Annotated in this window: 119 protein-coding genes and 3 pseudogenes (2 of these 122 running past the window's edge); 69 read left to right on the top strand and 53 right to left on the bottom strand. The window is 62.9% G+C overall.

The features are described 5' to 3' along the window. Both AC5Y5C_RS10760 and AC5Y5C_RS10755 read right to left on the bottom strand, forming a co-directional pair. Positions 1–193, bottom strand: partial view of a hypothetical protein gene (locus AC5Y5C_RS10760; RefSeq protein WP_499971648.1) — the 5' end (the start) only. 692 nt of this gene lie to the left of the window's left edge; the window shows 193 of its 885 coding nt (coding positions 1–193); the start codon lies at positions 191–193; its stop codon lies beyond the left edge, outside the window. 88 nt (positions 194–281) lie between these two features. Beyond that, positions 282–641: an Rv2640c family ArsR-like transcriptional regulator gene (locus AC5Y5C_RS10755; RefSeq protein WP_499971646.1), complete on the bottom strand. Its 360-nt coding sequence runs from the start codon at positions 639–641 to the stop codon at positions 282–284. 101 nt (positions 642–742) lie between these two features. Here AC5Y5C_RS10755 and AC5Y5C_RS10750 point away from each other — a divergent pair, with 101 nt between their 5' ends. The 3 genes and pseudogenes from AC5Y5C_RS10750 to AC5Y5C_RS10740 all read left to right on the top strand — a co-directional run. Next, a complete protein-coding gene (locus AC5Y5C_RS10750) occupies positions 743–1,174 on the top strand; it encodes an ArsI/CadI family heavy metal resistance metalloenzyme (protein ID WP_499971644.1) in 432 nt (143 codons plus the stop codon). Continuing rightward, positions 1,150–2,225: pseudogene (gene arsB, locus AC5Y5C_RS10745) on the top strand (ACR3 family arsenite efflux transporter); the annotation flags it as partial. The gene AC5Y5C_RS10750 and the pseudogene arsB, both read left to right, overlap by 25 nt. Positions 2,226–2,309: 84 nt before the next feature. Continuing rightward, positions 2,310–2,708, top strand: a pseudogene (locus AC5Y5C_RS10740) (arsenate reductase ArsC); the annotation flags it as partial. Here the strand turns inward: AC5Y5C_RS10740 and AC5Y5C_RS10735 are convergent. Then, positions 2,705–3,064 (bottom strand): DUF5994 family protein, encoded by a 360-nt coding sequence (locus AC5Y5C_RS10735; RefSeq protein ID WP_499971899.1) that lies wholly within the window; start codon positions 3,062–3,064, stop codon positions 2,705–2,707. The pseudogene AC5Y5C_RS10740 and the gene AC5Y5C_RS10735 sit on opposite strands and share 4 nt — an antisense overlap. Before the next feature lie 442 nt (positions 3,065–3,506). Between AC5Y5C_RS10735 and AC5Y5C_RS10730 the strand changes: the two genes are divergently transcribed. From AC5Y5C_RS10730 to AC5Y5C_RS10715, 4 genes are all read left to right on the top strand, one after another. Continuing rightward, the gene (locus tag AC5Y5C_RS10730; protein ID WP_499971642.1) at positions 3,507–4,490 is read left to right on the top strand and encodes an acyl-ACP desaturase; all 984 of its coding nucleotides are present in this window, start codon (positions 3,507–3,509) and stop codon (positions 4,488–4,490) included. A 208-nt stretch (positions 4,491–4,698) separates the two neighbouring features. Then, positions 4,699–5,097 carry a PPOX class F420-dependent oxidoreductase gene (locus AC5Y5C_RS10725; RefSeq protein ID WP_499971640.1) on the top strand — a complete coding sequence of 133 codons (399 nt, stop codon included), beginning with the start codon at positions 4,699–4,701 and terminating at the stop codon, positions 5,095–5,097. Between the two features lie 57 nt (positions 5,098–5,154). Continuing rightward, positions 5,155–6,066 (top strand): LysR family transcriptional regulator, encoded by a 912-nt coding sequence (locus AC5Y5C_RS10720; RefSeq protein WP_499971638.1) that lies wholly within the window; start codon positions 5,155–5,157, stop codon positions 6,064–6,066. Between the two features lie 508 nt (positions 6,067–6,574). After that, positions 6,575–7,630, top strand: a complete 1,056-nt coding sequence (locus AC5Y5C_RS10715; protein WP_499971636.1) for an acyltransferase family protein — start codon at positions 6,575–6,577, stop codon at positions 7,628–7,630. A 17-nt stretch (positions 7,631–7,647) separates the two neighbouring features. Here the strand turns inward: AC5Y5C_RS10715 and AC5Y5C_RS10710 are convergent, their stop codons facing one another. Continuing rightward, positions 7,648–7,875: a hypothetical protein gene (locus tag AC5Y5C_RS10710; RefSeq protein ID WP_499971634.1), complete on the bottom strand. Its 228-nt coding sequence runs from the start codon at positions 7,873–7,875 to the stop codon at positions 7,648–7,650. 138 nt (positions 7,876–8,013) lie between these two features. On the opposite strand from AC5Y5C_RS10710, the gene AC5Y5C_RS10705 reads away from it, so the two are divergent. From AC5Y5C_RS10705 to AC5Y5C_RS10685, 5 genes are all read left to right on the top strand, one after another. After that, positions 8,014–8,637: a class I SAM-dependent methyltransferase gene (locus AC5Y5C_RS10705; RefSeq protein WP_499971631.1), complete on the top strand. Its 624-nt coding sequence runs from the start codon at positions 8,014–8,016 to the stop codon at positions 8,635–8,637. 91 nt (positions 8,638–8,728) lie between these two features. After that, positions 8,729–9,889 (top strand): FAD-dependent oxidoreductase, encoded by a 1,161-nt coding sequence (locus tag AC5Y5C_RS10700; RefSeq protein ID WP_499971897.1) that lies wholly within the window; start codon positions 8,729–8,731, stop codon positions 9,887–9,889. A 151-nt stretch (positions 9,890–10,040) separates the two neighbouring features. Then, positions 10,041–11,024, top strand: a complete 984-nt coding sequence (locus AC5Y5C_RS10695) for a nitrilase-related carbon-nitrogen hydrolase (RefSeq protein ID WP_499971629.1) — start codon at positions 10,041–10,043, stop codon at positions 11,022–11,024. Continuing rightward, complete coding sequence (locus AC5Y5C_RS10690) at positions 11,021–12,061, top strand: agmatine deiminase family protein (RefSeq protein WP_499971626.1); 1,041 nt, start codon at positions 11,021–11,023, stop codon at positions 12,059–12,061. Before AC5Y5C_RS10695 ends, AC5Y5C_RS10690 begins: the two co-directional genes overlap by 4 nt. Then, a complete protein-coding gene (locus AC5Y5C_RS10685; protein ID WP_499971624.1) occupies positions 12,058–12,699 on the top strand; it encodes a TetR/AcrR family transcriptional regulator in 642 nt (213 codons plus the stop codon). Before AC5Y5C_RS10690 ends, AC5Y5C_RS10685 begins: the two co-directional genes overlap by 4 nt. Here the strand turns inward: AC5Y5C_RS10685 and AC5Y5C_RS10680 are convergent. Then, on the bottom strand, positions 12,656–13,108 hold the full coding sequence (locus AC5Y5C_RS10680; RefSeq protein ID WP_499971622.1) for a TIGR03618 family F420-dependent PPOX class oxidoreductase: 453 nt from the start codon (positions 13,106–13,108) through the stop codon (positions 12,656–12,658). The two genes, AC5Y5C_RS10685 and AC5Y5C_RS10680, sit on opposite strands and share 44 nt — an antisense overlap. 139 nt (positions 13,109–13,247) lie before the next feature. On the opposite strand from AC5Y5C_RS10680, the gene AC5Y5C_RS10675 reads away from it, so the two are divergent. The 4 genes from AC5Y5C_RS10675 to AC5Y5C_RS10660 are packed head-to-tail and all read left to right on the top strand — an operon-like array spanning position 13,248 to position 17,749. Next, positions 13,248–13,928: a TetR/AcrR family transcriptional regulator gene (locus tag AC5Y5C_RS10675; RefSeq protein ID WP_499971620.1), complete on the top strand. Its 681-nt coding sequence runs from the start codon at positions 13,248–13,250 to the stop codon at positions 13,926–13,928. A 14-nt stretch (positions 13,929–13,942) separates the two neighbouring features. Next, positions 13,943–14,920, top strand: a complete 978-nt coding sequence (locus AC5Y5C_RS10670; RefSeq protein ID WP_499971618.1) for an SDR family NAD(P)-dependent oxidoreductase — start codon at positions 13,943–13,945, stop codon at positions 14,918–14,920. After that, entirely contained in the window at positions 14,910–16,562 is a 1,653-nt protein-coding gene (locus AC5Y5C_RS10665) for an AMP-binding protein (protein WP_499971616.1), read from the top strand. The genes AC5Y5C_RS10670 and AC5Y5C_RS10665 overlap by 11 nt, the downstream gene beginning before the upstream one ends. Before the next feature lie 26 nt (positions 16,563–16,588). Then, complete coding sequence (locus AC5Y5C_RS10660; RefSeq protein WP_499971614.1) at positions 16,589–17,749, top strand: lipase family protein; 1,161 nt, start codon at positions 16,589–16,591, stop codon at positions 17,747–17,749. Here the strand turns inward: AC5Y5C_RS10660 and AC5Y5C_RS10655 are convergent. After that, positions 17,714–19,078 carry an amino acid permease gene (locus tag AC5Y5C_RS10655; RefSeq protein WP_499971895.1) on the bottom strand — a complete coding sequence of 455 codons (1,365 nt, stop codon included), beginning with the start codon at positions 19,076–19,078 and terminating at the stop codon, positions 17,714–17,716. The genes AC5Y5C_RS10660 and AC5Y5C_RS10655 overlap by 36 nt on opposite strands. A 185-nt stretch (positions 19,079–19,263) precedes the next feature. Here AC5Y5C_RS10655 and AC5Y5C_RS10650 point away from each other — a divergent pair, with 185 nt between their 5' ends. After that, on the top strand, positions 19,264–19,959 hold the full coding sequence (locus AC5Y5C_RS10650) for a GAF and ANTAR domain-containing protein (RefSeq protein WP_499971612.1): 696 nt from the start codon (positions 19,264–19,266) through the stop codon (positions 19,957–19,959). A 12-nt stretch (positions 19,960–19,971) separates the two neighbouring features. Here AC5Y5C_RS10650 and AC5Y5C_RS10645 read toward each other — a convergent pair whose 3' ends face one another. Both AC5Y5C_RS10645 and AC5Y5C_RS10640 read right to left on the bottom strand, forming a co-directional pair. Continuing rightward, entirely contained in the window at positions 19,972–20,292 is a 321-nt protein-coding gene (locus tag AC5Y5C_RS10645; RefSeq protein WP_499971610.1) for a hemophore-related protein, read from the bottom strand. A gap of 24 nt (positions 20,293–20,316) precedes the next feature. Next, on the bottom strand, positions 20,317–20,649 hold the full coding sequence (locus AC5Y5C_RS10640; protein WP_499971608.1) for a hypothetical protein: 333 nt from the start codon (positions 20,647–20,649) through the stop codon (positions 20,317–20,319). A gap of 51 nt (positions 20,650–20,700) precedes the next feature. Between AC5Y5C_RS10640 and AC5Y5C_RS10635 the strand changes: the two genes are divergently transcribed. From AC5Y5C_RS10635 to AC5Y5C_RS10620, 4 genes are all read left to right on the top strand, one after another. Next, entirely contained in the window at positions 20,701–21,234 is a 534-nt protein-coding gene (locus AC5Y5C_RS10635) for a DUF6328 family protein (protein WP_499971606.1), read from the top strand. A 105-nt stretch (positions 21,235–21,339) separates the two neighbouring features. Further along, positions 21,340–23,448 (top strand): catalase, encoded by a 2,109-nt coding sequence (locus AC5Y5C_RS10630; RefSeq protein WP_499971603.1) that lies wholly within the window; start codon positions 21,340–21,342, stop codon positions 23,446–23,448. A gap of 34 nt (positions 23,449–23,482) precedes the next feature. Beyond that, positions 23,483–23,749, top strand: a complete 267-nt coding sequence (locus AC5Y5C_RS10625) for a hypothetical protein (RefSeq protein ID WP_499971600.1) — start codon at positions 23,483–23,485, stop codon at positions 23,747–23,749. 29 nt (positions 23,750–23,778) lie between these two features. Beyond that, a complete protein-coding gene (locus tag AC5Y5C_RS10620) occupies positions 23,779–24,195 on the top strand; it encodes a ChaB family protein (RefSeq protein WP_499971598.1) in 417 nt (138 codons plus the stop codon). 81 nt (positions 24,196–24,276) lie between these two features. On the opposite strand, the gene AC5Y5C_RS10615 is transcribed toward AC5Y5C_RS10620, so the two are convergent. Next, complete coding sequence (locus AC5Y5C_RS10615; protein WP_499971596.1) at positions 24,277–24,900, bottom strand: LGFP repeat-containing protein; 624 nt, start codon at positions 24,898–24,900, stop codon at positions 24,277–24,279. 128 nt (positions 24,901–25,028) lie between these two features. On the opposite strand from AC5Y5C_RS10615, the gene AC5Y5C_RS10610 reads away from it, so the two are divergent. The 3 genes from AC5Y5C_RS10610 to AC5Y5C_RS10600 all read left to right on the top strand — a co-directional run bounded on the left by AC5Y5C_RS10610 (position 25,029) and on the right by AC5Y5C_RS10600 (position 27,796). Further along, positions 25,029–25,256, top strand: coding sequence for a hypothetical protein (locus AC5Y5C_RS10610; RefSeq protein WP_070912626.1), 228 nt, complete (start codon positions 25,029–25,031; stop codon positions 25,254–25,256). Between the two features lie 144 nt (positions 25,257–25,400). Next, positions 25,401–26,012 (top strand): phosphate signaling complex PhoU family protein, encoded by a 612-nt coding sequence (locus AC5Y5C_RS10605; protein ID WP_499971893.1) that lies wholly within the window; start codon positions 25,401–25,403, stop codon positions 26,010–26,012. Next, the gene (locus tag AC5Y5C_RS10600; RefSeq protein WP_499971592.1) at positions 26,009–27,796 is read left to right on the top strand and encodes a thiamine pyrophosphate-requiring protein; all 1,788 of its coding nucleotides are present in this window, start codon (positions 26,009–26,011) and stop codon (positions 27,794–27,796) included. The genes AC5Y5C_RS10605 and AC5Y5C_RS10600 overlap by 4 nt, the downstream gene beginning before the upstream one ends. Here AC5Y5C_RS10600 and AC5Y5C_RS10595 read toward each other — a convergent pair. From AC5Y5C_RS10595 to AC5Y5C_RS10550, 10 genes are read right to left on the bottom strand one after another with little or no spacing between them, the layout of a single operon-like run. Beyond that, positions 27,793–29,259, bottom strand: coding sequence for an aminotransferase class I/II-fold pyridoxal phosphate-dependent enzyme (locus AC5Y5C_RS10595; protein WP_499971589.1), 1,467 nt, complete (start codon positions 29,257–29,259; stop codon positions 27,793–27,795). The genes AC5Y5C_RS10600 and AC5Y5C_RS10595 overlap by 4 nt on opposite strands. After that, positions 29,260–30,561, bottom strand: coding sequence for a UDP-glucose dehydrogenase family protein (locus AC5Y5C_RS10590; RefSeq protein WP_499971586.1), 1,302 nt, complete (start codon positions 30,559–30,561; stop codon positions 29,260–29,262). It lies immediately after the preceding gene. Then, the gene (locus tag AC5Y5C_RS10585) at positions 30,558–31,517 is read right to left on the bottom strand and encodes a glycosyltransferase family 9 protein (protein WP_499971583.1); all 960 of its coding nucleotides are present in this window, start codon (positions 31,515–31,517) and stop codon (positions 30,558–30,560) included. Before AC5Y5C_RS10585 ends, AC5Y5C_RS10590 begins: the two co-directional genes overlap by 4 nt. Continuing rightward, complete coding sequence (locus AC5Y5C_RS10580) at positions 31,508–32,206, bottom strand: SDR family oxidoreductase (RefSeq protein ID WP_499971581.1); 699 nt, start codon at positions 32,204–32,206, stop codon at positions 31,508–31,510. The genes AC5Y5C_RS10585 and AC5Y5C_RS10580 overlap by 10 nt, the downstream gene beginning before the upstream one ends. Position 32,207: 1 nt before the next feature. Continuing rightward, positions 32,208–33,608 (bottom strand): PfkB family carbohydrate kinase, encoded by a 1,401-nt coding sequence (locus tag AC5Y5C_RS10575; RefSeq protein WP_499971578.1) that lies wholly within the window; start codon positions 33,606–33,608, stop codon positions 32,208–32,210. After that, complete coding sequence (locus AC5Y5C_RS10570; RefSeq protein WP_499971576.1) at positions 33,605–34,171, bottom strand: D-sedoheptulose-7-phosphate isomerase; 567 nt, start codon at positions 34,169–34,171, stop codon at positions 33,605–33,607. Before AC5Y5C_RS10570 ends, AC5Y5C_RS10575 begins: the two co-directional genes overlap by 4 nt. Further along, positions 34,168–35,187: a glycosyltransferase family 9 protein gene (locus AC5Y5C_RS10565; RefSeq protein ID WP_499971575.1), complete on the bottom strand. Its 1,020-nt coding sequence runs from the start codon at positions 35,185–35,187 to the stop codon at positions 34,168–34,170. The genes AC5Y5C_RS10570 and AC5Y5C_RS10565 overlap by 4 nt, the downstream gene beginning before the upstream one ends. Then, positions 35,184–36,698: an HAD-IIIA family hydrolase gene (locus AC5Y5C_RS10560; RefSeq protein ID WP_499971573.1), complete on the bottom strand. Its 1,515-nt coding sequence runs from the start codon at positions 36,696–36,698 to the stop codon at positions 35,184–35,186. Before AC5Y5C_RS10560 ends, AC5Y5C_RS10565 begins: the two co-directional genes overlap by 4 nt. Then, the gene (locus AC5Y5C_RS10555; RefSeq protein WP_499971571.1) at positions 36,674–38,326 is read right to left on the bottom strand and encodes a carbamoyltransferase family protein; all 1,653 of its coding nucleotides are present in this window, start codon (positions 38,324–38,326) and stop codon (positions 36,674–36,676) included. Before AC5Y5C_RS10555 ends, AC5Y5C_RS10560 begins: the two co-directional genes overlap by 25 nt. Beyond that, positions 38,326–39,321, bottom strand: a complete 996-nt coding sequence (locus AC5Y5C_RS10550; protein ID WP_499971569.1) for an NAD-dependent epimerase/dehydratase family protein — start codon at positions 39,319–39,321, stop codon at positions 38,326–38,328. Before AC5Y5C_RS10550 ends, AC5Y5C_RS10555 begins: the two co-directional genes overlap by 1 nt. A gap of 73 nt (positions 39,322–39,394) precedes the next feature. Here AC5Y5C_RS10550 and AC5Y5C_RS10545 point away from each other — a divergent pair, with 73 nt between their 5' ends. Beyond that, the gene (locus AC5Y5C_RS10545) at positions 39,395–40,309 is read left to right on the top strand and encodes a glycosyltransferase family 2 protein (RefSeq protein ID WP_499971567.1); all 915 of its coding nucleotides are present in this window, start codon (positions 39,395–39,397) and stop codon (positions 40,307–40,309) included. Here AC5Y5C_RS10545 and AC5Y5C_RS10540 read toward each other — a convergent pair. Together AC5Y5C_RS10540 and AC5Y5C_RS10535 are read right to left on the bottom strand one after the other, a co-directional pair. Next, entirely contained in the window at positions 40,288–41,466 is a 1,179-nt protein-coding gene (locus AC5Y5C_RS10540; protein WP_499971891.1) for a glycosyltransferase, read from the bottom strand. The two genes, AC5Y5C_RS10545 and AC5Y5C_RS10540, sit on opposite strands and share 22 nt — an antisense overlap. 17 nt (positions 41,467–41,483) lie before the next feature. Continuing rightward, positions 41,484–42,425 carry a glycosyltransferase gene (locus AC5Y5C_RS10535; RefSeq protein ID WP_499971565.1) on the bottom strand — a complete coding sequence of 314 codons (942 nt, stop codon included), beginning with the start codon at positions 42,423–42,425 and terminating at the stop codon, positions 41,484–41,486. Between the two features lie 227 nt (positions 42,426–42,652). Here AC5Y5C_RS10535 and AC5Y5C_RS10530 point away from each other — a divergent pair, with 227 nt between their 5' ends. From AC5Y5C_RS10530 to AC5Y5C_RS10515, 4 genes are read left to right on the top strand one after another with little or no spacing between them, the layout of a single operon-like run. Then, positions 42,653–42,892, top strand: coding sequence for a metallothionein (locus AC5Y5C_RS10530; protein WP_499971564.1), 240 nt, complete (start codon positions 42,653–42,655; stop codon positions 42,890–42,892). Positions 42,893–42,904: 12 nt separating this feature from the next. After that, positions 42,905–43,273 carry a hypothetical protein gene (locus tag AC5Y5C_RS10525; RefSeq protein WP_499971563.1) on the top strand — a complete coding sequence of 123 codons (369 nt, stop codon included), beginning with the start codon at positions 42,905–42,907 and terminating at the stop codon, positions 43,271–43,273. Positions 43,274–43,319: 46 nt separating this feature from the next. Continuing rightward, positions 43,320–43,940, top strand: coding sequence for a flavodoxin family protein (locus AC5Y5C_RS10520; RefSeq protein WP_499971562.1), 621 nt, complete (start codon positions 43,320–43,322; stop codon positions 43,938–43,940). 12 nt (positions 43,941–43,952) lie between these two features. Further along, positions 43,953–44,258 carry a hypothetical protein gene (locus AC5Y5C_RS10515; protein ID WP_499971561.1) on the top strand — a complete coding sequence of 102 codons (306 nt, stop codon included), beginning with the start codon at positions 43,953–43,955 and terminating at the stop codon, positions 44,256–44,258. A 76-nt stretch (positions 44,259–44,334) separates the two neighbouring features. Here the strand turns inward: AC5Y5C_RS10515 and mbp1 are convergent, their stop codons facing one another. Next, on the bottom strand, positions 44,335–44,571 hold the full coding sequence (gene mbp1, locus AC5Y5C_RS10510; protein WP_499971559.1) for a microaggregate-binding protein 1: 237 nt from the start codon (positions 44,569–44,571) through the stop codon (positions 44,335–44,337). Between the two features lie 184 nt (positions 44,572–44,755). Here mbp1 and AC5Y5C_RS10505 point away from each other — a divergent pair, with 184 nt between their 5' ends. The 5 genes from AC5Y5C_RS10505 (at position 44,756) to AC5Y5C_RS10485 (ending at position 47,982) form a co-directional block, all read left to right on the top strand. Then, positions 44,756–45,190 carry a low affinity iron permease family protein gene (locus AC5Y5C_RS10505; RefSeq protein ID WP_499971557.1) on the top strand — a complete coding sequence of 145 codons (435 nt, stop codon included), beginning with the start codon at positions 44,756–44,758 and terminating at the stop codon, positions 45,188–45,190. Between the two features lie 40 nt (positions 45,191–45,230). Continuing rightward, positions 45,231–45,617 carry a low affinity iron permease family protein gene (locus tag AC5Y5C_RS10500; RefSeq protein ID WP_499971886.1) on the top strand — a complete coding sequence of 129 codons (387 nt, stop codon included), beginning with the start codon at positions 45,231–45,233 and terminating at the stop codon, positions 45,615–45,617. 111 nt (positions 45,618–45,728) lie between these two features. Beyond that, on the top strand, positions 45,729–46,574 hold the full coding sequence (locus tag AC5Y5C_RS10495; protein ID WP_499971884.1) for a nucleotidyltransferase: 846 nt from the start codon (positions 45,729–45,731) through the stop codon (positions 46,572–46,574). Then, complete coding sequence (locus tag AC5Y5C_RS10490) at positions 46,571–47,344, top strand: metallophosphoesterase family protein (protein WP_499971555.1); 774 nt, start codon at positions 46,571–46,573, stop codon at positions 47,342–47,344. The genes AC5Y5C_RS10495 and AC5Y5C_RS10490 overlap by 4 nt, the downstream gene beginning before the upstream one ends. A gap of 182 nt (positions 47,345–47,526) precedes the next feature. After that, positions 47,527–47,982 carry an ATP-binding protein gene (locus AC5Y5C_RS10485; RefSeq protein ID WP_499971551.1) on the top strand — a complete coding sequence of 152 codons (456 nt, stop codon included), beginning with the start codon at positions 47,527–47,529 and terminating at the stop codon, positions 47,980–47,982. A 25-nt stretch (positions 47,983–48,007) separates the two neighbouring features. Here the strand turns inward: AC5Y5C_RS10485 and AC5Y5C_RS10480 are convergent, their stop codons facing one another. Together AC5Y5C_RS10480 and AC5Y5C_RS10475 are read right to left on the bottom strand one after the other, a co-directional pair. Then, positions 48,008–48,430 (bottom strand): STAS domain-containing protein, encoded by a 423-nt coding sequence (locus tag AC5Y5C_RS10480; protein ID WP_499971549.1) that lies wholly within the window; start codon positions 48,428–48,430, stop codon positions 48,008–48,010. A gap of 503 nt (positions 48,431–48,933) precedes the next feature. Next, positions 48,934–49,755, bottom strand: a complete 822-nt coding sequence (locus AC5Y5C_RS10475; protein ID WP_499971545.1) for a SigB/SigF/SigG family RNA polymerase sigma factor — start codon at positions 49,753–49,755, stop codon at positions 48,934–48,936. A 297-nt stretch (positions 49,756–50,052) separates the two neighbouring features. On the opposite strand from AC5Y5C_RS10475, the gene AC5Y5C_RS10470 reads away from it, so the two are divergent. Then, a complete protein-coding gene (locus tag AC5Y5C_RS10470) occupies positions 50,053–50,748 on the top strand; it encodes a HemK2/MTQ2 family protein methyltransferase (RefSeq protein WP_499971543.1) in 696 nt (231 codons plus the stop codon). A gap of 44 nt (positions 50,749–50,792) precedes the next feature. After that, on the top strand, positions 50,793–50,957 hold the full coding sequence (locus AC5Y5C_RS10465) for a CDGSH iron-sulfur domain-containing protein (RefSeq protein ID WP_499971882.1): 165 nt from the start codon (positions 50,793–50,795) through the stop codon (positions 50,955–50,957). Here the strand turns inward: AC5Y5C_RS10465 and AC5Y5C_RS10460 are convergent. Next, complete coding sequence (locus tag AC5Y5C_RS10460; RefSeq protein ID WP_499971541.1) at positions 50,954–51,973, bottom strand: iron-containing redox enzyme family protein; 1,020 nt, start codon at positions 51,971–51,973, stop codon at positions 50,954–50,956. The two genes, AC5Y5C_RS10465 and AC5Y5C_RS10460, sit on opposite strands and share 4 nt — an antisense overlap. Positions 51,974–52,022: 49 nt before the next feature. After that, positions 52,023–52,538 (bottom strand): flavin reductase family protein, encoded by a 516-nt coding sequence (locus tag AC5Y5C_RS10455; RefSeq protein ID WP_499971539.1) that lies wholly within the window; start codon positions 52,536–52,538, stop codon positions 52,023–52,025. Between the two features lie 143 nt (positions 52,539–52,681). Between AC5Y5C_RS10455 and AC5Y5C_RS10450 the strand changes: the two genes are divergently transcribed. From AC5Y5C_RS10450 to AC5Y5C_RS10435, 4 genes are read left to right on the top strand one after another with little or no spacing between them, the layout of a single operon-like run. Continuing rightward, positions 52,682–53,338 carry a Crp/Fnr family transcriptional regulator gene (locus AC5Y5C_RS10450; RefSeq protein ID WP_499971537.1) on the top strand — a complete coding sequence of 219 codons (657 nt, stop codon included), beginning with the start codon at positions 52,682–52,684 and terminating at the stop codon, positions 53,336–53,338. Continuing rightward, positions 53,335–55,758: a phosphoketolase family protein gene (locus tag AC5Y5C_RS10445; protein WP_499971535.1), complete on the top strand. Its 2,424-nt coding sequence runs from the start codon at positions 53,335–53,337 to the stop codon at positions 55,756–55,758. The genes AC5Y5C_RS10450 and AC5Y5C_RS10445 overlap by 4 nt, the downstream gene beginning before the upstream one ends. A 38-nt stretch (positions 55,759–55,796) precedes the next feature. After that, positions 55,797–56,363, top strand: a complete 567-nt coding sequence (locus tag AC5Y5C_RS10440; protein ID WP_499971533.1) for a hemerythrin domain-containing protein — start codon at positions 55,797–55,799, stop codon at positions 56,361–56,363. Between the two features lie 28 nt (positions 56,364–56,391). Continuing rightward, on the top strand, positions 56,392–57,849 hold the full coding sequence (locus AC5Y5C_RS10435) for an FAD-dependent oxidoreductase (RefSeq protein ID WP_499971530.1): 1,458 nt from the start codon (positions 56,392–56,394) through the stop codon (positions 57,847–57,849). Here the strand turns inward: AC5Y5C_RS10435 and AC5Y5C_RS10430 are convergent. The 5 genes from AC5Y5C_RS10430 to AC5Y5C_RS10410 all read right to left on the bottom strand — a co-directional run bounded on the left by AC5Y5C_RS10430 (position 57,846) and on the right by AC5Y5C_RS10410 (position 61,314). Further along, complete coding sequence (locus AC5Y5C_RS10430) at positions 57,846–58,673, bottom strand: SDR family oxidoreductase (RefSeq protein ID WP_499971526.1); 828 nt, start codon at positions 58,671–58,673, stop codon at positions 57,846–57,848. The two genes, AC5Y5C_RS10435 and AC5Y5C_RS10430, sit on opposite strands and share 4 nt — an antisense overlap. Positions 58,674–58,754: 81 nt before the next feature. Next, on the bottom strand, positions 58,755–59,780 hold the full coding sequence (locus tag AC5Y5C_RS10425) for a DNA topoisomerase IB (RefSeq protein ID WP_499971525.1): 1,026 nt from the start codon (positions 59,778–59,780) through the stop codon (positions 58,755–58,757). A 62-nt stretch (positions 59,781–59,842) separates the two neighbouring features. Next, a complete protein-coding gene (locus AC5Y5C_RS10420) occupies positions 59,843–60,070 on the bottom strand; it encodes a YdeI/OmpD-associated family protein (RefSeq protein ID WP_170915083.1) in 228 nt (75 codons plus the stop codon). A 35-nt stretch (positions 60,071–60,105) separates the two neighbouring features. Next, the gene (locus AC5Y5C_RS10415; RefSeq protein ID WP_499971523.1) at positions 60,106–60,648 is read right to left on the bottom strand and encodes a hypothetical protein; all 543 of its coding nucleotides are present in this window, start codon (positions 60,646–60,648) and stop codon (positions 60,106–60,108) included. Between the two features lie 36 nt (positions 60,649–60,684). Further along, on the bottom strand, positions 60,685–61,314 hold the full coding sequence (locus tag AC5Y5C_RS10410) for a TetR/AcrR family transcriptional regulator (protein ID WP_499971521.1): 630 nt from the start codon (positions 61,312–61,314) through the stop codon (positions 60,685–60,687). On the opposite strand from AC5Y5C_RS10410, the pseudogene AC5Y5C_RS10405 reads away from it, so the two are divergent. From AC5Y5C_RS10405 to AC5Y5C_RS10390, 4 genes and pseudogenes are all read left to right on the top strand, one after another. Next, positions 61,313–61,450 (top strand): annotated as a pseudogene (locus AC5Y5C_RS10405) (SDR family NAD(P)-dependent oxidoreductase); the annotation flags it as partial. The gene AC5Y5C_RS10410 and the pseudogene AC5Y5C_RS10405 overlap by 2 nt on opposite strands. 146 nt (positions 61,451–61,596) lie before the next feature. Continuing rightward, positions 61,597–62,598, top strand: a complete 1,002-nt coding sequence (locus tag AC5Y5C_RS10400) for an alpha/beta fold hydrolase (protein WP_499971520.1) — start codon at positions 61,597–61,599, stop codon at positions 62,596–62,598. Positions 62,599–62,655: 57 nt separating this feature from the next. Continuing rightward, a complete protein-coding gene (locus AC5Y5C_RS10395) occupies positions 62,656–64,068 on the top strand; it encodes an Hsp70 family protein (protein ID WP_499971518.1) in 1,413 nt (470 codons plus the stop codon). A 168-nt stretch (positions 64,069–64,236) separates the two neighbouring features. Then, positions 64,237–64,854, top strand: coding sequence for a DUF1345 domain-containing protein (locus tag AC5Y5C_RS10390; RefSeq protein WP_499971517.1), 618 nt, complete (start codon positions 64,237–64,239; stop codon positions 64,852–64,854). A 2-nt stretch (positions 64,855–64,856) separates the two neighbouring features. Here the strand turns inward: AC5Y5C_RS10390 and AC5Y5C_RS10385 are convergent, their stop codons facing one another. Both AC5Y5C_RS10385 and AC5Y5C_RS10380 read right to left on the bottom strand, forming a co-directional pair. Beyond that, complete coding sequence (locus AC5Y5C_RS10385) at positions 64,857–65,999, bottom strand: acyl-CoA dehydrogenase family protein (RefSeq protein WP_499971516.1); 1,143 nt, start codon at positions 65,997–65,999, stop codon at positions 64,857–64,859. 21 nt (positions 66,000–66,020) lie between these two features. Further along, on the bottom strand, positions 66,021–67,250 hold the full coding sequence (locus AC5Y5C_RS10380) for an acyl-CoA dehydrogenase family protein (RefSeq protein WP_499971515.1): 1,230 nt from the start codon (positions 67,248–67,250) through the stop codon (positions 66,021–66,023). A gap of 125 nt (positions 67,251–67,375) precedes the next feature. Between AC5Y5C_RS10380 and AC5Y5C_RS10375 the strand changes: the two genes are divergently transcribed. Then, complete coding sequence (locus tag AC5Y5C_RS10375; protein WP_499971514.1) at positions 67,376–68,002, top strand: TetR/AcrR family transcriptional regulator; 627 nt, start codon at positions 67,376–67,378, stop codon at positions 68,000–68,002. An 89-nt stretch (positions 68,003–68,091) separates the two neighbouring features. Next, on the top strand, positions 68,092–68,898 hold the full coding sequence (locus AC5Y5C_RS10370) for an aminoglycoside 6-adenylyltransferase (RefSeq protein ID WP_499971513.1): 807 nt from the start codon (positions 68,092–68,094) through the stop codon (positions 68,896–68,898). A gap of 7 nt (positions 68,899–68,905) precedes the next feature. On the opposite strand, the gene AC5Y5C_RS10365 is transcribed toward AC5Y5C_RS10370, so the two are convergent. Beyond that, entirely contained in the window at positions 68,906–69,523 is a 618-nt protein-coding gene (locus AC5Y5C_RS10365; protein ID WP_499971511.1) for a hypothetical protein, read from the bottom strand. 90 nt (positions 69,524–69,613) lie between these two features. Between AC5Y5C_RS10365 and AC5Y5C_RS10360 the strand changes: the two genes are divergently transcribed. After that, positions 69,614–69,979, top strand: a complete 366-nt coding sequence (locus AC5Y5C_RS10360) for an RNA-binding S4 domain-containing protein (protein WP_499971510.1) — start codon at positions 69,614–69,616, stop codon at positions 69,977–69,979. Between the two features lie 4 nt (positions 69,980–69,983). Here AC5Y5C_RS10360 and AC5Y5C_RS10355 read toward each other — a convergent pair whose 3' ends face one another. Further along, positions 69,984–71,600: a diflavin oxidoreductase gene (locus tag AC5Y5C_RS10355; RefSeq protein ID WP_499971509.1), complete on the bottom strand. Its 1,617-nt coding sequence runs from the start codon at positions 71,598–71,600 to the stop codon at positions 69,984–69,986. 130 nt (positions 71,601–71,730) lie between these two features. On the opposite strand from AC5Y5C_RS10355, the gene AC5Y5C_RS10350 reads away from it, so the two are divergent. Continuing rightward, complete coding sequence (locus tag AC5Y5C_RS10350; RefSeq protein WP_499971880.1) at positions 71,731–72,510, top strand: hypothetical protein; 780 nt, start codon at positions 71,731–71,733, stop codon at positions 72,508–72,510. Here AC5Y5C_RS10350 and AC5Y5C_RS10345 read toward each other — a convergent pair. Together AC5Y5C_RS10345 and AC5Y5C_RS10340 are read right to left on the bottom strand one after the other, a co-directional pair. Beyond that, positions 72,480–72,986 carry a DUF1802 family protein gene (locus AC5Y5C_RS10345; RefSeq protein ID WP_499971878.1) on the bottom strand — a complete coding sequence of 169 codons (507 nt, stop codon included), beginning with the start codon at positions 72,984–72,986 and terminating at the stop codon, positions 72,480–72,482. The two genes, AC5Y5C_RS10350 and AC5Y5C_RS10345, sit on opposite strands and share 31 nt — an antisense overlap. A gap of 66 nt (positions 72,987–73,052) precedes the next feature. After that, positions 73,053–73,934 carry a universal stress protein gene (locus AC5Y5C_RS10340; protein WP_499971508.1) on the bottom strand — a complete coding sequence of 294 codons (882 nt, stop codon included), beginning with the start codon at positions 73,932–73,934 and terminating at the stop codon, positions 73,053–73,055. A gap of 285 nt (positions 73,935–74,219) precedes the next feature. Here AC5Y5C_RS10340 and AC5Y5C_RS10335 point away from each other — a divergent pair, with 285 nt between their 5' ends. The 5 genes from AC5Y5C_RS10335 (at position 74,220) to AC5Y5C_RS10315 (ending at position 83,297) form a co-directional block, all read left to right on the top strand. After that, the gene (locus AC5Y5C_RS10335) at positions 74,220–74,552 is read left to right on the top strand and encodes a hemophore-related protein (protein ID WP_499971506.1); all 333 of its coding nucleotides are present in this window, start codon (positions 74,220–74,222) and stop codon (positions 74,550–74,552) included. Between the two features lie 285 nt (positions 74,553–74,837). After that, complete coding sequence (locus AC5Y5C_RS10330; RefSeq protein ID WP_499971875.1) at positions 74,838–80,264, top strand: glutamate synthase-related protein; 5,427 nt, start codon at positions 74,838–74,840, stop codon at positions 80,262–80,264. A 7-nt stretch (positions 80,265–80,271) separates the two neighbouring features. Next, on the top strand, positions 80,272–82,014 hold the full coding sequence (locus AC5Y5C_RS10325; RefSeq protein ID WP_499971504.1) for a diflavin oxidoreductase: 1,743 nt from the start codon (positions 80,272–80,274) through the stop codon (positions 82,012–82,014). Next, a complete protein-coding gene (locus tag AC5Y5C_RS10320; protein ID WP_499971503.1) occupies positions 82,004–82,840 on the top strand; it encodes a ChuX/HutX family heme-like substrate-binding protein in 837 nt (278 codons plus the stop codon). The genes AC5Y5C_RS10325 and AC5Y5C_RS10320 overlap by 11 nt, the downstream gene beginning before the upstream one ends. Positions 82,841–83,006: 166 nt before the next feature. Next, positions 83,007–83,297: a hypothetical protein gene (locus tag AC5Y5C_RS10315; RefSeq protein ID WP_499971501.1), complete on the top strand. Its 291-nt coding sequence runs from the start codon at positions 83,007–83,009 to the stop codon at positions 83,295–83,297. Here the strand turns inward: AC5Y5C_RS10315 and AC5Y5C_RS10310 are convergent. The 3 genes from AC5Y5C_RS10310 to AC5Y5C_RS10300 all read right to left on the bottom strand — a co-directional run bounded on the left by AC5Y5C_RS10310 (position 83,286) and on the right by AC5Y5C_RS10300 (position 86,542). Then, positions 83,286–84,656, bottom strand: a complete 1,371-nt coding sequence (locus AC5Y5C_RS10310) for an LLM class flavin-dependent oxidoreductase (RefSeq protein ID WP_499971499.1) — start codon at positions 84,654–84,656, stop codon at positions 83,286–83,288. The two genes, AC5Y5C_RS10315 and AC5Y5C_RS10310, sit on opposite strands and share 12 nt — an antisense overlap. Beyond that, positions 84,653–85,900, bottom strand: coding sequence for an MFS transporter (locus tag AC5Y5C_RS10305; protein ID WP_499971872.1), 1,248 nt, complete (start codon positions 85,898–85,900; stop codon positions 84,653–84,655). The genes AC5Y5C_RS10310 and AC5Y5C_RS10305 overlap by 4 nt, the downstream gene beginning before the upstream one ends. A 159-nt stretch (positions 85,901–86,059) precedes the next feature. Continuing rightward, positions 86,060–86,542 carry a hypothetical protein gene (locus AC5Y5C_RS10300; RefSeq protein WP_499971498.1) on the bottom strand — a complete coding sequence of 161 codons (483 nt, stop codon included), beginning with the start codon at positions 86,540–86,542 and terminating at the stop codon, positions 86,060–86,062. Positions 86,543–86,640: 98 nt separating this feature from the next. On the opposite strand from AC5Y5C_RS10300, the gene AC5Y5C_RS10295 reads away from it, so the two are divergent. Continuing rightward, on the top strand, positions 86,641–87,297 hold the full coding sequence (locus AC5Y5C_RS10295; RefSeq protein WP_499971496.1) for a maleylpyruvate isomerase N-terminal domain-containing protein: 657 nt from the start codon (positions 86,641–86,643) through the stop codon (positions 87,295–87,297). Between the two features lie 215 nt (positions 87,298–87,512). Further along, positions 87,513–88,994, top strand: coding sequence for a flavin-containing monooxygenase (locus AC5Y5C_RS10290; protein ID WP_499971494.1), 1,482 nt, complete (start codon positions 87,513–87,515; stop codon positions 88,992–88,994). 26 nt (positions 88,995–89,020) lie between these two features. Here the strand turns inward: AC5Y5C_RS10290 and AC5Y5C_RS10285 are convergent, their stop codons facing one another. Beyond that, the gene (locus AC5Y5C_RS10285) at positions 89,021–89,695 is read right to left on the bottom strand and encodes a (2Fe-2S)-binding protein (RefSeq protein ID WP_499971492.1); all 675 of its coding nucleotides are present in this window, start codon (positions 89,693–89,695) and stop codon (positions 89,021–89,023) included. Between the two features lie 108 nt (positions 89,696–89,803). On the opposite strand from AC5Y5C_RS10285, the gene AC5Y5C_RS10280 reads away from it, so the two are divergent. Beyond that, the gene (locus tag AC5Y5C_RS10280; protein ID WP_499971490.1) at positions 89,804–90,250 is read left to right on the top strand and encodes an SRPBCC family protein; all 447 of its coding nucleotides are present in this window, start codon (positions 89,804–89,806) and stop codon (positions 90,248–90,250) included. Between the two features lie 34 nt (positions 90,251–90,284). On the opposite strand, the gene ripD is transcribed toward AC5Y5C_RS10280, so the two are convergent. Further along, positions 90,285–90,839, bottom strand: coding sequence for an NlpC/P60 family peptidoglycan-binding protein RipD (gene ripD, locus AC5Y5C_RS10275; RefSeq protein ID WP_499971488.1), 555 nt, complete (start codon positions 90,837–90,839; stop codon positions 90,285–90,287). A gap of 243 nt (positions 90,840–91,082) precedes the next feature. On the opposite strand from ripD, the gene AC5Y5C_RS10270 reads away from it, so the two are divergent. From AC5Y5C_RS10270 to katG, 4 genes are all read left to right on the top strand, one after another. Continuing rightward, on the top strand, positions 91,083–91,748 hold the full coding sequence (locus AC5Y5C_RS10270; protein WP_499971486.1) for a GNAT family N-acetyltransferase: 666 nt from the start codon (positions 91,083–91,085) through the stop codon (positions 91,746–91,748). A gap of 174 nt (positions 91,749–91,922) precedes the next feature. Continuing rightward, positions 91,923–92,330, top strand: a complete 408-nt coding sequence (locus tag AC5Y5C_RS10265; RefSeq protein WP_499971868.1) for a MarR family winged helix-turn-helix transcriptional regulator — start codon at positions 91,923–91,925, stop codon at positions 92,328–92,330. 142 nt (positions 92,331–92,472) lie between these two features. Then, positions 92,473–92,931, top strand: coding sequence for a Fur family transcriptional regulator (locus AC5Y5C_RS10260; protein ID WP_499971484.1), 459 nt, complete (start codon positions 92,473–92,475; stop codon positions 92,929–92,931). Positions 92,932–92,967: 36 nt separating this feature from the next. Continuing rightward, on the top strand, positions 92,968–95,184 hold the full coding sequence (katG, locus tag AC5Y5C_RS10255) for a catalase/peroxidase HPI (protein WP_499971482.1): 2,217 nt from the start codon (positions 92,968–92,970) through the stop codon (positions 95,182–95,184). Positions 95,185–95,249: 65 nt separating this feature from the next. Here the strand turns inward: katG and AC5Y5C_RS10250 are convergent, their stop codons facing one another. Genes AC5Y5C_RS10250 through qcrB form a run of 3 tightly spaced genes read right to left on the bottom strand, consistent with a single transcriptional unit; the run spans position 95,250 to position 97,585 of the window. Next, a complete protein-coding gene (locus tag AC5Y5C_RS10250) occupies positions 95,250–95,555 on the bottom strand; it encodes a barstar family protein (protein WP_499971480.1) in 306 nt (101 codons plus the stop codon). Continuing rightward, positions 95,552–95,953: a guanyl-specific ribonuclease gene (locus AC5Y5C_RS10245; RefSeq protein ID WP_499971478.1), complete on the bottom strand. Its 402-nt coding sequence runs from the start codon at positions 95,951–95,953 to the stop codon at positions 95,552–95,554. The genes AC5Y5C_RS10250 and AC5Y5C_RS10245 overlap by 4 nt, the downstream gene beginning before the upstream one ends. 45 nt (positions 95,954–95,998) lie before the next feature. Then, positions 95,999–97,585: a cytochrome bc1 complex cytochrome b subunit gene (gene qcrB, locus AC5Y5C_RS10240; protein WP_499971476.1), complete on the bottom strand. Its 1,587-nt coding sequence runs from the start codon at positions 97,583–97,585 to the stop codon at positions 95,999–96,001. Between the two features lie 135 nt (positions 97,586–97,720). Here qcrB and AC5Y5C_RS10235 point away from each other — a divergent pair, with 135 nt between their 5' ends. After that, entirely contained in the window at positions 97,721–98,380 is a 660-nt protein-coding gene (locus AC5Y5C_RS10235) for a TetR family transcriptional regulator (protein WP_499971474.1), read from the top strand. Then, on the top strand, positions 98,377–99,030 hold the full coding sequence (locus AC5Y5C_RS10230; protein ID WP_499971473.1) for an enoyl-CoA hydratase-related protein: 654 nt from the start codon (positions 98,377–98,379) through the stop codon (positions 99,028–99,030). The genes AC5Y5C_RS10235 and AC5Y5C_RS10230 overlap by 4 nt, the downstream gene beginning before the upstream one ends. A 7-nt stretch (positions 99,031–99,037) precedes the next feature. Here the strand turns inward: AC5Y5C_RS10230 and AC5Y5C_RS10225 are convergent, their stop codons facing one another. Genes AC5Y5C_RS10225 through AC5Y5C_RS10200 form a run of 6 tightly spaced genes read right to left on the bottom strand, consistent with a single transcriptional unit; the run spans position 99,038 to position 103,597 of the window. Continuing rightward, positions 99,038–99,289: a hypothetical protein gene (locus AC5Y5C_RS10225; RefSeq protein ID WP_499971471.1), complete on the bottom strand. Its 252-nt coding sequence runs from the start codon at positions 99,287–99,289 to the stop codon at positions 99,038–99,040. A gap of 40 nt (positions 99,290–99,329) precedes the next feature. Continuing rightward, positions 99,330–100,154 carry an ABC transporter permease gene (locus AC5Y5C_RS10220; RefSeq protein ID WP_499971469.1) on the bottom strand — a complete coding sequence of 275 codons (825 nt, stop codon included), beginning with the start codon at positions 100,152–100,154 and terminating at the stop codon, positions 99,330–99,332. Beyond that, the gene (locus AC5Y5C_RS10215; protein WP_499971866.1) at positions 100,151–101,293 is read right to left on the bottom strand and encodes an ABC transporter substrate-binding protein; all 1,143 of its coding nucleotides are present in this window, start codon (positions 101,291–101,293) and stop codon (positions 100,151–100,153) included. Before AC5Y5C_RS10215 ends, AC5Y5C_RS10220 begins: the two co-directional genes overlap by 4 nt. 23 nt (positions 101,294–101,316) lie before the next feature. Beyond that, positions 101,317–102,045 carry an ABC transporter ATP-binding protein gene (locus tag AC5Y5C_RS10210; RefSeq protein ID WP_499971467.1) on the bottom strand — a complete coding sequence of 243 codons (729 nt, stop codon included), beginning with the start codon at positions 102,043–102,045 and terminating at the stop codon, positions 101,317–101,319. Further along, entirely contained in the window at positions 102,021–103,070 is a 1,050-nt protein-coding gene (locus tag AC5Y5C_RS10205; protein ID WP_499971465.1) for an acyl-CoA dehydrogenase family protein, read from the bottom strand. Before AC5Y5C_RS10205 ends, AC5Y5C_RS10210 begins: the two co-directional genes overlap by 25 nt. Next, entirely contained in the window at positions 103,067–103,597 is a 531-nt protein-coding gene (locus AC5Y5C_RS10200; protein WP_499971463.1) for a DUF4242 domain-containing protein, read from the bottom strand. The genes AC5Y5C_RS10205 and AC5Y5C_RS10200 overlap by 4 nt, the downstream gene beginning before the upstream one ends. Before the next feature lie 96 nt (positions 103,598–103,693). Here AC5Y5C_RS10200 and AC5Y5C_RS10195 point away from each other — a divergent pair, with 96 nt between their 5' ends. The 3 genes from AC5Y5C_RS10195 to AC5Y5C_RS10185 all read left to right on the top strand — a co-directional run bounded on the left by AC5Y5C_RS10195 (position 103,694) and on the right by AC5Y5C_RS10185 (position 105,490). Next, positions 103,694–104,281, top strand: a complete 588-nt coding sequence (locus AC5Y5C_RS10195) for a TetR/AcrR family transcriptional regulator (RefSeq protein ID WP_499971461.1) — start codon at positions 103,694–103,696, stop codon at positions 104,279–104,281. A 28-nt stretch (positions 104,282–104,309) separates the two neighbouring features. Next, positions 104,310–104,762: an SRPBCC family protein gene (locus AC5Y5C_RS10190; protein ID WP_499971459.1), complete on the top strand. Its 453-nt coding sequence runs from the start codon at positions 104,310–104,312 to the stop codon at positions 104,760–104,762. 68 nt (positions 104,763–104,830) lie between these two features. After that, positions 104,831–105,490, top strand: a complete 660-nt coding sequence (locus tag AC5Y5C_RS10185) for an MBL fold metallo-hydrolase (protein ID WP_499971457.1) — start codon at positions 104,831–104,833, stop codon at positions 105,488–105,490. Here AC5Y5C_RS10185 and AC5Y5C_RS10180 read toward each other — a convergent pair. Continuing rightward, positions 105,487–106,998: an FAD-binding oxidoreductase gene (locus AC5Y5C_RS10180; protein ID WP_499971455.1), complete on the bottom strand. Its 1,512-nt coding sequence runs from the start codon at positions 106,996–106,998 to the stop codon at positions 105,487–105,489. The two genes, AC5Y5C_RS10185 and AC5Y5C_RS10180, sit on opposite strands and share 4 nt — an antisense overlap. Positions 106,999–107,086: 88 nt before the next feature. Here AC5Y5C_RS10180 and AC5Y5C_RS10175 point away from each other — a divergent pair, with 88 nt between their 5' ends. Genes AC5Y5C_RS10175 through AC5Y5C_RS10165 form a run of 3 tightly spaced genes read left to right on the top strand, consistent with a single transcriptional unit; the run spans position 107,087 to position 109,256 of the window. After that, positions 107,087–107,860 carry an HAD family hydrolase gene (locus AC5Y5C_RS10175; protein WP_499971453.1) on the top strand — a complete coding sequence of 258 codons (774 nt, stop codon included), beginning with the start codon at positions 107,087–107,089 and terminating at the stop codon, positions 107,858–107,860. A 9-nt stretch (positions 107,861–107,869) separates the two neighbouring features. Further along, entirely contained in the window at positions 107,870–108,649 is a 780-nt protein-coding gene (locus tag AC5Y5C_RS10170; protein WP_499971451.1) for an SGNH/GDSL hydrolase family protein, read from the top strand. Between the two features lie 43 nt (positions 108,650–108,692). Next, positions 108,693–109,256 carry a hypothetical protein gene (locus AC5Y5C_RS10165; protein ID WP_499971449.1) on the top strand — a complete coding sequence of 188 codons (564 nt, stop codon included), beginning with the start codon at positions 108,693–108,695 and terminating at the stop codon, positions 109,254–109,256. A gap of 4 nt (positions 109,257–109,260) precedes the next feature. On the opposite strand, the gene AC5Y5C_RS10160 is transcribed toward AC5Y5C_RS10165, so the two are convergent. Beyond that, a complete protein-coding gene (locus AC5Y5C_RS10160) occupies positions 109,261–109,806 on the bottom strand; it encodes a hypothetical protein (protein WP_499971448.1) in 546 nt (181 codons plus the stop codon). A 39-nt stretch (positions 109,807–109,845) separates the two neighbouring features. On the opposite strand from AC5Y5C_RS10160, the gene AC5Y5C_RS10155 reads away from it, so the two are divergent. Next, positions 109,846–110,683 carry the 5' portion of an alpha/beta hydrolase gene (locus AC5Y5C_RS10155; RefSeq protein ID WP_499971446.1) on the top strand. Its footprint extends 587 nt past the window's final position, so the window shows 838 of its 1,425 coding nt (coding positions 1–838); its start codon is at positions 109,846–109,848; the stop codon falls past the right edge of the window.

Genomic DNA, 110,683 nt, shown 5'->3' with positions numbered 1-110,683 from the left:
CGAGATCAAGAACCATTCCGGCGATGAATGCGGGAGTCAGCATCGCGGCGATTGTCGATCTCAGTGTCGGGGCGCCGTGGGTCCGCGGGCTTTGAACTTTCGCCGCGGATTCACGGGCACCGTAACCCTGCAGGACCGACGCGGTGCCGTACCCAACGCACGCGAGTACCGCCGCCGCGATGCCGATCAGCATGGAATAGCAACGTCATTGCGCGTGGTCGTCGACATCGGTCGATTCTATTCGCCAGGTTTGCGCGGACGGATGCCGCGCGGAACTTGCTTTACCGGCAGCAGGTGGGATCCAGAACCGTGCACAGCGCGGTGAGCGCATCGGGAACCGGCCGGTGATAGACATTCATTCCGCGGCGGCCGGATTCCACCAGCCCGGCCTTGCGTAGTTGGTTCATGTGATGACTGACCGTGGATTCGGTGAGTCCGAGGATGCCTGCCAGGTCACCGCTGATGATCTCCCCCTCGGGGGCGCCGAACAGCTGAGACATGATCTTGACCCGCACGGGATCGGCGAGTGCCTTGAGCCGCAATGCGACCTCCAGGGCCTGCTCGTCACTCATCGGGCCGGCCGCCACGGGCGCGCAGCACACGGGGGCGGTGGTGTCCACCACGGGAAGAGCCTTGGGCATGATTTCAGCATCCCGAATGCTTTGACATATGTCAAAGTAGTGGCACACTTGGCGTATCCGACAAGTTCGATGAATATCTTATTAGTTCCGGAGGTTGACCGGTGTCCCGTATGCAGCTGGCTCTCAATGTCGACGACCTCGATGCGTCAATCGACTTCTACTCCAGGCTCTTTGGTGTACAGCCCGCCAAGCGCAAACCGGGGTACGCGAACTTTGCGATCGATTCCCCGCCGCTGAAGCTGGTGCTGTTGGAGAACCCGGGTCGCGGTGGCACGATCAACCATCTGGGAGTGCAGGTGGAATCCAGCGAGCAGGTACACGCCGAGATTGGCCGGTTGACCGATGCCGGCATGTTTACCGAGGAAGAGATCGGCACCACGTGCTGCTTCGCGACACAAGACAAGGTGTGGGTTACCGCGCCCGATCGTGAGAAGTGGGAAATCTACACAGTTTTGGCCGATTCGGAAACCTTCGGCACCAGTCCTGAATTCCTCGCTAAAGGCGCCGACTGCGCGTGCGGGAATCCCGGGTGAGTACGCCCGTTGCGGCGGGGAGATTGTCGACGCTGGACCGTTTCCTGCCGGTATGGATCGGGCTCGCGATGGCTGCCGGTCTGCTGCTGGGACGTTGGATTCCGGGACTGGATAGCGCGCTGGAAAGGGTTCAGGTCGACGGGATCTCACTGCCCATCGCGATAGGGCTGCTCGTCATGATGTACCCGGTCTTGGCGAAGGTCCGCTACGACCGCCTCGATACTGTCACCGCCGACCGCAGATTGCTGATCGGCTCGCTGGTCTTGAACTGGGTGCTCGGCCCGGCGCTGATGTTTGCGCTGGCATGGCTGCTATTGCCGGACCTTCCCGAATACCGAACCGGCTTGATCGTTGTCGGCCTGGCCCGCTGCATCGCCATGGTGATCATCTGGAACGACCTCGCATGCGGTGACCGTGAAGCCGCAGCCGTCCTCGTCGCATTGAATTCCGTGTTTCAGGTGTTGATGTTCGCGGTGCTGGGTTGGTTCTACCTTTCCATCCTGCCCGGTTGGCTGCACCTGCCGCAGGCCACCATCGACACCTCCCCGTGGCAGATTGCGAAATCGGTGCTTCTTTTCCTGGGCATCCCACTGGCTGCCGGATACGTATCCCGGCGCCTCGGAGAACGGGTCAAGGGGCGTGCGTGGTACGAAACGCGATTCCTGCCGATCGTCGGTCCCTGGGCCCTATGGGGGCTGCTGTTCACGATCGTGATCCTGTTCGCTCTCCAGGGCGCTCAGATCGCTTCTCGTCCATGGGATGTTGCCCGGATTGCGATGCCATTGCTGGCCTACTTCGCGATTATGTGGGGCGGCGGATATCTACTCGGCGCGGCCCTGGGGCTGGGCTACCCGCGCACAGCCACGCTCGCGTTCACCGCCGCCGGAAACAACTTCGAACTGGCCATCGCCGTTGCGATTGCCACCTGGGGTGCCGATTCCGGCCAGGCGCTTGCCGGCGTCGTCGGTCCCCTGATCGAAGTGCCGGTACTGGTCGCGCTCGTCTACGTGTCCCTGGCGCTGCGCCGCCGATTTCCGCTCGTCCCACAGCAAAATGTGCCCGAAACCGTAAGCAAGGAAGCGGTTCAGTGATCCGTTCAGTGATCCGTTCAATGGTCCGTTCAATGATCCAAAGTAAGCCCACTGTGCTCTTTTTGTGCACGCATAATGCGGGCCGCTCCCAGATGGCACTCGGATTCTTCACGCACATGGCCGGGCATCGCGCCGTTGCGTGGTCGGGCGGTTCGGAGCCCGGAAATGAAATCAACCCGGTCGCTGTCGCAGTCATGGCTGAGCGGGGTATCGATATCACCGGCGAGTACCCCAAACCCTGGACCGACGAGATTGTGCGAGGCGCCGATGTCGTAGTGACCATGGGCTGCGGCGACACCTGCCCGTACTTCCCCGGGAAACGCTATGAGAACTGGGACCTGCCGGACCCCGCGGGCCGGCCCATTGAGGCGGTGCGACCCATCCGCGACAACATCGAACTACGGGTCCGCGACCTACTGGCCCAACTCGATATCAGGCGCTAGGCGGCCATGATTATTCGGAGGGCCGCAGAGACCTCGTCCTCCTTGGGGGAATCAAGCAGGGGCATCTGTGCGGCCAAGCGCATGATCACCCGTGCGAGAATCCGGTTGGTGCGCGCCGGCACCATGAGGATCCGGACCGTCCGATGCTCACCCTGGAGTGTGACTACCCAGTGGAACGCACGGTTGGCAAGGGTCGGAGGCATTGCTGCCGACCTCATACTCGACCGCGCCGACCCGGGCTTCCAGTTCAGTGATACCTGGTTGACCGGACCGATGTGCTCGGACAGCTCTTCAATCAGTGGTGAGAGTTCCCGGGCGATGAATCCGTCGTCTTGCGGCCACCACGCGCCGTTCATCCTGCCGGTCTTGCGTGGGCCTAACGTAAAGCGGATCGGCGGACCGGGATATTCGGCCTGTGTCATACGTACTTCCTTGTTGCTCAGTGGGACTCAGACAAGGGAATCCGTATGAGCCGAAACAGTTGGTGCTAGATACGTGCCACCGCCATAGTTACCCGACCAATATTACCCCCCTTTAGGGGGCTCCGTTGGCGCTGATGTGTAAATGGTTGGCACCCAACAATTTTAAATATGTCAAAGATTGCGTCGGCCGGCGCTGCCGGCGGTCGGACGACGATGCCGGCCGAACGTGGGGACGGTTACGGAATGCTTTCATTTGGGCGAGTACTTCATGTAGTCGCCCAAACGCGGCCAGAGCATGCTAGATTCCTGTAACCGCTGGATACGTGTACTGCTAGTTGCGGTATTCGTCTGGCTCCCCGATCTGAGGAACGTGTCCATGCAGAAGGCCTTCACCGACCTTGAGTTGCTCCATGAGCTTGAGCCCGTGGTTGAGGAGAATGTCCATCGCCACCTGGGGGTCACCAAGGACTGGAACCCTCACGACTATGTTCCGTGGTCGGAGGGCAAGAATTACAAGGCATTGGGTGGCCAGGACTGGGATCCGGAGCAGTCCAAGCTCTCGGAGTTGGCCAGGGTCGCGATGATCACCAATTTGCTCACCGAGGACAATCTGCCCTCGTATCACCGCGAGATCGCGATGAACTTCACCATGGACGGGCCGTGGGGTACCTGGGTGAACCGGTGGACCGCCGAGGAGAACCGCCACGGCATCGCCATCCGCGACTATCTCGTGGTCACCCGCTCGGTCGATCCGGTGGAACTGGAGAAGCTCCGCATTGCGCAGATGACGAGCGGCTTCTCCCCCGGCCAGAACCGGCAGAACGTACCGTTCTCGGAGGGCCTGTTCGATTCTGTGGTTTATGTGACGTTTCAGGAGCTGGCCACCCGCGTCTCGCACCGCAATACCGGTAAGGCGTGCGCCGAGCCGATCGCCGACGAGCTGCTCAAGCGCATCTCGACCGACGAGAACCTGCACATGATCTTCTACCGCAACATGGTGACGGCCGGTCTGGAGATCGCCCCGAATCAGGCGGTCCAGGCTGTCCATAAGGTGCTCGATAACTTCACGATGCCCGGCTACACGATCCCCGGATTCCGCCGCAATGCCGTCACCATCGCCACCGGCGGCGTCTACGACCCGCAGTCCCACCTCGAGGAGGTGGTGCTGCCGGTGCTGCGCAAGTGGCGCATCTTCGATCGGGACGACATCACCGGCGAGGGCGAGTGGTACCGCGAAGATCTCGCACGCATCGTCGGCGACCTCAGGAAGACTTCCGAGGACTTCGAGGAAGTCAAGGCCAAGTACCTGGACCGTCAGGCCAAGCGCGCCGAGCGCAACGCCGCCAAGGTGTTGGTATAGCTCACCCCGGCGGGATGACGTGGGGACGGGACCGCTGTCCCGTGCGGCGGGCGACGCGTTCCGCTTAGGCGCCGTGCGATAGTGCGTCACTCTCTGCCCTACGTGCCGCTATCATGAGAAGTGCTGTGTCCCAATAGTTTTAAGGCATATGTGACTCTTCCGCTCGACACGTCGGGCCGGGCTGTGTGATGGGAAAGAGAGACAACGAATGACCGATTGGGATGTGGTCGGGCGGGCGAACTATGTGTCGTTTACGAGTTATCGCAAGGACGGCACGGCGGTGTCCACGCCGGTCTGGATTGCTCCGGCGGACGGCAAGCTCTACTTCTTCTCGGAGGTGGGTGCGTACAAGGTCAAACGCGTCCGGCGGAATCCAGCGGTGACGTTGCAGCCGTGCAGTGTTCGTGGACAGCTCACCCCCGGTGCACCTGTCGTGGCGGGCATCGCGCGGGTTCTGAGCCCCGAAGACACTTCTCGGATTCGCAAGATCATCAGCCGTAAGTACTGGCTATTGGGACCGCTGAGTGAATTCGGAGTCTGGATTACCCGTCGTCAGCAGGCGTCGGTCGCCATCGAGATCTCCCCCGGCTCCCGTACATCGTTGTAACTGGGCTCCGTTTCGCGCGAACTCCGATCAAGATCGACCTGGCGATATGATCGAACGGTGAGCATACGCAGCCTAAATCTGGACGATTTACGCTGCTTCGTAGCGGTTGCCAACAGATTGAATTTCACCCAGGCCGCACGCGAGCTGCATCTGACTCCGTCTGTCCTCAGCAGGCGGATAAGTAATGCGGAACGACTTCTCAACGCGAATCTTTTCCTTCGCGACACACGTACGGTCGTGCTCACAGGTGAAGGCGCGAGGCTGCTTCCGCTCGCGCGGGAGATCATCGAGAAGTTCGACAAGATGCCGCATGAAATCTCCAAGGGCCCACTACCGGTCAGGAAAATTCGGTGCGGTATCCCTCCGTGGTTATCTCCGGCATTGCAGGCCAAGTTGACGGCCTTAGGGGACAGCAACACCGAGAAATTCAAGTTCACGCAGGCGCCGCTCGCGAGCCCCGACATCATCGAAGGGATACGGCACGAAAGGCTGGACTTCGGCTTTGTGAGGCCCAACGCACATGCGACCGTGTTGTCTTACACGACAGTGTGGAAGGAGCGGATCGGCGCCGTGCTCTCGCGCGAGCAGTACGAATCGCGCGACTCGATCTCTGTCGCCGAGCTCCTCACACGTGATTACATCGGCGACCGTCGCGACAGCGCTACCGAGTATCGGCGCCATGTGGAAACTGAGCTAGAGAAGCAAGGGCGGCTCAAACGAGCAGAATTCACACCCGGCGACATAGTGCGGGTCAAGCAAGGCATCACGTCAGGTCAGGCCTTCAACCTGGCGCCGATGCCTTCGTCCGGCGAACCCAGTGCGCTGGAATACGATGAATTTGTTCTGGTCCCGATATCTGATCTGAACTTCAGGCTCTTGACATGTCTGGCGTATCGGGACGACACGGCTGGACGCGATCGGCAGCTGCAAGAGGTTCTCGACGCGATAATCCTGTCATTCCGTGAGTAGCGGGAGCCTCGCCTCAGCACCTCCCCGAGTCGCTACAACCAGGCGCACGCCACGTCCAGGCGAGGAAGACTCGCTACGGTGCCACAGATCCGGGTGGGCATGGACGTACCCGGCACTCGCTGACGGAATCCAAACGCTCAACCTCGTGTACTGAAACCGATTTGGCGCACACCGCTAGCAAATGAACATCCTTGATGTCATGTCTTTTCTCGAATGTGCTTTTCGTCATGGGGTCGCCAAAGCCGATTCTCGTCTACAACGCTCTTGAGCTTGGTGGATGCCCCGCTATCGACCAGGGCATGCCACCGCAGCGGCCCAGTTTCGTCAAGCATCTTGTGTAGCCGAGGTAATTCGCTGCTCGGATCTCAGAAAAGCTAAAGAAACTCGTAAAGAGCTTGACTGACAACATGAGTGGATTCTCCCGGCGGAGGTATAGCGGGTGCTGAGCTGGTTTGTGCAGTATGTTCTTTTGCAAAGTAAAAGCACATACGCCGACGCCTGGGGGCCTATGAAAAAGCTTGGGCAGGTATTCGATCCGCATCGCAATGCATTGACCACGTGGCGACTCGTTCTCGCGGTAGGTGTGGTCTTTTGGCATTCCTGGCCGCTCACCGGCCACAACATGAGCTACGCCCCAGCGTCGCGATTGCTTGGCGACGTTTTTGCCGACGGATTCTTTGTCATTTCCGGATTCCTCATCACAGCTGCCTGGATGCGTCGTCCGTGTCTGAAGGAGTACTGGGCGTCACGCGTGCTGCGCATCTTCCCGGGCCTATGGATATGCCTGATCGTGATTGCTTTCGTCATTGCACCGATCGCTGCCAAGGTCCAACACTCCTCCATCACCTTCTCCTCGGAGCTTGAGTATGTGGTCAATAACGCCCTGCTCAACATCTCCCACGTCGATATCGACGGCACCCCGGCAGATGTGCCGTATCCGGGGGTCTGGAACGGATCCATCTGGACACTGTTCTTCGTTCTGCTGTGCGACGTGATGGTCTCTGCGCTCGGTGTTATCGGGATGCTGAAACGGCGCTGGGTAATTCCCGCCCTTCTCGTCGCGGCGTTGTTCTGCTCGGCCCACTTCTCGTACACACCGCCGTCGTACACCTGGCCGCAGATGCTCTCACGATTCTTTGTGGTGTTCCTTGCGGGTGCCTTGTTCTACCAGTATCAAGACAAGATTCCCGCCCATTGGTCGTTGGTCGCCTTGAGTGTCACCATCGTCGTGGCATCCGGCTTCACCCACAACTACCGAGTACTAGGTGCTCTGCCACTGGCCTATGCGGTCATTGTTTCCGGTGCCCTCATCCGTAAAACGCGGCTGCGCAACGACCTTTCGTATGGCGTGTACATCTACGCATTCCCGGTCCAGCAGTTGCTGACCAGCGTTGGGCTTGCCCGATTGAATCCGTTCTTGTTCTTTCTGCTGGCCACAACAGCCACTCTCCCACTTGCCGCGCTGAGTTGGTTTGTGGTGGAGAAGCGAGCCATGGCCCTGAAATCCAGGATCCTGCGGAGGCCGGTCAAGGAGCCCGCCCCGCAAAGGGTGGCGATGCCTTGACGGCGACGTCAGTCGCGTCACCTCCCCGGTCGGTGCCAGCCGTACCCGGGTGCATCGAACCCGTACCCAAATCCGTCATCGCCCGGCCACATCCACGGCGCATTGAGGTCATCGTCAGTACTTTGCGTGCACGCGGCATCGGGGCCCAGGCCTCCCGAGAACTGGCACGGGGGCTCGCCCCCAGTCGGCCCGGCCAATGTCACCGCTGCCACCAATAATGCTGTGACACATGCGCTATAAGGCATTCCCCACCACCTTTTCGTGGCAACAACGTGCGGGCTGGAATCGAGATTAGCACCGGGATCGGGAGATCCGCCGCCGCTTGAACCATCGATTCCTGTGGCCTGATCTGCGGCGCTCCCTGCACTTGCGACAATGGCTGCATGGTTGAGCAGAGCCTCTGGATGAAAAAAGTCGCGACCGATCCACACCATTCGCATTGGTACATCGAGCGGTTTCGAGCCCTGGCGCGTGAGGGCGCGGATTTGGCGGGTGAGGCTCGCCTCGTGGATGCGATGGTGCCGCGTGGCGCCCGCATCCTCGATGCCGGGTGCGGCTCCGGCCGGGTGGGCGGATTCCTGGCGGCGGCCGGTCACCATGTGGTCGGTGTCGACGTCGATCCCGTGCTCATCGATGCGGCCGAGCAGGACCAGCCTGGATCACGTTGGATCGTTAGTGATCTGGCCGATCTGGACCTGCCCTCACGCGGTATCACCGAGCCATTCGACATCATCGTGTCGGCGGGCAACGTGATGGCTTTTCTTGCCCCGAGCACCCGTGTTCAGGTGTTGGGTCGGCTTCGCTCGCACCTGGCGGGCGACGGTCGCGCGGTGATCGGGTTCGGTGCCGGCCGTGACTACGAGTTCCCGCAGTTCTTCGATGATGCCGCCGAGGCCGGCCTCATCCCAGATCTCCTGCTGTCCACCTGGGACATGCGGCCCTTCACCGATGACTCCGACTTTCTCGTCGCGGTTCTTCGGGGAGGAGACGCTCGAGTATCCCCATGATGGAGCAGCGCAGTCTGCAGCGTCGCCCCGAGTGCCGGGACGTGATCGCGCGGGTGTCACGATTCGTGCCACGCTCGCCGCAGAAGTCGGCGTGAGCCGTCGACGGGTCCTGGTCGCCGGGCTCGGCGACAGCGGGCTGCTCACCGCGATCCGGCTCGCTCGCCACTGCGATGTCGTCGGAATCTCCGCCAAACCCGGGTTGGTCAGCGGACAAGAACTGGGCGTACGGCTGTCGCGCCCGGAAGAATGGGCGCAGCACTACTGGGTGCCCTTCGACCGGTTCCGCGGACTGGACCGCGTGCGCACGGTGCATGCCAGCCTTACCGGCGTAGACCTGGGCGCCCGAACAGTTTTCGGCCAGAATGGTGACGGTTCACCGTTAGCGGAACCGTATGACACGTTGATCATCGCGACCGGCGTCAGTAACGGCTTCTGGCGGCAGCCGACTCTGCAGTCGAGCACCGAAGTAGCCGCGGGTCTGCGTACGGCGCACCACCGACTGGCGGCTGCGCACACCGTGATCGTCATCGGTGGAGGGGCCGCGGCCGTGAGCACCGCCGCCAACCTGGCGATGACATGGCCGAATCTAGGCGTCGATCTTTATTTCCCCGGTGAACACGCGCTGATACAGCACGCGCCGAGAGTGTGGGAGCGGATCTGCCAGCGGCTGACGGAACTCCGCGTGGGACTGCATCCCGGGCATCGTGCACTCATCCCCGATGGGTTCACATGCAACAGGATCACGGGCGAGCCGGTGCACTGGAGTTCCGGGCAGTCGCCGGCGTCCGCGGACGCGGTGGTGTGGGCTATCGGACGCGTCCGGCCCAACACGGACTGGCTGCCTGCGGAGATACTCGACGAGCACGGCTTCGTGCGGGTGACACCGCAACTGCATATTCCGCACTTACGAGATGTCTTCGCTGTCGGAGACGTCGCGGCCACCGATCCGCTTCGCACTTCTGCCCGCAATCGTGCCGATCGGCTTGTGGCGCACAATGTTCTGGCCGGGGTCTCCGGTCGGCCGTTGCGTACCTACCGCCCACCCAGGTACCGGTGGGGCTCGGTGCTCGGTGTGCAGCCCGAGGGGCTGGAAGTCTTCGCGCCCTCCGGCCACGCGTTTCGCTTCCCGGCGTGGTCGATCGAGCGCGTGCTGCAACCGTGGATCGTCGGACGCGGTATCTACCGCGGCATCCGCGAGAACCGGCCGCTTTCGGCCACCGCCGAAGCGTATGAACCTCCCCGGAAGGACTGATCGCACGGGTATCGGCCGCATGATTGTCGTCGCCGCGTGCGCGGGCCTTGCCGCACTCACTGCCAATGGAGGTCGTGCAGGACAGCCGCCAGTCTTGACTGAATTTTCAGTTTGTTCTACCGTCGCTGTCATCGACCCCAGGAGGTACGCAATGCCCGAATCGGGATTTATCGTCGAAACCGCGCTGACACCGCCAATCTCGCCGGCACGCGTGCGCGAGCCACGGCGCGTGCCGCTCCGTGTGGGTCTGGTGCAGCACCGCTGGCTGGCCGATCCCGGGCACCTGCGCGCCCAACTTCTCGAAGGCGTCCGACTGGCCGCCCACGAGGGCGCACGGGCGGTGTTCCTGCCGGAGCTGACGTTGTCGCGTTACCCCGCGGATGTTCGGGCAGGCGCGAACCCGGGTGCTCATGCCGAGGAACTGCTGTCGGGTCCGACGTTCGCTTTTGCCGCGCAGGCCGCGAAGGAAAACGGCGTGCTGGTGCACGCGTCGCTGTATGAGCGTGCGGACGCCGCTGACGGGCTCGGCTACAACACCGCCATCCTGGTATCCCCCGGCGGTGAGCTCGTCGGGCGCACCCGGAAACTACACATTCCTGTCACCGCGGGGTATTACGAGGACACGTACTTTCGCGCCGGACCCGCCGAAGATGCGTATCCGCTGTACCGCGTGGCCGAACTCGATGATGCCGCAGTCGGGATGCCCACCTGTTGGGATGAGTGGTTTCCCGAGGTCTCGCGGATGTACTCGCTGGAAGGTGCGGAGATCCTGGTCTATCCCACAGCGATCGGCTCCGAACCGACCTTTCCGGGTTTTGATACTCAGCCGCTCTGGCAGCACGTGATCGTGGGAAACGGGATTACGGCAGGAACATTCATGGTCGTGCCCAACCGATTTGGCGACGAGGGAAGTGTGAACTTCTATGGTTCCTCGTTCATATCCGATCCGTACGGCCGGATTCTCGCGCAGGCGCCGCGCGACGCGGCGGCGGTATTGGTGGCTGATCTGGATCTTGAGCAGCGCCAGGATTGGCTGGATCTGTTCCCGTTCAACATGACCCGACGGCCCGACACCTACGCCCGGCTAGCGGTGCCCGTCGATACCGTGAATCCCTACGGGTCAGCAGCATCATGAACTGGCTCATGCCATCGGAAACCGACCGGCAGGAACGTATGTGGATGGCATTTCCGTCGCAGGGGGCGACAGTCTTTGAGAACGCGCAATCCGTGCATGAGGCACGCACAGTATGGGCCGCGGTCGCGCATGCCATCCTCGACTTCGAGCCGGTCTCCATGATCATCGATCCGGCTGATCGCGCCGCGGCGCGCACGTACCTATCGCGGGAGATCGAGGTATTCGAGGCGCCACTCGACGATGCCTGGATGCGAGATATCGGACCCACCTTTGTGCGCGGCGCAGATGGCCGTCTTGGGGCGGTGGACTGGGTGTTCAACGGATGGGGTGCCCGTGACTGGGCGCGCTGGGACAAAGACGCGCATATCGGCGGGCTTGTCGGTCGGCTCGCCGGGGCGGAGATCGTCTCCTCCCCTTTGGTCAATGAAGGCGGGGGCATCCAGGTTGACGGTGAGGGCACGGTACTGGTCACCGAGACTGTGCAGCTCGATCCCGCCCGTAACCCGGGGCTGGACAAGCTTGCAGTCGAAGCAGAGCTGGCGCGCACGATCGGTGCGCGGCATGTGATCTGGCTGCCGCGCGGCCTGACTCGTGACGCGCAGCGGTTCGGCACAAATGGCCACGTCGACATTGTGGTCGCCATCCCGTCGCCGGGACGGCTGCTGGTACACACACAGAACAACGCCACACACCCGGACCATGAGGTCACCAAGGAGATCATCGCCCTGCTGTCGCAGAGTCACGACGCTCGGGGAAAGCCATGGGATATAGCGCAAGTCCCGGCGCCGGACGTGCTGCGTGACAGCGAGGGCTGGGTGGACTACAGCTACATCAACCATCTTGTCGTCAATGACGGCGTGATCGCCTGCCGGTTCGGTGATCCGGCCGACGACACCGCTAAAGGCATTCTCGCCGAGGAGTATCCAGGCCGCCGCGTGGTTACTGTGGATGCGCGCGAGATCTTCGCGCGTGGCGGCGGTATCCACTGCATCACCCAGCAACAGCCCGTCCAGAGCGGAAGGGGGCGCGTCGGGTGACCAGTCGACAGGAAGCGATTCTGCAGGCCAGTGCTGCCGCTATCGCCGAGCACGGCGTCCGGGGTCTCCGCGTAAGCGATATCGCACGGGTGGCTGGGGTCTCGTCGGGTCTGCTCTACTACCACTTCAAGGACCGCGATGGGCTGCTCGCGGCGGCCCTCACCTACATCAATGACCAGGCACGGTTGTACCGACAGGCCGCCAGCGGTTCCGGAGTATCACGGGCCCAGCTTATTGAGCACATTCTCGGTGAAATCCAGAATTCCGCTGCGGTGGTGGAGAACTCGTTGGTATGGAACGAGTTACGTGCTTCGGCGGTCTACGAGGAACCCATGCGCGAACCCCTCGCGCGAACATCCGAAGAATGGACACGTGAAACCGCTGCCGCAATCCGAGCCGCCCAGGACATCGGTGAAGTGTCCGAGACCGTCGACGCCGACAACATCGCGTTGGTCCTCAATGCGCTCACCGAGGGTCTGGCGTCGCGCTGGCTTTCCCAGGAACTCACGGCTGCCGAGGCTCGTGCTCATCTCCGTGCCACTGCCGAGTTGATGCTCCCCACACATGGCCGTGGCCGCAAGGGCGTTCAGCCAGTTATCCGGTCGTCGGGTTGGAGTAGACACGGCGAGGCGCGATGAGGACGGCGGCGCGTCGCTCCTCTGCCATTACGCGGTCGTAGGTATCCCAGTCGTCATGTGTGCCGCCTGCGGCCTGAAAGATGTTGCGTAACAACACGTGTAACGCTTCACTGTCGACGGCCGGATGTGGGTCGTCGGGGCCGATGATCTCCGCGGATCCCTCGACTGTGGCCCATTGCCACCCGGCGCGCACGACGATTGTGGCTCGAGCATCGACCCGTAGATGGTCGAGCTTGCGGGTACCCCCCGCCGCCACCAGCGCGACGACCGGCTCGCCGGTTTGTGGATGCCGCATGACACCAGCGTTGATCACCGACGACTGGATGCTGCCGTCGCCTCGAAGCGTGCTGAGCACGCACAGCCCGTGATCACGATGTACCAGCTCGGCGAATGCGGATATATCTGTCACGACTGAACCCCTTCCGTGAGCTGCCACGAGCGACCTACTCACTGTAGGCGCCGATTATTTTGAATCAGATTCAGAAACATCTTGACGGTGGCCCTCCTTCCCATTAGTTTCTGAATCAGATTCAAATACTGGAGGTGTGATGGGCGGCAACCGGCGGGGTGTGGCGTCGCGTGCCGCGCTGCTGGAGGCAGGTCGCGTCGCCTTCAGCGCGCGGCGGTATGGCGAGGTGTCCATCGTGGACCTGGCTCGCTCCTTGGGTGTGGCGGCCGGATCGATCAGTTACCACTTCGGCGGCAAGCGGGGCTTCTACCTGGCGGTGGTCGAGCAGGCGGCCGACGAATTCTGGAGCGATCTCGTCCAGATGCGTGGCCCCGCGCTCGAGCGGTTATCCGAGGGCGTCGGCAAGTTCCTGGACCGCGCGCAGCAGGAGCCGGGCGCCTTCGAAGCCCTGCTTGCCGACGTCGCCGATGCCGAGGTCCGGCGCATTCGTGAACAACATCGGCAGCGTCTGGCGCACGCGCTGGCCGTGGAGATCACGGGAACCGAATCGACACCGGTACTGCGCGCCGCGATCAGTGGCTGCCTCTCGTTCATCGAGGGAATCGTGCTGCATTGGATGCATACCAACGAGATCTCGCGCGATGCGATTCGCGATCTTATTATCGCCAACTTCTTCGGGACCGTGCTCAGCGCCGTGCGGTCGGACCCCGATATCGAACTCACCCAACGGGTCATGGACGCCGTGCTGCCCGACTCGCAACTGCTCTCGGTGTACACCGATATGGCCTCGGAAATTCCGTCAACCACCAGCACCACGTAGCCGAAAGCGCCAACATGTCAATGCTTCTGCCGTCAGGGCCCTCCGCTGTCGTTCATCATCCCATCGCACGCGCCGCCGCATATTTGATCGGGCCGCGCGGATTGCGGAACACCGGTCGGCTGCGCAGTGAGGTTGCCGGAAAGGTTGTCGTCATCACCGGCGCCTCCTACGGGCTTGGCGCTGCCACTGCCGAGCTCCTCGCGCAGGCCGGCGCACGGGTGGTGCTGGCTGCACGGTCCATGGCGCAGCTTCGGCAGGTCGCCGCGGGCATTGCCGAAAAGGGTGGTGAGGCGGCGGTTTACCAGCTCGACTTGACGTCCGAAGAGTCGGTTGCGGAGTTCGCGGAGGCGGTTCTCCACGACTTCGGTGGGGTGGACTATCTCATCCACAATGCCGGTAAGTCGCTCCGGCGCTCGATACATCTGTCCTACGACAGGCCCAAGGATGTCAATGCGACGTCTGGTGCCAACTACGTGGGCCCCATGCGGCTCACCCTGGCGCTGCTGCCCGGGATGCGTGCCCGCGGGACGGGACACATAGTCAACGTGTCGACGGTGGGCGTGATGTTCGGGGTGGTTCCCAAGTGGGGCTTCTACCTGTCGTCCAAGGCAGCCTTCGATGTATGGATGCGGGCGGTCGGTATGGAGGCCCGCGGCGATGGTGTGACCCTGACGACCTTCTATGCGGGCCTGATGCATACCCGGATGAGCGCCCCGAGCCGTTGGATGCGGCTGCTTCCGGGTCAGACCCCGCTCGATGCGGCGCGGGTGATAGCCCGCGCTGTAGTGAAGAAGCCTCGTACGTTGACCCCTGTCTACGGGCACCCCTTCGCGATGTTGGTTCCGCTGCTGCGCTTTCCGATGGAGCCGATTCTCGGGTTCGTCTATCGCCGGTTGGGCGACACCCAAGCGTCCTTGGCCAGGGTCGCTGCCAGCCAACCGGCACCGACCGGTGCCCAGATGGCGCACGAGGTTGGTGCTCATGCCGAATGAGTTCATGCAAAGCCTGCGACAGTGGACTGCCGCCGTACCCGCGGCGCTCACCTCCGGTGCGCTTACCCCGATGGGTCCACGCGCGATAGCCGCACTTACCCGAACCTTTTGGCAGTATGGGCCGACGCCAGCTATGTTGTTAGGAGCCAGTGCAATTCGATTTCCCAGTCGAATCGCACTGATCGACGATTCGGGGCAACTCACGTATCGCCAGCTGCATCGGCGTGCGTCGGCGATTGCCGCCGCTATCTACGCACTGGCGCCATCGGCTCCCGGCTCGGTCGGAATCGTGTGTCGTAACCACCGCGGGTTCATCGAGGCCATGTTGGCCGGTGCTCAGCTCGGTGCGGAGCTGATCTTCATCAATACCGAACTGACTCCCCTGCAGTTGCAAGCGATTCTGCAACGTCACGAACCCGACGTACTGATCTTTGACGACGAATATGCAGCTGCGGTCGAAGAATCGAATTATCAAGGCTTGCGCGTGTTGGCCTGGCACGAAGCTCTTGCCTCAAACGGACAGCTAACGCTGGATGTGCTGGCGGATCAACAGCATCCGATGCCGCCAGCGGTACGCCGCCCCGTCAAACTCACGCTGCTCACGTCCGGCACCACCGGGCTGGCCAAGGGAGTGCCGCGAGCCATCAAACCCCGGCAGCTGGTGCTTATGTGCGTGACCGCGATGGCGACAGTGCGGCTGCGCTCGCGAGACACGGTGCTGGTGGCACCGCCGTTCTTCCACGGATTTGGCTTGGCCGCGCTGCTGGGGCCGATGGCGCTCGGCGGTACTGTGGTGTGCCGAAGGCGATTCGACGCTACACAGGCGATGGAAGATATTGCGCGCAAACATATCACGGTGTTGTTCGCGGTGCCGGTCATGCTGCAGAGGTTGTTGTCCGCGGTGCCGGACGTCGGTCGGCAGGTTACTCAGGAACTGTCCTTGCGAATGATTGTCACGGGAGCGGCGCCGATATCTGCCGCCACGGTTTCCGGTGTGTTGGATGCCTTCGGGCCGATATTGGTGAACGGGTACGGATCGACCGAAGTCGGTGTGGTGGCGATCGCATCTCCCGCGGACCTGATTGCTGCGCCGAATACCACGGGACGCAGGGCACTTGGGGTGTCAGTGCGCATTCTCGGGGACGATCGCAGAGCGGTAAAGGCCGGGGAAACGGGAATGATCTTCGTCCGCGGCGGCCTGGAGTATGAGGGCTACACGCCCGACAAGACGGCGCGCCCCGCTGCGAAGGAAATTATCGACGGCCACGTGAACACCGGTGATATGGGCCATTTCGACTCCGGCGGCAGGTTGTACATAGACGGCCGTTCCGATGACATGATCGTCTCGGGCGGCGAGAACATCTTTCCCGGAGAGGTCGAGGACCGGCTCACCGCGCATCCCGCGGTTGAGGACGCCGTCGTCATCGGAGTACCCGACGAAGAATTTGGGCAAGTGTTGCAGGCCTTCGTGGTTGGGGCGGCCGGGGCCCCGGTCCCCTCGGGCGACGCGCTCAAGGCGCATGTTCGCGAGAGGCTGGAGCGCTACAAGGTTCCGAAGCGATTTATTGTCCTCGACGAGATTCCCCGTAACGCGAGCGGAAAAGTACTTCGTGCACAACTGCATTCGAATGATATCTGTTGATCCGTAACCTACATCCGAGGACAATGATGTCTCAGATCCGCGTGCGCACCCGCCGGGAGCGGAATCAGTTCTACGATCCGCCGTATCTCGACGGGAGCGGCTCCCCCGGTGATCTGCTGCGCGCAGCCCCCATGACAGCGCGGGTTTTTCCCGGCATGGCAATGCCAGCGCGCGCATGGCGCGTGCTCTATCGGTCGGCCACCGCTACGGGCGATCCCATCGCAGTGTCCGGCGTCGTGCTCATTCCGGACACCCCAAAGCCCTTGCGATCAAGGCCTTTACTCGGGTTTGCGCCAGGCACCCAAGGATTGGCACGCTCTGCCACAGTGTCGCGTCTACTCGAACTCGGGGTGGAGTACGAAGCGGGATTCCTGACAGCAGCGGTGCGGCGCGGCTGGGTGGTTGCCGTTACCGACTATCCGGGGCTCGGCACCCCCGGCGTACATCCTTACGTCATCGGCAAAACCAACGGTCGCGCACTTCTCGATGTCATGCGTGCCGCACGCCACTTACCTCAGGCCGACCTTGACATGCACGGTCCGGCAGGCATTTACGGCTATTCGGAAGGCGGCAACTCTGCCGGTTGGGCTGCGCAACTGCAGCCGACCTACGCCCCCGATATTCCGCTGCGTGGCGCGGCCGTTGGGGCGGCCCCGGTGGACTTCCCCGCGCTCGCCACAGATCTGGACGGCGGACTATTCGCCTTTCTCTTGCTGTACGCCGGTATCGGACTTGACAGCGCCTATCCGGACCTGCGCCTGCACACCTATCTCAACCGAGGCGGACAGCTGGTCACTGCGCTACTGCGACGTACCCACATCGTTGCCGCGGTCGTGCTGGGCCTGCTGCTGCCCAAGAAGCGGCAGCGATATCTCTCAGGTGCGGATCCATTCATTGAGCCGGAATGGGTGGCGCGGCTGCATGACAACAGTCTTGGACACATCGCCCCGGATGCGCCGCTCCTGGTGGGCGCCGGGCGGCAAGACCAGGTGATCCCCTATCGCCAGGTCGAGCTGTTGTTGCAGCGCTGGCGTGCTCTCGGTGCCGACGTGCGACAACATCCGATACGCTTCGGTGAACACATCACGGCTGCACCGCAATTCGCCAAAGCCGGATTCACGTTTCTGGCCGAACATTTCGATCAGGCCGAATCACGCGCGTCGTTGAGGGAAAGAGAAGCGGGATGACCGGTGCCCGGCGGCGAGCAGGAGTAGCCATACCGCCCCGACGATGAGCGCAACGCGGGTATCGGCGGTAAAGGCCAGCAGGACCATAACGAACACCAAAAACCCGGTCGCGAACACCTGCAGGTACGGCCAGCCCGGAGCGGGAAAGGTCGAGGCTGATACATCGCTGGTAGCCACCTGTCTCCGGAATCTGAAGTGGGACAATAAGATCATCAGCCAGACAAAGACCGTCGCGAAGGTGGCGATGGAGGCGATCATGACGAAAACACGCTCCTCTATCGCGTAGTTCAGCACCACGCCGACGAGCAGGGCCACCGTCATGACCACGACGGTCATCCACGGGACACCGTTAGGCGAAACCCGCCGCATCATCGCCGGAGCCTGTCCGCGTTGAGCCATCCCGTAAATCATTCGTCCGGCGGCGAAGATATCGCTGTTGATGGCGGACAGTGCCGCCGTCACCACGACGATGTTCAGTACGGTCGCGGCCGATGTGAGCCCCAGACGTTCAAATATCTGAACGAATGGGCTGCTCTGCGCATCAATCGATCGCCAGGGATTCAGGGACATGATGACGGCGAGCGTCAAGACGTAGAAAAGCATGATGCGTACCGGGACTGTATTGATGGCCTGGGGAATCGTGTGCGCCGGGTCCTTGGCCTCCCCCGCGGTGATTCCGATGATCTCGGTGCCGCCGAACGCGAACATCACGATCATGAAGCTGCCTACGAAACCTGCCAGTCCGTGGGGAAAGAATCCCCCGTCATTCCACAAGTTGGCGATACCGTGCTGCTCGCCATGATCGGCGGATGTCCCCCACAGCAGGATCGCGATACCGCCGACGATCATCGCCGCGATGGCGAGTACCTTCACCAGGCTGAGCCAGAATTCAACCTCCCCGAACACCTTGACGCTGAGAAGATTTATCGCGCCGATGAAGAAGATGATCGAGAGGACCCAGATCCAGCGCGGCACGCCCGGGAACCAGAAGCCCATGTACACGCCGAATGCAGTGACGTCGGCCAGGCAGACGACGATCATCTCCAGGGCGTACGTCCAGCCGGTGAGAAAGCCGGCGAGCGGACCGAGGTATTGCGTTGCGTACTCGCCAAACGACCCCGCTACCGGGCTGTGCACTGCCATCTCACCCAGCGACCGCAACACGATGTAGATCACGGCCCCGCCCAGCAGATAAGCCAACAGAACCGAAGGGCCCGCTTGCCTGATCGCTTCGGCCGATCCATAGAACAGGCCTGTCCCAATGGCCGAACCCAATGCGATGAAGCGGATGTGGCGAGCGGAGAGCCCTCGCGTGAGCGTCTCCGACATGCTGTTCACAGGGGCGAACTCCTATCGCGTGGCCACATTCAGGGCTATGGGATAACCGGGAAGTTAGCTGAGTTTAGTTGCTCTGCTGCTGACCGCGGTATTGGAACTGCCCTCCATGTCATGACGCGGGCCGCTCCTTGACGAGAACCCAGATGGTGCGGCCCTCAACTGGCAGAATTGTCGACATGACGAACGATCCTGCTCCGGGTGCGTTCAGCGCCAAAATGGCAGACGTCGCCCGCCGCATGCAACAAGAGCATTCCAGTGTCGAGATGACGCTCAGGTCGATTACCGCCGAAGCCGTCGAGAACGTGCCGGGTGTCGAGCAGGCTGGCATAACATTAGTCACAGGCCGGTACACGCTTGAATCTCGAGCGGCGACGTCGGAGTTGCCGCGCGTACTCGACGGGATTCAGGAGAAGCTTCGGCAGGGGCCATGCGTGCAGGCAGCGTGGGAACACGAGACCGTACATGCTGCGGACCTCTCGCAGTCCACGCCGTGGCCCGATTTCGCGGCCGCAGCAGTCGAACTCGGGGTCCGGTCGATGATGTCGTTCCAACTATTCACATATGGTGAAAACCTTGGGGCCCTGAATCTTTACTCCCGAACGGCGCGGGCGTTTGGTGCGGATTCGTATGATGCCGGCCTCGCCTTGGCCACTCACGCCGCGATCGTGCTGGTCGCTGCGCAACGGGAACAGCAATGGGTTTCGGCCCTCGCCTCGCGCGATGTCATCGGGCAGGCCAAGGGCAAGCTGATGGAGCGGTTCAATATCGATGCCGCACAAGCATTCGTGCTTATCAGGCAGTTGTCTCAAGAAAGCAACACCAAGCTGGTGGATATCGCTCGTGCGATCGTCGAAGACCGTCCCTCACGTTGACCCCGCCGGCAGTCAGACCGTCCGGCACTCCCGTCGTTTTTCATCGATAGGTGCCATGATCTCCTGCAATTCTTGGTTCTGCTGCGGATGGGCGGCGAAGTAGGCCTTGATATTCGACGCGCCGACGGATTCTGGCTGGAGGTAAGCGTCGGTGATCACCTCGTTGGCTTCTGGGTATTTGTCGAAGTACACACTCAGCGCGCTGTCGGTCGCCTGGATTACCTGTGCGACGCTTTCGCGACTGCAGTCTGTCGAAGCGCCCGCAACTGGCGTCTGCGTCACTGCGGTCACTATCGGGATGGTAAGAGCCGCAAGGAGAGTTTTGATTCTCATTCCACGCTCACCTCACTGAGTCGGTCAGGGTATGTTTACGCACCCCACATTGGGGATACATCCGCTTCCGCCGCCGGGTCCGCCGCCGCCTGTGGGTCCGCCGGGGATGCTTCCGGCTCCGCCTTCGGGTCCGCCGCCGCCTGTGGGTCCGCCGGGGATGCTTCCGGCTCCGCCTTCGGGTCCGCCGCCGCCTGTGGGTCCGCCGGGGATGCTTCCGGCTCCGCCAGGCGAGGGCGGAGTCTGTGTGGTGGTGCCGCCGCTAGAAGCAGGGGCATCAGGACCGCAGCCGACTAGTGAAGCGATCAGGGCCATCGAACCGACGGCCACACTCATGGAGTTTCTGGCTTTTGTATGCATGTTCAGTCCGTACCCTGGTTTCGTTTGGTTCAAACCGGGGATTCTCACCGTGTGGACGTTGACCACCCCGAGGACGACCAGCGGTGGAACGAATGGGCCCGCCACGAGACGGTCATGGAGCGGCTCGACCGCAACTGGAGCGGCCTCTTGCAGGAGCTGCGCGTCGTGCAGACCGGTGTGCAGCTCTTAACTGGTTTGCTGCTCACGCTCCCTTTCCAGCAGCGCTTCGACATTCTTGACCGCACCATGCGGATGGTCTATCTCGCCACCGTGGTCTGCTCAGTGGCCTCTACCGTGCTGTTGGTAGCGCCAGTCGGTATGCATCGAGTTTTGTTTCGGCAGCATCGCCTACCGGTGCTGGTTTCTGCCGCACATCGATTGGCATTCGCAGGCTTGCTGTTACTCGGATTGGCCGTGGCGGGCGTCACCGACATCATCTTCGACACCGTTATGGGAGGGCGTGCAGGCATCACGTCGGGGGCCATAGCACTGGCTGCCTTTGGCCTCTGCTGGGTGGTGCTCCCCCTCGCTCTTCGTTCGAGACATCCCGTGAGCGCGCCGCGGAAACATCGACTTTCCTTGTAAAACAACGTAAATAAACAACTTCACATGGTGTGGGGCGACCATGTTTGTCAAACGAATGGCGGGGTACCCGGCGGCAGTCCTTTCCGTGCCGCAAAGGAGACCCTCGTGGACAACAGGCCGAATCCCAAACAAGAACAGCTCGACGCATCTCGGGTGGAACGCGACTCGGGTTATCTCACTACGCAGCAAGGCGTCCGCGTGGATCACACCGACGATGCACTTGCCGCGGGCGTCCGCGGACCGACCTTACTTGAGGACTTCCATGCGCGCGAGAAGGTCACACACTTCGACCACGAGAGGATCCCCGAGCGTGTGGTGCATGCGCGTGGCGCGGGCGCATATGGATACTTCGAGCCATATGACTCTTGGCTTTCGGACTTCACGGCAGCGAAATTCCTCACCACGCCAGGGCTACGCACGCCGGTATTCGTGCGCTTTTCCACCGTGGCAGGTTCTCGCGGTTCGGCAGATACCGTTCGGGACGTGCGCGGTTTTGCGACGAAATTCTATACAGAACAAGGCAATTACGACCTGGTCGGGAACAATTTCCCGGTCTTTTTCATCCAGGACGGCATCAAGTTTCCGGACTTTGTACATGCCGTCAAGCCCGAGCCCGACAACGAGATCCCGCAAGCCGCTTCGGCACATGACACATTGTGGGACTTTGTTTCCCAACAACCGGAGACGCTGCACGCAATCATGTGGTTGATGTCCGATAGAGCACTGCCGCGCAGTTACCGCATGATGCAGGGATTCGGTGTACATACGTTCCGGCTGGTCAACGACGCCGGAGAGGGCGTCTTCGTGAAGTTTCATTGGAAGCCCGTGCTCGGCGTTCATTCCCTGCTGTGGGACGAATGTCAGCAGATCGCAGGCAAGGACCCGGATTACAACCGTCGAGATCTGTGGGACGCCATTGAGGCCGGTCAGTACCCGGAGTGGGAGCTGGGCGTACAACTGGTACCCGAATCAGATGAGTTCAGGTTTCCGTTTGACCTCTTGGACGCGACGAAAATTATTCCAGAGGAACAGGTTCCGGTACAGCCCGTCGGACGCATGGTTCTCGACCAGAACCCAGACAACTTCTTCGCGGAAACAGAACAGGTGGCCTTCCACACGGCGAACGTCGTCCCCGGTATCGACTTCACGAACGATCCGTTGCTTCAGTTCCGGAACTTCTCGTATCTGGATACCCAGCTGATTCGGTTGGGTGGCCCTAATTTCGCCCAGTTGCCGGTGAACAGACCGGTGGCCGAAGTTCGCAACAATCAGCAGGACGGCTTTGCACAACACGATATTCCACAAGGCAAGTCGAGCTATTTCAAGAACAGCCTTGGTGGAGGCTGCCCTGCGCTGGCACACGAGGATGTCTTCCGTCATTACACACAACGCGTCGACGGTCACAAGATCCGCCAGCGTGCCGAGAGCTTCAAGGACTTCTACAGCCAGGCGAGGATGTTCTGGAAGAGCATGTCTGCGATCGAGGCCGAACACATCGTCGCTGCCTTCTCGTTCGAGCTTGGAAAGGTGGGGCCCAATACCGGCATCCGCGCACGTGTGGTGGCAGAACTCAATTTCATCGACCATGACTTGGCTTCGCAAGTGGCGGTACGGCTGGGCCTCCCTGCGCCCGCATTGCAGTCCATTGACGAGACACTTCCCGCCTCGCCGGCGTTGTCCCAGCTCACTACGACACGCGACACCATCGCCACCCGGCGCATCGCGGTATTGGCCGCCGACGGCGTGGATGTACGTGGAGTGGAGCGACTTCGTGCAGCGTTGCGCACGAGCGGTGCCGTTGTCGAGGTCCTCGCGCCAACCGCCGGCGGCGCGCTCAAAGGAGATTCCGGCGGCGATCTTGCCGTCGACCGGGCCATGACCACCATGGCCTCCGTCTTGTACGACGCGGTAATAGTGCCTTCCGGTGGGGAATCTGCCTGGCGGCTCGCACGCAACGGATATGCCGTGCATTTTGTGGCGGAGGCGTACAAGCATCTAAAGCCGATTGCGGCGTTCGGCGCGGGCCTTGACCTACTCCGCGCAGCCTCTGTGGCTGAGGCGCTCGCAACCAGCGCAGACGTAGTGGTGGACGGCGGCGTGGTAACCACGACCGCCGACGACGATGCACTGCCGGCCGAGTTCGTTGCTGCCTTCGCCACTGCGCTTAGCCGGCACCGCGCGTGGGAGCGCGAGACCGATATGGTCCCGGCATAGTTTGGCACGCGTACGAGGTGGGTAATAAGCCAACATGTCTGCCGGAGAACAGGAAAGCCAAGACGACGAGGTGGGCCCAGGCGACACACTGAACGCCAGTGAGTCCACTGATTCCGACGAGTTGCATAACGCCGACGGCGACGAACCTGTGGAGCCGCCTCGGAAGTGGTCGGCCTTCGGAAAATTTGGTCTGGTCGCGTCCGAGGCGGAGGAGGGCGAATCCCTCGACCAGAAGCTGTCGGCCGAGCGCCCGGATATCGATCGCGAAATCGCCGACGACCGGCCAATCGCTGAGGAATAAGCCTGTCAACTTCAGGAAGGGAGCACACCGTGCCAAAGACGACGAGCAAAGGCAAAGCCAAACAAAGTGAATTGCCCGAGACCCTGCGCAGATCGAGCGACAAGGCGCAACGCACGTTTGCAAAGGCGCATGATTCCGCGGTCGAGACGTACGGGGAGGGCGAACACGCTCATCGCGTCGCCTTCGCGGCGCTCAAGCACAGCTTTGAGAAGGTAGGCGACCACTGGGAAGAAAAGGAGTCGCGCGGCCCCTCCGACGAGCGGGCCCGCAGCGGCGGGCCCAATGCGCGTGGAAAGACCGCTGAGGGTGTGGATACCAGTGCAACCAAGGATCATCTGCTCACCATCGCCCGCCGACTCGATATTCGTGGCAGGTCCAGCATGAACAAGAACGACCTCGTCTCAGCGATCGAAAAGGCTAACCGCCGCGAAAGCCGCAAGGGCTAACACAAGGGCTAACAAGCTATCTGGCGAAAGTGGGGCCGACCGAGTTGCCCGAGCCGGTCGGCCCCACTTCTTGCTTCGTCACTACTTGGGGGTGACGGTCTCCCGGAAGGTTCCGTCTCCCTGATTGCGCCACGAGATCTCGCCGTGCTGGAACTCGCTGTCCCATCCTCCCGCGGCGGCACGCGGTCCACCGTCCGTCTCAGATTCGTCGGAAGTCGGGTAGCCGAGCGGACCGGCAGGGCCGCCGTTCTGGTTGTATATCCGCAGGATTTCCCCCTGTACCACATGCGTTCCCGTGGCTACGGAGGAATAGATATTGCCCCGCTCAAAGGTGAAAACCGTTCCATTACCCTGTTGTTCGGGTTTCGCGGTGAGGCGGCCCAACGCGGCTTCACCGCCCGCCCTGGTGAAGGCCTTGGCGACGTCGCCGTCGAGAGTCACCTCCCCGCCGGGAACTTCGTACCGCAGGTCGGGCGCGGCCGCGGCAGACGACATCGCGCTGGTAGCGGACGAAAGACCGCTAGATGCCGCGCTAGCGCCGGATGATGCCGCACTGGAAGCGGTGGACATCGCGTCCTTGGCTTCATCCTTACTGCAGGCGGCGACGCCGCCTGTCGCGATGGCGGCGACCGAGAGCACGGCACCGATTCGGGCGACGACGGGCTGGACCGACTGCCGACGAGTCGCTTTCACGCTTTTGTTCATTATTTCTCCCTAAGGCGCAAGTCACGGACAGTTGTCGGATACCCACCCTGGGAGATTCACAAACACGGTGTTTACCCACATGTGACGGGGGTACGCCCTTGTCGCCAGCCACTCGAGAAAGGAGCACCATGACACTGGCCGCTGACTCCGGAGAACTGACCGGTACCAAGGACAAGAACTACGATCTGATTCGATTCACAAAAGACTGCCTGGAAAACGCGCTGCGGTTGCAGACGTTCATCACCGATGCGGAACGCGAGAGCGACACCGAGGTGGTGCAGCTGTTCCGCAAGGCCCAAGCGGACAGTCGTAAGGGCGCGGAACTAGCAAAGAGCCTCTTGGCTAGTCGACTGTGAGGTGGCGTGGCCCCTCCGGTCGTAGGCAAAGGCACGGAGGGGCCACGGGCCCCTATTGAGGACGGCATCCTGCGTACAACCTTTCATGAGCAGCTGACAGCGCTCGCAGCGGACTCGGCGCAGATGTGCGGCGGCGCCGCTGAGATCAATACTGCCGCAGCGTGTTTGCTGTTCAGCGATGACAAATCCTCGAGTGGGGCGCTGCATAGATCACTGCGTGCGGTGAGCAGAGCGGGCCGCTCCATCAGCGGTCAGGCGTTTTCATTACTTGCCCTACAGGCGCCGGTCGCCAGTGAACTCAGGGCAATCGTGGCCACGCTTCACATAGTCCGGGACATCGATCGAATGGCCGGACTAGCGGCCAATGTGGCCCGCATCGCGGTGCGCGAGGAACCTCAAGCGATCGTGCCCTTGGAAGTTCGCGAGATGTTGCGTGAAATGAGTTTAGCGGCAACTGAATCTGCGTACGGGGCGCAGCGGGCCATCGAGCGCAGTGATCCGGCTTCCGCGCAGCGGATGCGTCAGGCCGACAGCAGGATGAACATCCTCCATCGACAGTTGTTCGAGGTGATGATGCGGCCCGACTGGCCGCATCCGTCCTTTGTTGCGGCCGACGTGGTGTTGGTGGGCCGGTTCTATGAACGTTTCGCAGACCATGCTGTCGACATCGCCGGCCATGTCTATTTCCAAGTGACCGGAGACCACGTGTCCGTATTGGAGCCAGTCAAACCCACACTGAGAAGGGCAGAACTATGAGCCAGACTGTTGCCGATTTCATCGTGAGCCGACTTCGTCAATGGGATGTGGACGAGATTTTCGGCTATCCGGGCGACGGGATCAACGGGCTCCTCGGTGCGCTGGAAAGGGCCGGGAATCAGCCCATGTTCGTGCAGACCCGCCACGAGGAGATGGCGGCGTTCGCCGCCACGGGGTACGCCAAGTTTTCGGGAAAAACGGGTGTGTGTACCGCTACCTCGGGGCCGGGTGCCATACATCTGCTGAACGGCCTCTACGACGCCAAGCTCGATCGCGTGCCGGTGGTTGCGATCGTGGGCCAGGCTGCGCGATCCACGATGGGGAGTAGATATCAGCAGGAGGTGGACCTGCAGACCCTATTAAGCGATGTGGCCTGTGATTATGCGGTCGAAGTCAACGTCGCCAGTCAATTGCCGGTGGTGCTTGACCGGGCGTTTCGGACGGCGATGTCGAGCCGGGCGCCTGCCGTGGTGATCGTCCCTTCGGATTTACAACTGCAGGAGTATGAGCCGCCCGGACACACTTTCAAGGAGGTGCCGTCAAGTGATCCGTGCGATGCCGTCGGCACATTGGAACCCACGGTGGAGGCAGTACAGCGAGTGTCGGAGATCCTGAACGATGGCGCCAGGGTGGCCATTCTCATCGGGCAGGGTGCACGCGACGCGGTGCAGGAAGTCGCTGAAGTAGCGAGACTGACCGGCGCAGGGATCGCCAAGGCCCTACTCGGTAAGGATGTGCTTTCCGACGACCTGCCTTATGTCACTGGTTCAATCGGTCTGCTGGGCACCCGCCCGAGTTATGAGCTGATGCGCGACTGCGACACCTTGCTCATCGTCGGTTCGAACTTTCCGTACAGCGAGTACCTTCCCGAATTCGGCACGGCGCGCGCGGTCCAGATCGATGTGGACGGTGCCACTGTCGGCATGCGATACCCCACAGAAATCAACATCGTCGCCGATGCCAAGGCGACGCTGGCGGCTTTGATTCCGCACCTGGACTACAAAACCGATCGCAGCTGGCAGGAGAGTATCGAGACGGGGGCGCGGCGCTGGTGGTCGATCGTCGAAGAGCAGAGCATGTTGTCGGCCAACGCGATCAACCCCATGCGGGTGGTCTGGGAGTTGTCATCTCGGCTGCCCCGCAATGTCATTGTGACGGCGGACTCGGGATCGTCGACAACCTGGTATGCGCGTTGCTTGCGTTTCGGCGAGAATATGAGAGGTTCCCTTTCGGGGACCTTGGCGACGATGGGATGTGCTGTGCCCTACGGTATCGGCGCCAAATTCGCGCACCCCGACCGTCCGGTGATCGCCCTCGTCGGTGACGGGGCCATGCAGATGAATGGGCTTACCGAGCTGCTCACCATCGCTCAGTACTGGGACAAATGGTACGACCAGCCGTTTGTTGTATGTGTATTCCATAACGGCGACCTGAACCAGGTGACCTGGGAAATGCGTGCTATGGCAGGTGTGCCGAAATTCGAAGCTTCGCAATCACTTCCGGAAGTCTCATATGCTGATATCGCAAAGGCCATGGGCTGGAACGGTATCACCGTAGAGTCTGACGATGATGTTGCCGCCGCCTGGGAAAAGGCTTTGGAAACAAAGGGTTTAACATTGCTGGATATGCACTGCGACCCCGAGGTCCCGCCGCTTCCGCCGCATGTGGACTACGAACAGTTAAAGAATGTGAGTCGAGCCGTACTTAGCGGTGACCCGAATGCATGGCGCCTGTTTTCTCAGGGGGTGAGGGCCAAGGCGCGTGAATTCACCGCAGGCCGCTAGCGGTGTGCGACTACCTTAATGGATTCCAAAGTTGGATCCGCTGGGTCGGGCAGCGTCATTCCTGCGTGAACGCCTGAACGCAGGTAGTCGAGCACCGGTGTAGTCAGCCGCTCCCCCGGTACGACGACCGGGACACCCGGTGGATACGGTGTAACCTGTTCGGCGGCAATGCGGTCGGCCGCATCGTCGGTGGCAATGGTCTCTGTGGGACCAAAGAACGCGTCTCGGGGCAGCATCGCGTTCTCCAGCTGAAACTGCTCGGGAGACGGAAGATGCAAGGCCGGTGCGGTTGGAAATTCTTCGGCGGCAGCTCGCCACGCGGAAAGTGATCCCAAGAGTCGTTCTACCGTCAGCTCCCGGTCTGCGAATGAGATCGTCGCCAGGAAACGACGGTGGTCGCTCATCCCCAGATCCAGTTGCTTGTGTTCGCGCAGCCAGTCCGCCGCCTGGTAGCCCGATGTTCCGGTACCTGAGACATCCACCAGTACCTGAAGGCGATCCAGGTCGTGGGAGGCTTCGACACCCAGTAACTGTTCTTCCAGCACTTCCACGCCCGGGATACGCGCCACCTCGGAGCGCACCATGGTGGCCAAAGCTATTGCCTTGGAGAATAATTCATGGCCGTGTTCCACCATTTGGCGACGCCAGCCGTCCATCGCCGCGTAGATCATCACGTTGGGACTGGTGGTCATGAGCAGGTCCGCGCAGGCAGACAGGCGTGTGGGGTCGACCAGGTCGCCTTGCAGATGGAACACCGAACCTTGCTCAAAACCCGCTCCCATCTTGTGCACACTCACGACGCATACATCGGCGCCCGCATCCATTGCCCACGTGGGCAGCTCCTCATGGAACGGCAAATGCGCCCCCCAGGCTTCATCGACTATCAGTGGCTTCCCGCGACGATGACATACTTCGGCGATCCCTCCGATGTCCGCGCACGTACCGTACGGGCTGGGGCTGACGATTAATGCGCCTGCCGCATCGGAATGCTGTTGCCACGCCTCCTCCACCTGCTGCGGGGAGGGCGGATGCGAGATGTGTCGCCGGGCGTCCCAGCGAGGGGTAATCCACCGTGGCTGCACACCGGAAAAGATCAGCCCCGCGACGATCGACTTATGACTGTCGCGTCCCACTAACAGCCCGCCGTCGTGTCCTCCCGCGACCGCCATCATCGCGGCTTTGACGGAAAGTGAGCTCCCACAGGTGGAAAAGAACGCGCAGGAAGCGCCTACGGCGTCCGCCATCAATTCCTCGGCCCGAGCCAGGTAGTGCCCGGAAGAGCTTCTGTCATCCAGGCCGCCGTTGGAGAGAAGGTCGCACCGGAACGGATCCATGCCCAGAATTCCGGTAACACGGGCGTCCGCTCCGCGTCCCTGTCTGTGACCCGGTGGCGTAAATCCGTAGCGATCGTCTCGGTGGTACCGGTCCACCGCGTCCAGGAGAGGTGTCTGACTGTGGTCCATTCAGAATCCTTCCGGTAGCCCATTGCCGATGTACTGCAGACCCGCAGCGTGGACAACTGCCGGGTCGAGTGAGTTGCGAGTGTCTACGACGATCGCCGTGGGCGCGCCGCGTGCGATGGCCACCCAGTCCAGCTCCGCAAACTGTGGCCATTCGGTCAATACCACGATGGCGTCCGCGGATCGGGTTGCGCGATAAGGGTCGTCAATACCGATTACGCCAGCGGAGCGCAAAACTGTCGGATCGAACGACGCCATCTGTGGGTCGTATCCGTTTATCTGCATTCCGGACTTGGCCAGCTGGGTGCAGATGGCAAGTGCGGGAGAATCCCGGGTGTCGCTGGTGGCGGCCTTGAAGGTGAGTCCTAGGGCGGTCACCCGGGCCGCTCCAGTAGCATCGCCCAGAACGGCGCTCAACACCGCGGCCAGCCGCTTGCCTTGCGCCGTGTTGGTCTCCCGTGCGGCTTCTACCTCGGCGAGACGTAGCCCACATTTGTGCGCTGAATGAACAAGTGCTGCAGTGTCTTTCGGTAGACACGAGCCTCCCCATCCGGGGCCGGGGGCAAGGAAGGCCGCGCCGATACGGGTGTCGGCACCCATACACGCTGTGACATCATGGATGTTGGCGCCCACACGCGCGCACAGTTCGGCCAGCGAGTTGGTGTAGGACAGTTTGACCGCCAGAAACGCGTTGCTGGCATACTTTGCCAATTCGGCGCTCTCCGGCGCCATGCGTAGCACCGGCCCGCACCCCTCATACACATCGGCTACCAGTGACGCCTCGTTTTCTTCACTCGTCCCGACGACGACCCGATCGGGATGGCGGCAGTCGGCCACGGCCCGGCCCTCGCGCAGAAACTCCGGAACCGAGGCCACGTGAATGCCGGTTCCGTCCAGCCGTTGTGTCAATTCTCGCGTGGTGCCCACCGGCACAGTGGATTTAAGGGCGATCAAGGCGTTCGGACGTAGTACGGACCTCAGCCTGTCGATGGCGTCGGTCACCGCGCTCAGATCTGCGGCACCGTCGTCTCCGCTGGGCGTCGGCACACATACGAATACCGCATCACGGTCCGACAACACGTGGTAGTCGCAGTGGAAAGTCAGCAGCCGCCGGTCCAGGCCTGCGCGTAGGAGCTCGCCCAGCTCGGGTTCATCGATGACGGGGCGGCCCTCGTTGAGTTCATGGATCTTGTACTCATCAATGTCAATTGCCACCGTGTCGTGGCCTCGCTCGGCCAGACACACGGCGGTGGTCAGTCCTACGTATCCGAGGCCCACGACACCCACCCGAATAGCTCGGCTCATGACACCTCCTCGAGTTTGGTCCGTGCAGCCTCAAGGACACGGTGGACCGTGATCAGCAGTAGGCCGGCATCCGTCGTGGTGGCGTGGGGATCCCCTCGGTTTCCCGCCCACAATGCGGTATGACGTGTGCTTTCACGGGGCCCCCAGCTTGCCGGCGGGGTGGGGCCGAACAGCAATACCGAGGACGTGTCCGTCGCCGTGGCCAGATGCCCCACCCCCGTGTCACCGCAGATCAAAAGTTTGCAATCGCTGATGAGGGCGGTGAGTTCGCTAAGCGTCATGGTCCCGGCGCACACGGACGACTCCGATAATCCCGCCTCGTGCGCGACTTGGTACGCAAGATCGCGTTCAGCATGAGACCCGGTGATGACAATTTCGTGGCCCTCGTCCCTCAAGCTACGGGCCACTGCCGCAAACCGTTCAGCAGGCCAGCGCCGCGCGATCGAGGCCGCGCCTGGGTGAATGACCACCGCACCGGAACGGTCGGGGTATCCCGGTGGCCGGTCGATATGGAGATCGTCTTCACGGCAATGGATTCCGGCAGACCCCAACAGGGCGCACCACCGGTCGACCTCATGCAGGTCTCGCCGCCAGGGTGGTCCGGCCACCTCGGGGAATTCTTTGTTGCGATGCGACAGAAGGGATTTGGGATGCAGTTTGTTCAGATAGGCGATGCTTTGAGGTCCTTGTCCGTGCATGTTCACCGCCAGGCAGGGCGGCCGGCCGACCCCACGGATAGGCCCGAGTCCGGCAAGGGGCAACAGCTCGTCGACTGCCTTCGTGAGATCAATGACCTCTCGAAACCTCTCGGGTGCCGCAAGCGTCAGACGAGCACGGGGAAAGCGGCGGCGCAGGGCACGCAGCGCGGGGATACCGGTGAGCAGGTCACCTAGCCCCAGCGCCCTGAGCACCAGGATGTGGTGCGGCGCGCTCGGCAGGCAGGTGGCTAGGGCCACGATGCCTCCTCGGAGGAACACATCACCAACTCACGCAGTTCGCAACCCGGTGGCTGAGTGAAGGCCGTCAGAACCATCTCGGCGATCTGCTCCGGTTGGGCGAGCTTGGCGGTCGACGGCGGACGGTACTGGGGACTACGTCCGTCGAAGAACGGTGTGTCCATGCCCCCCGGTATGAGCAGGGTGACGCCGACATCGCCGGCCAGCTCCGCGGCCAGCGCGCGCGTGAAACCAACCACCCCGAACTTGGACGCACAGTAGGCCGTGGCGTCACTGACCGCCTTGATACCCAGTGTGGAGGCGCAGGTGACAATGCGCCCGTTGCCCGCGCGCAGATATGGCAGAGCCGCACGGACGACGGCCGCCGTACCTACGAGATTGACCCGGACGACCTCTTCCCACTGTTCGGCGGGTACGTCCTCGAGCCTGCCGCAGGAATCGATGCCCGCAGCCGTGAAGACGCCCTCGAACCGGCCTCCGGCGATACCGGCCAGTTCGGTGACCGCCTTTTCCACCGCTTCGGTATCGGCCAGGTCCGCACAGACATGTGTGACGTCATCGGATGGCGGATTCTTGTCGATCACCAATGGTGTTGCGCCGCCACGCATGACGGCATTCACGGTAGCGGCGCCGAGTCCAGAGGCACCGCCGGTGATCACGTAACTGTTTGTCCTCGGCAAAACTGCCATCTCACTCCCCTTTCTCCGCAGTGCCACGAGCGGCGCTGATCAGATTTGTCGACGAATAGCCGGGAATTGTGGGCAAGATGACCACTTCCCCTCCGTATCCTGCGACTACGTCTGCTTCCGGTAATGATTCGGCGACGTAGTCACCACCCTTGACCCATATATCCGGCTGCAATGTGCTCAAGAGTCGTTGCGGCGTCGGCTCGTCGAAGACGGCCACCGCGTCGACGCAGGCGAGAGCGTTCAACACCCGCGCCCGATCGGCGGCGGGCATCACGGGACGCCCCTCACCCTTGAGACCGCGTACCGAATCGTCGGAGTTCACCAGCACGATCAGTGCATCGCCCAGCTGTCGTGCCTCGTACAGCATGCGCACGTGGCCCACGTGAAGAAGATCGAAGCACCCGCCGGCGGCCACAATCGTGCGCCCCGCGGCATGCAGTTTTCGTGCGACGGCACACACGTCGGTGGCCGGATCGAAAGGAAGCGTTGAACCAGTCACGGCCACCGTATTGCGCTGCGCCGGTGTAGATACTGACGCAGCCCCACCCGCGTTCACGAACCGGGCGGCCGTCTCGACCGCGTGTTGCACGGCTTCCGGGGGCTGTGCACCGCTTGCCAATGCCGTCGCCACGGCTGTCGTGAATCGATCACCCGCGCCGCAGGTATCGCCGTGACGCGGTGCCGCCACCGCGGGGGGCACCGCGATATGTCGGCGGCTATGGCCCTCCACATACAACTGCGCGCCCCGAGAGCCCAGCGTCACGCACACCGACTTCGCCTGGGCGCTTTTGCGTAGGTCTTCTCCTGGCGCCCGCGTACCGGGGCTCAGCTGCCTGAGTTCTGCCTCGTTCGGGGTCAACATGGTGCAGCACGGAACCGGTTCGCTGCCGCGTGGATGCGGGTCCCACACCACCGGGACCCGCAGTGCGATGCGTTCGAGCCAGCCCCGCAATGTGGGTATGGACGTAATGCCTCCCCCATAATCGGCGACACAGATGGCCGCCGCCTCGCTCAAGCATGCGGCGGCCGCCGCGGACGGAACTTGGCAGTCGAAAACCGCACCACCGCGATCGACACGGAGCATGGATTGGCCGCGGGCTGTTACCCGTGTCTTGACCACTGTTGAACCCGTCATTGGCATGCCCACCACATAAACGCCTGCTGCGTGCAACAGTTCGCACATCCGGTCGCCGTCGGCGTCGTCCACGACACCGGTGATCAACGTGACGTCGGAGTGCTCGCGGGCGGCCAGCAGCGCGGCCAGTCCTGCACCCCCGGGCCGGTGCCATGACTGATCGGCGTCGACGACCGGGACCGGAGCGTCGGGACATAGCCGGGTGGCCGAACCGTCAATATCGACATCCAGGATGCTGTCGCCCACGATGACAATCCGCCCGCTCATGATTGCGGCCCCACCAACACTTCGTCGATGGATGCGCACAGCGCGTGGATCAACACGAGGTGCATCTCCTGCACCGTGGCGACCGAGGGTGCTTCGACACTGACCGCATCGTCACAACTTGCGGCCAGCGGATTCGGCGCCGGCCCTGTCAAGGCCCACGGCAGCATATGTTGCTCGCGGGCGGTCTTCACCGCCGCGAGGACGTTGCGGCTGGCGCCGCTGGTCGACAGCGCCAACAAGACATCGCCGGCGCGCCCATGCGCACGCACCCCGCGCGAGAACATCTCTTCGTCTCCGTAATCATTGACTATTGCCGTCAGCGAGGATGTTTCGGCATGCAACGCGATGGCGGACAGTGGCTGACGTTCGTCGCGGAACCGGCCGACCAGTTCGGCGGTGAGATGTTGGGCCTCTGCGGCGCTACCGCCATTGCCGCACACCAGCAGTCTTCCCCCGCTACCCAACCGCCCCGCCAAGATATGGCCCCAGCTACGAATGGTCTTGAGCTGTGGTCGTGTTCGCTCCATGGCATGCGTCAGCGCAAGGAAATGTGTCTCGATCATGGTTCTCCTGTCCACTGGTGCACTGCGCCCAGTAGCGCCGTATCGGTGATGTCATTCAGGCAGGGGTGGCCGGGTACGGGACAGGCCCGGCTGCGCGTCGCGCGGCACGCGGCGCCTTGGTCTCCGAGGACCGTGACCGAACCGGCGAATGGGCTCCACGCTGATGCCGGAACGACCGGTGCAAAAAGAGAGACAATCGGTGTGCCCACCGCTGCGGCCAAGTGGCCGGGCCCGGAGTTCGGCGCGACGACGGCCTCGGCGTCGGACAGCACGGCCGCCAGCTGGGGCAGGTCAGTGCGCCCACCGAGGTCGAGGCCGCTGTCCCCGGCCACCTCGGCGGTGAGCCCGACCTCTCCGGCGCTGCCGGTAACGACCACCCGGTGGCCCGCTCGTGCCAATGCCGCCACCATCCGCCGAGATCTGCTGACACTGGGCCGGCGGGCAGGCACGGCCGAACCGGGATGAAAAACGATAAATGGTTGGGAGCCAATGATCTTTCTCAGCTCCATTGACACCGGTTTGACGGGCACAATCCGTAGCTCGCCACCGTCACTGGGTGGCAGCACGGCGCCCGCGGCCTCCACGAGCGACAATGCGCGGAGTGGCTCGGGGATATCCCCGGGGACGTGGTGGCGCAGGTCGAGCAGTGTGCCGGGATAGTCGTCGCTTATGGCTGCGATCCACTGCACGCCCGCGATGCGGCATAGCAGTGCCAACGGTAGCGGGGACTGGTGAAAGGAGGTGAGGATGAACACCCGGTCCGGGGCACATCTGCGTATCGCCTTGACGAGCCGCTGAACATGTTGACCGGTCAGTGCCCCGGAGTCGAAGTCGACCCACGGTGCCTGCCATTCGAGGACGTGATCCACCCCGGGCAGCAGCCGGGCTGCCTCACTGCCATGCGGGCCTGCCAACATAACAACCCGCTCGTGTGTGGCTGCCACGGCACGGACCGCGGGACCGGCCATGAGGACGTCCCCGAGACTGTCCAGGCGTGCTACCAGTGCCGTCCTCATCTGCACCACCTCAGTACCATCGAGACGGCCTCGGAGAAGGTGGCTGCCACTGCTGCGTCGCAGCTGGCCTGCGCGACCTCGGCAAGGCGCGTACGCCGGGTAGGCACCAGGACGGCGCGCGCGTTCGCCGACAACGCGGCACGCACATCCCCACCGGTATCCCCGATGACGACGCAGCGTTCCGGTGGCACTGCCAGCGACCGTGCGGCCGCCACCACCATCCCCGGTTGCGGCTTGCGGCAACGGCATCCGCCCTCCGGGCCGTGTGGGCATACCTGCCACGCATCGAACGGCCCCAGTTGTCTATCGACCTCCGCATTGACGGCCGCCAGCTGGGCGCTGCTGACGAGGCCGCGTGCTACGCCCGACTGGTTGGTCACGACGCCCAGGAGCAATCCGTTGGCCCGCAGCTTCCGGAGCGCTTCCGGCACACCGGGCATCGGATGCACGCCATCCGGGTCACTGAGGAACGGGCCGTCGTGGATCAGCGTGTCGTCGCGGTCAAACAGGACTGCCAGCGGCGGCTCGGGCGTCGCACCACGGTGGTTCCATTCGCCGACTATCCTGTGCGCCAATGCAACTGGTGGAATCAACACGCTCGTCACGAGGACCCGCAACGCTTCTGCGAGGCCATGCGGACCCGGGCGGTAACGGTGCCAGAAAAAGTCGAGCGTCAGCGTTGCCCAGGCCACTATGGCGCGCTTGGCCACTGTCCGACGGCGTTCTGCCGCTGCGGCGATCGCCATGACGCCCAGCGCCGTGATCGCGGTGTACTGCGGCAGGCGCCCGGCAACCTCGCCGGCCTGTCTTCGCCAGCCTTTCCCGAACTTCCGCCTCATCAGTGCGTTGTCACGGTTGCCGATCTGAGCGGTCACACTGCTTAGACAGGTCGGTCGCCCGGACACATGCGTGCTGAATCGAGTGCCGCGTACTATCCGGTACCCACGTGAGCGCACCCGCAGTGCCAGATCCGAGTCCTCGCGGTAAGCGCGAGGGAAGCGCTCGTCGAATCCGCCGACCTCTGCCAGTACATCGCGCCGGTAGGCCATGTCTGCAGTGATCCACAATGCCTGTCCCAGTTGAGATTGTCTCCGTTCGTCATCGGTCATCGGAACAGACGAGTTGGGCGTGATCACTTCGATGGAACCCTGTGAGCCCACAGCATCCACCGAATCGGCGGTGCGTATATCGGCGTGCAGGGCCACAAGCCAGCCCGGTTCCGGGACCACGTCGTCGTCCACGAAGCACACCCAGCGCGTGGATGCCGCACGCCAGCCGACGTTACGGGCGGCGGCCGGACCTCTCCCGCCGCTGTGCAAAGTAGTGACAGGTAGACCGGGCTCGTTCGGCAATGGCGTTGCGGGATGAGGACGGTCGTCGACAAGGAAGATCTGAACGCGATGGGTGGCCGAGGCCGCTAGCGCTTCTGTCAGCCGGGTAAGTGACGCACGCCCAATGGTAGGTATCACGATGGAGCAGTCCACATTCACCGTGGCCTCCGCACGAGGCATGGCCCGATGGCGAGCAGATCGATCGGGGCACTGCCGAAGCACTCAAGTGCGTCACGTGGGCTATCCACCATGGGGCGTCCCGCGGTGTTGAAGCTCGTGTTGATCACGACGGGCACCCCCGTCAGTTCGTCAAAGGAGCGAATCGCGGACTGCAACAAGGGCTGAGAGTCGTCGACGGTTTGTATGCGTGCGGTGCCGTCGACGTGCGTGACAGCGGGAATACGTTCGCGCCAGTCGTGCGCGACATCGTGGACGAAGGTCATGTAGGGGCTGGGCAGCGGTCCCCGACTGAATATATCGCCCGCCTTCTCGGCGAGAACCATCGGAGCGACTGGCCGGAATTGCTCTCGTCCCTTGACGGCATTGAGTTTGTCGATGTTCTCGGCTCGGCGCGGATCGGCCAGCAGTGACCTTCCGCCGAGTGCGCGTGGACCGAATTCAGACGCACCCTGGAACCACCCCACCAGCTTGTTGGCTGCCAAGGATTCGGCAACGGCCGACGCGATATCGCGTGGCCGCTCATACGACACCGCAGCTTGATCGAGCACGGTGGTGATCTGCTGATCCGACCACCGGGCGCCCAACTGCGCCGATTGCATCGGTGCAATGGGGACACCGGATTCGGCGGACAATGCCAGGGCCGCCCCCAGCGCCGTGCCCGCATCGCCGGCCGCGGGCTGAACCCAGACGTTGGCGAAAGGACCTTCAGCGAATATGCGGCTATTGGCAACGCAATTGAGCGCCACACCTCCGGCGAGACAGAGATTCTCACTGCCCGCGCGGGCGTACAGCCAGCAGGTAAGGTCCAGCAACACCTCCTCGACCAGCCGCTGCACACTGCACGCCAGATCGGCATGTTCGGGCCTGGGCCGATCCGACGTATCTCGCGTTGAGTCCGGTGGAAGCGCTGGTGCCAGCGCTGCCCAGTTCACCGGTTCGGTCCGGAACGTCCCATCGCCGCGGGAGTAGATCCGGTCACGGAGCAGCTCGACGAAGCGCGGCGAGCCATACGCGCCCATGGCCATCACCTTGTATTCGTCGCTTGACCGCCGGAAACCAAGGTGTTCGGTGAGATCTTCATAGAGCAACCCCAGTGAATGAGGAAGCGGTTGGGTGGACAACACGTCGAGCTTGCCATCTCGATAGACTCCGGCAAGCATGGAAATGCCCTCTCCCCGACCGTCCACGGTCAGCACGGCGGTGTTGTCGTACGGTGAGGCCAAGGCCGCCGAGGCGGCATGCGCCACATGGTGGCGCACGTGGTGGACCCGCGAAGGATCGAGACCGGGCAGCGCTGTCGAAAGGAATCGCGGCGCGCGTTGCGCATAGACCGTCCGCAGACTTTCCCATTCGCCATCGAATCCGGGCAGGCCGGCGCAGTCGGTCGGTACCAGATTCGGATCGTATGAGTAGCCGACAGCGTCGAGGTCGGACGCCTGCAGGCCCGCAATTTCCAGACACCATCGGGCGGCTCGTATCGGCAATTCCCAGGTGGAGAACGCAACTGGATCCTTGCCGTGCTTGCGCCGTGAGAAGCGTTCTTCCTCTGCCGCGGCCACGATCTGCCCGTCCACAACCAGTGCCGCCGCGGGGTCATGGAAGACGGCGTTGACACCGAGTACGCGCATCACCGCCGCTCCCCATGAAGGGCCTTCAACGGGGCGCCGTTGTGGGCCATGTAATCGCGGAACCAGCCCAACGTCATCGATAAGCCCTGTACGTGATCGACTTTGGGACTCCACCCGAGGCGACTCTGCGCCTGTGAAATATCCGGGCACCGGCGCCGAGGGTCCTCGGCAGCCGCAGGCATCAGCTCGATGGGCGAGGTGCTGTCCGCGAGGCTGCGGACAAGTTCGGCTATCTGAAGCACAGTCAGCTCCTCCGGGTTTCCGATGTTCACTGGGCCCGGCCAATCGCTGGATGCCAAAGCAATAAGCCCTGCGATGGTGTCATCGACAAAACACAGGGACCGCGTTTGGGTGCCGGGACCGAACACGGTTATGGGGTCGTTGTGCAGGGCCTGCCAACAGAATGTCGGCACCGCCCGCCCATCCTCGATGCGCATGTTCGGCCCATAGGTGTTGAAGATGCGCGCCACCGCGACGTCGACTCCCCTTTCACGCTGATAGGCGAACGTGAGCGCCTCGGCGTAGCGCTTAGCTTCGTCGTATACGCTGCGTGGTCCTATCGGATTCACATTCCCCCAATAACTTTCGTGCTGAGGATGCTGCTGCGGGTCGCCATACACCTCACTCGTTGAGGCCAGGACCATCCGAGCGCCGCATCGTTCCGCGACATCAAGCGCCACCGTGGTGCCGGAGGCCCCGACACGGAGCGTCGCTGTCTGGTGGCTTTGGTAGTCACGCGGGGATGCCGGGGAAGCCAGGTGAAAAACCGTGTCAAATGGCCCGAATCGCAACGGAAAAGGCAAAGGATCGACCATATCGTGCCGCACGAAACGGTATCCAGGCCGGCCGACTAGGCGACTGTGCGCCGAGAGAACGCTGCTGGAGAGGTCATCGACACAGACCACTTCGGTCCCAGCGTTGAGCAGTGCCTCACAGAGATGACCGCCCAGGAAACCTCGACCACCGGTAACCAGAACACGAGATAGCTGACGCATGGGGTCCGAATACCCACCGCGCCCAACGACAAACCTGGTTTAGCGAACCGCTTAAGGGGTAGTCCAGTGCGTTGTGACACGGAATGTCCAGACATCAATCGTCATCGCCAGCCGAAACCGCGCTTCGGAACTGGCGTCGGTCGTGCGCCGCATGCTGGATACGGTCCAAGGGCCAATAGTGGTTGTGGACAACGCATCCGATGACGACTCGGTCGCCGCAATGAAGAGCCTTCAGGCGGCGGATGGACATCGGCTGACGGTGGTGCCGCTGCGTGCGAATCTCGGCGCGGTGGCGCGCAACGTAGGCGTGGCGTATTGCAATACCGATTACGTCGCCTTCTGTGACGACGACTCTTGGTGGGACGCGGATTCCATCGGTGTCGCGGAATCGGTACTGAGCCAGAACCCGGGTGTTGCGTTGCTCGCGGCACGCACCATTGTGCTGCCGGAAGGGCGTGAAGACCCTGTGGTAGATGCGTTGTCCAACAGCCCGTTGGGCCAATGGCCGGGTCTTCCTGGCCCGTCGGTCCTCGGTTTTCTGGCCTGTTCGTCGATCGTGCGCAGGAGTGCGTTTACCGCGGTGGGCGGATTCAGTCCCATTCTGCACTTCCGGGGCGAGGAACAGCTCTTGGCATGGGATCTCGCGAGTAGAGGATGGCAGCTGTGCTATTGCTCCGAATTGGTTGCCTACCATCAGCCCTCGCAGGTCCGCCCCCCGAGCAGTGAGCAGCGTGCCCGGGCGCTCCGGAATGAGACCTTGTCCGCATGGTTGCGCAGGCCGTATCCCGAATGCGTGCGCGCGGGCGGCAAGCTGGCCCGTGCCGCGCTGCGTGGGCCCGCCTATCGCCGGGCGCTATGGGAGGCTGTGGGTTCGTTACCCGCTGTTGCCGCTGACCGTCGCCGTCTACCAGATCAGGTGGAAAGGGCTTTGGCCACAATGGATAACGACGATGTGGAGCCCGACACTCACGCCAGCAGCCGTCGATAGGTCTGCTCGGTTGCGGTACTGCACGATTCCCAGGTGTAATGGGCACAGGCGCGCGCCCGTCCGGCTTCGCCCAGCCGGATGCGTAGGCGCCGATCCCAGAGCAACGGTTTGACTGCTTCCGCGAAGGCGCGCGGATCCTTAGCCGGAACCAGCCTGCCGGTCACGTCGTCGACCACCGTGTCGAGCATGCCGCCCACCGCCGACGCGACGACAGGCACTCCGCAGGCCATCGCCTCGACGGGAACGATTCCGAATGGTTCGTACCAGGGTGTCGCGGCGACAACATCCGCGGACCGCAGGAGCATCGGCATCTCGTCAGGTTCAATTCCGCCGTAGAGGTGGACGCGATCGGCGACCCCCAGACGCTGTGCGAGCTGTTGGAGGCGGGCAGCCTCACGGTCGGTGTCCAGTTCGGCTTTGTCGGGGCCGCCCGCGATCACCAGTTCGGTGTTGCCGATATGAGGCATTGCCTTGATGACTGTGTCGAACCCCTTGCGTGGTACCAGACGGCCGACGGCGACGATGCGATGTCGCCTGCCGCGTACCGCTATTGGCCCCTGGTTGTGAAATCTGGTGATATCGACGCCGCAGGGTACAACCGAAAGCCGAGACCGCCGCCCCATCTTCTGCAGCTCGCGCACCTCGTCCGAGCACGTTGCCAGGATCCAGTCGGCATCCCGCGCGAGGTGGGTCTCCAGCCGAATCCGGTCGGTCGGACTGGTGTCTCCGGCTCCTTGATGCAGTCGTTTGACGGTACCTAGCGCATGAAAGGTCTGTACCATCGGGACGTCGTATGGCCTCGCTGCCTGAAGCGTGGCAAGTCCAGACATCCAGAAATGGGCATGGGCGACATCCGGCCTGTGACTCCGCCAGGCATGCCGTAGGAAGTTCGCGAACATCGGCATATATTGCAGCAGCGCATCTTTGGGCAGCTTATCGGGCGGGCCGGCGGGTACATGGACCACCGTATAGCCGTCTTCTGTCTCGACGCACTCTGGCAATCGCGCATCCTCTCGCCGGGTATAGACGGTTACGCGATGACCGTGTGCGGCCATCGCGGCCGACAGCCTGGCAACCGCGACGTTCTGCCCACCTGCATCGACGTCACCCAAACGTGCCAATGGGCTCGCATGTTCAGAAATCATTGCCACGCTCAACGGTCGAGCCACGTCGATCATGTGCACATCTCCTCGATAAGGCGGTCCCATTCGGCATGGAACCGGTCGATTCGGAAGTTCTCACAAGCGAATTCCCGTGCTGTCTTGCCGCACATCCGGGATCTCGTGACGTCTGTCGTGAATTCAGCGAGCGATTCGCCCAGTACGGAGATGTCGGCGCTGACCACACCCGCTTCAGGTGGAATCACCATCGGCGCCATCGTCGAGGCGACGGCGACCACGGGCATTCCGCAGTACATGGCCTCGACCAAGGAAAGACCCAGGGACGTCCACCGGGCAGTGTGCAAATAGCTGCGACGACGTGAAACCTGTTTGAGTACTGAGTATCCCGGGATATCGCCATGGCCCCGCACACGGCTCGTGCGAGTCGCAGAGTTCAGCTCATCGGTGGCGATGCCCCAGACATCGATCGGCGCATAGCTGCTCAGGGGATCCAACAGGTCAGTTCCGACGATGCGTCCTCGCGTGACCGGTTCGTTGATCATCGTGGCCGCGGAGGGAATCTCGCCTGTGTAGAGCGGCCCGGGGTCTTCAATCCCGTGGCCGATGACGAGCGTAGGAGCCACTCCGTTGTCCCACATGAGCCGGTTGAACTCGGTGACGTGCACGATGGGTATGTCGCAGCGGTCAGCCAGCGGGTGCACGGTTTCGGCGGCGTGTGGACGCGGAGCATTGTGCTCGACGTACACCGCCGGTACGTCAATACCGGGCTCACGTCCGAGCCAACGCCTTACCAGTTGCAGTTCGTGCGGGCGCTGTAGGACTACCAGGTCGACGTGCTGCGTGGCGAGCGCATCGATCGGGATCTCACGCGCGTTGGGCCACTGACGGCCGCTGCGGCCACGTCCATCCGCATCGCGAGACAGGTTCGTGGGCAACAGGTAACGGTGGCCGCCAGATGTGAACGCTTGCGACCAAGAGCCATGAACATGCCACATTGCGATATCGAATATCTGTCGTGTGCACCCCATGGCGAGCCGAATACCCTATGGGTAATTCATTAAACACTTCAGCAGCCGCCTGTGACGGTCACTCGTACGCGGACAATGCCAACGGCGATGTGGCATCACGCCTCAGCGAGTCACGGCGAGCTCACGGTGGAAGTTTGAAATCCGCCCTTTCCGGGAAGCTTGTTCTCCACAGGATTCAACGGAAGGACGACGCCATGGCAGTGTGCACCACCTGCGGGAATGTCTATCACAACACCTTCACTGTGACCTGGGGCGACAAGACTGCCACGTTTGACAGTCTGGAGTGTGCGATTACGGAGCTGGCGCCGGAGTGTGCGCTCTGCGGTTGCCGCATCCTCGGCCACGGCACAGAGGAGGATGGTCGGCTCTACTGCTGCACCCACTGTGCGCGCCAGGCCCAGTTCGCAGGGACGAGCAACAACAGTGAGAGCTGACCTTTCAAGCACATGAATGCCCCGATGTATAGCTCCGCGGAGCGCAAAAGCCAAGACAGGAAGGGGTTTGCGCGAGCGGTGTGGTTCAGCACCGCGATCGTGGCACTCGCTGTCGTCACCTTTGTCGCCACCGTCATCTGGATGGGACAGTGTTCAGTCAGCCTTCAGGCGGACGAGGGGCTGTGTGGCAGGCACGGAACGCCGCTGATCGCGCTAGCGGCGCCGGGAGTTCTCTTGCTGGGCGGGATTATCGCCTTTGTGCAGACCTATCGGGTGTGGAGACGCCGCGAAAGCTGGTGGATCTGGCAGGGCGCTGGATGGTTCCTACTGTTGCTGATGGTCGTGACTCTGATGCTGTCGGGCCGGATGATGACGACGTGATGGAGTCGGCCGGTTTGACGAATCGGATTGTGGGTACTGCTACGACATGACTATCGTCCAGGAACCACTGCGGGCACTGAGCCTGGTATGCAGTCTGAAACGCCACGGTGAGCGCTCCAGCACCGAACTGATCACCGACCAGCTGGCCGCGTTGTTGCGCGAGGACGGCGTGCATTGCGAGAGTGTCCGATGCGCCGACTATGACATCCATCCTGGTGTCGAGCGGGATATGGGATACGGCGATCAGTGGCCGCAGGTGCGTGGCAAGGTCCTGGGCGCGGATATTTTGATACTCGGCACACCGACATGGCTGGGCCATATGTCGAGTGTCGCGCAACGTGTTCTCGAGCGGCTGGACGCAGAGTTGTCGGAGACGGATGAAGAAGGCCGGCCGATTCTTTCGGGCAAGGTCGCAGTCGCAGCGGTGGTGGGCAACGAGGATGGTGCACACAAAATCACCGCCGACCTTTTTCAAGCGCTCAACGATGTCGGTTATAGCGTGCCATCCCAGGGCTGCACGTACTGGAACGGCGAGGCGATGCACACAACCGACTATCAGGACCTCCCCCAGACGCCCGAAGCAGTCGCGTCTGCCACCGCCTCTGCCGCGCACAACGCAGTACATCTCGCGCGACTGCTCCGCGAATATCGTTACCCGCCAGCTTAATAGGAGAAAATCATGCGAGAAGGAAGTAGCGATCCCGAACCTGTTGATCATGCGCGCACCTTTCGCCCGCACGCGGGTGAGTCTTTGACCGATAGGGCCGCGTGGCCCGGGTTGGCGTTCATCGCACTGGGCGTTACGGCGGTGGTGCTGGGCCTCACTGCCGCCGCATATCGGTTCTATGGTTGGACGTCCATAGCAGGCGGATCAGCGTTCGTGCTGTTCTTTCTTGGTTGGCTCTGGCTGCACATTGAACGTGAACGGGTGCGTCGTGCGGAGAACGTATGGCACGAGGAGCATTCCGCGCCGCACCACGATTGAGCGGCTGGCAGTTGCCGATACACAGCCGATACACAAAGAGGACGGGCACCAGGTGCCCGCCTCCTTTGTGATGCATTTACTCATGCGCCTTTTGACGCTTCTCATCGGATTTGGCTTCCGCTCTGGACTTTTCGGCTTCGGCTTCCTTGTGCGCTGCTTCGCGTTGCGATTCAGCCTTGTCCTGTTGGGCCTTGCCCTCTTCGATGAGGTCATCATCTCCTGTAACGGTTCCGATCGCCTCCTTGGTCTTTCCTTTGACATCCTCGACTACACCTCGCACGGCTTCCTGCGGGCCGCTGCTCTTTTCGGTCATATGGGTTCTCCTGTCGATCGGTTGGCTGATGACCGACGGGGTGCAACTCGGCCTTGAGTGGCACTCCCCGTCAATCAGCGGATTACCGCTCGCCCACCGCTCAAACATGTCACCTCGGCCTAGTGCGACCGTTTAAATGTTGCGGTATGGGGTATTTCGTGCGATGAGCAGGAGGATCGCAGTGATGAGCAGTAGCACCAGGCCGCACAGCAAGGCCATCTTTCCATCCGAGGTGAGCCCGCGGGTGTCGGCATTTGACCGATTCGCAACGCTCATGGCCGGCCATGTTTCGCAGCCGTGGTTCTTTGTGATGTGCGTGCTCATCGTGGTGGTGTGGGCGCCGACATTCGTTCTCTTCAACATCGACACGTGGCAGTTGATCATCAACACACTGACCACGATCATCACGTTTCTTTTGGTAGCGCTCTTGCAGAACACCCAAAGACGATCCGATGATGCGGTACAGCAGAAGCTCAATGGCATCGCCGACGCACTCGCGGATATTGTGGATGCCCTGGCGCAAATGAACCCAAGCTTGGCATTTCAGCTCGACAAAGATCGCAAAGAACTTCTTGACGCCGTCGGACTCGAAGAACATGAGAGCACAGATTCCCCGTAGCCGCGGCGGCTACCGGGCACGGCTAGCCTCGTTGCCGGGAGTGATCACACGCTGGGCCGGTTCCATCTGGCTCTCCTTGGCCGCCCTCACTGTGGTCTTCGTACTGCTGGTGACCGGGCTGATGTCTGAATTTCCCACGTGGTGGCAAACGCTGGTGTACTCCATGGGAGCGCTCGTCAGTCTCCTCATGTTGTTTCTGATCCAGCACACCACCAACCGTGACACCAATGCGGTGCTGCTGAAGCTGGACGAGCTCATCAGTGCCATCCCGGCGGCCAACGAAGAGGCGATAGATATCGAAGACCGTGAAGTCTTCGAACAGGAAGAAGTTCACCATCGCTTGCATCATGAAACGCGGTCTGGTGGGGAAATGCCGGACAATCAGAATTCTGACATGTCGCCGCCCTCGAACCTGCCTCGATCATGAACCGCTGTTGGCCAACGTAAACCGGTGGCACGTATTGATTCGGCGGTGGTCGTAGAGCCGCGGGTCTGTATCACCGCCGTTCCGGAGCCGGAAAAGACGTGCGAGGAATCGATGGTTAGCGCGCGGCGCAGCGGGTACGTCACGGCTACCATGAATGAACAGGCGCTGCTTCAGACTCTGACCAGGGTGGTAACGGTCCTGTCTGAGAACAAGATTGCGTTCGCGGTGGCCGGCGGGTGTGCCGTCTATGCGCGTGGCGGGCCCGTGACGACTCACGACATCGACATTTTTCTGCGGGAGGAGGATGTGCCGGACAGCGTGCGCGCATTGGAAGCCGCGGGTATGCGGCCGAAGGATCCCCCCGAGAGCTGGCTTACGAAGGTATATGACGGAAACGTGTTGGTGGACCTCATCTTCTGTCCCAACGATCGGCCCGTTGACGTTGAATTCCTCAGCCGAGCCGAGTCCATGCAAATAGGGCCGACCCGGGCGCCTGTGGTCAGGGCGACGGATCTCATGGTGGACAAGTTGCTCGTCCTTGATTCGCATCGTTGCGACTTTGGACCGCTCCTGGGGATCGCTCGCGCAATCAGGGAACAGGTCGACTGGCTCCAAGTGCATCGATCAACGCAGCGATCACCTTACGCCACAGCTTTTCTGAATCTTCTCGCGGAGCTGGACGTTGTGGACCTGAATAGTGCAAAGGCCGATGGTGGGAGGCAGTACGACGAGGCTGAACTCCGGAGGAGGCTCGCCGAGGACTCGCGAACAGCCGAGTTGGGTGTGACGGTGACATTCGATGGCGAGACATTGGCGTTGGACGGTGAGGTTGATTGTCCGCAACGCAGGGAGATGCTTTCGGTTGTCGCGCGGGAGTACGCGCCCGGCATGGATATTCGCAACATGGTGCGTGTATCGGATACGGGCAAGCCCGGCCGGGAGGAGCTAATCTCATGATCCGTGTCGCGGCCGTCGGCGACATACATCTCGGAGAAGAATCCAGGATGCAGCTGCGGCCGGCGTTTGACGATATCGGTGAGTACGCGGATCTGCTGCTGTTGGCCGGCGACCTAACGCGAACAGGGACGGCCGCCGAGGGCGAGGTGGTGGCAGCCGAATTCGCCGAGCTTGGCGTACCCGTCATCGCAGTGCTGGGAAACCACGACTATCACTCCGACCAGGTGTCGGAGATCACCGAGATCCTATGTAGCTATGGAATTATCGTGCTGGACGGTGATGGCGTTAGCGCCGATATCGGGGGTGTTTCCGTCGGAGTGGCAGGTACCAAAGGGTTTGGGGGTGGTTTCGCCGGGCGTTGCGGAAGTAACTTCGGCGAACCGGAAATGAAGGCGTTCATCGGATACACACAATCTAATGCGGGCCAGCTGGCACAAGCGTTGGGTGCACTCGATACAGATCTGCGAATTGCGTTGTTGCACTATGCGCCCATTCCGGAGACGCTGGGCGGCGAGCCGCTGGAGATCTATCCGTTTTTGGGGTCGTATCTCCTGGGTGAGGCTATTGATACCGCTGGTTCGGACCTCGCGGTGCACGGCCACGCTCACGCCGGTACCGAACATGGGCGTACACCAGGAGGTGTTCCGGTCCGCAATGTCGCACAACCGGTATTGCGCTCTGCCTATGCGGTGTACACCCTTGCGAAGCACGCTCGCAGTCCGGCGATGGCAGCATCACCGCATACCCTCCCGGGGAAGACAGACTTGTGAACAGCGATCAGCGATGAATTGCCTTGACCTGTCATACGATGACGGTATAAGAGGTATACTTACGTTACCTAAATTCATCGGCGACACGCACGATCCAGCGTGTACGCGAGTCGATGCCGCCAAGTATTGGTTACTCACCGATGATCCGGGTAATCTCGAACGCAGGCAATATTGGGAGAGATATGACCGAGGCCCACACCACTGACTCCGTCGGCCACCATGACGACCGGTCTCTGACGTTCGAAATGGCAGCTCGGCTAAGCAATCTGGCGATGATTCGCACGGTCGTAGGTGCGGCGACGACCTTCGATGACATTGATATGGACACGGTGGCCGATCTGAAGTTGGCGACGGACGAGGCCTGTACCCGATTGATCAAGGCGTCGGTGCCCGATGCCATGCTCACCGTTCGGCTGGAGTTTCATCCGGACCGTCTCAACATCGCCGTGCACACACATTGTCTGGCAGGAGACGTCTTTCCGCTCGACAGTTTCAGTTGGTACGTACTCAACTCGCTGGTGGACCATGTCGAAACTTTCGAGCGAAGCCCATTGGATGATCCTGTCGGCCGGGTCGTCGGTGTCGCGATGTCCGCGCAGCGAGATGCCCCCGCGGCCGTACACGTGGCACACGGATAACGCCACGCGAACATTCGGAAACCGGCTACGGCGCTAGCCTTCTCCAGGCCTCGGGCACAGAATCGCTCAGCGGGAAGGTGCTACTGCCTCCACTGATTTCGAGCAGTTTCGTGACGGCCCGGCCCGGAATAACCGACCATTCGGTACCGTGCAACGCGCAATGACGACGTACCTCGTCGAGGGCCACCAGACCGTCGGTGCCGAAGAACTGCAGGCCTTGTAGATCCAGCACGAGGGCGCGATGCCCATCGAGATAGCGTGTCGCATATTCCGTGAGGTGCCCGGCGTTGACGGCGTCGACCTCTCCCATGGCGCTCACGAGGACTATAGATGGGCGGTGCCAATGAGCCGTGAACCGCGCAGTGTCATCAGTTGATGAAAACAGCGGAACAACACCAGTTTTGGTTCGAGCTGCGGCACGTGATGCATTTTGGTCAATGACAGACATATGTGACTCCATCGATCGAAGCGTGCATTCTTTCGGATGGGAGACGCCAGGCAGCCTGCCCGGTATGGAAGCCCCGAGACAGCACTGGCATCTGCAGATCCCGCGCGGCTGTGGACTCAACCTGACGATCAGGCTACGCCGACCCGCATCTGTGCACAACGCTTCCTGCCGTCGCGGTGGTGCAGTGCAAATACCGGCGCTGGTCGTTGGGGCACCACACAATCGACGTTATTTCGCCTCGTAGAAACGTTCTCCGCGGGGCGACATGGATATACGGGGTGTGGTGTTGGGCTAATTTCGATCGTCTTGGGCCTGGTCGGGTTCGACCAGGCCGGGCATGAGCGCCACGAGTGGCCAGTGGCCGACTGTCGGGGCGTTCTGCGGGTAATCCCGCCGTACAAACCCGGCAAAACGACGCAGTAGCCAGAACGCATCCATGATTCACCTCCGGTCGCGTGTGTACCGGGGCATACCCGCTGAGAGGGCTGCTGAACCACCCGCGGTTACTGCAGTTGTTCCCGCAGATATCGAAGGGTGTCACTGAGAATTCGTGAAACGTGCATCTGGGAAACGCCTATTTCCTCGGCTATCTGACTCTGGGTCATTCCCTTGAAGAACCGAAGTTCCAGGACCGTGCGCTCACGCCTCGGCAGCTTCACCAGCAATGGACGCACCGCCTCGCGATTCGTAACGTGTTCCAGCGCTGGATCGGAATCTCCGAGTAGGTCTGACAGATGTTTGGATTCTTCATCTCCGTGCGCGAGCGGTGCTTCGATTGACTGTGGCTGGTAGGCGTCTGCCGCGACGAGACTTTCCACCACGTCTTCACGGCTGATATCCAATTCGGCTGCCAATTCACCGGCCGTCGGCGCTCGTTGCAAGGTCTGGGTCAGTTCGGCAGTCGCCCATGCAATCTGTACATGCCTGTCCCGAATCGCGCGTGGTACATGCATTGACCATCCGTGGTCGCGAAAGTGCCGGCGCACCTCCCCCATCATGGTGGGTACGGCGAAACCCAGGAAGCTCGATCCTTTCTCGGGGTCAAATCGATTGATTGCATTCAGCAGGCCGACGCGAGCCACTTGGACCAGGTCTTCGAGATCTTCGCCGCGTCGGTCGAAATGACGCGCGACATTGTCGGCCAAAGGCAGGCATCTATTCACAATCTGCTCGCGGCCACGATGATAAGCGGCGCTATCCGGTGGCAGCCTCACGAGCGCCAAGAACATATCGGGTACATCCGAATAGTCTTCTGCGGTACTGCTGCCCTGTTTGGACCGAGCCTCAGTGCGTCCGATCTCCGGAACATCCACAGGGCTTTCCATGTACGAACCCTCTCAACGCTGTCGCGGCCGCGCCTCCTGGCCAATCACACGCCGGCCTGCTCTGCTTGCGTGTGACGGCGCTTCGTCACCTGGGCGGTGCCGGCCCGGACCACACTGTGCGTGTCAACCGGTACGCGCCACGTCTACTGCACTCAACACTAAGCGGATATCGCGAAGAGCACCACCCCGTGGCGGGCCAGTGCTCGCCGAAAGGTGTTCGCTAGTGGATGTTTGATTCGTGGGCAGCAGGGAATTCATGGACCGGAAAGCTGTCCACGAATTCGAGGAGTGAATGGGATGTTGCTTGATCGTTCTGTGGGCGGCGCCATTCAGGTCGACCCGGGCGTTTATGCACCGCAGCATGATTCGGCGTTGCTGAACGAAACAATGATTCGGGTCGTTCCCCCCAAGGGCCTCCGTGTGTGTGATCTATACACGGGCAGTGGATATTTGGCCTTGGAGGCCGTCCGGTTCGGGGCTGTGGCCGTCACAGCGTTTGATATTTGCCCGTATGCCGTGCAGTGCGCCAAGGGTAACGCTTACAGGGCTGGCCTCAATATCGATGTCGTCCAGGGTGACTGGAGACGCGCCGCGGAGTTCGGACCGTTCGATCTGGTACTCGCCAACCCGCCGTATGTGCCCGGTGACCGTCGGATTACACGTGGTGAATCCTTTCCTGATTCGGTAGGGACAACACTGGCATTCCATGCGGGTATCGATGGCCGGATGGTGTTGGATCCGCTCTGTGCGCATTCGCGGGATCTCCTCGGGCCCACCGGCGTGTTGCTTCTGGTCCAGTCCGAGTTTGCCGATATATCTCGAACTTTGCAGGCGCTCACGACCAACGGATTATCAGCGAAAATTGTTGCCGAGAAGGATGTTCCGTTTGGGCCGGTGATGTCGGCGCGCGCACCGTGGCTGGAGCGGGAAGGCCGCCTTGAGAAGGGGCGTCGCATTGAACGGCTGGCGGTAATCGCAGGCAGGCGGTCATGAATCGTCGCGATCGTTGTCTGGTGAGGATCGTTTCTTCGGGGCCCATGATGATCGAAGGGCCCGTCGACATCCAACTGCCCGGTGGCGAGACAGTGGTCTCCGATAGGTTTCAAGTGGCCATCTGCATGTGCCACAAAAGCTCCTGCTACCCGTTGTGCGACACCAGTCATCGTCATCGGAAAAGTCCGAAGAGGCGGCGCGAGAGCTAATCCAGAGGCCGGTTCAACGAAGTGCGACCCAGCGCCCAGCTGCTCATCAAGTGCTGAGCCAGGCGATCCTCGACGAGGCGGAAGATGCGCATGCCGAACACTACGCGGCCGCTCACATCCGGGTCAGATTCGACCAGACTTGCGATGACGTCGGAACGCACCACTTCCTCGTGGACCGCGTCGGCCTCGACATGCTCTTGATAAAAGTCGATGCATGGGGCCGGAGCCGAGAGGCGATGCAGCCCCTGGACCATTCGCCGTGAGCCCGGCGGGGACGTAATTTCCGTAGCCGCGAAGTGGCCCACCGCCGCGCCCCGCAACGCACGGTGCAACCCGAACATGGACATCACGTTGACGGCCGCGAGCGACTCGGCTGACGCGTGATCGAGATAGCCGAGATACGTCGCGTCCAGCCCTGCGGCCTCCAGGAGGTTGGCAAACAACTTCTGGTGTAGCGCGCTTTCGTGGCCTCCCCCAAACTCATCGAATTCGATGGCCACAAATGAGGCTTTGGCCCGTCCGGACAGGCGGGGAATCACCCATGCCTGGGGGTCGCCTTCCTTGAGGTGGTAGATCGAACGGTGGACGAAGTACTCCAGCATCTGCTCCCATGAGGCACGCTCGGCAAGGTGTGTGGATAGGCTCGCGTCGCTCGCTGTCTCGCTGAGCAGAGCGTCGAGTTCGGCCGTGATGGTGTTTTCGCGTGAGTCTTGACCGGCATCATGCTCAAGCCTGGCCAGCAGCTCTTCCTCCATTCGGTGCCGCAGGCGCAACAGCCGGGTATCCCATTCCCATCGAGGATCGACGCCCGCGAACCCCCGGTAGTGCAGCTCATAACAGACGTACAGGGCGAGGTGCAGGTCCAGCCCGTAGGGGTCCGCGGCGGCGATCGCATCTTCAATGTCGTCCGAAGACATCGACGGTGACCGCTCGGTGAGGACGTCGAGCACCGCCGCAGATAATGGGCCCCTCGGCCGCGGGAGGCGGGGCTCGACGGCGAGTGCTGTGCGATTCACAGGTGATGAGTACCCACGAAGGGGTGCGGCTAAACGATCGCCGGGTCGGTCATGCTTCGTGCCCTGGACTCAGTCCGGTGGCATCGCGCGATGTCACGTATGCGACGGACTTCGTTGTCCGGTTGACGGCGACCGGCGCCAGAACGTGGCCGATATGATCGCCGAACTCGACGCGTGCCAGGACCTCCCCCACGAACCAGGCCGAAGAGTCTTCCAGAATCGGAACGCCATACGGGCCGCTGTGCCAGGAGCACAGAGCGAACTTGTCCACGGTGTCGCCCGTGAGCTCTCCAAAGAGGTGCACCAGCGTGCCGTACGTCCGTGGGATCACATGCACCGCGAGGTGGCTTGCACCGCGCGCTGCCCGCCACGTGTGGTTCTGTTCGGATAGTCCGGCGAGAAACAGCGGCGGGTTGATGCTGACTTGGCTGGCGAACCCGACGAGGCAGCCCGAGGGGCCGTCGGATCCCCGCCCAGTCACCACGTAGACCGGATGATCGAGTTGGCCCATGAGCTTCGCGAACTCTGTGTGCACACCCGGTTCAGACGAGTAGGCGCTTGCCATTTCCAATCTCCGATCTTCGATGTCACCTACCGCAGGCGTACCCGTTTGACCGGATTCAGAACGGGTAGGTAGGCCGTACCACTGTCCAGGGATTCGGAGTAATTGTGCTGAGTGAGGTAGGGCAAACGCCAGTGTTTCGGGGTATGCGAATGCCCGCTAAGTCGGCGGTAGTTCCGTATCTCACTTCCGAGAGTTTTCGGGCAGACGAGGTGATCTTCAGCCCAGGAGACTCGGGCGATCGCATGTACCTGGTTACTGAGGGCAAGGTGGCGTTGCGTCGGCGCGCGGGCAATGGGTCGGGCGCTCTGGCAACACTGGTGGGGCCCATGGAGATGTTCGGTGAGCTCTCAGTCTTCGACTCGGAACCGCGATCGTCGGAGGCGCGGGCGCTCACTCGGGTGGTGGCGACGGCCATAGACCGCCAGACCATGCGCTGGTGGATCGGCCAGCAGAGCGAGGCTGCCGAGCAGTTGCTCAGGGTGCTGGCGCGGCAACTGCGTAAGGCCACGCGCAAAGTAGCGGACGTTCCTCATTCCGACATCACGGCGCGTGTCGCGGCACAGCTCTTGGACCTGGCGCAAAGGTTCGGCGTCAAGGACGGCGACTCCGTATATGTGGAGCACGGTCTAACACAACATCAGCTTGCCGACTTGGTAGGGACATCGCGGGAATCGATCTGCCATGTCCTGCACGACCTGGAGACGCGCGGCCTCATTCGGGCTTGCGGTGGGTCGATGACGATCTACGACCGTGAGGCACTCTCGATACATAACCACGCCGCGACGGGAGCCCGGGAATGACGGATACCACGCTGCGCCTCAATGATTCTGAGCCCTACGTAGGTTCGCGACCGCTTTCCGCCCATGAGGTCAGGCAGATCGATGCATACTGGCGCGCCGCCAATTACGTGTCCGTGGGCCAAATCTACCTATTGGACAACCCTCTACTGCGCGAACCACTGACAGCCAGTCATATCAAGCCACGCCTGCTCGGTCACTGGGGTACAACTCCCGGGCTGAACATTCTCTATGCGCACCTCAATCGTGTCATTCGCCGGCGCGGCACCAACGTCATGCTCGTCACCGGGCCCGGGCATGGTGGCCCCGGTGTGGTGGCCAACACCTACCTCGAGGGCAGCTACAGCCATTTTTACGCGCACGTCGATCAGGGGCTGGACGGCCTGCGAAAACTGTTCAGGCAGTTCTCCTTTCCTGGCGGCATTCCCAGCCACACGGCACCGGAGACCCCGGGGTCCATCCACGAGGGCGGAGAGCTCGGCTATGCACTTGCTCACGCCTATGGTGCGGCCTTCGACAATCCGGACTTGGTGGTCGCCTGTGTTATCGGCGACGGAGAGGCTGAGACCGGACCACTAGCGGCGAGCTGGCATTCCAATAAATTCCTGAACCCCGCCACCGACGGTGCGGTGCTCCCGATCCTGCATCTGAATGGCTATAAGATCGCGAACCCAACGCTGCTGGCGCGCATGTCAGAGGAGGATCTACTGGCACTTTTGACGGGGTACGGTCACGATCCCCGCATAGTCGCCGGCGAGGACCCCGCGGAGGTTCACCAGCAGCTGGCCGCCGCATGTGACTGGGCATTCGACCGCATCGTGGATATTCAGCGGCAGGCCCGGAATGAGCGAACGACACACCTTCCCCGCTGGCCGCTCATCGTCTTGCGTACACCGAAGGGATGGACCGGCCCGAAAATGGTCAGCGGCCTGCCTGTGGAAGGAACATGGCGTTCTCATCAGGTGCCCTTATCTGAATGCCGCACGGACCCTTCGCAACTGGCGCAGCTTGAAAACTGGCTGGAGAGCTACCGGCCCGACGAGCTGTTCGACGGCCGTGGAGTGCTGCGTCCCGAGGTCGCTGAGCTGGCGCCTCACGCCGAGAAGGCAATTGGCAGTAACCCGCATGCCAATGGCGGCCTGTTAGTGCGCGAACTTGACCTGCCAGAGGTGGATCGATACGCGGTGCCCGTCGGCTCCCCCGGCACCGTGACGGCAGAGGCCACGAAAGTACTGGGCTCCTACCTTCGTGACGTCATCGACCACAATCCGGACAACTTCCGTCTGATGGGGCCCGACGAGACCGCATCCAATCGATTGTCCACGGTCTACGAACGCAGCGACAAAGTCTGGCTGGAACGCGTCGAACCCACCGACGAACATTTGGCACCCGAGGGCAGAGTCATGGAAGTGCTCTCCGAACATCTGTGCCAAGGGTGGCTGGAGGGATATCTCCTTACCGGGCGGCACGGCCTCTTCAATTGTTATGAAGCCTTCGCCCATATCGTCGACTCTATGCTCAACCAGCACGCCAAATGGTTATCGAGCAGCGCTCAGGTCTCCTGGCGCCAACAGATTCCTTCGCTGAACTACCTTCTGACGTCGCATGTCTGGCGTCAGGACCATAACGGCGCGTCCCATCAAGACCCCGGATTCATCGATCATGTCGCGAACAAGAGACCGGAGGTGGTCCGCGTCTATCTGCCGCCCGATGCCAACACTCTCTTGGCGGTCACTGATCACTGTCTGCGCAGCCGCCATTGTGTCAATGTCGTCGTGGCAGGCAAGCAGCCGGCGCTGACCTATATGGACATGGATACCGCGCGCGCTCATTGTGCACGTGGGCTGGGCATCTGGGATTGGGCCAGTAGTTCGTCGAATGATCCGGACGTCGTACTTGCCTGCGCCGGCGACGTCCCGACTTTGGAGACCTTGGCAGCGGCCGATATCCTGCGGCGCAGGCTTCCTGAGTTGGCGGTCCGCGTGGTCAACATCGTAGACATCATGCGCTTGCAGCCCGAATCTGAGCATCCACATGGCATGTCGCACAGTGATTTCGATGCACTCTTCACGCCGGACAAACCGATCATCTTCGCCTATCACGGTTATCCGTGGTTGATACACCGTCTCGCCTATCGGCACACCAATCATGATCGGATGCATGTGCGCGGATTCAAGGACCGGGGCACCACCACTACCCCGTTCGACATGGTGATGCTTAACGACCTGGACCGCTTCCACCTCGTTATGGATGTGATCGACAGGGTTGAGGGATTAGGCAGCAGGGCGGCAAATCTGAGGCAGGAGATGGTCGATGATCGAATCGCGGCGTGCCGGTACACCCGAGAACACGGTCGCGATGACCCCGTCATCTCGGACTGGTCGTGGGAGCACGAATTCGGCGCTCTGGCCTCCGGCCGCTGAGCGCATTTCCAGGGTATTCCGACAGGAGGTTGATCGCCGTGAAAGGTATTCCCACTGCGAGGCTTGCAGCAGCCGACGACCTGGTGGAGTTTCTCGAGGATCAGCATGTCACGATTCGTGATTTGTTCGACTCTGCACTGTCGCCTGAAAAGGGCATCGACCCAGAGAGTTTCGGCCGTCTACGTGGGCTCATCGCAGTGCACGAAACCGCCGAAGAGGTGATCGTTCACCCACGGATCCGGAGTCTCTCCGATACGGGACGGGCCATCGCCAACACACGTTTAGCCGAGGAGCTGGCGCTGAATCGTGAGCTCGAGCAGTTGGAGTCAATGACGCTCGGAAGTCCGGAATTCGTCGTTGGGCTCGCCGCGGTGCGATCGGCGATGCTAGAACACTGCAGACTCGAAGAGGAACAGGAATTTCCTTTGCTCTCAGGAGAACTCGCGCCCGAAGAGGGACGCAGAATAGGTCTTACCGTCGGGATGTCCGAATGGGTCGCTCCCCCGCCGGAACGGCCACGCGCCGAATCCACGATCGCGGGCCCCGCGCTCGGTCCTTTCGCCGAAATCGCCCACAGGGTCAGGGATATTTTGATGGCGGTTTGATCAGTAGTAACCGGGGTACGTCCACGGTGTGAATTCAATTTGGCTTGAGGGCAGTTCGGGCTTGACGTCGCAAACATCACTGGCGGCCATGGACACCGCACATAAGTTCGACGTCGCGGTGGTCGGCGCGGGTATCACTGGCCTCACGACGGCACTTCTCCTGGCACGCGCGGGGCTTGAGGTGATCGTGTTAGAAGCCCGGAGTGCTGGAGCGGGAGCGACGGGCAACTCCACGGGAAAGATCAGTGCTTTGCAAGGCACCAAGCTGTCCCGCATTACCCAACGACACGGTCAGGCCGTTGCGCGCGCCTACACCGCAGGAAACTCCGAGGGGCGCGACTGGTTGCTGAGGTATTGCGACGAACACGGTGTGCCAACACAGGTCCATGACGCGTACAGCTATGCGCAGACGCGTGACGGGGTCGACACGGCGCGCGGCGAATGGAATGCGTGCTTGCAAGCCGGGCTGCCTGTGCGGTGGGAAGAAACCGCTGACTGCCCATTCCCTTTCCGTGGTGGTGTCTGCCTTCCCGACCAAGCGCAGATCGACCCGGCGCTCCTGATACAAAATTTGGTCGCCGAGCTCTCGCAGCACGGATCACATTTCTTCAGCGGGGCGCGGGTGCGGTCGGTTTCGGCTGGTAAACCGCTTTCGATCAGTGGTAGTTATGTAAATGGTCAGAGCACAGGACAATTCACAGTAAGTGCGCAACGCTGCGTGCTTGCCACCGGCGCGCCGATTCTGGACCGCGGTGGATTTTTTGCCAGGTTGTCCGCCCACCGGTCGTACTGCATGTCGTTCGACGTTCCGGGTTCTCTGACCCGGTCGATGTACCTATCGGTCGACGCACCATCGCGATCCATACGCTATGCGCCGTTCTCGACGGGTGAACAACTCATCGTGGGCGGTGCGGGCCACCCGGTGGGGAATCCGGAAAAGGCGGCAGACGCGTTACACGAGCTAGCGGATTGGGTGGACACCTACTATCCCGGTGCTGCCCGGACGCATAGCTGGGCCGCCCAGGACTATGCAACGATCAGCGGTCTCCCGTACGCGGGGCCACTGCTGCCGGGGGGCCGGCGGATCTACCTTGCCACTGGTTACGACAAATGGGGCATCACCAACGGCGTTGCCGCATCGCTGGCGCTTTCCTCACAGATGCTCGGCGGGCGAATGGACTGGGCACACGCATTTGCCAGTTGGAGCATCCATGACCTGCGCGCCATACCGGCAGCGTTGCGGCTCGGCGGCCGGGTGGCGCGGGAATCCGCGACAGGCTGGGCGCAGGCCATTCTGGGGAAGGCCATTCCGGGGTCTCGCCGCCGGCATGCGCCGGTCTGCACTCATTTGGGCGGCATCACAACCTGGAACGAAGCGGAGAGCGTCTGGGAGTGCCCCTTGCATGGCTCGTGCTTCGACTCGAACGGTTCTGTCCTATGGGGTCCGGCGACGGAGGGGCTCGATTGCCCTTCCCGGCCGATCTAACCCGGAAGGGTCTCCCCACCGAGCGGCGCGAGCACTTCCCCGGTGTAGTACGAGGAGAGCTGGTTGGCGGCGAAGAACACAAACGACGGCGCGATCTCGTCGGGTTCTGCCGGTCGCCCCATAGGGGTATCACTGCCGAACGACCGCCGTTTCTCGGGCGGGAATGTCGCTGGAATCAAGGGGGTCCACACCGGCCCCGGGGCGACGCAATTAACTCGGATCCTGCGCTTCTGAAGTGATTGTGCGAGAGCGTAGGTGAACGCGATGACCGCACCTTTGGTCGCCGAATAGTCAATCAGAGTCTTGTTTCCCCGTAAGCCATTGACGGAGGCTGTGTTGATGATGGAGGAACCGTCCGGCAGGAAGTTCAGGGCCGCCTTGGTGACGTGAAAGAAGCTGTCGATATTCACCGCGAAGGTGTGCCGCCACTGTTCGTCGGTTATCTCGGTGAGGCTATTCGCCGGGGACTGATATGCGGCGTTGTTGACGAGAATATCGAGTCCACCCAGTTGTTCAGCGCTCTGCGCCACGATGTTTCGGCAGTGCTGGGGGTCTGCGAGATCGCCCGGCAGGCATACTGCGGCGCGGCCCGTTCGCTCGGCCAGTGCGGCCGTATAGGCGGCATCTTCGTGTTCGGACAGATACGACACGGCCACGTCGGCGCCCTCTTTCGCAAAGGCCAGGGCGACCGCTCGGCCGATCCCCGAGTCGCCGCCGGTGATCAATGCCCGCAGCCCGGTCAACAGCTCCCTTCCCCGGTACCGGCTCATCTCATCGGCGGGTGGACGGGCCATGTCCTCGGTATGCCCCGGGTATTCAGTCATTGCCGCAAAGTTCCATCGAGTTCAACATGACGGGCTACTACCCGTTTCCTGGTGCCGAAAACCCGCATTCCTCGCTGTCTCTCACAACTTTTCCGCGCGGCGGATCAGTTGGTACGTAGCCTTGTCCAGAATGGCCTCGGCTGCGTCGGTTTCCCTATGTGCTGCCCGATGTTCCGCCCGTCGCACCGCCGCCGCGATCGTCCGACCGTGCTTGTAGCTCAGTACAACTCTGGGGTCCACGTAAGACTCGCGAGCCACTGCTGCGGTGTTGCCTAGTTCCGTACCAACTTCTTTCATTACCTGGGATATCGCTTTTGTGGACTGTCTTCGGGTGGTGGCGGGCGGTGCCTCCGAGAATCCGACGGCCGCCCGCACCGTCGCATGCCACGTGCGTAGATCTTTGACGCTGAACTCGTCTCCTACCAAACTCCTGAAATGGTCGTTCAGGTCACCGGAGTGGACCTCTGAATATCCAGAACCATTGTGGTACTGCAAGAGTCGATGTGACCCGTCGTTGACGCGCAGCAGTGCGCGGATTGCCCGCGCTGCCTTTTCGTCAGCGATCTCGAAATGTTGCTGGACACCACTTTTGGCCGGATAGTCGAAAATTGCCATCGTCCCGCGCACCAGTACATGTTCGGGAAGTAGTGTCGCCACACCGTAGGAATCGTTGTCATCCGCGTATTCGTCACCGCCGGAGCGAAAATGGCCGTGATCCAGCAGTCGCAGGCCTAACGCGAGGACTCGTCGCCGTGCGGCACCCCGCATATCGAGATCTTCATCGACCTGTGCGCGCAGATCAGGCAGGCGGCGCGAAAGATCCAGCACCCTGTCGAACTTCTCCTCGGCGCGCTCGTGTTGCCAGGCCTCGTGGTACAGGTACTGCCGTCGTCCCGCAGCGTCTCGGCCCATCGCCTGGATATGACCATTGGTATGCGGGCTGATCCACACCTGCTTCCATGCAGGTGGAATGACGAGTGAACCGATCCGGCGCAGTGCCCTCTCATCGGCCAACAGGTCCCCGTCGGCGGTGTAGTACGCGAACCCCTTGCCGCATCGCCGTCGGGAGATTCCCGGTCCGTCGGGCACACTTCGGCGTAAACGCATGACACCCTCCCAACGAGTCGGGTAGGGCATTACCCGCTGCGGGGTAGCTTTACACCGAGCGGCTACTTGCCGGTGCGCTCACGGTGCTTACAGCCAGGCCAGCAGCAGGGGCGGCGCTTGCCCTCTTCGAGCTCCTCTTGGGTCCGGCGAATACGGCGCTCCCGAGTGGCCTCTTGCTTCGCGTCCTCGACCCAGCAGATGAATTCGTTGCGCCCTAACGGCGTGATGTCCTGCCACAGGGCCAAGGCCGTGGGGTTCTCGATCAGTGCCGTGCGTAGATCGGCAGGCAGCGTGTGTACCACGCCCCCGGCTATCTTCGGGCTGCTCACGGCGCTGGACTGCTCGGCGCAGCGCCGTCCGGAGCAGGGCCGGTCGGAGCCGGACCGGTTGGCTCATAGCCGGGCGGCGGAGGACCCGTCAACGGGGCGTACCCCGGCGGCAGCGGCGGTGCCGAAGGTGCCGGCGCGTAGGGATCGCGTATGCGCCCCGGGTTGGAGGACTCCGGGGCATTGGTCGAGATATACCCCGGGGGCAGCTGCGGCGCGGGCCCCGCACCGGCCGGTCGTCCGGCGACACCTTCCGGTGTGTCCATCGGCCCGTCTTTGGCCTGGTGGTACAGGTCGCGGATGGTCCCCAACGGGCCTCCGGACCCCGAGCCGTACGAGGGGTTGGCGACCTCAGGAACCGAGGGCTGAGCAGGCGGCAGGGGTGCCGGGCCGACAGGTGCGGTCGGCGGGGCCGCTGCATCCGGGACCGACGGTCCGGGCGGGGGCCCCGGCGGCACAGGCTCCGCTCCGGCGGGAGTCGACAGGGATAGCGCGGCACCGGCGACGATCACGCCAGCGACGAACAGCTTGGCTGCGTCCATCGAGCCATCGTCGCATAGACGATCAGCAGCCGCTGGTCACTGCCGGTGCAACGCAGCGATGCCTTGATCGAGCGCGGCCTCCAGATAGGACAGATCACCGGTGGCGAGCATGATGCCGACGCCGCCCTGGATAGCGGCCAACAAGGCGGCAGCATCCCTGTCGGCGTCGATGGCCGCGGCAATCTCGCCCTGTAGCTGCATTGACCGGATACCCGCGCTGATCGCCTGATGCCATGTGGCGATGAGCCGCGCCGTCAGAGTCCGGGTACCAGGAGTGGTCCGTCCGATCTCGGACATGAGGACCGCGATGGGGCAGCTGGCGCCTTGCCTGCGGTAACGGTCCACTACGGCGTCGCGCCAGCGTTGCCACGCTGCCCAGGAAGTGAGCTCGCCGAGGTAGGGCTGCTGATCGTCGAGGACGGACTGGGACTCGAACGCGGCCACAGCGAGCAGTAGCTGATCCTTGCCGCCGGGAAAATAGTGGAACAGCTGACTCTTCGAAGTCTGGGTGCGTGCCATGACGTCGTCGAGCGTGACTATCGCGACACCGACGCTGCGTATTTCGGCTGCGGCGCCTTCGACGATCCGCTGGCGGGTGGCCCGGCCCTTTACCGTCAGATTCTGGACTTGTGGGTCCAATTCGAGCAGCGGAGCATCCGTACCCATGAAGCAAAAAGGTACGCGACTTTCCGGCCGTTCGGCTTTGGTTACCGGTTCCACAGGCGGTCTCGGGGTTGCCGTTGCCAAGGAACTCGCGGCAGAGGGGGCTTTTGTCGTCGTGAGCGGCCGCAGTCAATCTCGTGTCGACGGCGGCTGGGCCGCCGTCTGAAGGGGCCGGGTGTATCAAGACGAAGCTCCCCCCGATGGCTACCCCGCAGCGGTAGAGTCCCACGGCGTCGTCACCTGGGGCGACGCCAACGGACCTCTCACGGAATCGGTTCCCCTGACATGATCAGCAGACGTGGATTTTCCAAGGTGGCGCTCGCCGCCGCGGTCGGCGCAACCACCCTCGGGGCATGCTCGAACGGTGCCAGCGTCGACACGACGCGACCGCGCACACAGTTCCCGCCGCTCAAACAGATCGACGCGGGCGTGCTCAACGTCGGATACGTCGACGAAGGGCCTTCCGACGGACCACCGGTGATCCTGCTGCACGGCTGGCCCTATGACATTCACAGTTATCTCGACGTGGTCCCGCTGCTGACCGCCAAGGGTTTTCGGGTTGTGGTGCCATATCTGCGGGGATACGGCAGTACCCGGTTCAGGTCCGACGGCACCTTCCGCAATGGTCAACAGGCAGCGCTCGCCACCGATGTGATCGACCTCATGGACGCGCTGAAGATTCCGTCGGCGATCCTCGGTGGATTCGACTGGGGAGCCCGCAACGCCGATATCGTCGCCGCCATCTGGCCCGAGCGGGTGAAAGCGCTTGTGGCGGTCAGCGGTTACATCATTGTGAATCTGGACGCCAACCAGCAGCCACTGTCCCCGCAGGCGGAGCTGGGCTGGTGGTACCAGTACTACTTCTCCACCGACCGTGGTCTGCGCGGTTACCGGCAGAACACCCGCGACTTCAACAAGCTCATCTGGCACAACGCCTCTCCAACGTGGCACTTCGATGACACCACCTATGACCGTTCGGCCGCGGCCTTCGGCAACCCCGACCATGTCGACATCGTGATTCACAACTACCGGTGGCGGCTCGGGCTCGCCAAGGGCGAGCCGCGCTACGACGCCATCGAGGCCACATTGGCGGCCAAGCCGACCATCGGCGTTCCGGCCATCACGATCGGCAGCGATTTCGACGGGCCGGCTAAGGACGGGGCCACCTACCGGAAGATGTTCACCGGCAAGTACACCCATCGGATACTCGACGGAATCGGTCACAACGTCCCGCAAGAAGCGCCCCATGAGTTCGCCTCCGCGATCATCGATGCACACGCCCTTTAGGACTCTCCCCGAAGCCGCCCGCCTAGAATCGCAAGGGAACAGGCGAACAGGTAGGGAATGAACTCACTCGGAATGTCGATCGGGGCTACACAGCTGGTCGCCACCGACGGCACCGCTGACGGTGTTCCCGTCGTGCGGACCTCGATGCTCACCCTCCACGAGGACCGGCCCTCGGAGGTCGGTATCCCGAAGGAGCCTGGGCTGGCCCTCACTGGATTCGTGGATCGGATCGGGGACCCCGTCGGAATCGTCGGAGCCGACGGATCCCTGCACAGCGCCGATTGGGTCATGGCCGAAGCCATCCGGGTCATGATCGCGGACGCGGCCGTGGTGGCGAAATTCGACACTCCCCCGGCGCTCGCGGCCGCAATTCCGGCCCATTGGAGTGCTCGCTCCATCGCTGCTTTGCGCGCAGCCATCGACAAGGTGCCCGCCCTGGCTCCGGGCGGTAACGCGATGAAGCTGGTCCCCGACGCACGCGCCGCGTTGGAATGCGTGCGTGACCGCATCCCGGATCGCGGTGTCGTCGTTGTCTGCGATTTCGGTGGAACTGGTACCGGCATCACGCTTGCCGACGCCGCAAGCAATTTCGAGCTCATCGGCGAGACTGTTCGTCATCGCGACTTCTCCGGGCAGCGCATTGACCAGGAACTCTTGACGCAGGTTCTTGCGGGCCTCAGTCAGGATCCGGATGGAACGGCCTCGCTGGGTGCACTGACGCGCCTACGAGAGCGCTGCCGCGCGGCCAAGGAACACCTTTCGTCCGACGTCACGACCGTGGTTCCGGTCGAGCTGCCCGGCCTCACCGCCGACGTCCGGCTTACGCGCAGCGAATTGGAAGATCAGATACGGGAACCGCTTGCCGCGCTGATCACCGGAGTCCAAGAAACGCTGGAACGTAACAGCATTCCTGCCGCTAGCGTCAGCGCTGTCCTTACTGTCGGTGGTGGTTCGGGTATCCCGCTTGTCACCCAACAGCTTTCCGAGCGATTGCGATGCCCGATCATCGCTGCACCGCAGCCTCAGCTCGCGGCTGCGTTCGGAGCTGCAGTCATGGCTGGTCAACCGGACGAAACGCCGTCGCTCGAAGCAACCATGATGCGGCCGGTGCCCACGGGTGAGGAGACCGCCAAGAGCCCGGCATCCAAGCCCATAGACACCGTCGAGTCCGATGGTTTGGCCTGGTCAGAAGTCGATACCTCCCCGGAGCTGCAGGAGTACCAGGACTACTCGACGCCGGCAACCGATGCCCGGCCGGAGGTGACGTTCCGGCCCGGGCCGGCCGACTATCGTGACGCGGACCGGATGCGTTGGTTCCAGCGGCCGTTCCTCTGGTTCCTTGCCGCAGCGGTGTTCTCGGGGGCCATCTTCACGGCACTATTCATCGCGTGGCAGGACCGCGACGACGCTCCATCGCCGAGCAATCGGACATCAACCACGACGACAGTGACGACCGCACCGCATCCCTAGCGCCCCCAATGAGAGCCGCAAAACACGCATTCAGCGTTTCCGATCGTGTGAATCCTCTTTTAAGCCAGCCATTCTGAGCGATAAAGCAAGTATGGAAGGTGCGGTGTGCCTTTCCTTTTTCGTGTCGGCACTGTTGGATATCGGGATGGTGTCCTTGGAACAGCGGCCATGACCGGCGCCAAACGGTTTTGGGTAGCGCTCATGGTGGGAGTGACGGCCGGGGCGTTGACAGGGGTGTTATTGCAGCGCTGGCAAGTTGCGTTGCTCGCGGTGGTGATCATGACCGCTGCCGTCAACGTCGGGTGGGCGCTAACTGTGTTGTGGCCCATGGATTCCGGCCAAACACGTGCCCGCGCGAGCAGCGAGGACATGGACGACGAGCTCGGCGACTTGGCGATGCTGCTGATCCTGGTCGCCAGCCTGTCCGCAATCGGGATACTGCTGGTCTCCGCCAATGAAGAGGACAGGGGCGTCTACGCGGGGCTGTGCATCGGAGCCATCCTGACCGTGTGGGCGATGCTGCACACGATCTACGCCGCCCGATACGCGCGAATCTATTACCAGGGCATCGCCGGTGGTATCGACTTCAACTCCGAAGTCCCGCCTCGCTACGTCGACTTCTACTACTTTTCCTTCAACCTCGGCATGACCTATCAGGTCTCCGACACCGCAGTCACCGAGTCACATATCCGCGACGTGGTCTTGAAGCACTGCCTTTTCAGCTACATCTATGGCACCGTGATCATCGCGTGCACGATCAACCTGGTTATCAACCTCGTCGGCTAGGCCTAGGCGCTGCGCGCACGCTGATACCGTGCGGTATGAAAGTCGCGACTGCCGAACTCTGACTCAATTACGGTGAGGCGCTTGAAATAATGCCCGATGGCCAGCTCCTCGGTCATCCCCATGCCACCGTGCAGCTGGACGGCCTCCTGTCCTACGAGACGGGCGGCGCGTGAGATCGTTGCCTTGGCCGCCGATACCGCACGGGCGCGGCGCGGACCATCGAGGTTGAGAGAGGCCAAGTACGAGGCCGCGACCGCCTGCTCGACCTCAATATGCATGTTCACCATGCGGTGCTGCAACGCTTGGAAATTGGAGATCGCCACGCCGAACTGCCGACGTTGCTTGGTGTATTCGACTGTGTCGGCAAGTACCTTGCGCAGCATTCCTACCGCCTCGGCCACGGTGGCAGCCGTGGCTTCGTCGAGCGCCGCATCGATCAGCGGCCAGGCCTCGTCCACCTCCGAGACTCGTGCGGAATCCGGTACGCGTAGACCCGCCATCACGAGGTCGCTGGCATGGTGATCGTCGATTGTCCGATAGTGATGTACGGCGATTCCCTGGGGTGGGCTCGCGGGATCGAACGGTATCGCGAATAGCGTCAGTCCCCCGGTGTCTGCATCATCGCCAGAGGTACGAGCGGTGATGAGGAGATGGCTGGCGATCGGCGCGTCGCTCACCACGATCTTCTCGCCGTCGAGCACCCAGTCTTGCCCCTCGCGGCGGGCAGTTGTCTGCACCGAATGAAACGATTGCCCGGAAGTTGGTTCTAAAGCGGCGAATCCGGTCACCACATCGCCGGCCGCAATACCGCCAATGAGATCCCTGGCCAGGTCGCCGCTCGAGCGCCGGAGCAGGCCGCCGCCGAGCACCACCGTGCCGATGAAGGGCTCCACGACCAGGTGTTGTCCGAGCACTTCGGCGATGACAAGCACCTCTTCCGCGCCACCCCCCAGACCGCCACGGTCCTCAGGCAGTGGCGCGGCGAGGATGCCGAGCTCCTCGGCGAAGGACTTCCACACCTGCGGCTGCCAGCCGACATCCGAACGTGCCGCACGTCTGCTGGTATCCAGGGCGTAACGGTTGGACAGGAAATCCGAAACGGAGTTCTTCAGGAGCTGCTGTTCGTCGGTGAGGCTGAAATCCATGGTGATGTTCGCTCTTGTCTGTCAGAGGCCGAGTTGGGCCTTGGCGAGGATATTGCGTTGAATCTCGTTGGAACCCGCATAGATTGACCCCGCGCGGTCGTTGAAATAGTGCAGTGGTGCTACCGCCTGCCACAGCTCACCGCTGAGGTAGCCGTCGGCGGGCGGGGTGTACTCGACCACCGGACCGCCCGGCTTGGTGGCATGGGGCTGATACACGCGACCACGCGGACCCGCGGCCTCCAGCGTGAGCGTGGTCAAGTCCTGGGAAAGCTCGGTTCCAAGAATCTTCAGCATCGAGGATGCCGTGCCCGGATTACCACCCCCTGCGACGACCGCCAGCACGCGGTGCTCGAGAACTTCCAGGACGTCGATACGAATCGCAAGATCGGCGAGTTTGGCACTGAACAGGGGATCGTCTGCCAGGGTGCCATTCCCGGTGGGAACCGACTGGGCGGCCACACTCAGCTGGTCAAGGCCCACCTGCAGCATGGGAGCCACTGCCCCACCGCCGCGCTCGAACTCGAGCAGGTACTTGGCGACGGTCCATCCCTCGTCGATCTCACCGAGGACATTCGTCTTGGGAACTCGCACGTTATCGAAGAACACCACGTTCTGCACCTCCTCGCCCGAGCTCATCACCAGGGGCTTGACCTCGATTCCGGGCGAAGTGAAGTCGATGAGGAGGAAGGTGATACCGAGCTGCTTCTTCGGGCCCTTGGTGGTACGGACGAGGGCGAACATCCAATTCGCCTCGCGTGCATGGGTTGTCCAGATCTTGGAGCCGTTGAGGATCAAGTCATCACCGTCGGAGACCGCCGACATCTGCAGTGACGCCAGGTCCGAGCCGGACTCGGGCTCACTGTAACCCTGGCAAAAGAAGACCTCCCCCGTCAGAATGCCGGGCAGGAAGAAGTCCTTTTGTTCCTGCGTACCGAACTTGACGATTGCGTGCGCAACCATCCGGATTCCCATGGGCGACAATGCTGGTGCTCCGGCCAGGGTCGATTCGACCGCGAAGATGTAGTGCTGTGCGACGGTCCAGGGCTGACCGCCGTGTTTGATCGGCCAAGCCGGTGCCGCCCATCCCCTCTCATGAAGGATGGCCTGCCATTGCAGGCTCGCCTCGTGGTCGCTGTACACACTGGTTTGCAGGCGCCCTGCCGCGCGCAGATCCTCGGTGAGGTTCTTTTCCAGGAACTCTCGGACCTCCGAGCGGAATTGTTCTTCCTCTGCCGAGAAGGCCAGGTCCATGTGCACTCCGTTGTTCGAGGCTGTGGTGGGAAATGCGCTGAATCCGATTAATCTGGATGCAAGTGCATTCAGATTAATGCCCGTTCTGTTCCCAGGCAAATACCGGCTCCTGTAAGACTGGATGGGTGTCATCCCCAGCCGGCCGCCCATATAGCGGTCTTCCCGCCGGCGAACGCCTGGCCCGGCGTCGGCAGCAGCTGCTGGAAGTGGGCCTGGATATCCTCGGCGCCCCTGACGGGCCGGGTGACCTCACGCTGCGCACCGTCTGTCAGCGTTCCGGTCTGGCGCAACGCTATTTCTACGAAAGCTTCGCCGACAAGGACGAATTCGCCGTCGCGATCTTCGATTGGGCTGTGGAGGGACTCGCGTCCACCATCGAGGCTGAGGTTGCGGCGGCGCCGCCGCGCCAGCAGGTGAGGGCCGGTATCGGCAGCGTGGTACGCGTCATCAATGCCGATCGTCGCATCGGGCAGTTGCTCTATAGCCCGCGGCAGGTCAATCCGGTTCTGGTCCGCAAGAGGTTTGAGGCCACAGCGATGTTTGTGTCGCTGTTCGCCCAGCACTTACACGACTGGTTTCGCCGTGATGATGACGGCACTCTTCCGGTGCTGGCCCACTTCGTCGTGGGTGGCGTGGGACAGGCCGTCGCGGCATGGCTGAATGAGGACGTCTCGGCCACCGAGGAGACTCTCATCGATCAATTGGTCGACATGCTGCTGGCCCACGGGCCGCAGCGCTCCACGCAACGCTGAGGATCAGACGCCCGACGCGCCCCGAAACACCTGACCGACACGCGGAAAAACCCTTGAGAACATCACGTCGGGCAGCCAAGGATATGGGTGTGAATTACGGTGAGGTGCTTGAGAAGTTGGTCGCGTGGGCGATCGAGGTGGATGCCGTCCGGGCGGTCATTGTGACCGGGTCCGCGGCTAGCGGGGACGCCCAGCCCCTGTCGGATCGGGATATCGAGCTCTACGCGTCCGATCCCGATGACCTGGCGGACGAGGATGCATGGTGGGCATCGCTGGGCGAGGTTCTTGTGGTCGAGCGGCTGGAGGACGAAGACTCCGGGTATCCGACCCGCCTGATCTACTACGCCGGCGGCAAGCTCGACTTCACCCTGATTCCCGCCGAGGATCTCGCCGAGATGGAGCACGATCGGCCCTTCCGTGTGTTGGTCGACAAGGACGGCCATGCGCCCGACCCGGGCGCGGTGAGCGCGCCGGAGGGTGAGCTGCCCGACGAAGAGGAGTTCGAGGAAAGCCTGCACTGGGGCTACGCTGCGGCGCTGATGTGCGCGAAAGCGGTGGTACGCGAGGAGCTCTGGTCAGCGAAGCTGCGCGACCAGGATCTCAAGGACGAGCTGCTGCGCATCATCGAGTGGGACCACCGCGTGCGGTATGGCACCACCCATGACACTCGATACCTGGGCACCCGCATGAACAGCTGGATGGATGCCGATATCCGCGACGAGGTCGAGGGTTGTTGGGCGCATTTCGATGCCGAGGACACCGTCAACGCGCTGCGGCGCACGGTAGATCTGTTCGCGCGGCTATCGGAGCGTACCGGCGCCACCCTTGGGTTCGAACCGTTCCGCCACGAACGGCTGCGGCGTGAGATTGAGCAGATCCTGGCGCTGCGTACCTAGGAGGTTGCTAGCACCAGCACCCGCCGAGCACGGTGTTGGCATCGGTCTCTATGGACTGCTCTCCGATGATGGCACCCGTGTGCGGATCGAAATCCACGAGTGTGCTGAGGGGCTCATGGCGCAACCACACTGTCAGCGTCAAAGGTCTTTGTGCGCGGGCTGTTTCGTACGATACGAACTCGACATCGCCGGGCTTGCCGAGCGCCAGCGCATTGGTCACCGCCTGCCGGATGCGGTGTGCAGAAATCTCTTCTACCCGAAATGGCTTCCGCGCCCAGGCATACCCGGTCTGACGGCCGAAGCTCCGGAATTCTCCGCGCCGCTGATCGAGCTGATCGAGCTGCTGGGTGTCCCCGACTTGAGCCTCTATCGAAATGTGCGCCGGATAAATCATCACCCGGAACAATCCCCGCCCGGGGAGCTCGCGCCGCATGGTGGACAACTCCGCATCTAGCCGCGGGGCACCGTACAGCGGATCATGCTCATCGATCATTGCCCCCACCAGTGGCAACCGGCCCCAGTCGACCGGTGCGACGGCTGCCACCGCGGCGGCTGCCAGCACAAGAAGTGCGGTGCCGGCAATAACCACGCGCCGCCGGATAGCGCCAGGCCGTCTTTCGCTCATACCCGACATTGTCCACCGGAATGCCTTCCTCCCCCGCGACGCCGGGTGATGCACTCAAAGCTCGGAGCGTGGACCCTGCATGATGGATGCATGGAGTCGTCCCGCGTCGATCGGTGGCTGTGGGCAGTGCGGCTGACGAAGACCCGACCGGACGCCGCTGCGGCGTGCCGCGGTGGTCATGTCCGGATCAACGACCGACCGGCGAAGCCGTCCACGCCGGTGTCCCCCGGTGACGAGGTTCGCGCATTGGTGGGTGGCACGACGCGAATCGTGAAGGTGGTGAAGGTGATCCAGAAACGGGTTGGTGCCGCCGATGCCGTGACCTGCTACCTCGACCGAACACCCGCCCGGTCCGAGGTTCCTCAAGTTCTGGTGGCAGTGCGTGATCGCGGCGCGGGCCGGCCGACCAAACGGGATCGGCGAATGTTGGACAGGTGGCGTGCGGGCCGGGAATGAGCAGTCAGTAGACGTCGCGCACGTAGCGATGGCTCTTGATGAGGTCATTGACGTACGCGTGCGCTGCGGCGGCATCCATTCCGCCGCAGCGGGCCACGATCTCGTGCAGCGTCGCGTCGACGTCCTTGGCCATGTTCTCGGCATCGCCGCACACATACACGTATGCGCCGTCCTGCAGCCAGGCGAACAGCTCCGCCTCGTTCTCCAGCATGCGATGCTGGACATACTGTTTCGGTTCGCCGTCGGCGCCGTCGCGTGAGAATGCGAGGTCGAGCCGCGTCAATACACCCGAATCGACGAAGCCCTGAAGCTCGTCGCCGTAAAGGAAACTGGTGGCACGGCGTCGGTCCCCGAAGAACAGCCACGAACGCCCCGACGCGCCCGCGGCCTGACGCTCCTGGAGGAAGCCGCGGAACGGTGCGATCCCGGTTCCCGGCCCGATCATGATGATCGGCACGTCGGCCGCCGGCAGCCGGAAGGTGTGGTTGGGCCGCAGATGTACCCGCATTGTCGGCCCGCGGTCGGCGAGAAATGTCGATGCCACACCGCCATAGATGCGATCGTCATCGGCGTATCGGATGGTCGCCACGGTTAGGTGCACGGTGTCGGGGTGCACGGCGGGGCTCGATGCGATGGAGTAGTCACGGAACTGAAGCGGGCGCAGGTTGTCGACTAGCTCGTCAACGGTCAACTGCCCCAACTTGATCAGGTCGAGCACATCCTTGCCATATAACCAGGAACCCGGTGCGGGAATGGCGTCGCCACCGAGCGCGGCGACCGCCTCCGTGTTGTCCGTTCGGGTGGCGACCAATGCGCGGAGGGTTCGTGAGGGGGTGCGGATCTCGAAGTGATGGGACAGCAGTTCGGCGAGCGGTTCATCGTGACCAGACACCCGATGATCGGCCCCGATACCCAGCTCGGCGAGTATTGCCTCGACGAGCGCGGGATCGTTGGTGGCGTGTACGGCAATCGAATCGCCTGCCTCATAGGAGATTCCGGAGCCGGCGAGGTCCACCTCGTAATGGCGCACCTCTTTGCCGGATTCGCTGGTGGTGAGCAGACGGTTGACAAGCAGTCGTGCCTCGACGGGCTCGTTGCGATCACGCTTGGGTGGCGCGGGCGCCTCCGTCGCCACAGGCGTTGCGGTGGCATTGGTGACGCCGGCCGACAGACGCTTGACGAGATCGGTGGTCCACTCCTTCGACGGCTGGAGATAGGGCCCGTCGATATCGACGCGTTCGGTCAGCCGGGCTGCGCCCAGAGCCTCCAGGCGCTGGTCGAGGAGCAGGCCCGCGTTGCAGAAGAATTCGTAGCTACTGTCGCCGAGCGCGAGCACGGAGAAATTCAGATGTTCCAGCCGATCGGCGGCCTCGGCGCTGAGTGCCTCCCAGAACAGCAGCGCGTTATCGGGAAATTCACCGTCGCCGAATGTCGACACCACGACAATGAAGTGCGATGCCGTTTGCAGATCCGCGACATCGACCTGGTTGAGTTCGATCGCCTCCGACTTGATGCCGGTGGCCTCTTCCAGGGCTTCGGAGAACGACATGGCAGCGTCCTCGGCATTGCCCATATCTGTGCCGTAGCCGACGATCAACGAGAAGTCCGGCTGGGCGGTCACTGCACTCCCTCGCTCGCGAGCGCGGGGCTGGTCCCAGCGCTGGGTAAGGGCGACCTTACTTTGACGAGGGAAGCTGTGGGGATCTCCCCCCTCTTTTCCCTGCGTGGACCCGCTAACCCGCTAGCATCCGATCGCGGCCTGGCTCAATTTCTGGTGGCACTACGACGTGGTGGACGGCTACAAAGGTCCTCTGCTGCTTGGCTTCGTCGCCTTCGTGGTGACGTTCGTTGCGACACGCACCATCACGCGGCTCATCCGCGACGGGAAGGGGCCTTTTCACAACATTTCCGGTGGCGGTGTGCACATCCATCATTCGGTGCCGGGTGTGGTGTTGCTGATCGTCGGTGGTTTCACGGCGCTCGGGTCTCCGCCGCTGTCGGTGTGGACGTACGTGGCGGCCCTTGTGGTGGGGGCCGGCGCATCGTTGGTGCTCGACGAGTTCGCGATGATCTTCCACCTGGAGGACGTCTACTGGTCCAACGAGGGACAGTTATCGGTGGACATGGTCACGCTCGCCACCGCGTGTATCGGTCTGGCCGCGGTCGGTGTGTCGCCGCTGAATGTGGACGGCCTGGCAGGTGTCATCGCGATCGCTCGCGGGGCCGCGGTACTGACGCTGCTGATCCATCTTGCGCTGGTGGCTGTTACCGCGCTCAAGGGCAAGTACCCCACCGCGATGATCGGGATCTTCATCGCTCCCGTCGCCTGGTGGTCTGCGGTTCGTCTGGCCCGTCCGACATCCCCGTGGGCGCGGTGGCACTACTCGGCGGACAAACTTTCGCGAGCGCGGCAGCGTGCCGCGGCATTCGACCGCCGGTGGGGCCCCGTACGTCGGCGGTGGCTCGACGCGATTGGCGGCACGCCAACGCCCGAGCTTCCTCAGTCACCTACAGAGTCGCGGACCCGCTGAGCGATCTCGGCGAGTGTTGATTCCTTGTGCACCGGCTCTCCCCATTGCGGGTCGATCGTCAGCGGAACCCAGCTGGCGCACCCGCCATGTTCGTCACTGCGGAGAATTCGCACCGGCGTGACCAAGGGGTACGCCCGCACGACCAAGGCCGTGAGGCGGTGCTTGGGTCGAAAATCCACGCGGTCCGTGCGAATTGACTCCATTGTCCAGATATGTAGTGCAGCAATGTCTTCGAGCGCGTCTGGTCGGTTGACCTCGACCGCGGCGACGACCTCCGCGCCGGCCCGCACCACGACGTGTGTTTCGGTGCTGTCGGCGGCGGCGCGGGCTAGCACCTCGTGATGTTCTGGCCGCACTCGCTCGCGATGGCCGTGCACCGCCGTCGGGAAGAGCAGGAACCGGGAATCAGCGAGTCTGAAACGCTTCTCGTGGATTCCGCCCTTGCGCAGCAGAATCGTCTGGCGGCCATCGAGCATGCCGTGAATCGCGGCGCTCCACTCCTTCAGGGCGAGCTGGCTCGGGACCTCGGTCACATTGCGAGACTACGGCCGCGACGTCACCAACACCGGGCAGGTGGCCTTGTGTATCAGTGCATGGCTGGTGGATCCGAGGAAGAAGCCCGCGACATCACCGCGGCCGCGGCTTCCTGCGACAAGCAACTGTGCACCCTCGGCCGTCTTGAGTAAGACGTCGGCGGGATGTCCCACCGCGACAACGCGCCGGACCGGCACATCCGGGTATTTCTCCTGCCAGCCACGCAGCCGCTCGGCGAGGATTTGTTCCTGGCGCCGTTCCTCCGTGGCCGAATCCATCGAGCTCCACGCCGTATAGGCGTACACGTATCCCGGGGGAATGTTGTTCCAGACATGTACCGCCACCAGTTCGGCATCTCGCATGGCGGCCTCCTCGAAGGCCCAGGCGATCGCGCCGTCGCTCGAATCAGAGTCGGCCACGCCCACGACAACCGGCCCCGCCGGCCCTGCCGCTGTCCTGACGACAACAACCGGGCTATGTCCCTTTGCCGTCAGCGTCACCGACACCGAGCCGGCCATCATCCCGGTGAATCCGCCGAGTCCGCTCGAGCCGAGCACTGTTAGGACGGCAGTTCTGGACAGCTCGACGAGGATCGTGACGGGCTTGCCGGTCGCCTTGACCGTGGACACCTCAACCTTCGGGTGCAGCGCATAGACGTGGTCCTTGGCCTGGCTGAGGAACTCGGCGCCATCGGTGTCCAGGTGATCGAAGAAGCTCGCTGACGCTCCTAGGTTGTAGCCCTGACCGAAGCTGCTGTGGTCGATGGCATGGACCAGCGTCAGCGGCAGGTTTCGCCGCTCGGCCTCGGCACTCGCCCATGTGAGCGCGTGTAGAGCCGATGTCGATCCGTCGACACCCACCAGAATGTGCGGGCGGGGTGTGGTGGCCATGGCTCCTCCGATGCGGTAGGACGATTGCTTCCACCACCGACACTATGGACGGTCGGCCGTGGCTCCCAGGGGCCAAAATCCCCATTCACAGTGACTTTCGCCCGTACAACGTGTGCTGTATCACGTCATATGCGTGTCATTCGTGTTGGCAGAGCTCCCATTTGGAGCGCATGGGCGGTAGATAGCATGACTAAGGACTCTGACGATCCTGCTAGCGTTATGCGTAACGGAATCTCGCCCGCAGTCGATATGGACGTCGGGGGAACTGGCGGAAGGTAGACGAGAATGCCCTTGACGGCGAAGTTGATTGTTGGTTCTGGCGCGGTGGCATTGTCGCTGGTTGCGGGCGGTGGAATCGCTTCCGCCGACCCGGATGTGACGGCCATTGTCAACACCACGTGTAGCTACCCTCAGATCATGGCGGCGCTCAACGAGCAGTCCCCGGCGGCGGCACAGCAGGTGAACGCGAATCCGATCGCCGGCGCATGGCTGCAGCAGTTCGTGGCCTCACCGCGAGCGAAGCGGCAGCAGATGGTCAACGAGGTGCGCGGTATGCCGGCCGTTCAGGAGTACACCGTCCTGATCAACCAGGTCGCCAGCTCCTGCAATAACTACTGATCGGCGATTTCCCGGCCGCTACCTCATAATGGTGATGGGTGGCCGGTCCATTGATGCGTCGGCCGCTTGTTAAGGCTGGTGCTGCGGTGTGACGTATATCCCGCTGGCTATCAGACCTCATCGACTTAGGCTAGGCTTGGTTTAACTGACTCCAGGATGCCGGAACCGGCGTCTGTCGGGTCGTGACCATGCGGAGCGCTGGTCAGGGCGGGTTCGCTCAACGAACGAGAGACCCAACGTCACACGCTGGATACGCCGTGCGCGGCGCTGGGTGAGGAGAATCGGCTGAACGGGCTGTATGACCAGAGCCAGGAGAAAAATAGCTGCGGTGTCGGCTTCCTGACCCGCAAGGACGGCATCCAGACACACGATGTCGTGCGTATGCTCCACGAGGCACTCTGTGCCGTCCCGCACCGCGGTGGAATGTCCTCCGAGGGTGTCGGTGACGGAGCCGGTGTCAACATGGATCTGTCGTTGCGTTTCTTCTCCGAACTGACAAGCAATCCGGATCTGCAGCCGGGCCAATTCGGCGTGGGCAACTTCTTTCTCCCCAATGACCCGGCATTCCATACCGAGGCCGAAGCGGTCATCGAAAAGGCACTGCTCGCTCAGGGATTCACGATCCTGCTCAAACGTGATGTGCCGGTGAATAATGCGGCCGTCCGCCCGGCAGCCGTCGCCTATCAGCTGCCGATACGGCAGTGGGTTTTTCTCTCCGACTCCGAGCGCAACACTCATGAGGCGCTGATGGCGATCGAAGCCATCGGCTACACGCGCCCGGAATTGCTAGGGCTGTACCCACTCTCGCTGAGCACGCAGACCCAGGTACTCAAGGGGCGCCTCAACTCGAATGAGGTGGTGCCGTATTTCAGTGATCTGTCCGATCCGCGCATGGAAGTGCACTCGATGTTCTTCCACACGCGATTCTCGACAAACACGGCACCGAATGCCACCATGGCTCAGCCATTCCGGTTGATGGCGCATAACGGTGAGCTCAACACCGACAAGAAGAATCGCCTGTCCGAGAACGCGATGGCGCGTGCTCGTAATCGAGCGATCATTCGCCCGGTGGGCCAATCGGACAGCTGCCGGCTGGACCAGACCCTGCAGAGCCGTGTGCTCGAGGATGACCTCGACCTCGTGACCGCCGTCGTCGCGATGATGCCGCCGGCGTGGGAGAACGACACAACTCTCTCGCCCGGGGTGACAGCCATGCTGGAGTACTTCAGCCTCTACGAGGAAAAGAACGACGGCCCGGCCGCGCTGATCTTCGGAGACGGCACCATTATCGGTGCGCGCCTGGACCGGTTGGGCCTTCGGCCGCTGCGTACGGTCGAGACGGCCGAGTATCTGGGGGTGATGTCGGAGGCCGGGCAGATCTACTTCGACCCGGACACGGTGCTTGAGCGCGGTCGTATCGAGGCCGGCGGCATGCTCTACTACGACCACGCCGAGCGTCGGTCTTACGGCACCATTGAAGCGCTGGAAAAGCTTGCTGCGCGCCATGATTATCCCACGATGCTGGCGCAGGCCCGCGTCAACATCGCGGATCTGCCCCATGTGCCCCCGCTGGGTCAGGGTTCGCCGGCACGGTACGACGGCGACCTCGACCGTCACCAGCGGTACGTGGCGTACTCGCTCAACCAGGAAAGCTTCAAGTTCCTGATGGATCCGATGCTGGCCACCGGTCAGGAGAAGATCTCCGCGATGGGGTACGGCGCAGCCATCAACGCGCTCTCCAATCAGGAGGGCGGCGTTGCGAAGTACTTCTCGCAGCGATTCGCTCAGGTGACCAACCCGCCGCTGGATTCCATCCGCGAGGCGGACGGAATGACCTTGCGTGTGGCGCTCGGCGCGAAACCCAACAGCGGGGCACAATCCGCGCCGCAGATCGTGGTCCCGTCCCCCATTCTGACCCATCTCGACATGCTCAAGATCCGTGAGCAACGGGGCACCCCGGTGCGGCGTTTCGGGATGCGCTACCGGGTAGAGCTGCACGACCCTGAGTCGAACGCCCAACGGATCGTGCAGGCGATCGATGAATTATGTGATGCGGTAGAGGAATTCGCTCGGGAGACCGGCGGTATCGCGGTGATCACCGATCGTCATGTCTCCAGTGACCGCGCCGCGATGCCTCTCATCATCGTGATCTCCGCCATCAATCAGCGACTGATCGAGGAAGGTCTACGGCTGCGCGTTTCGCTGATCGCCGAGAGCGGGCAACTGTGCTCCTCGCACCACGTGGCCGCCGTGCTGGGCTTCGGCGCTTCGGCGGTATATCCACTCGCGGTGCAGATGCGGGCCGAGGAAAAGTACGGCCCCGACGTAGACGACGCGGTGAAGGCATTCAAGCATTTCGCCAAGGCAGCCGAGAAATCGCTGATGAAGACGATGGGCCGGGTCGGTCTCTGTACCGTCGAGAGCTACATCGGCGGCGAGTTCTTCGAACCGAATTACCTGGACACGTCGGACCCGGTGTTGCACAAGTACTTTCCCAATGTGACGTCACCGGTTGCCGGTGTCGGATTCTCGACGCTGGCGGCTGCCGTCGCCGACTGGCATGCGCGGGCACTGGCGGTTACCGGTGAGAAGGACGTTCCGCTCCTGGGGCTGTTCAAGGAGCGGGCCGAAGGAGCGGGCCACTCGTACGGGACAACTGCCGTGCGCGGGTTCGTGGACATGACCGAGGAAGAGATCTCGTTCGGGGACGACGCGCGCCCGGAGAACCCCGACATGGCCGACCCGACCTACTTGCGGCTGCTGCCATTGCACCAGCTCGAGGGTGCGTTCGGCCTTGACGACGGTGCATACCGCAACAACAGCTTTGACGAGCTGCCCGCACGTGCCGTCGACAGTTTCGACATCACACCCGGATACCGGCACTTCGTCCGGGCAATGAACACAGAACGAACCCGGCGCCCGGCCGCGCTTCGTGACGTGCTGGCCCTGCCCGCTGATGTCAACTTTGCGCGTACGGCCAACGAGTTCCGCAGGGAAATGGGGCAATTCGCGCGGTTTGGGAACAACGACTTTCAGGTGCGCGGCCTGTCCTGCCGGCACACGGACGGTGAGTTCGTGCTGCGGCTCTCGCACACCCACGAACGGCTGGCGGCGCTGGCGGCCTCGCTGCGCGTGCGGTTCGGTGGCGACATCACCGGCCAGGAGATCGTCGGGGACGAGCTGCGAGTGCGTGCGACAGGTCAGGCGGCGATCTACCTGACGAAGATCAGGACGGCGCCGGATTCGATTCCCTTGTCCTCGGTGCAGCCGGCCAGCGAGATCACGCCCACGCTGACGTCGGGAGCCATGAGCCACGGCGCATTGGTTGCTCCCGCGCATGAGGCGGTGGCACACGGCACCAACCTGGTTGGCGGCCTGTCGAACTGCGGCGAGGGCGGCGAGCACATCAGCCGTTACGGAACCATCCGTGGCTCTCGCATCAAGCAGTTCGCCTCGGGCCGCTTCGGGGTGTGGGCGGGTTACCTCGCCGACCCGATGCTGCGGGAGTTGGAGATCAAGATCGGTCAGGGCGCCAAACCCGGGGAGGGCGGGCAGCTCCCGGCGCCCAAGGTGACGGTGCAGATCGCGGCCGCCCGCGGCGGCACCCCTGGCGTTGAACTCGTCTCTCCCCCACCTCATCACGACACGTACTCGATCGAGGACCTTGCCCAGCTCATCCACGATTGCAAGGCCGCGCGTGTCCGGGTGATCGTGAAGCTGGTGTCCTCGGAGGGCATAGGCACGATCGCGGTGGGTGTCGCCAAGGCCGGCGCCGACGTCATCAACGTCGCCGGGAACACCGGCGGCACGGGTGCGGCGGCCGTAACGAGCCTCAAGTACGCGGGTCGGTCCGCCGAGATCGGTGTGGCAGAGGTGCATCAGGCGCTCTGCGCCAACGGAATCCGACAGAAAGTGGTGCTGCGCTGCTCGGGTGCGCACCAGACCGCCAGCGACGTCATCAAGTCGGCGCTGCTGGGCGCGGACAGCTTCGAGTTCGGAACCACTGCGCTGATGATGCTCAAGTGCGTCATGGCAAAGAACTGCAATATCAAGTGCCCCGCCGGCCTGACGACCAATGCCGAGGTGTTCGAAGGTGACCCGCGTGCACTCGCGCAGTATCTGCTGAACATCGCGCACGAGGTGCGGGAGATCCTGGCGGCGCTCGGCTTGCGGTCGCTGCGCGAAGCGCGTGGGCGCAGCGACCTGCTGCATCTGCTGGATCATCCCTCGAGCATCGGCACCCTTGATCTGCGCCGAATGCTTGCGGTGGTAGAGGAATTCGTGGTCGAGAATCCGGTGTACATGGAGAAGGATTACTCGGTGGATGACGCTTTCGCCGCCCAGCTCGATCTTGACGGCGCGGTACTGCCGCCCATGGAGTTGACCAACCAGAACAAGAGCGTCGGCGGGCAGCTCGCGATCGACATCGAGCGGATGCTCAACTACCAGGGGGCGCACGGATCGGCGGTCGCCGCGGACGAGCGCGGCCGCCGTTATCTGCTACCGGAGAGCATCACCATCACTACCACCGGTTCGGCCGGCCAGAGCTACGGCGTCTTCTGTAACGACGGCATGGTGCTGACGCATACGGGCACCTGTAACGACGGTGTCGGTAAGAGCGCTTGTGGCGGCACGATCACGGTGCGCTCACCCGGCGGCGGTTCGGATGCTCCCGGAGGCAATGTTCTCATCGGTAACTTCGCACTCTTCGGAGCCTCCGGCGGTCGACTCTTTGTCGAGGGCCAGGCCGGGGACCGCTTTGCCGTTCGGAATTCGGGTGCCACCGCAGTGGTCGAAGGCGTCGGCGAATTCCTTTGCGAATACATGACGAACGGCGCTGTTCTCAACATCGGTGGCTTCGGCAAGGGCGTCGCGAACGGGATGAGTGGCGGCTTCCTGTATCAGTACGACCCACAGGGCGAACTGCCGTCGAAGGTGAGCACCGACTCGGTGCTGGTGCTGCCGGTCACCGATGCGCCATTCCACGAGGCTGCCGCACGCATCCTGCTCGAGTGGCATGTATCGGCTACCGGATCGGCCAGAGGCCAAGCCTTGCTTGATGATTGGCAGACCACCCGCGAGCACCTGGTCTACACGATGTCGCGGGCTCTGCTGCAATACCAGGATTCCGACGCCATTCTGCACGGTAAGACACGCAAAGAGCTGCTGGACGAGCTCACCGCCGCCCTGGCCGGCTACCAGGTGCATAAGTTGAAGCGGTCTTACCGCGACCGGCGCGATGTCCTCGGCGGAACGGTGCCCGCCTATGGCGACACCGATACCGAGGGCATGTACGCGCTGCTCAACACCTACACGGTGCTGAACATGGCACAACAGCTCGCGTTATCGAGAATGCCGAACATCACGGCCGTGACGGATCCGCGGATCGACAAGGCGGTGCGCAATCTCGTGCTTACCGAGGACTTTTTCCTGATCCAAAAGCTCCAGAAATATGCACGGGAAGCAATCGACGGGTACAGCGACGAGGACCTGGCCGTGCTCATCGCGGACAAGCGCCTCACCGACTACAAGGACGCACTGAACCAGCGCAACGTCCTGTCGATGGACAGCCCCGGCACCTACGGCTGGATCCTTTTCCAGAGCGCCAAGAACCTGGACAAGATCGGCCGCCTGCCTTCCTTCGAAGAGCTGTTCGCGCATCAAGCGTTGCCCGTTGTCGCCCTCTCCGGACCGTCCCTCCAGACCACGTGAAGAAGCCATGAAGATCGCCTACATTCCCGAAGACGCCCCATTCAACGAGGACCAGCGCGCCTGGCTCTCGGGCTTCCTGGCGGGGCTGCATTCCCGTCTCGCCATGAACCTGTCAGCGCCGCCCCCGGTGGCCACCGCAGACCTGGCAGCTCCGCGCCCGCCGCTGCGGGTCTTGTACGGGACGCAGACCGGCAACGCCGAGGGCGTGGCGGGTGACATCGCGGCGGCCGCCAAGGCGCAGGGGTTTGACGTCACGGTCAGCGGACTCGACGAAATAGCACTCGACGAGTTCGCCGGGCTGAAGTACGTCCTCATCGTCACGTCCACCTACGGCGAGGGCGAGATGCCCGACAATGCCGAATTGTTCTGGGATGCACTGTCTTCGACACTGGCGCCGCGACTCGAGGGGGTGTCCTACGGAGTGCTCGCGCTCGGCGATACCGGCTATGACGGCTTCTGCCAGGCGGGCAAGCTCATCGACACCCGGCTCGAACAGCTCGGCGCAAGCCGGGTGGTGGGGCGCACCGACTGCGATATCGACTACGAGATGCAGGCCGCGGAATGGGTCCAGGGGGCCGTGGGGAGCCTGGCCACCTTGGCCGGCGCCAGCGGCGGTCCCGGTACTCCCCCGCCGAGCATCGCGGCGCGATCCGGGTGGACCCGCAAGAACCCGTTCTCGGCGGAGGTACGCGTCAACCGGCTGCTCTCAGGGGCGGGTTCGGACAAGGAGATTCGGCACTACGAGTTCGCTCTCGCCGACAGCGGAATCGCGTACGAGGCCGGCGATGCCCTGGCGGTCATCCCGGAGAACGACCCGGCACTCGTGGAGGCGATCGCCGATCACTTCCGTGTCTCGGTCGGCACGCTTGTCGATGGTGAGCCGTTGGGTGAGCTGCTGGGCACCCGGTACGAGATCAGCACCCCGTCCCGGGACCTGTTGAGCGAGGTCGAGAGCCGTGCGGAGAGCGAGGAGTTCTCACATGCATTGCGCGGCGGGGTGAAGGAGGTACTGGACGCCTGGCTGTACGGCAAGGACATCCTGGACATCCTTCGTATCGGCGGCGATGCGCTGAGCCTTGAGGAGTTCGTCGGACTCCTCAAGCCGCTGCCGCACCGCGCCTACTCGATTTCTTCCAGCGCGCTGGCTCATCCCGACCGTATCCATTTGACGGTGGCCAGCGTCCGCTACCAGAGCCTGGGCCGTGAGCGCGGCGGGGTGTGTTCCACCTTCCTGGCCGACCGCGGCAGCAGTGCCCGAATCTTCTTGCAGCCCAATAAGTCATTCCGGGTGCCCAGCGACGATGACGCTCCGATGATCATGGTCGGTCCCGGCACCGGCGTGGCGCCGTTCCGGGCGTTCCTGCAAGAACGTGAACACCGTGGTGCCCCTGGCCGTAACTGGCTGTTCTTCGGTGACCAGCACCGGGACCACGACTACATCTACGAGACCGAGCTCGACGGCTGGCATGCCTCCGGCCTCCTTAACCGCCTTGACCTCGCCTTCTCCCGCGACCAAACGCAGAAGGTCTATGTACAGACGCGGATGCGCGAGCATGGCCGGGATCTCTTCGCGTGGCTCCAAGACGGTGGGCACTTCTATGTCTGCGGCGATGCCACCCGCATGGCCAAGGATGTGGACAAGGCACTGCACGAGATCGTCGGCGAGCATGGCAACCTAAGCCCCGACGAGGCCTCCGAGTACGTCAACACCCTCAAGCGGGAAAAGCGGTACGTCCGCGATGTGTACTGACGGCAGGCGTTGCGAGCAGTGCCCCGCCCGGCGAATCATGGCGGGGCCCAGGGCAATCGCCGAAGCGCTCCCCGCTCTCGGCACGGTGGTCGCGGTCACCGCGAACGATGCCGCCCTGCTGAGCCACACCGGCGAGTACCTTGAACCCTCGTTTCCGGGCGATGCACTCAGCTGCGATGAGGAATACGTTGCACTCCGGCTGAATCCGGCCCTTGTCCGTGACGCGTTCCTGGCTCCGCGTGGGCTGACGATAGCCGGCGACACGGGTACCCACCGTGCGTATCTCACGCCGCTCTCGGACCGGCTGACAGTCAGTGCCCTCGAACTGGCGCCGGCGGCGGATCCGGAAGCGTTCTCCGTCACCGACTGGTCCGAGGTCAGCTGGCGTGACACCGATCAGCTGACCCATCTCGACGCGCTCACCCCCGGCCGGTACCAGGTGCTGCCCTTTACCGGCGCCCGCACGATCGATCCCGGGGTTATTCCCTATCTCCTGGCCCACCTCGTAGATGTGGACATGCCATTCACCGTTGCGGTTCCCGGTGGCGGCTGTGTCCAGCTGCACCGCGGCCACGCCGCGATGGTCGAGCAGGCTGGTGCGCACATCGCCGTCATCTTCGGTGCCTCGCGGTACGCCATGGATCCGGTATTCATCGCGGAAAGCTGGGTGACGCAGGCGTACGGCACCCAGGGGCCGACCTCCTCGGTGGAGCTGTACGACCAGAGCCATCGTTGTGTCACCGTCATTACGCAGACCGGACCGATCACGGACCGACTGCACCAGGCATGGGAGCACATGGTCGCCTCACTGCCTGACGGCCTGTGATCGGCGCCGGGCGGGTGTTTTGACGTTCTGCTCACAGCGGGCGGCCGGTGGCGTGTGAACAGATTGAGATGTCCCGGTGAATTGGGGGCAGCGTCCGGGAAATTGTGCTGGCCTAGCGTGTGCGCATGAGAGCGACACCAGGAGTGTGCAACATGGGCCGTGAACCGTGAGCAGCCTGGCCAAGATCGGCGATCCGATTCTGCCAGGTCGGAGCGCGGACCTGCGGCAGGCGCAGTACTACCAGGATGTCCTCGGCGAGCTGCGTTCGGTGGCACGGCGAGAATTGGACGACCATATGGCCTCCTTGGAGCGAAGAAGACAGAGCGGCAAGCCATCCAGCCTCTCGCGCCTGCACCGGCTCGTCGGCGCCAAGCGCGCGGAACTGGCGGCCCTTGATCAGCTGATCGGGGCGCTCAGCGATCGATTCGGCGACCACTCGACCCTGTCAGCCGGGTAGCTCCGCCCGCCGGTACGACGTGCCCGGGTGGCTGCTGGCCAGGTGCGGCCCGTGGCCACCGAGATGTTCACGCAGTGTGCGCCTTTCCCGTCGATGTGGTACCCGGCCACGACGGCGTAGCTCAGGTATGACGAAGCGGGCGACATCGACGAAGGTCCCGGGTGTGGTCACGTACGCGATGTTGAACCCGTCGATATCGGCCTCATCGACCCAGCGTTCCAGCTCGTCGGCGATCTGGGAGGCCGAGCCGACGAGAACCGGGCCGCGCCCTCCTATCCCGATCTCCTGCGCGAGTTCCCGTGTAGTCCACGTTCGGTTGGGGTCCTTGGTGAATGAGGCCAGCGCCGAACGATTGGCGTCGGTCTCGACATGACGCAATGGCTCGTCGGGGGCCAGTTCGGCCAGGTCGACACCGGTCCAGCCGCCGAACAATGCCAATGCGCCGGTGGCACTGACGAAGTGGCGGTACTCGCGCAACTTGGCGACCGCCAGGTCATGGGTCTCGGCAACTACTGGCGTCACCATCGTGAAGACCTTGATGGACCGCGGGTCACGGCCCAGCCGGGCGGCTTCCTCGCGAAGCGCCCGTACCGGCCCGCGCACCACCTGGGGTGTCGGGCCCGACACGAATACCGCTTCGGCATGCGCGGCCGCGAATTGCACTCCCCGCGGTGAGGTTCCGGCCTGGAACAGCACCGGCGTGCGCTGTGCGGATGGTTCGCACAGGAACGGCCCGGGAACGCTGAAGTACCGGCCATGGTGCTCGATGTCGTGAACCTTGGCGGGGTCGGTGAAGATACCGCGCACGCGGTCACGTACCACGGCATCGTCCTCCCACGAGCCCTCCCAGAGCTTGTAACAGACCTGCAGGTACTCGTCGGCGATGTCGTAACGCTGATCGTGCGGTATCTGTGAGTCCAGTCCTAAATTCCTTGCGGCACTGTCGAGATAGGAAGTCACGATGTTCCAGGCCACCCGGCCCTCGGTGAGATGGTCGAGTGTTGAGAGACGGCGGGCCAGGGCGTATGGCTGTTCGTAGGTGAGTGACAGGGTGATGCCAAACCCGAGGGTCTCGGTGACTGCCGCCATTGCCGACACTGCCAATGTCGGGTCGTTGACCGGGAATTGCGCGGCATCGACCACCGCGGCATCCCGTGAACCCCCGTAGACGTCGTAGGCGCCCAGCACGTCGGCGAGGAACAGCAGATCGAAACCACCTGCCTCAAGCGCCCGGGCGAGATCGGTCCAGTAGCTCAGTGTGCGATAGCGGTGTCCCTGGTCTTCGGGATGGCGCCACAGGCCTGGTGACTGGTGACCGACACATGCCATATCGAAGGCATTGAGATAGATCCGGCTCACGGGGAATCTCCGATCCGATCACGGTAGGTCTCGCGCGCGGCGCGTGCCGAGGCGAACGTGAGCGCCGCCAGTACCAGGTAATAGATGACGATGAGCCAGGGATTGCCGTGATTCGCGGCCAGCAGCGCCGCAGCGATCAATGGAGCAAACCCGCCGGACAGCACGGCACCGATCTGGTACCCGAGGGACGCGCCGCTGTACCGGACGCGGGTGTCGAACAATTCGGCGAACCACGCCGCCTGTGGGCCGTACATGGCGTCGTGAACGATATTGATGCCGAACACAATAGAGAGCACGACGAGGACCTTCGACCCGCTCGCGGCCGCCACGAAGAACAGCGTCAAGGCCACCGGGCCGACTGCAGCTCCGTACAGATAGAGCGGCCGGCGGCCCACCTTGTCGGAGAGTGCGGCCCAGGCAGGAGTGCTCAGGATGCCGATTGCCGAGGCGATCAGGACGGCAGTCAACCCAACCTGACTGTCCTTCCCGAATAGGTCCTGTAGGTAGGTCAGCGAGTACGTCGTCAGCAGCACGAACAACGCGATCTGAGATAGCCGTAAGCCCGTGGCGAGCAGCACATTACGAGGCTGAGTGCGCATCACTTCCACCACGGGGAGCCGCGCTACCTCACCGCGCTCACGCACGTGTCGGAAGACCGCCGAGTCACTCAGCCGTAGCCGGATCGCCAGGCCGATGACTACCAAGATGACGCTGCTCAGGAACGGGATGCGCCAGCCGTAGGCAAGAAATGCCTCCGACCCGGTGTACGCGCGGGCAAGGCCGAATACCGCGGTGGCCAAGAGCATTCCCGCGGGCGAGCCCAACTGGGTGAAGCTGCCGAACAGGCCCCGGTGGCCGGCCGGTGCGTGTTCCACCGACAGCAAGGCAGCCCCGCCCCATTCCGCTCCGGCAGCAAGGCCCTGCAGTACCCGTAATGCCGCAAGCGCGCTCGGTGCGAGAATCCCCACCTCGGCATAGGTCGGCAGGGCGCCGATGATTGCGGTGGCGATGCCCATGAGTAGCAGGGCGCCGACAAGAACGGCCTTACGCCCCACCCGGTCTCCCACATGCCCGGCGATCGCCGCCCCGATTGGGCGCGCACCGAAACCTGCGGCATAGGTGGCGAACGCGGCAAGGGTGCCCGCGGTTGATGAGACGGTCGGGAAGAACAGCGGCCTGAGGACGAGCGCTGCGGCCGTCGCGTAGAGGTAGAAGTCGTACCACTCAATCGTGGTGCCGACCATGCAACTCAGCGCGACGGTACGGGCGCCGGGACCGCCGTTGTCAGCCGTTCCGCCCATGTGGACGGCAGGTGCCGCGCTGGTGGTAGTCACGCGACGCCATGGTGTATTACCCGGCGGCCGGTCGGTACCTTTGCGCTCGGCGGGATTTCAGCGCCAGGGCTAGAAGCCGCCGGTCCGCATATCGGGCTGCGAATCCTCCAGCGGGGTAAGGATTGTCGCGAGCCAGATCACTGTCAGGGTCGCAGCGGCGAGTGCAGCGAGCAGCGTCCACACCAACGGATCGGACCCATCAGCGGTCTGATGCCACCACAGTGCGGCGAGACTGGTCACCGTGCTCAGTGCGGCGGTGTACGCCGCCGCACAGCACCAGCGGAAGTGTCCCCGCCGCAGGGCGATGAGCGAGACAACGCACGCCGCCAGGAACATGATCGACGTTCCGGGCACCACGGCGTCAACATGCAGCGTCGGGCTGACCTGGGCACCGAGGTTTGACCAGCGGCTCGCTGCGGCCACACCCAGGATGATGGTTGCCAATAGTGCGGTCCAGCGGCGTGACCTGCTCATCCAGACGTCCTCAAGCACGCCGCGCTCGATCGCGCGAAGTGTGTCCTCAAGCCCAACGTCCTGGCGCTGTGTCTTCACTCAAGCCTCCCAAATCCGAACATCTCTGAGAGTAGAGGTCGGATGCGGGGCCGCGGCAGTTCCGTGCCACTTAGCGCCGGTGCTGCTAGGTTCCGGCCGTGGACCTGTTTACCCACACCTGGGCAGCTCTGCGCGCCGCAGTGGCGGGCCTACCGGACGAGGCGTTTGTGCAGCCGTCTGGCTGCACCGGCTGGCTGGTCCGCGATCTGGTCTGCCATCTGATCATTGACGCGCAGGACGTGCTGATTACCCTCGCTACGCCCAGTGACGAAACACCTACACACAACGCCGTGACCTACTGGGGCATGCTGGACGCACCGCCTACCGGGGATGATCCGCTGGACGCGCTGATTGTGCGGCTTGCCGCCGCCTACCAGGAGCCCGGTCTGCTCACCTTCCATCTCGACGATCTCGGCGCGGCGGCAGGACGTGCCGCGTTGTACGCCGACCCGGACCGGCCGGTGGCCACGAAGGGGCAGATTCTCACCGCGGGCGATTACCTCGACGCCTACGTCCTGGAGTGGACGCTGCACCATCTCGACCTTGTCGCGTATCTCACCGATGTGGGAGGCCCATCGGCTGCCGGGCTGGCGCGTGCTCGTCAGATGGTGGAGCAGATAGCCGGCTACGCGTTTCCGGCGGCGCTGTCGGACATCGATGCGCTGTTGATCGGGACGGGACGGCGCTCCCCGACCCCTACGCAGGCCTTCGCGTTGAGCGCTGGTGCGGGCAGGATTCCGGTCTTCCTCGGATGAGTCACTGGCGTGACGTCGCGTTGGGGTGCTCGGTATTCGCCGCCTTGCCCATGCGCGGCTTTGAACTGCGCATTGCCTGATCCTTGGTGTTGCTCCTCCCGTCATCGTATCCACGGTAAGACACGGCGTATCATTCAGTAAACTTAGTGTCATGTGGCGTGGGGCACATCTAGACGGCCGAACCATTTATCGGCAGTCACGGCTAGCATTGGGACATGACAACGCAGTTTGACGCCGTGATCGTCGGGGCCGGTTTCGGCGGGATGGGTGCGGCGATTCAGCTCAAGGAGCTGGGCCTGACCAATCTGGCGATACTGGATCGCGAGGACGACCTTGGCGGCACCTGGCACGTCAATCACTACCCCGGTCTGGCCGTCGACATCCCTTCGGCAACATATTCGTACTCATTCGAGCCGAACCCGTATTGGTCGCGATTGTTCGCGCCGGGCGCCGAGCTCAAGCAGTACGCCGCTCACGTGGCCGAGAAGCACGATCTGCGCAAGTACATGCGCTTCAACACGCCGGTATCGGGTGCGCGCTGGGATGAGGAGGAGCAGCACTGGGTGGTGACCACCGAAGCCGGCGATACCGTCACCGGCAAGTACCTGCTCACGGCCACCGGCTACCTGTCGCAGCCGAAGATGCCCGATATCGAGGGTATCGAATCCTTCGCGGGCAAGATCATCCACACCACCAAGTGGGACAACAGCTTCCGTGCGGCGGGTCACAAGATTGGTCTGATCGGCACCGGCGCGACCGCTGTCCAGCTCATTCCCGAGCTGGCCAAGGACGCGCAACATCTCACCGTGTACCAGCGCACCCCGATCTGGGTGGTACCCAAGGCCGACGCAAAGGTTCCGGGTGTGATCAAGAAGCTCTTCGCCCGAGTGCCGCGGACCCAAAAGATCGCTCGCACAGTGGGTTCGGCGATCCTCGAGGTGATCATGGTGGGCGGCGTGTTGCACTTCCGTCAGTTCCGGCAGGCCAACAATGGGGCTGCGATGCTGGCCAAGGCGCATTTGTTCGCACAGGTGCGCGATCGCGAGCTGCGCCGCAAGCTGACGCCCGACTACGACTTCGGCTGCAAGCGGCCGACGTTCTCGAACACGTACTTTCGCGCGTTCGCCAAGAAGAACGTCAGTCTCGAAACGGCATCGATCGAGCGCATCGAGCCCGACGGCATCGTCACGAGCGACGGTCGCAAGACGGTCATCGACACCCTGGTGCTGGCCACCGGATTCAATCTGTGGGAATCGGCCTTCCCGGCATTCGAGGTGATCGGCCGTGAGGACTATAACCTCGGAAAGTTCTGGCGAGACAACCGTTTCCAGGCCTTCGAGGGCATCGCTGTGCCCAAGTTCCCGAATCTGTTGACACTCAACGGCCCGTACTCCTACAGCGGCTTGTCCTACTTCGACACCATCGAGTCGCAGATGCGGCACATGAAGCGGCTTTTCGGAGAGATGGCGCGCACCGGTGCGGAAACCTTCGAGGTCACCGAAGAAGCCAACACCGAATTCCTGAACCGCATGAACCACAATTTGGACAGTTCGGTGTTCTACCTGGGCAGTTGCCAGACAGCACGAAGCTACTATTTCAATCAGCACGGTGAGGCGGCGCTGCTGCGTCCGACGTCGACGGCCAGCGCGTACAAGGAGCAGGAGTCGTTCCCGCTCGAGGCGTATCAGCTGGTGTAGGCGGTTCAGGCCTGACTAGGTTCTGGCTAGGTGAGGACACAGTCGCCGCAGACCGCAGAACGGTCGTCGGTGAGCTGGTAGATGAGGCAGCAGCTGCGCCGCCGGAAATCCGGTCCCGCGCGTAGGGTGCCGTCGTCGATGCGCCGGTCGCGAAGGTATGTGTTGGCGGCTTGGCGCGCGGCATCCGTCAGCTCGGGTCGTGATGAGGCGATGAGGCGCGCCGCGCTATTGACGGCCGATCCGATATTTCCCCATAGGACGCGGTGGCTTACGCCGGTGTGGTCGAGCATTCCCTGAGTTATCGATTCGACGGCCGACCCGGCAAGGGCATGGGACTCCCCTGTCCGTAGGACCACCGACAGCGAAAATGGGCCGCCCAATTGGTCCTGCCACCACAACGAGTGCAATTCCTGCGAGATTCGCAGCTCACCGCAGGTTGCGGCGGCGACGGTTGGCGCGAGGATGCGCGCGACGAGGCCCAGATGCGCCACCGAGGCCGCTACCCGCAGATCGATGTCGGCGGGTACTGCCGCCGTGCGCGCGGCGAGACTGCTTCGGACCCTATCGAGCCGGTCCGCCAGTGCGGTCGATCCGTCGGTCAGCTCCGCCACTGGCCGCCACGGCGGCCTTGGTGTGTCCCCCGTGTCATGTGTCTCGACGGCGAAGAAGGGCCCAAAAGCCGATAGCTCAACCACGCCCACACGCCGATGATGCCACCAGCACGATCAAGATCACGCGCAGGCGAGGCATTGGGATTAGGTTGTTTGCGTCCACTGATCGATGGGCAGTGCGCACGAAAGGGGTGTTTGGTGGCTGAGCAGGTCGGGGGCCTCACTAGTGTCAACTTTGAGTACCACTACGCGTATCCTGCCCATCGGGTGTGGTCGATACTTACCTCGCCACAGTTCTTTGGGCAGTGGGTCAGAGATTTTGGGCCAACGAAATACGAGGCGGGGCTTAACTTTTCATTTAGCGTCTTCCCGTTCGTAGGAAGCGGATTCGTCGGAGAGATTGACGGCCGGTTCACCGAGGTGGTCGACGATGAGGTGTTGGCCTACCAGATGGCCACCCGTGACGGTTCGATTGTCATCGACTCGCGCTGGACCCTGGAGCCGGACTCGGACGGCACACGACTGTCGGTCGAGGCGACCGGATTCGATCCGCAAGAACATGACCAGATGCGGTTCAGGCAGCTATGCCTGGTGGGCTGGCCCGCCGTGCTGGAGCGGATTGACGACTTTCTGCGCGAGCGGTGATTGCAGAAAGTCGCGCTAGGTCGCGCTGGTGTGACTACTCGATCACGCGCACCAGGTAGGGGGCCATGTCGTTGAAGCGCACCGGCGATACCTGCACCGCAGGTTCGGACGCTTCCAGCATGAGGTTGTTCCCGAGGAACATCGTCACGCTCTGGCTACCGTCGGGTCCGTAGAAGATGAGATCTCCTGGAAGCGCCTGTGCTGGAAGTACTTTCCGCCCGACGTTGTACTGATCGCCGGACCGGCGGGGCAGCTTGATACCCGCGGCGGCGTAGGAGTACACCATGAGCCCTGAGGCGTCGAATCCCGGAACCCTCGGGGCGGGCGTGGCCACTGGTGCCGGGATCAGCCCGAGCAGGCTCGTGGTCGCCTCGGGTGCGGCCGGCGCAGTGTCGGTGCGCGTGGTTGGGCCTTCGGTGTTGCCGCCCCCATACGTGAACGGCACGCCACGCTGGGACAGACCCCTGGCGATCACCGCATTGATGGTCTTCTGGGTGTCGGCGGGGCTCCTGGGAACATCGGCGGAGGCCAGCCCCGGCGTAGCCAACAATAGGGCGATGCCGAGCATGACTGCGTAGGTGCGTTTCATTCGATTGTCGCTTCTCTCCGGCCGTGAGCTCTGACTCCCGGGTGGTTCGTTCCGGCCGGCGATGACCACCAAGATCCTTTCTACCGTGGACAGCTTGAAGATCCCAATTAGGTTCTGCGACATGGCCAATGAGTTGTCGTACTGTGACCCAACGGTGACACAGCGAAGCGGTGCGGCGACAAGTCAACCCTTGCGCTCAACGTTTCTTGAGCGCGGTCGGCCCGCCGGTCGTAGGCTGACGTCATGACCGATCACGACCGCCTTGCCACCCGCCGCGAGATTGCCGACGCCCTCACGAGTGCGTTCGAACGGCGTCACGACGTACTTGATCTGATTGTGGAAGCCGATGACCGAAAGAGTGCCATCGATGCGATCGCTGCATTGCTGGGAACTTCTCACTTGGGTGGCGAAGCGGTCATGGGAATGTCGTTCGACCAGCTGACCAAGGATGAGCGCCGCAGGAACGCCGCAGAGCTCGAGGATCTCAACAGCCAGCTCACCTTCACCCTCATGGAGCGTCCCGCGAGCTCGGGAGACAGCCTCGAACTGCGACCGTTCTCCGGAGACGCCGATGTCGATATTTTCGAGGTCCGCACCGAAGAGATGGGCCAGGCGGGTGACGGTTCCGGCGCCCCAGCCGGCGGCCTGGAAGAAGAGCTGAGGGCGGCGCTGGCGCGCATCGATGACGAGGAAGCGGCCTGGTTCGTCGCGATCGAAGGGCCCAGCAAGGTGGGCCTCGTCTTTGGCGAGCTGGTCGACGGTGAGGTCAACGTGCGGATCTGGGTTCATCCCGATCATCGAAAGAAGGGTTACGGCACAGCGGCTTTGCGGAAGTCTCGGTCGGTGATGGCGGCATACTTCCCCGCCGTTCCCATGGTGGTGCGGGCCCCCGGGTTCGCTCCTTCGTGAGTGTCGAGGTAGGCCGGGCGCTCATCAAGAGTGTTAATCAATGTGCTTGATGCGCTGATGAATTGGTGGGGATTTTCTGGACGACACGCCGCCCGGCCGTACCGCTTCGGGCGGTGGAACATTGGCGAGGTCCGCTACTGTTAGCGCGGTATGAGCACATACGAGGAATCTCCGATGGGCATTCTGGTGTCTCAGATCTATCGAGTGCTGTGGTCACGTGCCTCGGTGATCGTGCGCGACTTTGGCGTGACCGTTCCGCAGATGGAGTGCCTGGCCGTGCTGTCCGCACAACCGGGGATATCCAATGTTGAAATCGCCGCGGAGCTCCGCATCACACCCCAGGCGGTCAGTTTGGTCCAGCGCTCGCTCGAAGAGGCGGGCCTGGTGAATCGTTCGCGTCGACAGGCCGACGCCAGGGTGCTGACCACCGAGTTGACGGCGAAAGGCCGGAAGCTCTTCGAGCGTGCCGATGCCACGCTGCGCGAGGATGACGACGAGATACTGGCCAACATGACGGATAAAGATCGCGCTCAGCTGCGCAGGCTGCTCGGTGGTGTCATCGAAACGATGTCGGCGAGGTAATTCCGCCCGCGTCGAGTGCAGAAGTGCTCGGTGTCAACATTATTGTCGGCCTCTTTGTGCTGGTCGGACGGGTTTCGAACTCGTCTCCACTCTTTTGTCAATTTCCTGGATTCATTCCAGATAATTGAGGCATACTGACGACGTGGCCTTCACATCGGATGAGTACGCGGCCCTGCTGCGGACCGCTGACCTGCGTGTGACCCGGCCCCGGGTCGCCGTCCTGGAGGCCGTGGAAGCGAACCCACACGCCGATACCGAGACTGTTTTTGGTGTCGTGAGGGCGGGCCTGCCTGAGGTGTCCCGGCAGGCCGTCTACGACGTCTTGGCGGCGCTGACCTCGGCGGGCCTGGTGCGCAAGATTCAGCCCTCGGGCTCCGTCGCGCGGTACGAATCGCGCGTCGGCGACAACCATCACCATGTCGTATGCCGCTCGTGCGGTGTCATCGCGGACGTCGACTGCGCCGTCGGCGCCGCGCCCTGCCTTACCCCGTCCGACTACAACGGTTTCATCCTCGAGGAGGCTGAGGTCATTTATTGGGGCCTGTGCCCCAACTGCGCTTCCCCGCAAGTGCCCACACGAATTTCGGGATCACACACGTGATCACAGCCCACATCACCCCCTCCCGAAAGGATCGCTGTGCCTGAAGAACACCCGCCCATTGCCGAGGCGAACAACCAGCCATCGAACGGTTGCCCCGTTGCGGGCGGTCGTCTGAACTACCCCGTTGAGGGTGGTAACGCCAATCGTGAATGGTGGCCCACCCAGCTCAACCTGCAAATCCTCAAGAAGAATCCCCCTGCTGCGAACCCCCTCGGTGAGGACTTCGACTATGCAAAGGCCGTACAGACGATCGATGTCGACGAGCTCAAAGCCGATGTCTCCAGGGTGCTGACCGACTCTCAGGACTGGTGGCCGGCTGATTTCGGCAACTACGGCCCGATGTTCATTCGTATGTCGTGGCATGCCGCAGGCACCTACCGTGTCGCTGACGGTCGGGGCGGTGCGGGCGCCGGTATGCAGCGGTTCGCCCCGCTGAACAGCTGGCCCGACAACGTGCTGTTGGATCGCGCGCGGCGGCTGCTGTGGCCCGTCAAGAAGAAGTACGGAAACTCCCTGTCCTGGGCCGATCTCATCGTCTTCGCGGGTAACCACGCCATGGACACCATGGGGTTCAAGACCTTTGGGTTCGCGTTCGGGCGCGAGGACCGCTGGGAGCCCGAGCAGGATGTCTACTGGGGTCCTGAACACACCTGGTTGGGCGACGAGCGCTACACCGGTGATCGCGACCTGGAGAACCCCCTTGCCGCGGTGCAGATGGGGCTGATTTACGTCAACCCCGAAGGCCCCAACGGCAATCCGGATCCACTGGCCGCCGCCATCGATATCCGCGAGACCTTTGGCCGGATGGCGATGAACGACGAGGAAACCGCGGCGCTGATCGTCGGTGGTCACACCTTCGGTAAGACGCACGGCGCGGGCGATGCCGGGCTGGTCGGGCCGGACCCCGAGGATGCGCCGCTGGAGCAGATGGGCATCGGCTGGAAGAGCTCGTTCGGCTCCGGCAAGGGCAATGACGCGATCGGCAGTGGTCTGGAAGTCACCTGGACCCACACACCCACCAAGTGGGACAACAGCTTTCTGGAGATTTTGTACGGCAACGAGTGGGAATTGACCAAGAGCCCCGCCGGCGCACATCAGTGGAAGCCCAAGGATGGCGGTTGGGCCAACTCGGTACCGATGGCCCAGGGCACGGGCAAGACGCACCCCTCGATGCTCACCACGGATCTATCGATGCGGTTCGACCCCATCTACGAAGGGATCACCCGGCGCTGGCTCGACCATCCCGAAGAGCTGGCCGACGCCTATGCCAAGGCCTGGTACAAGCTGATCCACCGCGACCTGGGACCGGTCACTCGCTACCTCGGTCCGTTGGTGCCCAAGGAGACCCTGCTCTGGCAGGATGTCATCCCCGCCTCGGAAACCAACATCGGGGACGATGACGTCGCCGAGCTGAAGAAGCAGGTTCTCGCTTCCGGCCTCACTGTGCCGCAGCTTGTTTCCACAGCATGGAAGGCAGCTGCCTCGTATCGCAACAGCGATAAGCGCGGCGGTGCCAACGGTGGCCGTATCCGGTTGCAGCCGCAGGCCGGCTGGGAGTCCAACGAGCCCGATGAGCTCGCCCAGGTGATCCGTACGCTCGAGGGCATCCAGGAGTCCTTCAACGCCGGCGGCAAGAAGGTTTCGTTCGCCGATCTCGTCGTCCTCGGTGGCGCTGCCGCGGTCGAAAAGGCGGCCAAGGATGCCGGATTCGATATCGCCGTGCCGTTCACACCCGGACGTGGCGATGCGACCCAGGAACAGACCGATGTCGAGTCGTTCTCGTACCTGGAGCCGGCCGCCGATGGTTTCCGTAACTACCTGGGCAAGGGTGCGCAGATTCCTGCCGAGTACAAGTTGATCGACAAAGCCAACCTGTTGGCGCTGTCCCCGCCCGAACTGACTGTTCTGGTCGGCGGTCTGCGCGTGCTGGGTGCCAACTACCAGGGCTCCGAGCTCGGTGTGCTCACGGAGAATCCCGGAACGTTGACGAACGATTTCTTCGTCAACCTGGTCGACATGGGTACGGAGTGGACGCCGTCGTCAGCCGACGACGGCACGTACGTGGGAACCGATCGTGCCAGCGGTGCGGCGAAGTGGACCGCGAGCCGGGTGGATCTTGTATTCGGTGCGAACTCCGAGCTGCGTGCTCTTGCAGAGGTTTACGCACAGGACGACGCCAAGGAGAAGTTCGTCAAGGACTTCGTCGCGGCGTGGGTCAAGGTGTCGAATGCGGACCGGTTCGACATTCGCTGATATTCACAGAATGTGGGTGGCCGGCTCCTTCGGGGGCCGGCCATCGCGCTATGTGTCAGGACTGGTCAACGTCTGTCATCTGGGTCTTTCGTCTGAGTACGCGTCGTCAGCGGTACGCCAGCCTCTTCGAAGATCTCCTCGATGGCGTCCCAGTCCCTCTTCCCCACCGCGGACTTGATGCGCGTCGCGTCCTGTAGCACGAATCGGAACGGCTGATCTTCGGGTGTGCCGAATCCGCCGCGAAGGCAATCGACAAGGGCGTCGAGGTTGCTGCCGAAGTAGCCGCCTGGACCGTTCACCGCGCGGCCGAGCTCGGTGAAGAAATCCGCCCGGGTACGGACGCGGGAGCCATCGACGAGATAGGTCTTCATGCGCCGTCAACCTCACAGAATGACTGGTAGTGATCGCCCGTGTAGTAGATGTGCGGCGGATCGTTCAGCGGATTGCCGCCGGTGATGACGCGCCGCGTGCCGCGCGTCTTACTGCCTGGGGTGCGGACCGTGTACTCGTGGTAGTACCCGCGGGGCTCGGAGGGCAGTATCCTCTCGCGGTTCTGGAACACGACGCCGTCGTTGCGGGGATACGGAAACGGTCCGCCGGCATGGATCAAGTCCACGGTTCCGGTGGTCTCGGACGGTAGCTCGGACAGATTGCACTGGGAGATGCTGGCGCGCGCCGGTAAGGGATCGGTACAACCGATGAGGGCCAATGCGAGGACCGCGGCGCCGACGGCACGCAAACACGGTGACATGCCTCGACGGTACTGCATACATCTGCTGGAACTTGTGGTCGTCGACGACTGAGCTCTCGATAGCTACCTCGTTCTTCCCCGCAGCACGGCCAATTCGGTATGTGCGGAAGTATGTTCGGCCTCCGCCAGTGTGGCTTGCTCGTCGGCGGGGTCGGCGAACAGGAACGAGCCGGTGCCGGGTGCGCCGGCCGATCCGAGCTTGTTCATGCGCTGAGGTACCGCCGCGCCCTGGTATTCCAGGGGGATGGCGTGGCCGTGCTCGTCGACTCCGGCCAGTGGCTGGTGGATCTCGATGTATTCGCCGTGCGGCAGCCGTTTGATGATGCCGGTCTCGATGCCGTGTTCCAGGACTGCGCGGTCGCTGCGTTGCAGGCCGATGGCCCACCGGTAGGCGAGGTAGTACACGATGGCCGGCAGGATGAGCGTGCCGATGCGGCCGATCCATGTTGTCGCGTTCAGCGAGATGTGGAACTTCAGGGCGATGATGTCGTTCATGCACGACAGTGTGAGCAGCATGTACAGCGAAAAGGCAGCTGCCCCAATCGCGGTGCGTACCGGAGCATCACGCGGACGCTGCAGCAGGTTGTGATGGGCGCCGTCGCCGGTCATGCGTCTCTCGATCCAGGGCCAAGCGACAATCACCGTGAACGCGAGCATGATGCCCAGCACGCCCCACAGCACCGCCGGCACGGTGTATCCAGCGATATACAGCTCCCAATCCGGGACGAGCCGCAGCAGACCATCGGTCCACATCAGGTAGATATCGGGTGGCGACCCGGCCGCTACCTGGGATGGCTTGTAGGGCCCGAGGTTCCAGACCGGATTGATCTGCAGTAGGCCGCCCATGAGTGCCACAACGGCCGTCACGACGGCGAAGAACGCACCGGATTTGAGGGCGAACACCGGAACGATCCTCACCCCAACAACATTGGACTCGGTGCGACGCGGGCCGGGGAATTGAGTGTGCTTCTGGTACCACACGAGCGCAAGGTGCACGCCGATGAGAGCGATCATGATGGCAGGAATGAGCAGCACATGTAGCGCGTAAAGCCTTGGTAGCACGATATTTCCGGGGAAGTCGCCGCCGAACAACGCCCAATGCATCCAGGTGCCGATGACCGGTAGCGACATCATGCCCTGGGTGACCACGCGAAGTCCGGTGCCGGACAGCAGATCATCGGGTAGTGAGTATCCGGCGAACCCTTCTGCCATGGCAAGGATCAGCAGGACCGAGCCGATCACCCAGTTGGCCTCGCGGGGGCGGCGGAATGCGCCGGTAAAGAAGATGCGCGCCAGGTGCACGACGATTGAGGCCGCGAACATCAGCGCGGCCCAGTGGTGGATCTGTCGCACGAACAAGCCACCGCGGACCTCGAAGCTCAGATTCAAGGCACTCTCGTAGGCCTTGGACATCTGCACGCCGCGCAGCGGCTGATAGACGCCGTTGTAGGTGACCTCGGCCATCGACGGGTCGAAGAACAGCGCCAGATAGATGCCCGAGAGCAGCAGCACCACAAAGCTGTACAGCGCGATCTCGCCCAGGAGGAACGACCAGTGTGTCGGGAAGACCTTGTTCATCTGTCTGCGCAGGCTCGATGCCGCGCGGTAGCGCGAGTCGATCGCGCTGGCAAGCTCCGTTGCTTGACCCATAGCTGCTCCCTCGGGAAGAGACTTTGCGCCTACTACGAAGGGTAGTACGTCATTACTACTTGCGGTAGTAATTGTCGGACATTTGTCGAGTTAGGCATTTGGGTAATAGAGCGGGCGCTCTGTTACCCTGCGGGTGTGCCTCGACCGCGCATACATTCCGTCGACGATCTGCTTGATGCCACCGAGCGGATCGCGGTGGGCGAAGGCCCGGCGGCGGTCACGGTGCGGGCGATTTCGCAGGTGACCGGGATCTCCAATGGTGCGATCTACCATGCCTTCGGGTCGCGTGGCGCGATGGTCGGCAGGGCCTGGTTGCGCGCCGCGGAACGGTTTCTCGTCATGCAACGTGAGGCCGTCGATGGAGCGTTCGCGGCGGGTGCGCCGGTCCGTGTCGCCGCGGTGAACGCCGTCGTGGCGGCCGCCGACACCCCTGCCGTCTTCGCGGAACGTTTCCCCGAATCCTCGCGGCTAGTCCTCGGTGTGCGGCGCGAGGACCTGTTGGGCCCCGATGTCCCTGACGACGTCGCCGACACCATGGCAGGCGTCGACGCCATGCTCGTCGCATTGTTTATTCGATTGTCGCGGGCGCTGTGGGGCCGGGAGGACGGCCGCGCGGTTCAGGTCATCGAGGACTGCATCGTGGGATTGCCGACCGGTCTGCTGCTGCGGGGAGGCCGCCGGTCCGATGCGGCGGCACGCTCACGTCTGGAGGCCGCGGTGCGCGCCATTCTTGCTCTCGAACCACCCCCAGTGCGCCCCAAAACGAAGGACGCCGCAACGAAAGGAAGCACGTGACGACCCCCACCCTCGAACTTCAGGACACCATCGCGGTTCTGAACCTCGGCGCGGATGAGAACCGCTTCTCCCCCGATTGGCTCGATACTGTCGATGGACTGCTCGACGAAGCACTGGCGCACGCCAAGCCACTGGTCACCGTGGGAACCGGAAAGTTCTATTCGAACGGACTCGATCTGGATTGGCTTATGTCCCACGGTGATCGCACGGACTGGTACATCGGCCGTGTGCACGCGCTCTTCAGCCGGGTTCTCACCCTCCCGCTGCCGACCGTCGCCGCGGTCAACGGCCACGCGTTCGGGGCGGGAGCGATGCTTGCCGTCGCCCACGACTACCGGGTGATGCGATCTGACCGTGGGTACCTATGCTTCCCGGAGGTTGATATCAACATCCCGTTCACCCCTGGAATGGCGAGCCTCATCCAGGCCAAGGTGACCCCGCAGACAGCGGTCACCGCGATGACGACCGGGCACCGGTACGGTGGAGACGCCGCCGTTGCTGCCGGTCTGGCCGACCGGACTGCGGACGAAGGTGAAGTACTCAGTGTCGCAGTCGATCTGATCAGACCGCTGGCCGGCAAGAACAGCGGAACGCTGGGCACCATCAAGACCACCATGTTCGCCGCGACCACCGCTGCCCTGACGGCGTAAGGCGGCTTTACTGAGGAGGAATGACCGGTGGGCGGCACACGTTGCCCACCGGATCCCACCACCATCCGTCATCGCAGTTCAACGGCGTTGTCGCTACCGCTGGTCGGCAGGTGTTGGCCACCGGGTCCCACCATCCGTCCGGACAGTTGGGCACCATGGGATCTGTCGAGCCGTTGGCCGGCGCGATGCCGGAGACGACGGCGAGCGGCAACAGCGTTCCAGCGGCGACGATCATCAATCGGCGGGTGAGCAAATTCATCTGGACCACCTCCGTTATGGGTAGAGCGGATCGTGTGAGCCTACCCGGCAAGAGGTGTGCGAAACCTCGGCGCCAGTACCCGTCTCGCGGCAACGTCCAGGGCGTATCCGAGCACGCCGATCACCAGAATGACGGCCACCACCTGGTCATAGGCCAGCTGATCGCGTGCATTGAGGATTTGATAGCCCACACCGGATCGCACGCCCAGCATTTCGGCGGGAACAAGGACGACCCACGCGATACCCAGTGCGATGCGCACCCCAGTCTGGATGCTGCCCCGGATAGCCGGGAGTATCACGGCGGTGAGGAGCTCGATGCGGGTGGCATGAAATGACCGCGCCACATGCAGGTATCCGGGCTCGATGCCGTGCACGCCGGCCGTGGTGTTGATGAGAATCGGCCATATCGCCGCCGCGGCGATGAGGAAAATGACCGGTTGACTGCCGATCCCAAACACGGCCACGGCGATCGGCGTCCACGACAGCGGTGAGATCATCCGCAGAAACTGGATTACGGGACGTGCGGCGCGTTCGGCGGTGGTACTCATGCCCAGCAGCAGACCCGCCGGGACGCCGACCACGGTGGCAACGCAGAGCCCGACCATTAAGCGCCACAAGCTGATTCCAACATCCGGCAGTAAGACACCGCGATTCAGTAGATCGATGACCGCGGGCAGTGCTTTGTCCGGAGCTGTCTGCCGGAGCATCGAATGGGGTTGGCTGAGTACCGAGCTCGCGAGCCACCACAGGGCGGTGCTCGCCGTAAGGGCAAGTGCCGGAGGCCAGATCCTGGGGAGCAGCCGTGGTTTCCGCGGTGCGGCTCCTCCGCCGTGGACGATCGTAGGAGTGCTCTCGACGGTGCTCACAATGCCTGTACCTGTTCTGTTCGGGTGAAATCGGCTGTGATACCGAAGGCCTCCGGTCCCCCGTACGAGGTGATCGCCGTGCGGACGAAGGTGTCGTCGACGAGGTCATCGTGTAGCCGCGCTGGATCCAGCCGGTCAAGGAATCCGCGGTCGCCGTCGACGACGGTGTCGTGCATCGACTCGACCAACCGCTGCGTAAAGCTTCGATAGGGAAACGGCTGGAAGCCAAGGCGCTGTGGGTACCAATCCGGATGCTTCAGCGGGTATGGCGGATTCGGGTAGGTCAATGCCGTCTGCACCGCCGCCACCGGCTGCGGCAGGTACCTTCCGCCGCCAAGCGTGCTTGCCGCCGACTTCCTGTCTTCATTGATTCGCAGCTGAGCCGCCACCACCGCGTCGGTGACACCCTGCAAGGCCGACGCGCGGCCGGCAATCACATCATCGCGCGTCACGAGGACACAGCAGGCATGGTCGCGCCACACGTCGCCGAGAAACGTGTGTATCCGTCCGATCTTCTTGATCTGTGCGATGGCGTTGAACGGATCGGCGACGACATATCCCCCGATAGATCGATTGGCCAGCGCCGGCACCATATCGGAGGGGCTCATCACGACGAGCTCTACGGTGCGCCGGCTGCGGGATGCGGTGCTCCGAATCACCGGCCGTAACCCGTGGCTGCGCAACAGCTCTTGCAAGACAATGTTATGAATCGACCACCAGAATGGAATGGCCACCTGCGTGCCCGCAAGATCGTCCACGTGTTGGATATCGGGAGCCACGGTGAGCGCCGATCCGTTGGTGTGGTTCCACCCGAGCACGCGTACGCCCTCCCCCAGCACCTGTCGGAGCTGAATCGCCATGGGCATCAGCAGATGCGCCACATCGATCTGCCGTGCCATAAATGCCTCGGCCAACGCGGCCCAGCTGCGGAACAACACCGGTTTGGTGGCGCTTACGGCACCGGCCGGATACATCCCCGCCGCGTGAGCGAGGAGCAACGGTGCTGCGTCGGTGATCGGTAGATATCCGATGCGCAATTGGGAGGTAGTGTTCGAGGCGTCGGACGCGGCGGCGCGAATCAGTCCAGCACCACCGAAAAGTCCTGCTGTGGTGGTTATTCCAGCGGCTCCCGCAAGCACGGACCGCCGCGAGATAATGCCGCTCACTCGGTCCCCGTCTCCGCCGGGTGATACTGGGCAAGGATTTCTTGACGTATCCGGCCACGCCGCTGCGCGGCGCTGCTGTCGAGCGTCCACTCTTGGCGTATCCGCCCGTTGTTGCCCAAGAGGACCACCCTGTGCGCGAGCCTCAATGCTTCATCGACGTCATGGGTCACCAGGATGACTGTGACGGCCAGCTCGGCGGCCAGATCTGCCAGCCAGGACTGTAGGTCCGCTCGCGTGGCGGGATCCAGTGCGCTGAACGGTTCATCCAGCAGCAATAACCGTGGCCGGGTCGCCACCGCGCGCAGAATCGAGACACGTTGGGCCTGACCGCCGGACAATTGACCGGGATAGCGGTCCGAGAGCCGCCGTATTCCGAAACGCCCGACCAAGTCTTCCACGTAGGCGTCGTCGAAGCCGCTGCGGTGCGCCGCGAATCGCTTGGCGAACGCGATGTTCTCCGCGACGGTGAGCCACGGCATCAGCAAGGCGTCCTGGAACACGACGCCCGTCCGTGGTCGCTCGCCGTCCGATGCCCAAACGACGGTTCCGCTGCTGAGTTCTTCCAAACCTGCGAGTACGCGCAACAGCGTGGACTTGCCACTTCCGCTTGGGCCCAGGACGGCCACGAACTCGCCGGATGTCACGTGGACATCGATCTCACGGAAGGCGGCCGTTGCCCCGAAAAACCTGGTGCCGCTTGTTATTCGTACCGCTTCAGTTCCCACCGCAGCTGTCCTTCCGAAGGTGATTGAATGGGCAGGAAGGCGGCCTCGCGAAACCGCCGGTTCGCCGAGGTTCCCAGCGCGTAGCCGGCACCGCCGGTCAAGGTGACCTCCAACCGCGACGCCTGACCGGCGAGGCCGGCGGCGTCGAGCCGGAGTCGGAGAAGCTCGGCGATGCTCGGATCGAATGGTTCGGCCGCAAAGGTGTAGAGACGATCTCGCAGTGCATGATTCCGCTGCAGGAGCGCGTCCAGTTCGGCGGTGAACTGTCCGGTGAGCTCGCCACGCGCGGATTGCGCGCCGTGAAGTGCCGCGCCGCTGACTCCTACACAGAAGGCGGTCTGGAGCAGGAGAAAAGCCGGTCGGATTCGGGCGACGAAGCCTCGCAGGTCTGTGCTGATGACGTTCTCGGCAGGAACATGGAGATTGTCCAGTTGCAGAGATGTGGAGGCCGTGGCGGTCAATGCCATCAGGTTCGGTGGTGGCTCGATACGTATCCCGTCCGCGGTGACGTCGACCGCCACCACGAAGGTGGCTCCGTCCGCCGTGCAGGCGGGTAGCACCATCAACGCATCGGGGAACACGTTGGAAGCCCATCGGATCGGGCCGGTGATCCGTAGGCCGTTGGGATGTGTCGTGGCGCGCAGCGGCACCTCCCCCAACCCCGCAACCTGTTTGAGCCCGGCCGCCATCGCGGTGACTCCGGGGCGGCTCCCTGCCATCAGTGCGGGCAGATGTGCGGCACGAAAATCCTGCGGGGCCAGGCTCACATATTCGATGGTCATGCGATGTGCCCATGCCGAGAAGCCCACTGCCAGACTGCTTGTGGCTATCCGTTCGATCACCCGCACCATGGATGCGAGGTCAGCACCGGCAAGACCCGCGTCGAACAGGCCCGCTGCGCCCAAGGCGGCGATATCGGCTCGTACGTCAGTCTCATCCGCGTCCAGAGCGGCCGCGCGAGCGGCCACCTGGGCACCGACGCGTTCCAGGGCCGCGTCGATGCGCTTGGCCACGACCGCCGTCATAGCGAAATATCTCCCAGCCCGTGCAGTCTGTCGACCGGGGTGTCGACGGCCTTGCGGGCCCGGAGCACGGCCTCCTCGTCAGGCGCGTCGTAGAAGCACAGGCACTTGTCCATGTCTTCACGGACGTAGGTGCGCAGGAAGCTAACTTCGGGCACGTCGGCGTACTTTGGCGCCTTGGTCTTCTTGCGTGCCAGATACGTCTGCATATCCAGATCCGCGGGTAGATCCCACTCCACCAGGTACCCGGCGGCAGGTCGCGCGGACTTCAGCTGGTCGAGGTCGGCACCGACAAGACGAACCGGGTGCGGCCCCGAAACCGTCTCGACGCGCAGGGAATCCGCATCCAACCGCGTCGCGTCGCCCGTGAACTCGGCGATGACGAAGATGCGACGGGTCTCGCGTGTCACCTGCGCTTCGATCAAGTCGCCGCCACCGCGATGGACTCGCCCATCGATGTCCTTGAGAAGTTGTGTGGCATCGGTCCTATCGGCAGGGGCAAGGGCGATCTCGTAGAGGTGCAGCGTCACGTCATTCTTCCTAACTTCGGTGGGCGGCTTCGATGTGCGACAGTTCCATGGACAGACCGGTCTGTCTACGTAGGCCAGGTGGGCTACCCTGCTCTCATGAGTCCCACGACAGCACATTCGGCCGCCGAAGCCGCCTTGGCTCCGCGTGTGCTCGCACCTGCTGATCGACTGCTTCGCGCCGCCGCAGATCTCTTTGCAGTGCAGGGAATTCGAGCGGTGGGAATCGACCAGATCCTGCGCGAGGCCGGAGTTGCCAAAGCGAGTCTGTACAGCAGCTACGGCTCCAAGGATGCACTTATCGTCGCCTACCTCGAAGAATTGGATCAGCGTGATCGCAACCGCTGGACTGCGGCGGTCGCCACACAGCGCGATCCGATTGCAAAGATCCTGGCATTCTTTGATCTGGCCGCCGCTGCCGCGAAGACCAGAGACTTCCGCGGATGTCTGTATGCCAATGCCGCCACCGAATTCCCCGGAACGGAATGGGAACCGGTGCGAACGCATCGTGCGTGGTTTCGTGCGACCGTGACAGCACTGCTGCGCGAGGCCGGGCTATCACGCCCGGACGGCATCGCCCAACGAGTGCAGCTGTTCTACGACGGTGCGCTCACCGCGTCCAAGATGGAGAAATCTGTGGCGCCGATAACGCTGGCGCGCAAACTCGCTCGTGAATCGATCGGTTAGAGGGCAGGATTCTGGTTGGATGGGCCGTATGACTGAGGATGTCAGAGTGGTCTCGGCGAGTCGCGAGGTGGATGCCCCGGCGGCGGTGATCTTCGAGCTCATCGCGGATGCCGCACGGCAGCGTGAATGGGATGGCAACGAGAATCTTGCCGAGGCCGCCCCCGGACAACGTGTTCACGGTGTGGGTGATGTATTCGTGATGACCCTCACCAACGGTGCCGTTCGCGACAACCACATCGTGGAGTTCGAGGAGGCGCGCAGGATAGCGTGGTTGCCCTCGGAGGTGAGCAAGAAACCGCCTGGTCACCTGTGGCGATGGGAACTGGAGCCGCTTGGCGACGGCCGTACCCGGGTGACCCATACGTATGACTGGACGAATCTCACCGACGAGAAGAGGCTGCCCCGGGCTCGTAATACCACGGCGGAGCGGCTGCAGGACTCGGTGGACAGGCTCGCGGCACTCGCCGAGTCACCCGCTTAGCCTCGGCCCAATAATCCGGGTTTCAAGCCCTTGACCTCAAGTTCACTTGAGGCTGAAGACTGGGCTTCATGACAACGACGACATCGAATGTGCGCCAGATTCGATCAGATCTGTGGGAGACACGCAGAGACAGTCCATTCCCCGGGTTGACCACCCACGCCTACCTGTGGACCCGTCCCGGCGGGAACGTGCTGTTCTACTGTCCCGCCACCGAGGCCGACTTCGAGGCGATCGCAGAGCTGGGCGGGGTGGCCCACCAGTACCTGTCGCATCAGGACGAGGCCGGACCCATGCTCTCCGTCGTTAAACGGCGGTTCGGGTCTCGACTGCACGCATCCGCTCATGAGCGGAAAGAGATTGGTGAGCACGCGGAACTCGATGTTGCCATCGACGAACGTCACGTGGACGACAATGGTGTAGAGGCCATCCCCACGCCGGGGCATTCCGCCGGCAGCACAAGCTATCTGGTGACGGGTGCGGACGGCGACAAGTACCTCTTCACCGGGGACACCATGTTCCCCACCGAGGGTGGCGCGTGGTCCACCTTCCTGGTCCCCGGGCGCGGCAGTGCCGATGAGTTGTCGAGGAGCCTGGAACTGCTGGGCAGCCTAGACCCGGACATCGTCATCTCGAGCGCCTACGGCGGGAACTCCGCGGTGTATGAGCTTCCGGAAGGCCGTTGGCGCGCGTTCATCGCACAGGCGCGGCAGAGTGTGCGGCGCGATTAGGGGCGAACAGCCTGCGTGAACCCGAACACTCCGTTCGGATCGTAGGCCGAAGCAATATGTCGCAGCCGCGCCAGGTTATCCCCGTAATAGGCCGCGGCCCAATCGGGCAGCCGGGGATCGATGTAGTTCACGTAGGCGGCGGTGCCGCAGATCTCCCCGAGCCGATCACGTGCCTCGTCCACGCGGCGATATGCGGCGGAGGGCTCTGCGCCGACTCCGTGGTAGATCTGGATGGATGCGGCCGCCTGCCGATGGGGGAAGGCGGTGGCGTTGGCGGAAACTCGGCGCACGGCACCTCCGAGGCTGTCGACGACGAAGGTGAGCCCGTGGTCGCCGACCAGGAGTGCCTCAATTTCGGCGGTGTCGATCGCTGCGTGCGGGACCATCCGGGAGGACGCCACAAACGCCTCGCGCTGCAGCTGCCCCGTCCCGGTGCCGGTCCATGCTGGATGACACTGAGCCACAGTCAGCGTGGAGCATCCACCCATGAATTTCATGGCATCGAGAAAGGTCATGCCGGTGACGAATTGATCAGATGGGCCGATGCCGATTGCACTGCGGAGAGCATCGACCAGGGCACGTGGACTGTCGGCCTTGCCGATACATCCCACGATCCGGCATTGCGGTGCGGCACCGGCCACGGCGTGCAGTGTTGTCCACAGTTCATCGGGTGCATCGTCCATGAACAGCAGCCACCGGTGCATGATCGCGGCCATGTCTCCCGGCGCGTAGTCGAGCGTGAACACCGTAAGTTCGGTTGCCTCGGCGGTATCGAAGGTGAACTCCGTAGCAATGCAGAAGTTTCCGCCGCCAACCCCGCGGATGGCCCAGAACAGTTCGGGTTCGGAGTCTGATGACAGCACTCGGATTCTGCCGTCGGCGGTCACCACACGAGCGGATATCAGTTGGTCACAGGTGAGCCCGAACTTGCGGGTGAGAACCCCTACGCCGCCCCCGAGGGTCAGCCCGGCGATGCCGACGGTCGGACAGGAGCCGCCGGCGAGCATCCGACCTGCCGACCCGACGCCGGCGTAGACATCGATCAGGCGCGCGCCGGTTCCGACCCTGGCTTGTGTCCCGGTCACCGAGACCGCTGCCATCCGCCCGAGATCTACCACCAGGCCGTCGTTCGGGACGCAGTACCCGGCATAACTGTGGCCGCCACTGCGGGCCGCAATGGGTATCCCGGTGCCAGACGCGAACTCCACGCAACGCGCTACATCCTGTTCGGAGGTGCAAAAGGCCACCGCGCCAGGTTGATTCACGTCGAAGAGTGGATTGAACGTCCGCGCGGCCTCGTCCGAACCGGCCTCCCCGCGTATCGTCAGAGTGCCGGATAGCCTGCGGCGCAGATCTTCCCATCGAGGGATAAGCGGTACATCTACTGAGTGTTTTGGTGCACACCCGGTGATCGCCGCTGCGCCAAGTGACAAGACCGCCCCCGCAGATAGCACAGTGCGCCTGGTGAACAGCGCGGGTGTGCGCGGGCGATCCGGTTGGGGGTCCATCACTGCTCCCGTCGGCCACTATCGGGTGGATACCCCATCTTGTCGCCTAAGGCCGGCGTGCGATGGGCGCAACGGTAGATTGGCCCATATGACGGTGAGCCCGGCACCCGATCCGGTGGCCGACATAGCGCTCAGCCCGACCGGGCCCCAGGTAGGAGCCTTCTTCGACCTCGACGGCACTCTCGTGGCCGGATTCACCCCGACGGCACACGCCCGTGATCGGATGCGCCGTGGCCAGGCCAGCATCGGCGAAGTGCTCGGCGTGCTGGAGGCTACGTTCCGGTACAAGCTGGGCCGCATGGAGTTCGAGCGTTTGGTGGTGCGCGCCGCAGGATATCTGCGTGGCGACTCATTGGCCGAACTCGAAGCCGTCGGCGAACGAATCTTCCACCAGCACAATGCCTCGATGATCTATCCGCAGATGTGCGAGCGCGTGCGGGCGCATCAGGAGCAGGGCCACACCGTGATGCTGAGCTCTTCGGCGCTGACCATTCACGCCGAACCGGTAGCGCGTCATCTCGGCATTACCCACGTGCTGTGTAATCACTTTGACCTCGACGATCATGGGCTCCTCACGGGTGATATTCGCAAACCCATCGTGTGGGGACGCAACAAAGCGACCGCGGTCAAACTGTTCTGTGAGTCCAATGGTATTGATTTGCAAAGCAGTTACTTCTATGCGGACGGCGAGGAGGATATCGATCTCATGTCACTTGTCGGTGCGCCCTGCCCGGTCAACCCGCGCGGCCGGCTCGCCGTCATGGCATCGAAACAAGGCTGGCCGGTCCTGCGGTTGGACGATCCGAGGCCTCACGGCGTGAGCTCGTCGGTGCGCAGGCTCGCCGGGTTGATTCGCCGATAGGCGCGGATCATGGCAGGACGCTATGTGGCATTGGGAAGTTCGATGGCGGCCGGACCGGGAATCCGGCCGCGTGCGCCCGGCTCACCCCGGCTGGCTGGACGTTCGGCACGCAACTATCCACACCTCGTTGCCGAACGCACGGGATATCAGCTGGTCGATGTCACCTATTCGGGTGCGACTACGGCACATATCCTGACCGACCGGCAGAACGGTGCTGCACCGCAGATCGCTGCACTCGATGGCACCGAGAAGCTGGTGACAGTGACGATCGGCGGTAACGATGTCGGTTATGTCCCGTTCTTGCTGGCCGCGTGCCTGCCGCGCATCCTGCGTGCCCTGCCTGTGGTCGGAGGCAGGTTGATCGACATGCTCGACACCGGCAAGCGGGATGCGGCCCTGGCGGACGTGGGTGAATCTCTACGCACAACGGGTGAGCAGGTGCGGAACCGCGCACCGCTGGCCCGGGTGATCTTCGTCGATTACCTCACGCTATTGCCACCCGAAGGTGAGCTCGCGCCGCCCTATACCCAGGCCCAGACCGCCAGCGCACGTCGCATCGCGGCGGAACTGGCGGCGGCCACCGCGGCCGCAGCCCACGCCACCGGCTGCGAGATCGTGCACGCGTCGACGGTGAGCGCTGGCCATCACGCCTGGTCGGCGCGACCCTGGACTACCCGTCCCGGATTCCCGTGGCCGTGGTGCCCGGCTCCGCTGCACCCGAACGCGGACGGCATGACTGCCGTGTCAGATCTGATCGTGGCCGTATTGGACGGCGCGTCTAATGACTGAGGTTGCGGTGTGACCCGTCGGCCGCATTGCGATACTTGATTCTGTGCGCACAACTTCCCTGCTCATGGTTCCCGTCTCCGCCCTTGCGATCGGAGTCGGATTGGCCGGCCCGGCGTCGGCTGTTGCGCCCCCGCCGGATGGGACGTACCGGATGATCGAGGAAGGGCTCGGTGAGGTTTCCTGGACGCTGTCCGCGGTCTGCGTGCAGGCCTCAGGCACCCGCATCCAGTCCGACTACACCGACCCCACCATTCAGGCCGACGGCTGCATTCTCACCGTCACCAGTGCGACACCCGACATCCTCAAGCACAACGACCGACTGCAGAACTACTCCACCCCGGCCAAGCTGGTCGACGACCAATGGACGTTTCTGCACGCGCGGCCGCAGGGCATGACCTGTCCGGACGGGACCTTCGCGCCCACCCAGGAGAAGTACGTCTTCAACGACGAGACCCTTACCGGGGTGCACACCACGATCCACAGCGCGGTATGCGGCGGTCAGCCGGGGATGACGAAGAAGCCCTTCAGCCTGCAGTTCGTGAAACCTCTCGACGTGCCCGTCGATCGGTTCCCGCAATACTGTGATGGGTTCGCCCACTGCTGGTGATCGGTCAGGGCAGCAACGGCACCCGCCAGAGGGGCACGCCCGGGTCGATGGCCCACAGCCGCGTCATCGTCAGCCGCGTGATCAGTATCGCTCCCCGGATCATCACCGCGGCGAGCGGTAATTCCGCGACGACTGCGGCCAGGATCGCCCATCGCAGCTCCGCGGGGCCGGCCGTCATCACGTCGAACCACGCGTCGCAGATCAGCAGCACACCGGTGGTAAACGCGGTCAGCACCAGCAACTGGCGACGCAGCAGACCTAACACGGCGGTCGCCGCCATGAATGTCACCAGCAAGAGATCGAAGCCGACCCACGTCGCCGTCCACCGCTGTGCCACATAGTTTTCCGGCAGCGTGAACGCCAGGTAGGTGATCCATGGAATCAATGCGATCGAACCGCCGATCATCAAACCCAGTCGCAGCGCGCGAAATCGCGCCAGATTCGGGGGTGCCACCTCGCTGAGCGGGCGTTCCAGCCGCTGGATCAGGTCGCGTCGCTCCTCGGCGGAGAGCGCCGCGATCGTCTCGTCCGATAGATAACTCTCGGTCATGTCCAGCTTCCTCCCAGGAAACCTCATCACAATGTCAGCGTGCCACCGACTACGCCGATGCCGCCTCCGGCGCCGACTCCTATTCCACAGCTGCCTGCCAACGACTTCCATCAGTACAGCCACGGGATTTCGGCCCTCGGTGGCTGGTTTCCCCTAGTCGTACAGGTGCTAGCCGTCGTCATCTTGCTGGTGGTCATCGGATGGCGCACCCGCCGGTGGCGCCTGCTGTGGGTGCCCGTGAGCGTAGCCGCAGGCACGGCGGGTGCGTTTGCGGCGTGGATGTACATGAACTCCGAAGGGCTGGCATCTGATCCGGCGCCCTTCAAATTATGGATATGGATCGGCGTGTTCGTCACGTCCGTCGCGGTTGCCGTCATCGGCTTCCGGAGTGCGCACTGGTGGCGTCGTGGTGTATCCGTGTTGGCCATCCCGCTGACCCTGCTCGCGGCACTCGTCGCGCTCAACGGCTGGGTGGGCTACTACCCCACCGTGCAGGCAGCGTGGGGTGCGGTCTCTGCGGGTCCTCTGCCCAACGAGGTCGGAATCAGTGAGCTTGCGGGTCTGCGTAATTCGAATCCCGGTACCGGAAAGCTTGTCGACGTCGACATCCCCGGCGACGCAAGCGGCTTCAAGCATCGAGGCGAATACGTCTATCTCCCTCCGGCCTGGTTCGCGGGCGATACGCCGCCGCGGCTGCCGGTGGTGATGATGATCGCCGGTGAGTTCAATACTCCGGCCGATTGGATTCGCACGGGTAACGCCACCCGGATGATCGACGACTATGCCAATTCCCACGGTGGACAAGCGCCGATATTCGTCTTCGTGGACGTTGCGGGAAGTTTCAACAACGACACCGAATGTGTCAACGGCCCACGTG

This window comes from Mycobacterium sp. NGS15 (assembly GCF_059813245.1).
This window is presented reverse-complemented; position numbering and strand designations above follow the sequence as displayed.

What these genes read in the sequence shown, in the direction of transcription:
- AC5Y5C_RS10755 (WP_499971646.1), bottom strand. Translation starts at nt 641, where the DNA reads ATGCCCAAGGCTCTTCCCGTGGTGGACACCACCGCCCCCGTGTGCTGC.
- AC5Y5C_RS10735 (WP_499971899.1), bottom strand. Translation starts at nt 3,064, where the DNA reads ATGAACGGCGCGTGGTGGCCGCAAGACGACGGATTCATCGCCCGGGAA.
- AC5Y5C_RS10730 (WP_499971642.1), top strand. Translation starts at nt 3,507, where the DNA reads ATGCAGAAGGCCTTCACCGACCTTGAGTTGCTCCATGAGCTTGAGCCC.
- AC5Y5C_RS10725 (WP_499971640.1), top strand. Translation starts at nt 4,699, where the DNA reads ATGACCGATTGGGATGTGGTCGGGCGGGCGAACTATGTGTCGTTTACG.
- AC5Y5C_RS10715 (WP_499971636.1), top strand. Translation starts at nt 6,575, where the DNA reads ATGAAAAAGCTTGGGCAGGTATTCGATCCGCATCGCAATGCATTGACC.
- AC5Y5C_RS10710 (WP_499971634.1), bottom strand. Translation starts at nt 7,875, where the DNA reads ATGCCTTATAGCGCATGTGTCACAGCATTATTGGTGGCAGCGGTGACA.
- AC5Y5C_RS10705 (WP_499971631.1), top strand. Translation starts at nt 8,014, where the DNA reads ATGGTTGAGCAGAGCCTCTGGATGAAAAAAGTCGCGACCGATCCACAC.
- AC5Y5C_RS10695 (WP_499971629.1), top strand. Translation starts at nt 10,041, where the DNA reads ATGCCCGAATCGGGATTTATCGTCGAAACCGCGCTGACACCGCCAATC.
- AC5Y5C_RS10690 (WP_499971626.1), top strand. Translation starts at nt 11,021, where the DNA reads ATGAACTGGCTCATGCCATCGGAAACCGACCGGCAGGAACGTATGTGG.
- AC5Y5C_RS10675 (WP_499971620.1), top strand. Translation starts at nt 13,248, where the DNA reads ATGGGCGGCAACCGGCGGGGTGTGGCGTCGCGTGCCGCGCTGCTGGAG.
- AC5Y5C_RS10670 (WP_499971618.1), top strand. Translation starts at nt 13,943, where the DNA reads ATGTCAATGCTTCTGCCGTCAGGGCCCTCCGCTGTCGTTCATCATCCC.
- AC5Y5C_RS10665 (WP_499971616.1), top strand. Translation starts at nt 14,910, where the DNA reads ATGCCGAATGAGTTCATGCAAAGCCTGCGACAGTGGACTGCCGCCGTA.
- AC5Y5C_RS10660 (WP_499971614.1), top strand. Translation starts at nt 16,589, where the DNA reads ATGTCTCAGATCCGCGTGCGCACCCGCCGGGAGCGGAATCAGTTCTAC.
- AC5Y5C_RS10655 (WP_499971895.1), bottom strand. Translation starts at nt 19,078, where the DNA reads ATGTCGGAGACGCTCACGCGAGGGCTCTCCGCTCGCCACATCCGCTTC.
- AC5Y5C_RS10650 (WP_499971612.1), top strand. Translation starts at nt 19,264, where the DNA reads ATGACGAACGATCCTGCTCCGGGTGCGTTCAGCGCCAAAATGGCAGAC.
- AC5Y5C_RS10645 (WP_499971610.1), bottom strand. Translation starts at nt 20,292, where the DNA reads ATGAGAATCAAAACTCTCCTTGCGGCTCTTACCATCCCGATAGTGACC.
- AC5Y5C_RS10640 (WP_499971608.1), bottom strand. Translation starts at nt 20,649, where the DNA reads ATGCATACAAAAGCCAGAAACTCCATGAGTGTGGCCGTCGGTTCGATG.
- AC5Y5C_RS10625 (WP_499971600.1), top strand. Translation starts at nt 23,483, where the DNA reads ATGTCTGCCGGAGAACAGGAAAGCCAAGACGACGAGGTGGGCCCAGGC.
- AC5Y5C_RS10615 (WP_499971596.1), bottom strand. Translation starts at nt 24,900, where the DNA reads ATGAACAAAAGCGTGAAAGCGACTCGTCGGCAGTCGGTCCAGCCCGTC.
- AC5Y5C_RS10610 (WP_070912626.1), top strand. Translation starts at nt 25,029, where the DNA reads ATGACACTGGCCGCTGACTCCGGAGAACTGACCGGTACCAAGGACAAG.
- AC5Y5C_RS10600 (WP_499971592.1), top strand. Translation starts at nt 26,009, where the DNA reads ATGAGCCAGACTGTTGCCGATTTCATCGTGAGCCGACTTCGTCAATGG.
- AC5Y5C_RS10595 (WP_499971589.1), bottom strand. Translation starts at nt 29,259, where the DNA reads ATGGACCACAGTCAGACACCTCTCCTGGACGCGGTGGACCGGTACCAC.
- AC5Y5C_RS10590 (WP_499971586.1), bottom strand. Translation starts at nt 30,561, where the DNA reads ATGAGCCGAGCTATTCGGGTGGGTGTCGTGGGCCTCGGATACGTAGGA.
- AC5Y5C_RS10580 (WP_499971581.1), bottom strand. Translation starts at nt 32,206, where the DNA reads ATGGCAGTTTTGCCGAGGACAAACAGTTACGTGATCACCGGCGGTGCC.
- AC5Y5C_RS10575 (WP_499971578.1), bottom strand. Translation starts at nt 33,608, where the DNA reads ATGAGCGGGCGGATTGTCATCGTGGGCGACAGCATCCTGGATGTCGAT.
- AC5Y5C_RS10570 (WP_499971576.1), bottom strand. Translation starts at nt 34,171, where the DNA reads ATGATCGAGACACATTTCCTTGCGCTGACGCATGCCATGGAGCGAACA.
- AC5Y5C_RS10565 (WP_499971575.1), bottom strand. Translation starts at nt 35,187, where the DNA reads ATGAGGACGGCACTGGTAGCACGCCTGGACAGTCTCGGGGACGTCCTC.
- AC5Y5C_RS10560 (WP_499971573.1), bottom strand. Translation starts at nt 36,698, where the DNA reads ATGCCTCGTGCGGAGGCCACGGTGAATGTGGACTGCTCCATCGTGATA.
- AC5Y5C_RS10555 (WP_499971571.1), bottom strand. Translation starts at nt 38,326, where the DNA reads ATGCGCGTACTCGGTGTCAACGCCGTCTTCCATGACCCCGCGGCGGCA.
- AC5Y5C_RS10550 (WP_499971569.1), bottom strand. Translation starts at nt 39,321, where the DNA reads ATGCGTCAGCTATCTCGTGTTCTGGTTACCGGTGGTCGAGGTTTCCTG.
- AC5Y5C_RS10535 (WP_499971565.1), bottom strand. Translation starts at nt 42,425, where the DNA reads ATGTGGCATGTTCATGGCTCTTGGTCGCAAGCGTTCACATCTGGCGGC.
- AC5Y5C_RS10530 (WP_499971564.1), top strand. Translation starts at nt 42,653, where the DNA reads ATGGCAGTGTGCACCACCTGCGGGAATGTCTATCACAACACCTTCACT.
- AC5Y5C_RS10525 (WP_499971563.1), top strand. Translation starts at nt 42,905, where the DNA reads ATGAATGCCCCGATGTATAGCTCCGCGGAGCGCAAAAGCCAAGACAGG.
- AC5Y5C_RS10520 (WP_499971562.1), top strand. Translation starts at nt 43,320, where the DNA reads ATGACTATCGTCCAGGAACCACTGCGGGCACTGAGCCTGGTATGCAGT.
- AC5Y5C_RS10515 (WP_499971561.1), top strand. Translation starts at nt 43,953, where the DNA reads ATGCGAGAAGGAAGTAGCGATCCCGAACCTGTTGATCATGCGCGCACC.
- mbp1 (WP_499971559.1), bottom strand. Translation starts at nt 44,571, where the DNA reads ATGACCGAAAAGAGCAGCGGCCCGCAGGAAGCCGTGCGAGGTGTAGTC.
- AC5Y5C_RS10505 (WP_499971557.1), top strand. Translation starts at nt 44,756, where the DNA reads ATGAGCAGTAGCACCAGGCCGCACAGCAAGGCCATCTTTCCATCCGAG.
- AC5Y5C_RS10495 (WP_499971884.1), top strand. Translation starts at nt 45,729, where the DNA reads ATGGTTAGCGCGCGGCGCAGCGGGTACGTCACGGCTACCATGAATGAA.
- AC5Y5C_RS10490 (WP_499971555.1), top strand. Translation starts at nt 46,571, where the DNA reads ATGATCCGTGTCGCGGCCGTCGGCGACATACATCTCGGAGAAGAATCC.
- AC5Y5C_RS10485 (WP_499971551.1), top strand. Translation starts at nt 47,527, where the DNA reads ATGACCGAGGCCCACACCACTGACTCCGTCGGCCACCATGACGACCGG.
- AC5Y5C_RS10480 (WP_499971549.1), bottom strand. Translation starts at nt 48,430, where the DNA reads ATGTCTGTCATTGACCAAAATGCATCACGTGCCGCAGCTCGAACCAAA.
- AC5Y5C_RS10475 (WP_499971545.1), bottom strand. Translation starts at nt 49,755, where the DNA reads ATGGAAAGCCCTGTGGATGTTCCGGAGATCGGACGCACTGAGGCTCGG.
- AC5Y5C_RS10470 (WP_499971543.1), top strand. Translation starts at nt 50,053, where the DNA reads ATGTTGCTTGATCGTTCTGTGGGCGGCGCCATTCAGGTCGACCCGGGC.
- AC5Y5C_RS10465 (WP_499971882.1), top strand. Translation starts at nt 50,793, where the DNA reads ATGATGATCGAAGGGCCCGTCGACATCCAACTGCCCGGTGGCGAGACA.
- AC5Y5C_RS10455 (WP_499971539.1), bottom strand. Translation starts at nt 52,538, where the DNA reads ATGGCAAGCGCCTACTCGTCTGAACCGGGTGTGCACACAGAGTTCGCG.
- AC5Y5C_RS10450 (WP_499971537.1), top strand. Translation starts at nt 52,682, where the DNA reads ATGCGAATGCCCGCTAAGTCGGCGGTAGTTCCGTATCTCACTTCCGAG.
- AC5Y5C_RS10445 (WP_499971535.1), top strand. Translation starts at nt 53,335, where the DNA reads ATGACGGATACCACGCTGCGCCTCAATGATTCTGAGCCCTACGTAGGT.
- AC5Y5C_RS10430 (WP_499971526.1), bottom strand. Translation starts at nt 58,673, where the DNA reads ATGACTGAATACCCGGGGCATACCGAGGACATGGCCCGTCCACCCGCC.
- AC5Y5C_RS10425 (WP_499971525.1), bottom strand. Translation starts at nt 59,780, where the DNA reads ATGCGTTTACGCCGAAGTGTGCCCGACGGACCGGGAATCTCCCGACGG.
- AC5Y5C_RS10415 (WP_499971523.1), bottom strand. Translation starts at nt 60,648, where the DNA reads ATGGACGCAGCCAAGCTGTTCGTCGCTGGCGTGATCGTCGCCGGTGCC.
- AC5Y5C_RS10410 (WP_499971521.1), bottom strand. Translation starts at nt 61,314, where the DNA reads ATGGGTACGGATGCTCCGCTGCTCGAATTGGACCCACAAGTCCAGAAT.
- AC5Y5C_RS10400 (WP_499971520.1), top strand. Translation starts at nt 61,597, where the DNA reads ATGATCAGCAGACGTGGATTTTCCAAGGTGGCGCTCGCCGCCGCGGTC.
- AC5Y5C_RS10395 (WP_499971518.1), top strand. Translation starts at nt 62,656, where the DNA reads ATGAACTCACTCGGAATGTCGATCGGGGCTACACAGCTGGTCGCCACC.
- AC5Y5C_RS10390 (WP_499971517.1), top strand. Translation starts at nt 64,237, where the DNA reads ATGACCGGCGCCAAACGGTTTTGGGTAGCGCTCATGGTGGGAGTGACG.
- AC5Y5C_RS10385 (WP_499971516.1), bottom strand. Translation starts at nt 65,999, where the DNA reads ATGGATTTCAGCCTCACCGACGAACAGCAGCTCCTGAAGAACTCCGTT.
- AC5Y5C_RS10380 (WP_499971515.1), bottom strand. Translation starts at nt 67,250, where the DNA reads ATGGACCTGGCCTTCTCGGCAGAGGAAGAACAATTCCGCTCGGAGGTC.
- AC5Y5C_RS10365 (WP_499971511.1), bottom strand. Translation starts at nt 69,523, where the DNA reads ATGAGCGAAAGACGGCCTGGCGCTATCCGGCGGCGCGTGGTTATTGCC.
- AC5Y5C_RS10360 (WP_499971510.1), top strand. Translation starts at nt 69,614, where the DNA reads ATGGAGTCGTCCCGCGTCGATCGGTGGCTGTGGGCAGTGCGGCTGACG.
- AC5Y5C_RS10345 (WP_499971878.1), bottom strand. Translation starts at nt 72,986, where the DNA reads ATGCTCGATGGCCGCCAGACGATTCTGCTGCGCAAGGGCGGAATCCAC.
- AC5Y5C_RS10340 (WP_499971508.1), bottom strand. Translation starts at nt 73,934, where the DNA reads ATGGCCACCACACCCCGCCCGCACATTCTGGTGGGTGTCGACGGATCG.
- AC5Y5C_RS10335 (WP_499971506.1), top strand. Translation starts at nt 74,220, where the DNA reads ATGCCCTTGACGGCGAAGTTGATTGTTGGTTCTGGCGCGGTGGCATTG.
- AC5Y5C_RS10325 (WP_499971504.1), top strand. Translation starts at nt 80,272, where the DNA reads ATGAAGATCGCCTACATTCCCGAAGACGCCCCATTCAACGAGGACCAG.
- AC5Y5C_RS10320 (WP_499971503.1), top strand. Translation starts at nt 82,004, where the DNA reads ATGTGTACTGACGGCAGGCGTTGCGAGCAGTGCCCCGCCCGGCGAATC.
- AC5Y5C_RS10305 (WP_499971872.1), bottom strand. Translation starts at nt 85,900, where the DNA reads ATGGTCGGCACCACGATTGAGTGGTACGACTTCTACCTCTACGCGACG.
- AC5Y5C_RS10290 (WP_499971494.1), top strand. Translation starts at nt 87,513, where the DNA reads ATGACAACGCAGTTTGACGCCGTGATCGTCGGGGCCGGTTTCGGCGGG.
- ripD (WP_499971488.1), bottom strand. Translation starts at nt 90,839, where the DNA reads ATGAAACGCACCTACGCAGTCATGCTCGGCATCGCCCTATTGTTGGCT.
- AC5Y5C_RS10270 (WP_499971486.1), top strand. Translation starts at nt 91,083, where the DNA reads ATGACCGATCACGACCGCCTTGCCACCCGCCGCGAGATTGCCGACGCC.
- AC5Y5C_RS10265 (WP_499971868.1), top strand. Translation starts at nt 91,923, where the DNA reads ATGGGCATTCTGGTGTCTCAGATCTATCGAGTGCTGTGGTCACGTGCC.
- AC5Y5C_RS10250 (WP_499971480.1), bottom strand. Translation starts at nt 95,555, where the DNA reads ATGAAGACCTATCTCGTCGATGGCTCCCGCGTCCGTACCCGGGCGGAT.
- AC5Y5C_RS10245 (WP_499971478.1), bottom strand. Translation starts at nt 95,953, where the DNA reads ATGCAGTACCGTCGAGGCATGTCACCGTGTTTGCGTGCCGTCGGCGCC.
- qcrB (WP_499971476.1), bottom strand. Translation starts at nt 97,585, where the DNA reads ATGGGTCAAGCAACGGAGCTTGCCAGCGCGATCGACTCGCGCTACCGC.
- AC5Y5C_RS10225 (WP_499971471.1), bottom strand. Translation starts at nt 99,289, where the DNA reads ATGAATTTGCTCACCCGCCGATTGATGATCGTCGCCGCTGGAACGCTG.
- AC5Y5C_RS10205 (WP_499971465.1), bottom strand. Translation starts at nt 103,070, where the DNA reads ATGACGGCGGTCGTGGCCAAGCGCATCGACGCGGCCCTGGAACGCGTC.
- AC5Y5C_RS10195 (WP_499971461.1), top strand. Translation starts at nt 103,694, where the DNA reads ATGAGTCCCACGACAGCACATTCGGCCGCCGAAGCCGCCTTGGCTCCG.
- AC5Y5C_RS10190 (WP_499971459.1), top strand. Translation starts at nt 104,310, where the DNA reads ATGACTGAGGATGTCAGAGTGGTCTCGGCGAGTCGCGAGGTGGATGCC.
- AC5Y5C_RS10185 (WP_499971457.1), top strand. Translation starts at nt 104,831, where the DNA reads ATGACAACGACGACATCGAATGTGCGCCAGATTCGATCAGATCTGTGG.
- AC5Y5C_RS10180 (WP_499971455.1), bottom strand. Translation starts at nt 106,998, where the DNA reads ATGGACCCCCAACCGGATCGCCCGCGCACACCCGCGCTGTTCACCAGG.
- AC5Y5C_RS10175 (WP_499971453.1), top strand. Translation starts at nt 107,087, where the DNA reads ATGACGGTGAGCCCGGCACCCGATCCGGTGGCCGACATAGCGCTCAGC.
- AC5Y5C_RS10170 (WP_499971451.1), top strand. Translation starts at nt 107,870, where the DNA reads ATGGCAGGACGCTATGTGGCATTGGGAAGTTCGATGGCGGCCGGACCG.
- AC5Y5C_RS10160 (WP_499971448.1), bottom strand. Translation starts at nt 109,806, where the DNA reads ATGACCGAGAGTTATCTATCGGACGAGACGATCGCGGCGCTCTCCGCC.